General features: G+C 67.0%; 94 protein-coding genes and 1 pseudogene (2 of these 95 only partly in view). 57 read left to right on the top strand and 38 right to left on the bottom strand.

Going from position 1 to position 115,343, the window contains the following annotated elements:
* The 9 genes from AC1DGW_RS10685 to hglS all read left to right on the top strand — a co-directional run.
* Nucleotides 1–2,372 carry the 3' portion of a TonB-dependent receptor domain-containing protein gene (locus AC1DGW_RS10685; RefSeq protein ID WP_478022612.1) on the top strand. It extends 517 nt beyond the left edge of the window, so the window shows 2,372 of its 2,889 coding nt (coding positions 518–2,889); its start codon lies off the left edge, out of view; its stop codon occupies nt 2,370–2,372.
* A 132-nt stretch (nt 2,373–2,504) separates the two neighbouring features.
* Complete coding sequence (locus tag AC1DGW_RS10680; protein ID WP_478022609.1) at nt 2,505–3,263, top strand: N-acetylmuramoyl-L-alanine amidase; 759 nt, start codon at nt 2,505–2,507, stop codon at nt 3,261–3,263.
* Between the two features lie 58 nt (nt 3,264–3,321).
* Nucleotides 3,322–5,361 carry a hypothetical protein gene (locus tag AC1DGW_RS10675; protein WP_478022606.1) on the top strand — a complete coding sequence of 680 codons (2,040 nt, stop codon included), beginning with the start codon at nt 3,322–3,324 and terminating at the stop codon, nt 5,359–5,361.
* Between the two features lie 126 nt (nt 5,362–5,487).
* Nucleotides 5,488–6,186: a M15 family metallopeptidase gene (locus AC1DGW_RS10670; protein ID WP_478022603.1), complete on the top strand. Its 699-nt coding sequence runs from the start codon at nt 5,488–5,490 to the stop codon at nt 6,184–6,186.
* Between the two features lie 208 nt (nt 6,187–6,394).
* Nucleotides 6,395–6,775, top strand: coding sequence for a hypothetical protein (locus AC1DGW_RS10665; RefSeq protein ID WP_478022601.1), 381 nt, complete (start codon nt 6,395–6,397; stop codon nt 6,773–6,775).
* Nucleotides 6,776–6,997: 222 nt separating this feature from the next.
* Nucleotides 6,998–7,336 (top strand): EF-hand domain-containing protein, encoded by a 339-nt coding sequence (locus AC1DGW_RS10660; RefSeq protein WP_478022598.1) that lies wholly within the window; start codon nt 6,998–7,000, stop codon nt 7,334–7,336.
* 93 nt (nt 7,337–7,429) lie between these two features.
* Nucleotides 7,430–8,179, top strand: a complete 750-nt coding sequence (locus tag AC1DGW_RS10655; RefSeq protein WP_478022596.1) for an HAD family hydrolase — start codon at nt 7,430–7,432, stop codon at nt 8,177–8,179.
* Nucleotides 8,179–8,757, top strand: coding sequence for a hypothetical protein (locus tag AC1DGW_RS10650; RefSeq protein WP_478022594.1), 579 nt, complete (start codon nt 8,179–8,181; stop codon nt 8,755–8,757). Before AC1DGW_RS10655 ends, AC1DGW_RS10650 begins: the two co-directional genes overlap by 1 nt.
* 124 nt (nt 8,758–8,881) lie before the next feature.
* Entirely contained in the window at nt 8,882–10,246 is a 1,365-nt protein-coding gene (gene hglS / locus AC1DGW_RS10645; protein ID WP_478022592.1) for a 2-oxoadipate dioxygenase/decarboxylase HglS, read from the top strand.
* A 273-nt stretch (nt 10,247–10,519) separates the two neighbouring features.
* Here the strand turns inward: hglS and AC1DGW_RS10640 are convergent, their stop codons facing one another.
* From AC1DGW_RS10640 to AC1DGW_RS10600, 9 genes are all read right to left on the bottom strand, one after another.
* Nucleotides 10,520–11,770, bottom strand: coding sequence for an ABC transporter permease (locus AC1DGW_RS10640; protein ID WP_478022590.1), 1,251 nt, complete (start codon nt 11,768–11,770; stop codon nt 10,520–10,522).
* The gene (locus AC1DGW_RS10635; RefSeq protein WP_478022588.1) at nt 11,767–13,023 is read right to left on the bottom strand and encodes an efflux RND transporter periplasmic adaptor subunit; all 1,257 of its coding nucleotides are present in this window, start codon (nt 13,021–13,023) and stop codon (nt 11,767–11,769) included. The genes AC1DGW_RS10640 and AC1DGW_RS10635 overlap by 4 nt, the downstream gene beginning before the upstream one ends.
* Entirely contained in the window at nt 13,020–14,006 is a 987-nt protein-coding gene (locus tag AC1DGW_RS10630) for an HlyD family secretion protein (protein ID WP_478022586.1), read from the bottom strand. Before AC1DGW_RS10630 ends, AC1DGW_RS10635 begins: the two co-directional genes overlap by 4 nt.
* Entirely contained in the window at nt 14,003–14,989 is a 987-nt protein-coding gene (locus AC1DGW_RS10625; protein WP_478022584.1) for an HlyD family secretion protein, read from the bottom strand. Before AC1DGW_RS10625 ends, AC1DGW_RS10630 begins: the two co-directional genes overlap by 4 nt.
* Entirely contained in the window at nt 14,970–15,647 is a 678-nt protein-coding gene (locus AC1DGW_RS10620; protein WP_478022582.1) for an ABC transporter ATP-binding protein, read from the bottom strand. The genes AC1DGW_RS10625 and AC1DGW_RS10620 overlap by 20 nt, the downstream gene beginning before the upstream one ends.
* 492 nt (nt 15,648–16,139) lie before the next feature.
* Entirely contained in the window at nt 16,140–16,271 is a 132-nt protein-coding gene (locus AC1DGW_RS10615) for a hypothetical protein (protein ID WP_478022580.1), read from the bottom strand.
* A 212-nt stretch (nt 16,272–16,483) separates the two neighbouring features.
* Nucleotides 16,484–19,603 (bottom strand): efflux RND transporter permease subunit, encoded by a 3,120-nt coding sequence (locus tag AC1DGW_RS10610; protein ID WP_478022578.1) that lies wholly within the window; start codon nt 19,601–19,603, stop codon nt 16,484–16,486.
* 9 nt (nt 19,604–19,612) lie between these two features.
* Entirely contained in the window at nt 19,613–22,837 is a 3,225-nt protein-coding gene (locus AC1DGW_RS10605; RefSeq protein ID WP_478022575.1) for an efflux RND transporter permease subunit, read from the bottom strand.
* A 176-nt stretch (nt 22,838–23,013) separates the two neighbouring features.
* Nucleotides 23,014–24,267: an efflux RND transporter periplasmic adaptor subunit gene (locus tag AC1DGW_RS10600; RefSeq protein ID WP_478022573.1), complete on the bottom strand. Its 1,254-nt coding sequence runs from the start codon at nt 24,265–24,267 to the stop codon at nt 23,014–23,016.
* Between the two features lie 195 nt (nt 24,268–24,462).
* Here AC1DGW_RS10600 and AC1DGW_RS10595 point away from each other — a divergent pair, with 195 nt between their 5' ends.
* Nucleotides 24,463–25,794 (top strand): amidohydrolase, encoded by a 1,332-nt coding sequence (locus tag AC1DGW_RS10595; protein ID WP_478022571.1) that lies wholly within the window; start codon nt 24,463–24,465, stop codon nt 25,792–25,794.
* A gap of 3 nt (nt 25,795–25,797) precedes the next feature.
* On the opposite strand, the gene AC1DGW_RS10590 is transcribed toward AC1DGW_RS10595, so the two are convergent.
* Nucleotides 25,798–26,193 (bottom strand): protease inhibitor I42 family protein, encoded by a 396-nt coding sequence (locus AC1DGW_RS10590; RefSeq protein WP_478022569.1) that lies wholly within the window; start codon nt 26,191–26,193, stop codon nt 25,798–25,800.
* 55 nt (nt 26,194–26,248) lie between these two features.
* Between AC1DGW_RS10590 and queF the strand changes: the two genes are divergently transcribed.
* From queF to AC1DGW_RS10560, 6 genes are all read left to right on the top strand, one after another.
* On the top strand, nt 26,249–27,061 hold the full coding sequence (queF, locus tag AC1DGW_RS10585) for an NADPH-dependent 7-cyano-7-deazaguanine reductase QueF (protein WP_478022567.1): 813 nt from the start codon (nt 26,249–26,251) through the stop codon (nt 27,059–27,061).
* Nucleotides 27,062–27,165: 104 nt separating this feature from the next.
* Complete coding sequence (locus tag AC1DGW_RS10580; RefSeq protein ID WP_478022565.1) at nt 27,166–27,465, top strand: LysM peptidoglycan-binding domain-containing protein; 300 nt, start codon at nt 27,166–27,168, stop codon at nt 27,463–27,465.
* Between the two features lie 47 nt (nt 27,466–27,512).
* Nucleotides 27,513–27,998, top strand: a complete 486-nt coding sequence (locus AC1DGW_RS10575; protein ID WP_478022563.1) for a hypothetical protein — start codon at nt 27,513–27,515, stop codon at nt 27,996–27,998.
* Nucleotides 27,999–28,376: 378 nt separating this feature from the next.
* The gene (locus AC1DGW_RS10570; protein ID WP_478022561.1) at nt 28,377–30,602 is read left to right on the top strand and encodes an NADP-dependent isocitrate dehydrogenase; all 2,226 of its coding nucleotides are present in this window, start codon (nt 28,377–28,379) and stop codon (nt 30,600–30,602) included.
* A 144-nt stretch (nt 30,603–30,746) separates the two neighbouring features.
* Entirely contained in the window at nt 30,747–32,468 is a 1,722-nt protein-coding gene (aceK, locus tag AC1DGW_RS10565; protein WP_478022559.1) for a bifunctional isocitrate dehydrogenase kinase/phosphatase, read from the top strand.
* A gap of 58 nt (nt 32,469–32,526) precedes the next feature.
* Nucleotides 32,527–33,399, top strand: a complete 873-nt coding sequence (locus AC1DGW_RS10560) for an energy transducer TonB (RefSeq protein ID WP_478022557.1) — start codon at nt 32,527–32,529, stop codon at nt 33,397–33,399.
* A gap of 413 nt (nt 33,400–33,812) precedes the next feature.
* Here the strand turns inward: AC1DGW_RS10560 and AC1DGW_RS10555 are convergent, their stop codons facing one another.
* The 3 genes from AC1DGW_RS10555 to AC1DGW_RS10545 all read right to left on the bottom strand — a co-directional run bounded on the left by AC1DGW_RS10555 (nt 33,813) and on the right by AC1DGW_RS10545 (nt 35,736).
* Nucleotides 33,813–34,637 (bottom strand): hypothetical protein, encoded by an 825-nt coding sequence (locus tag AC1DGW_RS10555; RefSeq protein WP_478022554.1) that lies wholly within the window; start codon nt 34,635–34,637, stop codon nt 33,813–33,815.
* A gap of 199 nt (nt 34,638–34,836) precedes the next feature.
* The gene (locus tag AC1DGW_RS10550) at nt 34,837–35,376 is read right to left on the bottom strand and encodes a hypothetical protein (RefSeq protein WP_478022552.1); all 540 of its coding nucleotides are present in this window, start codon (nt 35,374–35,376) and stop codon (nt 34,837–34,839) included.
* A gap of 42 nt (nt 35,377–35,418) precedes the next feature.
* On the bottom strand, nt 35,419–35,736 hold the full coding sequence (locus tag AC1DGW_RS10545) for a hypothetical protein (protein WP_478022550.1): 318 nt from the start codon (nt 35,734–35,736) through the stop codon (nt 35,419–35,421).
* Between the two features lie 246 nt (nt 35,737–35,982).
* Here AC1DGW_RS10545 and AC1DGW_RS10540 point away from each other — a divergent pair, with 246 nt between their 5' ends.
* The 3 genes from AC1DGW_RS10540 (at nt 35,983) to AC1DGW_RS10530 (ending at nt 38,168) form a co-directional block, all read left to right on the top strand.
* Nucleotides 35,983–36,315, top strand: a complete 333-nt coding sequence (locus AC1DGW_RS10540) for a helix-turn-helix domain-containing protein (protein ID WP_478022715.1) — start codon at nt 35,983–35,985, stop codon at nt 36,313–36,315.
* 74 nt (nt 36,316–36,389) lie between these two features.
* Nucleotides 36,390–36,935, top strand: a complete 546-nt coding sequence (locus AC1DGW_RS10535) for a DUF4145 domain-containing protein (protein WP_478022548.1) — start codon at nt 36,390–36,392, stop codon at nt 36,933–36,935.
* Nucleotides 36,936–37,280: 345 nt separating this feature from the next.
* On the top strand, nt 37,281–38,168 hold the full coding sequence (locus AC1DGW_RS10530; protein ID WP_478022546.1) for a hypothetical protein: 888 nt from the start codon (nt 37,281–37,283) through the stop codon (nt 38,166–38,168).
* Between the two features lie 554 nt (nt 38,169–38,722).
* On the opposite strand, the gene AC1DGW_RS10525 is transcribed toward AC1DGW_RS10530, so the two are convergent.
* Nucleotides 38,723–39,292, bottom strand: coding sequence for a recombinase family protein (locus tag AC1DGW_RS10525; protein ID WP_478022544.1), 570 nt, complete (start codon nt 39,290–39,292; stop codon nt 38,723–38,725).
* Nucleotides 39,293–39,588: 296 nt separating this feature from the next.
* Here AC1DGW_RS10525 and AC1DGW_RS10520 point away from each other — a divergent pair, with 296 nt between their 5' ends.
* Genes AC1DGW_RS10520 through AC1DGW_RS10500 form a run of 5 tightly spaced genes read left to right on the top strand, consistent with a single transcriptional unit; the run spans nt 39,589 to nt 47,412 of the window.
* Nucleotides 39,589–41,202: a type I restriction-modification system subunit M gene (locus AC1DGW_RS10520; protein WP_478022542.1), complete on the top strand. Its 1,614-nt coding sequence runs from the start codon at nt 39,589–39,591 to the stop codon at nt 41,200–41,202.
* Nucleotides 41,199–42,512 carry a restriction endonuclease subunit S gene (locus tag AC1DGW_RS10515; protein ID WP_478022540.1) on the top strand — a complete coding sequence of 438 codons (1,314 nt, stop codon included), beginning with the start codon at nt 41,199–41,201 and terminating at the stop codon, nt 42,510–42,512. The genes AC1DGW_RS10520 and AC1DGW_RS10515 overlap by 4 nt, the downstream gene beginning before the upstream one ends.
* Nucleotides 42,513–42,521: 9 nt before the next feature.
* The gene (locus AC1DGW_RS10510) at nt 42,522–43,415 is read left to right on the top strand and encodes an OST-HTH/LOTUS domain-containing protein (RefSeq protein WP_478022538.1); all 894 of its coding nucleotides are present in this window, start codon (nt 42,522–42,524) and stop codon (nt 43,413–43,415) included.
* Entirely contained in the window at nt 43,412–46,696 is a 3,285-nt protein-coding gene (locus tag AC1DGW_RS10505) for a type I restriction endonuclease subunit R (RefSeq protein WP_478022535.1), read from the top strand. The genes AC1DGW_RS10510 and AC1DGW_RS10505 overlap by 4 nt, the downstream gene beginning before the upstream one ends.
* Before the next feature lie 2 nt (nt 46,697–46,698).
* Entirely contained in the window at nt 46,699–47,412 is a 714-nt protein-coding gene (locus AC1DGW_RS10500; RefSeq protein ID WP_478022532.1) for a YgjP family zinc-dependent metalloprotease, read from the top strand.
* Nucleotides 47,413–47,510: 98 nt separating this feature from the next.
* Here AC1DGW_RS10500 and AC1DGW_RS10495 read toward each other — a convergent pair whose 3' ends face one another.
* The 5 genes and pseudogenes from AC1DGW_RS10495 to trxA form a co-directional block, all read right to left on the bottom strand.
* Nucleotides 47,511–48,188 carry a hypothetical protein gene (locus AC1DGW_RS10495; protein WP_478022529.1) on the bottom strand — a complete coding sequence of 226 codons (678 nt, stop codon included), beginning with the start codon at nt 48,186–48,188 and terminating at the stop codon, nt 47,511–47,513.
* A 191-nt stretch (nt 48,189–48,379) separates the two neighbouring features.
* On the bottom strand, nt 48,380–49,276 hold the full coding sequence (locus tag AC1DGW_RS10490) for a tyrosine-type recombinase/integrase (protein ID WP_478022712.1): 897 nt from the start codon (nt 49,274–49,276) through the stop codon (nt 48,380–48,382).
* A 147-nt stretch (nt 49,277–49,423) separates the two neighbouring features.
* Nucleotides 49,424–49,603: pseudogene (locus AC1DGW_RS10485) on the bottom strand (DUF6538 domain-containing protein); the annotation flags it as partial.
* Nucleotides 49,604–49,762: 159 nt separating this feature from the next.
* Nucleotides 49,763–51,511, bottom strand: coding sequence for a transcription termination factor Rho (rho, locus tag AC1DGW_RS10480; RefSeq protein WP_478022527.1), 1,749 nt, complete (start codon nt 51,509–51,511; stop codon nt 49,763–49,765).
* Between the two features lie 220 nt (nt 51,512–51,731).
* Nucleotides 51,732–52,061: a thioredoxin TrxA gene (trxA, locus tag AC1DGW_RS10475; RefSeq protein ID WP_055770820.1), complete on the bottom strand. Its 330-nt coding sequence runs from the start codon at nt 52,059–52,061 to the stop codon at nt 51,732–51,734.
* A 199-nt stretch (nt 52,062–52,260) separates the two neighbouring features.
* On the opposite strand from trxA, the gene rhlB reads away from it, so the two are divergent.
* From rhlB to AC1DGW_RS10440, 7 genes are all read left to right on the top strand, one after another.
* The gene (rhlB, locus tag AC1DGW_RS10470) at nt 52,261–53,937 is read left to right on the top strand and encodes an ATP-dependent RNA helicase RhlB (protein ID WP_478022525.1); all 1,677 of its coding nucleotides are present in this window, start codon (nt 52,261–52,263) and stop codon (nt 53,935–53,937) included.
* 130 nt (nt 53,938–54,067) lie between these two features.
* On the top strand, nt 54,068–54,754 hold the full coding sequence (ftsE, locus tag AC1DGW_RS10465; protein WP_478022523.1) for a cell division ATP-binding protein FtsE: 687 nt from the start codon (nt 54,068–54,070) through the stop codon (nt 54,752–54,754).
* A complete protein-coding gene (gene ftsX / locus AC1DGW_RS10460) occupies nt 54,751–55,725 on the top strand; it encodes a permease-like cell division protein FtsX (RefSeq protein WP_478022521.1) in 975 nt (324 codons plus the stop codon). Before ftsE ends, ftsX begins: the two co-directional genes overlap by 4 nt.
* 7 nt (nt 55,726–55,732) lie before the next feature.
* A complete protein-coding gene (locus tag AC1DGW_RS10455; protein ID WP_478022517.1) occupies nt 55,733–56,575 on the top strand; it encodes a response regulator in 843 nt (280 codons plus the stop codon).
* Nucleotides 56,572–57,306, top strand: a complete 735-nt coding sequence (gene ung / locus AC1DGW_RS10450; RefSeq protein ID WP_478022515.1) for a uracil-DNA glycosylase — start codon at nt 56,572–56,574, stop codon at nt 57,304–57,306. The genes AC1DGW_RS10455 and ung overlap by 4 nt, the downstream gene beginning before the upstream one ends.
* Before the next feature lie 179 nt (nt 57,307–57,485).
* Nucleotides 57,486–58,361: an RNA polymerase sigma factor RpoH gene (rpoH, locus tag AC1DGW_RS10445; protein ID WP_478022513.1), complete on the top strand. Its 876-nt coding sequence runs from the start codon at nt 57,486–57,488 to the stop codon at nt 58,359–58,361.
* A 170-nt stretch (nt 58,362–58,531) separates the two neighbouring features.
* Nucleotides 58,532–58,933 carry a GFA family protein gene (locus AC1DGW_RS10440; RefSeq protein ID WP_478022511.1) on the top strand — a complete coding sequence of 134 codons (402 nt, stop codon included), beginning with the start codon at nt 58,532–58,534 and terminating at the stop codon, nt 58,931–58,933.
* A 15-nt stretch (nt 58,934–58,948) separates the two neighbouring features.
* Here the strand turns inward: AC1DGW_RS10440 and AC1DGW_RS10435 are convergent, their stop codons facing one another.
* Nucleotides 58,949–60,244, bottom strand: a complete 1,296-nt coding sequence (locus AC1DGW_RS10435; RefSeq protein ID WP_478022509.1) for an NAD(P)/FAD-dependent oxidoreductase — start codon at nt 60,242–60,244, stop codon at nt 58,949–58,951.
* A gap of 121 nt (nt 60,245–60,365) precedes the next feature.
* Here AC1DGW_RS10435 and AC1DGW_RS10430 point away from each other — a divergent pair, with 121 nt between their 5' ends.
* Together AC1DGW_RS10430 and AC1DGW_RS10425 are read left to right on the top strand one after the other, a co-directional pair.
* Nucleotides 60,366–61,142 (top strand): NYN domain-containing protein, encoded by a 777-nt coding sequence (locus AC1DGW_RS10430; protein WP_478022507.1) that lies wholly within the window; start codon nt 60,366–60,368, stop codon nt 61,140–61,142.
* Nucleotides 61,143–61,254: 112 nt separating this feature from the next.
* Entirely contained in the window at nt 61,255–61,875 is a 621-nt protein-coding gene (locus AC1DGW_RS10425) for a glutathione S-transferase family protein (protein WP_478022505.1), read from the top strand.
* A 162-nt stretch (nt 61,876–62,037) separates the two neighbouring features.
* On the opposite strand, the gene AC1DGW_RS10420 is transcribed toward AC1DGW_RS10425, so the two are convergent.
* Nucleotides 62,038–65,118, bottom strand: a complete 3,081-nt coding sequence (locus AC1DGW_RS10420; protein ID WP_478022503.1) for a TonB-dependent receptor — start codon at nt 65,116–65,118, stop codon at nt 62,038–62,040.
* A gap of 771 nt (nt 65,119–65,889) precedes the next feature.
* Here AC1DGW_RS10420 and AC1DGW_RS10415 point away from each other — a divergent pair.
* From AC1DGW_RS10415 to AC1DGW_RS10370, 10 genes are all read left to right on the top strand, one after another.
* Nucleotides 65,890–68,343, top strand: a complete 2,454-nt coding sequence (locus AC1DGW_RS10415) for a GH92 family glycosyl hydrolase (RefSeq protein ID WP_478022501.1) — start codon at nt 65,890–65,892, stop codon at nt 68,341–68,343.
* A gap of 49 nt (nt 68,344–68,392) precedes the next feature.
* Nucleotides 68,393–69,454 carry a LacI family DNA-binding transcriptional regulator gene (locus AC1DGW_RS10410; protein WP_478022499.1) on the top strand — a complete coding sequence of 354 codons (1,062 nt, stop codon included), beginning with the start codon at nt 68,393–68,395 and terminating at the stop codon, nt 69,452–69,454.
* Between the two features lie 34 nt (nt 69,455–69,488).
* Complete coding sequence (locus AC1DGW_RS10405) at nt 69,489–70,796, top strand: sugar MFS transporter (RefSeq protein ID WP_478022497.1); 1,308 nt, start codon at nt 69,489–69,491, stop codon at nt 70,794–70,796.
* Between the two features lie 6 nt (nt 70,797–70,802).
* On the top strand, nt 70,803–71,798 hold the full coding sequence (locus tag AC1DGW_RS10400; RefSeq protein ID WP_478022495.1) for a carbohydrate kinase family protein: 996 nt from the start codon (nt 70,803–70,805) through the stop codon (nt 71,796–71,798).
* Entirely contained in the window at nt 71,795–73,039 is a 1,245-nt protein-coding gene (locus AC1DGW_RS10395; RefSeq protein ID WP_478022493.1) for an AGE family epimerase/isomerase, read from the top strand. Before AC1DGW_RS10400 ends, AC1DGW_RS10395 begins: the two co-directional genes overlap by 4 nt.
* Nucleotides 73,040–73,122: 83 nt before the next feature.
* Complete coding sequence (locus AC1DGW_RS10390; protein ID WP_478022491.1) at nt 73,123–75,801, top strand: beta-mannosidase; 2,679 nt, start codon at nt 73,123–73,125, stop codon at nt 75,799–75,801.
* The gene (locus AC1DGW_RS10385) at nt 75,801–77,234 is read left to right on the top strand and encodes a glycoside hydrolase family 47 protein (protein ID WP_478022489.1); all 1,434 of its coding nucleotides are present in this window, start codon (nt 75,801–75,803) and stop codon (nt 77,232–77,234) included. The genes AC1DGW_RS10390 and AC1DGW_RS10385 overlap by 1 nt, the downstream gene beginning before the upstream one ends.
* Before the next feature lie 334 nt (nt 77,235–77,568).
* Nucleotides 77,569–78,222 (top strand): helix-turn-helix domain-containing protein, encoded by a 654-nt coding sequence (locus AC1DGW_RS10380; protein ID WP_478022487.1) that lies wholly within the window; start codon nt 77,569–77,571, stop codon nt 78,220–78,222.
* Nucleotides 78,219–80,123 (top strand): sensor histidine kinase, encoded by a 1,905-nt coding sequence (locus AC1DGW_RS10375; RefSeq protein ID WP_478022485.1) that lies wholly within the window; start codon nt 78,219–78,221, stop codon nt 80,121–80,123. Before AC1DGW_RS10380 ends, AC1DGW_RS10375 begins: the two co-directional genes overlap by 4 nt.
* 189 nt (nt 80,124–80,312) lie before the next feature.
* Nucleotides 80,313–81,050 (top strand): AfsR/SARP family transcriptional regulator, encoded by a 738-nt coding sequence (locus tag AC1DGW_RS10370; protein WP_478022483.1) that lies wholly within the window; start codon nt 80,313–80,315, stop codon nt 81,048–81,050.
* Nucleotides 81,051–81,116: 66 nt separating this feature from the next.
* On the opposite strand, the gene AC1DGW_RS10365 is transcribed toward AC1DGW_RS10370, so the two are convergent.
* Nucleotides 81,117–83,312 (bottom strand): primosomal protein N', encoded by a 2,196-nt coding sequence (locus AC1DGW_RS10365; protein ID WP_478022481.1) that lies wholly within the window; start codon nt 83,310–83,312, stop codon nt 81,117–81,119.
* Between the two features lie 485 nt (nt 83,313–83,797).
* On the opposite strand from AC1DGW_RS10365, the gene AC1DGW_RS10360 reads away from it, so the two are divergent.
* From AC1DGW_RS10360 to sppA, 4 genes are all read left to right on the top strand, one after another.
* On the top strand, nt 83,798–84,808 hold the full coding sequence (locus tag AC1DGW_RS10360; RefSeq protein ID WP_478022479.1) for a hypothetical protein: 1,011 nt from the start codon (nt 83,798–83,800) through the stop codon (nt 84,806–84,808).
* Nucleotides 84,795–85,370, top strand: a complete 576-nt coding sequence (locus tag AC1DGW_RS10355) for a DUF3106 domain-containing protein (protein WP_478022477.1) — start codon at nt 84,795–84,797, stop codon at nt 85,368–85,370. The genes AC1DGW_RS10360 and AC1DGW_RS10355 overlap by 14 nt, the downstream gene beginning before the upstream one ends.
* A 163-nt stretch (nt 85,371–85,533) precedes the next feature.
* Complete coding sequence (locus AC1DGW_RS10350; protein WP_478022475.1) at nt 85,534–86,898, top strand: MATE family efflux transporter; 1,365 nt, start codon at nt 85,534–85,536, stop codon at nt 86,896–86,898.
* A 69-nt stretch (nt 86,899–86,967) separates the two neighbouring features.
* Nucleotides 86,968–88,875 carry a signal peptide peptidase SppA gene (sppA, locus tag AC1DGW_RS10345; RefSeq protein ID WP_478022473.1) on the top strand — a complete coding sequence of 636 codons (1,908 nt, stop codon included), beginning with the start codon at nt 86,968–86,970 and terminating at the stop codon, nt 88,873–88,875.
* 160 nt (nt 88,876–89,035) lie between these two features.
* Here sppA and AC1DGW_RS10340 read toward each other — a convergent pair whose 3' ends face one another.
* Entirely contained in the window at nt 89,036–89,251 is a 216-nt protein-coding gene (locus tag AC1DGW_RS10340) for a hypothetical protein (RefSeq protein WP_478022471.1), read from the bottom strand.
* Between the two features lie 90 nt (nt 89,252–89,341).
* Between AC1DGW_RS10340 and AC1DGW_RS10335 the strand changes: the two genes are divergently transcribed.
* A complete protein-coding gene (locus tag AC1DGW_RS10335; RefSeq protein WP_478022469.1) occupies nt 89,342–90,115 on the top strand; it encodes an SDR family oxidoreductase in 774 nt (257 codons plus the stop codon).
* Nucleotides 90,116–90,163: 48 nt separating this feature from the next.
* Here the strand turns inward: AC1DGW_RS10335 and AC1DGW_RS10330 are convergent, their stop codons facing one another.
* From AC1DGW_RS10330 to AC1DGW_RS10295, 8 genes are all read right to left on the bottom strand, one after another.
* Nucleotides 90,164–90,859 (bottom strand): DUF4124 domain-containing protein, encoded by a 696-nt coding sequence (locus AC1DGW_RS10330; RefSeq protein WP_478022466.1) that lies wholly within the window; start codon nt 90,857–90,859, stop codon nt 90,164–90,166.
* Between the two features lie 66 nt (nt 90,860–90,925).
* Nucleotides 90,926–91,486 carry an L-threonylcarbamoyladenylate synthase type 1 TsaC gene (tsaC, locus tag AC1DGW_RS10325; protein ID WP_478022463.1) on the bottom strand — a complete coding sequence of 187 codons (561 nt, stop codon included), beginning with the start codon at nt 91,484–91,486 and terminating at the stop codon, nt 90,926–90,928.
* Nucleotides 91,487–91,616: 130 nt separating this feature from the next.
* The gene (locus tag AC1DGW_RS10320) at nt 91,617–94,109 is read right to left on the bottom strand and encodes a DNA topoisomerase I (RefSeq protein WP_478022460.1); all 2,493 of its coding nucleotides are present in this window, start codon (nt 94,107–94,109) and stop codon (nt 91,617–91,619) included.
* Between the two features lie 186 nt (nt 94,110–94,295).
* Complete coding sequence (locus AC1DGW_RS10315; protein WP_478022458.1) at nt 94,296–95,219, bottom strand: RDD family protein; 924 nt, start codon at nt 95,217–95,219, stop codon at nt 94,296–94,298.
* Between the two features lie 33 nt (nt 95,220–95,252).
* Nucleotides 95,253–95,963: a GYF domain-containing protein gene (locus tag AC1DGW_RS10310; protein ID WP_478022455.1), complete on the bottom strand. Its 711-nt coding sequence runs from the start codon at nt 95,961–95,963 to the stop codon at nt 95,253–95,255.
* 272 nt (nt 95,964–96,235) lie between these two features.
* On the bottom strand, nt 96,236–96,709 hold the full coding sequence (locus tag AC1DGW_RS10305) for a DUF494 family protein (RefSeq protein WP_153191108.1): 474 nt from the start codon (nt 96,707–96,709) through the stop codon (nt 96,236–96,238).
* Between the two features lie 44 nt (nt 96,710–96,753).
* On the bottom strand, nt 96,754–97,905 hold the full coding sequence (dprA, locus tag AC1DGW_RS10300) for a DNA-processing protein DprA (RefSeq protein WP_478022453.1): 1,152 nt from the start codon (nt 97,903–97,905) through the stop codon (nt 96,754–96,756).
* A 77-nt stretch (nt 97,906–97,982) separates the two neighbouring features.
* Nucleotides 97,983–99,119: a LysM peptidoglycan-binding domain-containing protein gene (locus tag AC1DGW_RS10295; RefSeq protein ID WP_478022451.1), complete on the bottom strand. Its 1,137-nt coding sequence runs from the start codon at nt 99,117–99,119 to the stop codon at nt 97,983–97,985.
* A gap of 130 nt (nt 99,120–99,249) precedes the next feature.
* Between AC1DGW_RS10295 and def the strand changes: the two genes are divergently transcribed.
* From def to AC1DGW_RS10275, 4 genes are all read left to right on the top strand, one after another.
* A complete protein-coding gene (gene def, locus AC1DGW_RS10290) occupies nt 99,250–99,765 on the top strand; it encodes a peptide deformylase (RefSeq protein WP_478022449.1) in 516 nt (171 codons plus the stop codon).
* A gap of 91 nt (nt 99,766–99,856) precedes the next feature.
* Nucleotides 99,857–100,780 (top strand): methionyl-tRNA formyltransferase, encoded by a 924-nt coding sequence (gene fmt, locus AC1DGW_RS10285; protein WP_478022447.1) that lies wholly within the window; start codon nt 99,857–99,859, stop codon nt 100,778–100,780.
* A gap of 7 nt (nt 100,781–100,787) precedes the next feature.
* The gene (gene rsmB, locus AC1DGW_RS10280; protein WP_478022445.1) at nt 100,788–102,122 is read left to right on the top strand and encodes a 16S rRNA (cytosine(967)-C(5))-methyltransferase RsmB; all 1,335 of its coding nucleotides are present in this window, start codon (nt 100,788–100,790) and stop codon (nt 102,120–102,122) included.
* 280 nt (nt 102,123–102,402) lie between these two features.
* Entirely contained in the window at nt 102,403–103,134 is a 732-nt protein-coding gene (locus AC1DGW_RS10275; RefSeq protein WP_478022443.1) for a glycosyltransferase family 25 protein, read from the top strand.
* Nucleotides 103,135–103,173: 39 nt separating this feature from the next.
* On the opposite strand, the gene AC1DGW_RS10270 is transcribed toward AC1DGW_RS10275, so the two are convergent.
* Nucleotides 103,174–104,103, bottom strand: a complete 930-nt coding sequence (locus tag AC1DGW_RS10270) for a glycosyltransferase family 2 protein (protein WP_478022441.1) — start codon at nt 104,101–104,103, stop codon at nt 103,174–103,176.
* Nucleotides 104,100–105,038, bottom strand: a complete 939-nt coding sequence (locus tag AC1DGW_RS10265; protein ID WP_478022439.1) for a UDP-glucuronic acid decarboxylase family protein — start codon at nt 105,036–105,038, stop codon at nt 104,100–104,102. Before AC1DGW_RS10265 ends, AC1DGW_RS10270 begins: the two co-directional genes overlap by 4 nt.
* Before the next feature lie 192 nt (nt 105,039–105,230).
* On the opposite strand from AC1DGW_RS10265, the gene AC1DGW_RS10260 reads away from it, so the two are divergent.
* Nucleotides 105,231–106,502: an O-antigen ligase family protein gene (locus AC1DGW_RS10260; protein WP_478022437.1), complete on the top strand. Its 1,272-nt coding sequence runs from the start codon at nt 105,231–105,233 to the stop codon at nt 106,500–106,502.
* Here the strand turns inward: AC1DGW_RS10260 and AC1DGW_RS10255 are convergent.
* Nucleotides 106,493–107,305 carry a glycosyltransferase family 2 protein gene (locus tag AC1DGW_RS10255; protein WP_478022435.1) on the bottom strand — a complete coding sequence of 271 codons (813 nt, stop codon included), beginning with the start codon at nt 107,303–107,305 and terminating at the stop codon, nt 106,493–106,495. The genes AC1DGW_RS10260 and AC1DGW_RS10255 overlap by 10 nt on opposite strands.
* A 1-nt stretch (nt 107,306) precedes the next feature.
* Here AC1DGW_RS10255 and AC1DGW_RS10250 point away from each other — a divergent pair, with 1 nt between their 5' ends.
* Nucleotides 107,307–108,365, top strand: coding sequence for a CDP-glycerol glycerophosphotransferase family protein (locus AC1DGW_RS10250; protein WP_478022710.1), 1,059 nt, complete (start codon nt 107,307–107,309; stop codon nt 108,363–108,365).
* Nucleotides 108,366–108,385: 20 nt separating this feature from the next.
* Here the strand turns inward: AC1DGW_RS10250 and AC1DGW_RS10245 are convergent, their stop codons facing one another.
* From AC1DGW_RS10245 to AC1DGW_RS10230, 4 genes are all read right to left on the bottom strand, one after another.
* Nucleotides 108,386–109,891 (bottom strand): PH domain-containing protein, encoded by a 1,506-nt coding sequence (locus AC1DGW_RS10245; protein WP_478022433.1) that lies wholly within the window; start codon nt 109,889–109,891, stop codon nt 108,386–108,388.
* Complete coding sequence (locus AC1DGW_RS10240; protein ID WP_478022431.1) at nt 109,888–110,397, bottom strand: PH domain-containing protein; 510 nt, start codon at nt 110,395–110,397, stop codon at nt 109,888–109,890. Before AC1DGW_RS10240 ends, AC1DGW_RS10245 begins: the two co-directional genes overlap by 4 nt.
* Before the next feature lie 55 nt (nt 110,398–110,452).
* The gene (gene ribA, locus AC1DGW_RS10235; protein WP_478022429.1) at nt 110,453–111,577 is read right to left on the bottom strand and encodes a GTP cyclohydrolase II RibA; all 1,125 of its coding nucleotides are present in this window, start codon (nt 111,575–111,577) and stop codon (nt 110,453–110,455) included.
* A gap of 83 nt (nt 111,578–111,660) precedes the next feature.
* Nucleotides 111,661–112,581 (bottom strand): lauroyl acyltransferase, encoded by a 921-nt coding sequence (locus AC1DGW_RS10230; protein WP_478022427.1) that lies wholly within the window; start codon nt 112,579–112,581, stop codon nt 111,661–111,663.
* Nucleotides 112,582–112,716: 135 nt separating this feature from the next.
* On the opposite strand from AC1DGW_RS10230, the gene dtd reads away from it, so the two are divergent.
* From dtd to AC1DGW_RS10215, 3 genes are all read left to right on the top strand, one after another.
* Nucleotides 112,717–113,157 (top strand): D-aminoacyl-tRNA deacylase, encoded by a 441-nt coding sequence (gene dtd / locus AC1DGW_RS10225; protein ID WP_478022425.1) that lies wholly within the window; start codon nt 112,717–112,719, stop codon nt 113,155–113,157.
* A gap of 92 nt (nt 113,158–113,249) precedes the next feature.
* Nucleotides 113,250–115,106, top strand: a complete 1,857-nt coding sequence (rpoD, locus tag AC1DGW_RS10220; protein ID WP_478022423.1) for an RNA polymerase sigma factor RpoD — start codon at nt 113,250–113,252, stop codon at nt 115,104–115,106.
* 171 nt (nt 115,107–115,277) lie between these two features.
* Nucleotides 115,278–115,343, top strand: the 5' end (the start) of a protein-coding gene (locus AC1DGW_RS10215) for a GH92 family glycosyl hydrolase (RefSeq protein ID WP_478022708.1). 2,241 nt of this gene lie beyond the right edge of the window; the window shows 66 of its 2,307 coding nt (coding positions 1–66); it begins with the start codon at nt 115,278–115,280; its stop codon lies beyond the right edge, outside the window.

Below are 115,343 nucleotides of genomic sequence, written 5' to 3'. Positions count from 1 at the left end.
GCACCGACGCCATCGGCGGCGTGATCAACTTCATCACCCGCAACAACTACCAGGGCATCACCGTCACCGCCGGTGCCGACGTGACCCAGGAAGGGGGCGGCAACATCTACCACGGCAGCCTGCTCGGCGGCTGGGGCGACCTGGACAACGACCGCTGGAACGTGTGGGCGGCGCTGAACGTCAAGAAGAACAAGATCCTGCGCGGCAACCAGCGCGACTTCGTCAACAGCTTCCAGCCCGACCGCGGCCTGTCGCCGGATACGCGCGGCACGCCGTTCGCCAACATCGTCAGCGGCACCGGCAGCATGATCGGCGGCGGTCTGAAGGATCCTGGCAGCGGCCTGACCAAGACCACCATCAATACGCTGCGTTTGCCCGGCGGCGCCGGCTGCGAGAACGGCGGCGACATGATGGGCGACTACGGCGACAAGATCTGGGCCAGCCCCGGCGCCAGCTTCGGTTGCGCCTGGGACTACGGCCGTGCGCGCACCATCCAGCAGCCGGTGGACACGGTGCAGGGCATCGGCCGTGCCACTTTCAAGGTCGGCGACAACCATGAGTTCTTCGCCGAGTTCATGGGCTCCAAGGTGACCTCCAAGCGTCAGTTCGAAGCGCAGCAGATCACCACCAGCATCAACGCCACCGGCACCCAGCTCGACGCGTACGAACTGAACGCCAACACCAAGGCGACCTACGACGCGATCTACAACCAGCTGCACGACTACTTCGGCGACCAGGCCAACCTGGTCTACGGCAGCCCCATCGCCTACCGCTGGCGCTGCGAGATCTGCGGCCCGCGCCAGCTGGAAACCGAGACCAAGGCCTACCGCATGCTGTTCGGCATGACCGGCACCGTGGGCACCTGGGACTACAACATCGGCCTGTCGCGTGCCGAGAGCCGCGCCCAGTCGGTGCTCGCCGGCGGCTACTACTACACGCCGCAGCTGAAGGCGGCGCTGAAGAACGGCGTGCTCAATCCGTTCCTGATGCCGGGCCAGGACCAGTCGAAGGCGGCCTACGATGCGATGGCCGCCGCCGACGCCAGCGGCCTGCTGCTGTACAAGGGCGTGTCCAGCACCACCACGTTCGACGCCAGCTTCAGCGGCAGCCTCGGCTTCAAGCTGTGGGGCGAGGAGGACGTGCAGGCCGCGGCCGGCGTGGACATCCGCCGTGAGGAATACGAGTTCAGCGGCCCGTCGGAATGGGCGGCCGGCAATGCGTTCGTGTTCGGCGCGCCGGGCGATGCGGCCAATTACATGTCGCCGAAGACGCGCAACGTGAAGGCCGTGTTCGCCGAGTTCAACCTGCCGGTGATCGACAGCCTCGAGCTCAACCTGGCCGTGCGCCACGACCGCTACGACGGCTTCGGCGGCACCACCAATCCGAAGTACTCGTTCAAGTGGCAGCCGATCGACTGGCTGGTGTTCCGCGGCTCCTACAGCACCGGCTTCAAGGTGCCCGACTTCGCCAAGCTGTTCCGCGGCGTCACCGAGAGCCAGTACACCGGCCTTGACCTGGCCGATCCGGCGACCTGCCCGAAGGGCCAGTACAACCCGGACGTGGCCAACTGCAGCGAGCAGATCCGCCCGGACATCATCACCGGCGGCAACGCGAACCTGAAGCCGGAAGAGGCCAAGCAGCGCAGCGTCGGTTTCGTGATCGCGCCGAACGGCAACTTCAACCTCAGCGTCGACTGGTGGGAGATCGAGCGCCTCAACACCATCCGCAGCGGCTTCAACCTCTCGACGATGACGGCGAACTACCCGCTGTATGCGTCGAACTTCATCCGCGACAGCAGCGGCAAGATCATCGCCATCGACCAGCGCTACATCAACACCGGTGGCACGCTGACCCGCGGCATCGAGCTGGACTCCAACCTGCGCGGCGATCTGGCCGGTGGCAGCTGGAACATCCACCTCAACGGCAACTACCTGGATACCTTCAAGACCAAGACCTTCGACAGCCTGCCCTACAGCGACAACCTGGTCGGCGAGTACGAGCGCTACTACAACCTGCCGATCAAGTGGAAGCACACCGTCAGCCTCGGCTGGGCCAAGGGCGACTGGGCGCACACGCTGACCCAGGTCTACCGTGGCGGCTACAAGGACTGGAAGCCGGGCGGCGTCGTCAATGGCTACACCCCGCCGGCCTGGGACGGAAAGGTCGATGCCTACATCACCTACAACTACAGCCTGACCTGGTCCGGCATGGAGAACCTGAAGGCGACCTTCGGCATCCGCAACCTGCTCAACACCGATCCGCCGTTCACCGTCCGCTACCTGGACGATGGCGACGGCGCGGGCTGGGAAGCGCGTGTGGCCGACCCGCGTGGCCGTTCCTTCAACGTCCTGCTCGAATACCGCTTCCAGTGATGCGGCATCCGACCTGACGGTACTACCCGTCGCCGCCGGGCAGCCCGGCGGCGACGTTTTCCGTTCCTGCTGTCGGCAGGCCGCACGCCGGCCTGTCGTGATCGACGAACCGATGTGGAAAGCGAGGCGATGATGAAGATGTCCACCAAGCTGTTGCTCCCGGCCGCGCTGCTGGCCCTGCTCACCGCCTGCGGCCACACGCCCCCGCGCAACCCGCTGGCGACCTGGGTGCCTTCACCCAACGAGGACGTGCGCCGGCCCAACCTGATCGTCATCCATTTCACCGAGCAGCATTCGGTGCAACAGAGCCTGGACACCCTGCGCAGCCGCAACAGCGGCGGTCCGGTCAGCGCGCACTACCTGATCGGTGCCGATGGCAGGAACTACCAGCTGGTCAGCGATGAGCGCCGTGCCTGGCATGCCGGCTCCGGCAGCTGGGGATCGTTCACCGACCTCAATTCCGCCTCCATCGGCATCGAGCTGGACAACGATGGCCAGTCGCCGTTCGCCGAGGCGCAGATCCAGAGCCTGCTGGTGCTGCTGGAAGACCTGTGCACGCGCCTGCGCATTCCGCGCAGCCAGATCATCGGCCACCAGGACCTGGCACCGACACGCAAACCCGATCCGGGCCCGCTGTTCCCGTGGAAGCGCCTGGCCGATGCCGGCTTCGGCCGCTGGCCTGCCGCCGATGCGCCGCCGGCGCCGGCCGGATTCGACCCGTGGACCGCGCTGCGCCTGATCGGCTATCCGCTGGACGACCGCGCCGCCACCGTGCGCGCCTTCCGCAACCATTTCCGCGGCCAGGGCGGCAGCGAACTGGACGCCGAGGACCTGCGCATCCTGCATGCGCTGGCCCCGCGCGATCCTGTCGCTCCCACCGCGAACAACTGAGGCCGGCCGCATGACTCGACCGAACCGCGCACTCCTCCCCCGTACCGGACGCATCGCCATGACGTTCGCCCTGAGCCTGGCGGCGATCAGCCCGGCCGCCATCGCCGCTGAAACGGTTGATCGGCTGGGCCTGCCGCCGTCGCCGGCATCGGCCGAGTTCGTGCAGCAGCGCACCCAGTTCCAGCTGCACACGCTGCTGACCGAGCAGCGCCACCCCAAAACCTGGAACCTGAGCGAAGCGGCGGCGACCGATCCGGCGCAGGCGTTGTCGCAGTTGTTCTCGGTGGACGAGGACGTGGCCCGCGCCTTCACCGCGCTCGCCGACGATCCGCAGCGCATGGCGAAACTGCACGCGGCATCAAGCGCGGTGCAGCGTGCGCTGCGCGATGGCCATCGCATCTACTTCTATGGCACCGGCTCCACCGGTCGCCTCGCCGAGACGCTGGAAAGCGGCGTGTGGCGTCCGTTCTGGAACCGCATGCAGTCCGATCCGGCGTGGCCGCGTATCGCCGCCAGACTGCCGGCCAAGCTCGGCGAGCGCGTGCGCGGCGAGATCACCGGCGGCGACCGCGCGCTGATCAGCTCGCTGGAAGGCTTCGAGGACCTGCAGCTGATCGGCGCGCTGCAGATGCGCGACGACGGCATCGGCGCCGACGACGTGGTGTTCGCGGTGACCGAAGGCGGCGAGACCTCGGCGGTGATCGGCACCGCGCTGGCCGCCGCCGACCAGCGCGGAGCGGGCACCGACCGCGTCTGGTTCGTCTACAACAACCCGGACGAAGTGCTGCGCCCGTTCGAACGCAGCCGCCGCGTGCTCGACGACGCGCGCATCCACAAGATCGCGCTGCCGACCGGTCCGCAGGCGATCACCGGCTCGACCCGCATGCAGGCCACCACCACCAGCCTGTACGCGCTGGGCCTGGTGCTGGAGGACGCGCTGCGCGCGCTGCTGCTGCCGCACCTGCCGGCGGCCGACGCACAGCGCCTCGGCCTGGATGCGAAGGACAGCATCGAAAGCCGCCTGCGCGGCTTCGCCGGGCTGCAGCGCAGCGTGGCCGGCAGTGCGCCGCAGCTGGCGCAGTGGACCGTGCGCGAAGCGCAGGCCTACACCGATGGTCGCCACGCCACCTATCTGGCCGGCGAAACCCTGATGCCGGTGTTCGTGGATGTCACCGAGCGCGCGCCGACCTTCCGGCTGGCGCCGCTGGACCGCACCGACACCGCGCCGCCGGCATCGTGGATCCGCGTGTGGGCGCCGGTGGCGACGCCGCAGGCGGCGTGGGACGCCCTGCTGCACCGCCCGTTCCATGGGCTGGACGCCGCGCAGTACCGCCCGCAGTTCGAGCAGAAGGTGGACGACCCGGCGCTGCGCGCGACCGCGCTGCGCAGCCTGGAGCGCGCCGGTGCCGAGCAGCAGGCCTTGTACGACCTGTCCTGGTCGCCAGCCAACCGCGAGCGCCTGCCGCCGCAACCGGGCGACCTGGGCGTGCTGCTGCGCTACGCCGGCGAACCGGTGGACGCGCTCGCGCGGCAATGGTGGCAGGCGTTCGGCGATGCCGGTGCCGGCCGGCTCACCGTCACCGTGGGGCATGGCGCGGCTTCGGGCGATGCCTTGAAGGGCCTGGACGGCGCGGATCAGGGCATCGCGCTGGACCTGCCGCAGCGACGCGACCCGCTCGGCCTGGACCGCACGCTGGCGCTGAAGATGCTGCTCAACGCGCATTCGACCGCTGTGATGGCGCGGCTCGGGCGCACGGTCGGCAACACCATGACCGCAGTGCAGCCGGGCAACCTCAAGCTGATCGGCCGCGCAACCTACCTGATCCAGTCGCACGTCAACGCGGTGCTCGGCGGCAAGCATTGGCGCGCGCAGCACGGTGATACCGTGCCGTTGAGCTATGCCGAAGCCAATGTCGTGCTGTACGAGTCGATCGACCAGCGTGCGCGCCTGCCCGAGGCGGCACAGCTGCCCGAGGTGGAACTGGCGATCGTCGCCGTGCTCGAACGCCTGGACAGCGGCAAGCCGCTGGACTGGGCCGGCGCCGCACGGCAACTGCGCGAGAAGGGCCTCAACGGCTATCTGCGCGAGCGGAACTGACCTGTAGGAGCGCACTTGTAGGAGCGCACTTCAGTGCGCGAAGAAGCTTTCCCGGTGAAGCCCCATCGCGCACTGAAGTGCGCTCCTACATGCGCTCCTGCCACCACAAGCCCACAGGAGATTGCAATGCGTATCCGAGGCTGTGCACTGGTTCTGCTGCTGGCCTGCACGAACGCGCAGGCGGCACCGGCGGTATCTCCGGCCAGCACGCCGTCGCAGGCCGGCATGCTGGACGTCGCCACGCTGGCGCCGGGCTTCTCGCTGGACATGCGCTATGCCGGCAGTGACAACTTCACCGGCAGGCCAGTGCCCGGCTACGAGGCGCCGCGCTGCTACCTGCTCGCGCCCGCCGCGCAGGCACTGGCGCGCGTGCAGCGCACGCTGCAGGCGCAGGGCCACGCGCTGCGCCTGTACGACTGCTATCGTCCGGTGCGGTCGGTGCAGTCGTTCGTCGCCTGGGCGCACGACCCGGCCGACCAGCAGGCCAAGGCCCGCTACTACCCGAACATCGACAAGAGCCGGTTGCTGGACGGCTATATCGCCGAACATTCCGGCCACAGCCGCGGCGCCACCGTGGATCTGGGCCTGCTCGACTGCCGCCAGGGCGGTTGCGTGGAAGTGGACATGGGCACCGGCTTCGACCGCTTCGATCCGCTGGCCCATACCGACAGCCCCGACATCACGCCACAGCAGCGCCACAACCGCCAGCGGCTGCTCGACGCGATGGGCGCCGAGGGCTTCGCCAACTACCCCATGGAATGGTGGCACTACACCTTCCGGCCGGAACCGACGCCCGATACCGCCTACGACTTCCTGGTGCGCTGATCTTTCGCTTCCGTAGGAGCGTACTTCAGTGCGCGATGGGGCTTGCATGCCCCCTCTGCAACATCCCTTGCATTCCTTGTGGGAGCTCGTGAAAAGCCCCATCGCGCACTGAAGTGCGCTCCTACCCTGCGCTCCGGCGATGGAGTGCCATACGCGTGGCGGGCCGGGCGGATACACTGCGACTCCCTGTTGCCATGACCGATAGCCGATGAACCTGGAACTGCACTACGGCCTGCTGGGCTCGCTGGAAGCGGCCTTGATCGCGTTGGCAGTCGGCTTCGTGGTGTTCTTCCTGTGGTGGCAGATCTGTCGCCGCGCCAGCCTGTCGCAGGGCCATGCCATCGCCTGGGCCTGCCTGGCCGCGGTCGCCATCGGCGCCGGCGTGGATGGCTGGAACCTGTTCTACCTGGGCATGGTGCAGCTGGATTCGCCGCTCTATGCGCGGCTGGCGCTGGCCGGCATCCACGATCCGGACCAGCTGGGCACGCGCGTGGTGCTGGAAGTGACCGGCGCGCTGGTCGGCGTGGGGCTGGGATGGCGGGCGTTCAGTCCGCGCACGGCATCGGAAGACGACAGCCGCGGCGGGTAATCGCGTCCGACAGGCATGTGCGTGCAGTGGGTGGAACGCCCGAATGCGTGCCTTACCTGCGTCTCACGCAACGCTAACCAGGGCGGTAGCCGTTTGTCGGCGTGCGTTGGTTAACAGCGTGTTTTCAGCGCTTTCGTGGGGTGCATGCGATTCAGGGCCGGCCTGCGAGGGTGGAGGCGTGCGGAATCACCGCGCTTTCCAGACCGCAGGAGGAAACACCTGATGACCGTTCGCAACCGCAACCCGCTGTTCGCCCTCGTCGCCGCCGTTGGTGCCGCACTGGCCATGCCGGCCATGGCCCAGGACACCCGGGCCGAGCCGGAACGCCAGGCGCAGGAACAGGCCGCGCAGGCTCGGCAGGGCACCGCCGCCGACGCATCGACCAGCGGCAACGACCAGTCCTGGGCCAGCCTGGATACCGATGGCGATGGCAGCATCAGTCGCGCCGAATCGCAGGCCCATGCCGGCCTGGCACGGATCTTCGATGCCGCCGATGCCGACAAGGACGGCAAGCTGACCCCGGACGAGTACCGGGCCTATACCGCCTCGCAGCAGAAGTAACGCATCGGCGGCCGCGCCGCCCTGCATGGAGAGAGCGGCCGCGGGCCGCTCTCTCCATGTCCGCCATACGGGGCGATTGCTATCCTGTGGCGCATGACTTCCCCATCTCCCGCATCCGCACATTCCTCCTCCATCGGCCTGGTCGGCTTTGACGGCGACGACACGCTCTGGAAGAGCGAGGACTACTACCGCCAGGCCGAACAGGATTTCGAATCCGTCCTCGGCCACTACATCGACCTGCACGATGCCGGCACCGCGCAGCACCTGCTCAAGGTGGAGCGGCGCAACCTTGCGGTGTTCGGCTATGGCGCCAAGGGCATGACCCTGTCGATGATCGAAGCGGCCATCGAACTGACCGGCGAGCGCATCTCCGCCGCGCACCTGCGCCAGATCGTCGAGATCGGCCGCCGCACCCTGCAGCATCCGGTCGAGGTGATCGACGGCGTGCGCGAGGCGGTGACCGCCATCGCCGCGCGCTGGCCGGTGGTGCTGATCACCAAGGGCGACCTGTTCCACCAGGAGCAGAAGATCGAGCGCTCGGGGCTGCGCGACCTGTTCCCGCGGATCGAGATCGTCTCGGAGAAAGACCCCTCCACCTATGCGCGGGTGCTGGCCGAATTCGACCTGCCGGCCGAACGCTTCGTGATGGTCGGCAACTCGCTGCGCTCGGATATCGAGCCGGTGCTGGCGCTCGGTGGCTGGGGCGTGCATACCCCGTATGCCGTGACCTGGGCGCACGAGGCCGAACACGGCGTTTCCAGCGACGAACCGCGCCTGCGCCTGGCCGATACCGCCTGGCAGTGGCCGGAAGCGGTGGCGGCGATCGAAGCCGGGAACGAGTGATGAGGAGCGAGGGACGAGTAAAGGCAGGAACGAAGTGGCTGGGTTGCTGCTTTCTCTCGCTCCTCGTTTCTCTCTGCGCGTTCCTCGTCCTTCCCGGCGCGGCATCGGCACAGGAGACCTCGGCTCCGCCGGCTGCTGCTCCCTATGAGCCGCGCACCGGCGACGCCTGGCTCGACCGCCAGCTGGCCGACGTCAACCTGTACGCCGCGCGCTATCCCGATGCCTTCATAGACGAGGTGGTGCGCTACGGTGGCGCGCGCCGCGGCTACGTCGAGGCTCTGATGCAGCAGCATGGCTGGGCGGCGGGCGACGTCTGGTTCGCCTGCTTCTGGGGCCAGGCCATCGGCGCCAGCTGCCGCGAGCCGGTGCAGGCCCGCACCCGGCACCCCGGGGAAGGCTGGAATACCGTGGTGGAAAGCCTACCGGTGGCGCCGGGCAACCTGCACTGGCGTGCTGTGCGCCACGCACTGGTCGCGAGCTACGACCACTGGGACCGGCCGATCCGCCTGGACGCGCTGCTGCAGCGCCAGCTCGGCGATCGCGCCAGGCGCGACGCGGCGGCCCGCACGCACGATTGAGCGGCTGCATCCGTGGCGCAGCCCGCGATGCGGGAGCGCGGCGGAAGTATCCGATGCAATGGATGACCCCGTGCCCCCATCCGGGCGAAAATGGCGCCTTTCCCCTGCCGCGCCGCGCCCCGCCATGACCGCCGACCGTTTCGTTTCCACCGATCACATCCGCAGCCTGTTCTCGCAGGCGATGTCGCACATGTACCGCACCGAGGTGCCGCTGTACGGCACCCTCGTGGAGCTGGTCGGCGAGGTCAATGCCGGCGTGCTGGCCGCGCAGCCGGAACTGGCCGCGCAGATGGAGCGCAGCGGCGAGCGCGAACGCCTGGACGTGGAGCGCCACGGCGCGATCCGCGTCGGCACCGCGCAGGAACTGTCCACGCTGCGGCGCCTGTTCGCGGTGATGGGCATGCAGCCGGTGGGCTATTACGACCTGTCGGTGGCCGGCGTGCCGGTGCATTCCACCGCGTTCCGCCCGGTCGACGGCGAAGCACTCAACCGCAACCCGTTCCGCGTGTTCACCTCGCTGCTGCGGCTGGAACTGATCGAGGACGAAGCACTGCGCGTGCAGGCTGCGGAGATCCTGTCCCGCCGCGCGATCTTCACTCCGGGCGTGCTGCAGTTGATCGAGCAGTGCGAACGCGATGGCGGCCTGTCCGACGGGGACGCGTGGCGCTTCGTGGTCGAGGCGCTGGAGACCTTCCGCTGGCACAACGAGGCCACGGTGTCGCTGGCCACCTACCATGCGTTGCACGGCGCACACCGACTGGTCGCCGACGTGGTCAGCTTCCGCGGCCCGCACATCAATCACCTGACCCCGCGCACGCTGGACATCGATGCCGCGCAGGCGTCGATGCATGCGCGCGGTCTTGCCGCCAAGGCGGTGATCGAAGGCCCGCCGCGCCGCGACTGCCCGATCCTGCTGCGCCAGACCAGCTTCAAGGCGCTGGAGGAACTGGTGCATTTTCCGTCGGGCGAAGACAACGCCGCCGGCACGCACACCGCGCGCTTCGGCGAGATCGAGCAGCGCGGCCTGGCGCTGACCCCGAAGGGGCGCGCGCTGTACGACGCGCTGCTGGCGCAGGCGCGCGAGAACGGCGGCGCCGGCAGCACCGGCGGCGACTACGCGCAGCGCCTGCAGGCCGCGTTCACCGGCTTCCCCGACGACCACGCCACCCTGCGCCGTGAAGGCCTGGGGTATTACCGCTACGCGCTGACCGACGCGGGCCGCGCCGCACCGGCCGCCGAACGCGCGGTGCCGGCCGAGGTGTTGATCGAGCGTGGACTGGCTGCCGCCGAACCCATCGTCTACGAGGACTTCCTGCCGGTCAGCGCGGCGGGCATCTTCCAGTCCAACCTCGGTGGCGAGGAGCAGCGCGCTTATGCGGCCCGTGCCAACCGCGAGGCGTTCGAACAGGCGCTGGGTGCGTCGGTGGCGGACGAGTTCGCGATCTACGAGCGGCTGCAGGCGGAGTCGCTGGCGCAGTTGTCGGCCTGATCCGCATGCCGGACGAGCCCGGCGCCTGCGTCGCGTAGCAGCGGGGGGGTGCCCGCTGGCTCCTGCTGTTTTCTTTGCTTTTGCTCTTCTGGGCCCCCTTCCGTAGCGACGGAGCCGATGGAGAAGACCCCACAGGCGCGACGCGCATGGATGCACGTCGCCCTTCGGGTTATTCCCGCCGAGACCCGGAAGTCAAAAGCGAGGAGCAACGGCAACGATCGGCGCGGACGTCGTAGTGCTGCCGCAAGCGACCAGCCGTGAGGCTGGCCGCATTCACTCCTGCCGCAACGCCGCGATCGGATCCAGCTGCGCAGCCTGGCGCGCCGGATAGACGCCGAAGGCCAGGCCGACCAGCGCGCAGAACCCGGCCGAGAGCAGCACCGGCAGCGGCGCCCACGCCACTTGCCAGCCAGCGAAGGCGGCGATCAGGTAGGCCAGCGCGGCGCCGAACAGCAGGCCCAGCAGCGCGCCGGCGATGCAGATCACGCTGGCCTCGCGCAGGAACTGCGCGACCACGTCGTTGCGGCGCGCACCCAGGGCGCGCAGCAGGCCGATCTCGCGCCGCCGTTCGAGTACGTTGGCGAGCATGATGTTCATGATGCCGATGCCGCCAACCAGCAGGCTGACGCCGGCGATGGCGCCCATCACCACCTGGAAGATGCGCTGCGTCTTCTGGTGCTGCTGGAACAACTGCTGCGGCACCACCAGCTGGTAATCGGCGACGCCGGCATGGCGCTGGTCGAGCACCGCCGACAGCACGCCGGCACCGGCAGCCAGTTTGTCGGGGGTGTCCAGGCGCAGCAGGAACCGGTCGATGGGGTCCTCGCGCGGCTGGAAGCGGAAGCGCGCCTGTGCGCTGGCCAGCGGCACGAATACCCGGTTGCTCTCCGAGCCCAGCTGCACGCCTTCGAAGTCGCGTTTGCCCAGGTCGCGATCGGCGAGCACGCCGACCACTTCCAGCCAGACGTGGTTGACCTTGAGCAGCTGCCCGACCGGGTCGCGGCCGGGAAACAGGCTGGAAGCGGCCTGATGGCCCAGCACCGCCACCGATGCCAGCGCGGCATCGTCCTCCGCGCTCAATGCGCGTCCCCTGGCCAGCTGCAACGAGGACAGTTCGAACCAGTCGGGGCTCACTCCGCTGGCCTGCGCGTCGCTGCCGGCGTGGTCGCTGAACACCGAATAGGTGTGGATGCGCTTCTCCGCGGCGAACCGGTCGGCGCCGGGTACCACCTGCAGCGCCGCCTGCGCGTCGGAAAGGGTGAGGCCGAGGCTGCGCGCGCGGTTCTCGCGCAGGGTCGCGTCGTCCTGTGGTCGTGCCTCGGCGATCAGGTTGCGCAGGCCGAGCCCTTCGACCAGCTTCAGCGCTTCGCGACGGCTGCCTTCGCCGACCGCCTGCATCGCCACGATCGCGCCGACGCCGAAGATCAGCCCGAGCAGGGTCAACAGGGTACGCAGGCGCCGCCGCCAGAGTTCCTCGACCGCCTCGCGCCACACCTGCGGCAATTGTGGAAGCCGTGCCTTCATCCTGCGTCCTTGTCCGTGGCTTCGTCCGCTGCCTCGCCTGGCTGTCCATCGGCCGGCTGTGCCGGGCCACCCGCCGACAGCAGCACCTCGTCGCCCGCCGCCAGGCCCTTGAGCACCCGAGACCGTGCGCTGCCGCGCACGCCCAGTTCAATCTCGCGGCGCACAAATTCGCCGCCTTGGCGTACCCGCACCCAGTGCTTGCCGTCCTGCTGCTCGATGGCGACATTGGCGACGCCGATGGCGTCGGCCTCGCGCGCCAGCACGATCTTCGCGGTGAAGCGCTGCCCGGGAACGAAGCCATGCCGCGCGATCACGTCCGCGGGCACCGGCGTGCGCACCGACAGGTATTTCACCGGGCTCTCGCGTCCCAGCGTCTTGGCCGCGCTGGCGACCCACGCCAGCTGGCTGGTGAAGCGCTGGTCGGGGCGGCCGAGCGGATGCAGCTCGACGCTGTTGCCGGTGGCGACGCCCTGCGCCTCGATCTGCGGCAGGTCGATCTGCACTTCCATCGCCGACGTATCGGGAAGGCTGCCGAATTCGGTACCGGCATACATCGCCGCGCCGATGGCCGGTTTGTCGCCGGACCAGCTGGGTGTCAGCAGCAGGACGCCGTCGTTGGGCGCGCGCAGTTCCAGCGCATCCAGGTCGGTCTGGCGGTCCTTGGCGGTGAGGTCGAAAGTGGCGCGCTGCGCGTCGAGTACCGCCAGCTCGGCGCCGCCGCGGGTGCCGGCCTGGGCGCGGCGCCACTGCAGCGTGTCCTGCTTCTCGCCGAGATAGCGGCTGTCCTCGATAGCATCGAGCACGTCGTTGCGCGCCAACGCCGAGAGATCGGCGCCGGCATAGCGCTGGGCGATGCCGAGCTGGACCGCGACCTGCGCAAGGTCCACCGAAACCCGGCCTTGCGTGGCTTCCAGGTCGCCCTCCTTGGACAGGCGCGCCAGCGCGTTGCGCTGCAGGTCGAGCAGGGCCTGGTCGAGCTGCTGCTTGCCGTCGGGGGCGATGAAGCGGGCCAGCAGATCGCCCTTTTTCACCACGCTGCCTTCGGGCAGCATCCATTCGACCTGGCGCGAGGACCAGTTCTGGCCGGGAACGTTCAATGGCATCGGCTTGCTCGAACGCAGTTCGCCCTCGCCGTCGATGCCGAGCAGCAGTTCGCCGGCGGATACGATTTCCGACGCCGGTGGAACGCTATCGGCGGCGCAGCCGGACAGCGCCAGCACCAGGGGCAGCAACAGCCGCAGGCCAGGCTTCATGCGCCACGCTCCTTCGCCGGCGGCGCGGCCGCCAGTTCCACCCGGACGGCCTGTCCGGGGCGCAGCTGGGTGGCGGTCCCGTCGAACTGGATCACGATGTCGATCACCGGGATCGGCTGCACCTGCGATTTGCTGCGCACCGCGCGCCCCACGCTGGCGATCCGCCCGTGATGGGCGCTGCCGCCGCCGCCTTCGACCACGATCCGCGCCGGCGTCCCGACCGCCACGCGCAGCAGGTCGCGTTCGGGCAGCTGCGCCCGCACCGCCAGCGCGCTGGCGTCCGGGATCTCGGCCACGGTCTGGCCCAGCCAAACCTGCGAGCCGACGTCGAACTTCTCGCCGTTCCAGCTGCTCTTGTGCGCCATGACGCCATCGCGCGGCGCCAGGATGGTCATCCGCGCCACGGAGGCCTGCAGCCGTTCGACGTCGGCCCGCAACTGGGCGAGCTCGGAATCAACCAGGCGCTGTTCCTGCAGGCGCTGGCCGGCGGCCAACCGCTCGCGTGCCTGGACCAGCGCCATGCGCTGCTCGGCCCGGCGCCGTTCCTCGATCAGCTTGTCGTACTGCATGGCGGCGATCAGCTCGCGCGGCTGTTCGGTCTTGCGCTGCGCCTTCTCCAGGGCGGCGCGGGCCTCGGCGGTGGTCAGCTGTTCGGTGCGCTGGCGCTCGGCCAGGTCAAGCAGCAGCTTTTCGCGCTCGCGCTGCTTTTCCTGGAGCTTGCTCTGTTTCTCGCCGAGGTCGCGCAGCAGCTGGCTGCTGTCGAAGGCCAGTACCGGCTGGTCCTTGCGCACCGGCGAACCATCGGCGGCGAGCTGGGTGATCTTGAACTGCCACATGCGGTCCACGGACGGCGACATCAACTGCGCCGCGCGCTGCGCGTAGACCTCGCCGTCGACGCGCAGCGCGCCGCCACCGGCGGCCGAGGCCGCCAGCGCCAGGACGGGCAGGAAGCACAGGCACATGCGTGCATGGCGGAACTTCATCGCGGCGTCCCTTCCTTGCCAGCCGGCGCATCGGCGATCACGCGTACGCTCATGCCTGGCAACAGCGTCAGCTTGCCGGGGTCGAACGCGATGTCGATCGGGAAATACAGTCCGTTGCCCCATTCGGGGCGGCGTTCGGGCGCTCCGCCGATGGTGGCGATGCGTCCGCGCACATCGGTGCCGGGTAGCGCGTCGAAGCCCAGGCGCACCGCCTGCTCGACCCGCAACGCCTGGCGATCGGGCTGCAGCGCCCAGGCACGCACCGAGAACCGGCTGGGGCTGGCGACCACCTCGCCGGCGCGGCTGCCCGGCATCGTCGAAGAGCCCTCGTCGATGCGGCCGCCGATCCAATTGTTGTTGAAGCCGTGCACGACGATGCCGTCGCGGTCGGCGCGCACCTCGACGGTACGGACCAACGCGGCGTGGTAGTCGCGCTGGACCTCCAGTTTGCGGATCTCGAGCTGGTTGTCCTCGCGGCGCCGGCGTACCGCCTCGCGTGCTTCGGCCAGCAGGCGGTGCTGCAGTTCCACCTCGCGCGTGGTGCTGCCGAGTTCGCCCTGGTAGCGGTCGTAGTCGAGGTCCGAAACCAGGCCCTTGGGGATCTTTGCGTCGATCTTCGCCGCGGCGAGCTTGGCCTGCGCATCGACCAGCGCCAGTTCGGCATCGACCGCCTTGACCTCCAGTTCGGCGATCTCCTTGTTGCCCTTGGCCACGGACTGCTCGATCTGCGCCTCGAGATCGGGAATCATCGCCGCCGACTGGCCGGGGTCGATGCGCAGGACCGCATCGCCCTTCTTCACCGCTTCACCTTCCGGCACGAAATAGCGGATCACCACCGGCGAACTGTTCGACTGCGGGGTGAGGATGACCTGGCCATCGATCGCGCGGACCTCGCCGGTCAGCACCACCCTCGCCGCCGCGGGTATGGCGGCCGTGATGCACAGCGCCGTCACGACCACCAGTTCAGTGCAGCGCCGAATCATGCTCGATCCTGCCGTCGTGCAGCCGAACCCGGCGCGGCGCGCGCGCGGCGATGTCGTTGTCGTGGGTCACCAGCACCACGGTCTGGCCGTCGCGGTGCACCTCGTCGATCAGTGCCAGCACGTCGGCGGCGCTGCGCGAATCGAGGTTGCCGGTGGGCTCGTCGGCCAGCAGCAGTGCCGGGCGCAGCAGCAGGGCGCGGGCGATGGCGGCACGCTGCATCTGTCCGCCGGAAAGCTCGTTGGGCCGATGGTGGCGGCGTTCGGCCAGGCCGACCCGTTCCAGCAGCGCATCGGCGCGTTCCTGCGCTTCGGCCGGCGGCTGGCGATGGAAGCGCAGCGGCAACAGCACGTTCTCGCGCACGGTCAGCCGCGGCAGCAGGTGGAAGCTCTGGAAAACAAAGCCGATGCGACGGTTGCGGATGTCGCTGCTGGCCTCGTCGTCGAGCGTGGCGACGTCGCGATCCTCGATCAGGTAGTGACCGCTGGTGGGGTGGTCGAGGCAACCGAGGATGTTGAGCAGGCTGGATTTCCCCGAGCCGGACTGGCCGGTGATGGCGACGAATTCGCCTGCGCCGATCTTCAGGCTCACGTCGGCCAATGCCTGCACGGTCTGCCCGCTCATGGCGTAGTGCCGATGTACGTTGCGCAGCTCTATCACGGTCCGGTCATCCTGACTGCCCCTTTGGTCCTGTACCGGATGCTAGCCGAAGACGTGGCGGCAAGGCCATGGTCGGGGAGCCGGATCGAGGCACGTGGCGGGCGGCGATGGCCCAGCTTGTTCGCTGGCTGGCTGTCAGCATGATCGTAAGGGAATCTGGCAGTTGCTACTGATGATTCTGCTTTGCTTCTGATTTCTCCGGCCGTAGAGCGAACCGGGCACCGCAGGGTGGCGAGTGGCGAAGAGGCGCACGCGTCTGAGCGAAGCGAGTTGTGCGCCGTCCCCCTGGCCCGCGAGGAGCGCAGGGGACCGGCGGGCGTAGCCCGATGGATCGCGTCCGGCCCGTGTTGACCAGCCATTCGGCTGTTGAAAATCTTCTCTTTTGGCTACCTTTTATTTGCACGAGCAAAGAAGGGCCTTTCCGACAGCCGAATGGCTGGTCAACACGCCCCTGCCTGCGTGCCGCGGGTCCACTCCGCCGGGGGGGTTTTTCTACGCGACATCCATGTCGCGTAGAAAAACGACGTGCTCGCCCGCTTCGCGGTCGAGTCCGGGGTAGTCGCCGCACGGCGCCTGCCCGTCCGGCAGGGCGAAGCAGTGCTTCGCCTTTTCCGCCGAACCCATGCACGTCGCCCTTCGGGTTTTTCCCGCCGGCTCCGTCGCTGCGGAAGGGGACCTGGAAGTCAAAAACGAGGAATAACGGCAAATCTTCGGCAACGGCAACGGCAACGGCAACGGCAGCGCGTCGTGACGGTGATTTCCGTAGCGCCGGGCAATGCCCGGCAGAAGCTTTCCCGGCTACGTTCCAGTGGAACGTAGCCCCGTGCAGGAGACGATCAGGCCCGCGCGATCCGTCGCTGCTGTTTGCGCTCCCTGCGCCGTGCGCGCCAGCCGCGCCAGTGCTGCTGCAGGCAGGAGAAGATCACATACAGCGCCGGCGTGCTCAGCAGGGTCAGGCTCTGCGAGATCAGCAGGCCGCCGATCATCGCGATGCCGAGCGGGCGGCGCAGTTCCGAGCCTTCGCCCAGGCCGATCGCCAGCGGCAGCGCCGCCAGGATCGCCACCATGGTGGTCATCATGATCGGGCGGAAGCGCACGATGCTGGCCTCGCGCACCGCCTCGGCCGGCGACTTGCCGTGCTCGCGCTGCGCCACCAGCGCGAAGTCGATCATCATGATCGCGTTCTTCTTGACGATGCCGATCAGCAGCACCAGCGCGATGGTCGAGATCACCGACAGGTCGGTGCTGGTCGCCCACAGCGCCAGCAGTGCGCCCATGCCGGCGGCGGGCAGGGTGGACAGGATCGTCACCGGGTGCACCAGGTTCTCGTACAGCATGCCGAGCACGATGTAGACCGTGGCGATGGCGGCGATGATCAGCATCAGCATCGCGGTGGGGTCCAGCGCCTGGCGGAAGCCGCCGGGCTCGGCCTGGCGGATGTCGCCGGGCATGCGCAGGCCGTCGATGGCGGCCGTGACGATGGCATCGCCCTCGCCGCTGCTCACGCCGGGGGCCAGGTTGTAGCTCAGGTCCATCACCGTGTACTGGTTCTGGTGGGTCACCTGCGACGGCGCCAGGCCCGGCTCCTGGTGGGCGAAGGCGGTCAGCGGGATCATCTGCCCGCTGCTGGAGCGCACGTACACGTCGTCGATCGCGGCCGGGCTGCCGGTCTGCTCCGGCAGCGCGTTGACCACCACGCCGTATTGGTTGAGGTCGGCGTAGATGGTGGAGATCTGGCGCTGGCCGAAGGCGCCGTACAGCGCGCCGTCGATGGCGCCGATGCTCACGCCCAGGCGCGAGGCCTTCTCGCGGTCGATCACGATCCGCTGCATCAGCCCGCCCTTGTCCACGTCCGAGCCGACGTCGCGCAGCTTGGGGTTCTGCTTCAGCACTTCCACCAGCTTCGGCAGCCACTCGGCCAGCTGTGCGGCGTCGTTGCCCTGCAGGGTGACGCGGTTCTGCGCGCCCTGTCCGCCGCCGCCACCGCCATCGGAGGGCAGGTCCTGGATGGCGCGCAGGCGCACGTCCAGGTCGGGGAACTGCGCGGCTTTGGCGCTCAGCCGCGCCACCACCAGGCTGGTGGCCTCGCGCCGGCCCTCGGCCATGGTCTTCAGTTCGATGTTGAACTGCGCGCTGCTGCCCTGGCGGCTGGAGCCCAGCCGCGCGCCGACCATCTTCACCGCCGGGTCGGCCAGGAACATGTCGCTCAGGCGCCGCTGGCGCGTGGTCATTTCAGTGAAGGAAACGGTGGCGCTGGAACTGGCCCGGCCCCAGATCAGGCCGGTGTCCTGCTCGGGGAAGTTGCCCTTGCCGACCGCGCCGGCGAGGTAGAACGTGGCCACGATCAGCAGCAGCGGGGTGAGCGCCAGCAGCAGCGCGTGGCGCAGCGAGAAATCCAGCGCGACCGTGTAGACCTTCAGCATGCCGCCGTGCACGCTGTCGAGCAGGCGGTGCATGCGCGATTCGCGCACGTGTGCCTCGTGCGGCTGCAGGAAGCGCGCGCACAGCGCCGGGGTCAGGGTCAGCGATACCAGCGCCGAGACCATGATCGCCGCCACCAGGGTAAGGGTGAACTCGCGGAAGAACGCGCCGAGCATGCCCTGGGCGAAGATGATCGGCAGGAACACCGCCACCAGCGAGGCGGTGATGGAGACGATGGTGAAGCCGATCTCGCGCGCGCCGGCCATCGCCGCCTGCATGCGCGGCATGCCGTCGTCCAGGTGGCGCATGATGTTCTCGATCACCACGATGGCGTCGTCGACGACGAAGCCGATTGCGATCACCAGCGCCAGCAGGGTCAGGTTGTTGAGGGTGAAGCCCAGCACCATCATCACCACCGCCGCGCCGGCCAGCGACAGCGGCACGGTGACCGCGGCGATCAGCGTCGGCGCCAGCCGGCGCAGGAACAGCGCCATGGTCAGCACCACCATCGCCAGGCTGATCATCAGGGTGATCTGCACCTCGGCCAATGAGGCGCGGATGGTCGGGGTGCGGTCGAAATAGGGCGTGAGCGTGGTGCCGGCGTCGAGGTAGCCGGACAGCGCCGGCATCTCCGATTTCACCCTGTCCACGGTCGCCACCAGGTTGGCGCCGCTGCGCAGGTACACGTACATCAGTACGCCGCGCTTGCCATTGAACCAGGCGGCCTGGAAGGCGTCCTGCTGGCCGTCGTAGACGGTGGCGATGTCCTTCAGCCGCACCACCGCGCCGTCGTGGGTGGCGATGGCGACGTTGGCGAAGTCGGCGGCCTTGCGCACCTGGTCGTTGAGGACGATGGCGGTCTGGTTGCTGCCGTCGCTGAGGAAGCCCAGCGGCGAGGCGACGTTTGCCGCGCGCATGGCGTTGCGCAGGTCGTCCGGGCTCAACCCGAGCGCGTTCATCGCGCGCAGGTTGAGGTCCACGCGCACCGCCGGGGTGGAGGCGCCGGCGATATCCACCTGCGACACGCCCGGCAGCTGGCGCAGGCGCTGCGCCAGCAGCGAGTCGGCCAGGTTGTAGAGCTCGGCGACGGACTGCGTTTCCGAGGTCAGCGACAGCGCGATCACCGGGTCGTCGTTGGGGTTGGCCTTCTGGTAGGTCGGCGTGTTGATGCCGGCCGGCAGGTCGGCCATGGCGGCGTTGATCGCCGCCTGCACGTCCTGCGCCGCGGCGTCGATGTCGCGACTGGTGTCGAACATCAGGAACACCATGCTGCGGCCGTCGCTGCTGCTCGAGCGCATGGTGCTGATGCCCGGCACCTGGCCGAGGTGGCGTTCCAGCGGCGCGGTGACGGTGGCGGCCATGGTGTCGGCGTCGGCGCCGATGTTGCTCGCCTGCACGAAGATCACCGGGATCGACAGGTTCGGCAGTGCCGCCACGCCCAGCCGCAGGTAGCAGAGCAGGCCGGCGAAGAACAGGCCGATGGCCAGCAGGCCGATGCCGATCGGGCGCTTGATGAAGGGCGCGGAAATATTCATCCGGCGCACTTACCGGGCGGCCTGCAGGCGCGCGGCGGCGCGCTGCTCGCGGCGCCTGGCGGCCCATTCGGACAGGCGTTCGAAGTACAGGTAGATCACCGGCGTGGTGTACAGCGTGACCAGCTGCGACAGCAGCAGGCCGCCGACGATGGCCACGCCCAGCGGGCGGCGCAGCTCCGAGCCGATGCCGGTGCCCAGCGCCAGCGGCAGCGCGCCGAGCATGGCCGCGGCGGTGGTCATCATGATCGGGCGGAAGCGCAGCAGGCAGGCGCGACGGATCGCATCGTGGGCGTTCATGCCGGCGCGCTGCGCGTCCAGCGCGAAGTCGATCATCATGATCGCGTTCTTCTTGACGATGCCGATCAGCAGCACGATGCCGACGATGCCGTCCACCGACAGGCTCATGCCGCACAGGTACAGCGCCAGCAGCGCGCCGACGCCGGCCGGGGGCAGGGTGGAGATGATGGTCAGCGGGTGGATCCAGCTCTCGTAGAGCACGCCCAGCACGATGTAGATCACCGCGATGGCGGCCAGCAGCAGCATCACCACGTCGGTCTGGCTGCTGGAGAACTCGGCGGCGGTGCCGACGAACTGCGCCTGCATCTGCTGCGGCAGCTGCAGGTCCGCGACGGCCTTGTTGATCGCCGCCACGCCTTCGGACAGCGAGTAGCCAGGCGCCAGGTTGAAGGAGATCGTCGCCGACGGCAGCTGCTGCTGATGGCTGACGATCAGCGGCGCGGTGCCCGGCGTGGCGCTGGCGATCGCCGACAGCGGGATGGTGCCGCCGGCGCCCAGCGCGATGCCGGTGTTGCTGTTGCCGATGCCGGTGGCGGTGGAGGAGTTGCTGGAGCTGACCTGGCCCAGGCTGGTGGCGTTGCTGCCGGTCAGCGCGCCGCTGCCGTTGCTGCCGATCGCCAGCTGGTTCATCAGCGCGTCGGAGGTGCGGAATTCCGGCGCCACTTCCAGCACGACCCGGTACTGGTTGAGCTGGGTGAAGATGGTGGAGATCTGGCGCTGGCCGTAGGCGTCGTACAGCGTGTCGTCGATGGTCTGCATCGGCACGCCGTAGCGGCTTGCCTTGTCGCGGTCCACTTCCACGTGCAGGGCGCGGCCGTTGTTGGCCAGGTTGTTGTCCACGTCGGCCAGTTCGGGCAGGCGGCGCAGCGCATCGGTGACGCGCGCGGCCTGTTCGGCCAGCTCCCTGCTGTCCATGTCCGACAGCGAGAACTGGTAGGCGGTGGCGGCCACGCGCGTGTCCAGGGTCACGTCCTGTACCGGCTTGAGGTACAGCGCAACGCCGGGAATGTGCGCGGCGGCGGCCTGCAGCTGCGGCAGGATGGCGTCCAGGCTGCCGCGTTCGCCGCGGTCCTTGAGCACGATGTTCAGCTGGCCCTGGTTGAGCGTGGGGTTCATCGAACCGGCGCCGATGTAGGCGGCCACGCCGCTCACCGCCGGGTCCTGGCGCAGCGCCTCGGCCACGGCCTGGGTGCGCTGCTGCATCTGCTCGAAGGCCACGTTCTGGTCGGCGATCACCACGCCGGTGACCATGCCGGTGTCCTGGTCGGGCAGCAGGCCCTTGGGGATGGCGATGTACAGCAGCACGGTCAGCGCCACCGAGCCCAGCGCGATGCCCAGGGTCATGCGCTGGTGGCGCAGCACCCAGTCCAGGCTGGACTCGTACAGATGCACCAGCTTCGACCATGCCGTCGTCCTGCCCTGTGCGGCGGCGCGCTCGTGGGCGTCGTCGCCCTCGGGCAGGGCGTCGGGCTTGAGCAGGTAGGCGCACATCATCGGGGTGAGCGTCAGCGAGATCAGCATCGAGATCGCCACCGCGATCGACAGCACCCAGGCGAATTCGTGGAACAGGCGGCCGGTCACGCCCGGCATCAGGATCAGCGGCAGGAATACCGCGATCAGCGACACGGTCAGCGACAGGACGGTAAAACCAATCTCCTTCGCGCCGGTCTCGGCCGCGTCCTGGCCTTCCTTGCCCTGCTCGATGTAACGCACGATGTTCTCGATCATCACGATCGCATCGTCGACCACGAAGCCGGTGGCCACGGTCAGCGCCATCAGCGACAGGTTGTCCAGCGACATGCCGGCGAAGGCCATCACGCCGAAGGTGCCCAGCAGCGACAGCGGCACCGCCACCGACGGGATCACCGTGGCCCACAGCCGGCGCAGGAACACGAAGATCACCGCCACCACCAGGCAGATGGTGAGGATGAGGGTGAACTGCACGTCGTGCACCGAGGCGCGGATGGTGACGGTGCGGTCGGAGAACACGTCCAGCTTCACGTCCGCCGGCAGCATGTTCTGCAGGCCGGGCAGGATCTGGCGGATGTTCTGTACGGTCTTGACGATGTTGGCGCCGGGCTGGCGGCGCACTTCCAGCAGCACCGCCGGCTTGCCGTCGGCCCAGGCGGCGATCTGGTCGTTCTCCACGCCGTCGACCACGCTGGCCACGTCGCGCAGCCGCACCGGCGCGCCGTTCTTGTAGCGCACGATGATGTCGTTGTAGTCCGACGCGTCGCTGAGCTGGTCGTTGGTGGACAGCGTGTAGCTCTGGGTCTTGCCGTTGAGCGAGCCCTTGGGCGCGTTGACGTTGGCCTGGGTCAGCGCGCTGCGCAGGTCTTCCAGGGTCATGCCCATGTTGGCCAGCTGCGCCGGGTTGGCCTGGATGCGCACGGCCGGACGCACGTTGCCGGCGATCGACACCAGGCCGACGCCGTCCACCTGCGACAGGCGCTGCGCCAGTACCGAGTCGGCCAGGTCGTTGACCTCGCGCAGCGGGCGCGTGTCAGAGGCCAGCTTGAGGGTCAGGATCGGTGCATCGGCTGGGTTTACCCGGTTGTACACCGGCTGGTACGGCAGCGAACCGGGCAGGGTGGCCTGGCGGATCGCCGCCTGCACGTCCTGCGCGGCGGTGTCGATGTCGCGCTCCATCGAGAACTGCAGCACGATGGTGGACAGGCCGGCCGAGGAATCGGAGGTCATCAGGTCCAGGCCGGAGATCTGGCCCAGCTGCCGCTCCAGGGGCGTGGTCACCAGCGAGGCCATGGTCTGCGCGCTGGCGCCGGGGTACTGCGTGGTCACCACCAGGCTGGGCGCCTCGATCTCGGGCAGTGCCGAAACCGGCAGGCGCTGGTAGCCGAGGATGCCGAGCAGCATCAGGCCGACCATCAGCAGCGAGGTGGCGATGGGGCGGCGGATGAAGAGAGTCGAGAAGCCCACGGTCGGTTCCTGTGGTGAGTGTGTGCGCGGCGCAGGGCGGTCAGGGCCGGCCCATGCTCCCGCCGCGCGCGTCGCGTGGCCCGCACGGGGCGCTCACGCATGCGTACATGTCCGCTGCCTGCATCGCGCCATCGCGGGCCACCGGCAGTGGCGCGCGGATGGCCGCGCGTGGAACGTCAGCGCGGGCCACGACCGCCCCGGTTGCCGCCGCCGCCGCGCTTCTGGCTGGCGGCCTTCAGCTGCTCCTCGGTCGGCGCCGGCGGCGCCTGGCCCGGCTGCAGCGGATTGACCTTGACGCCTTCCTTGAGCCGGAACTGGCCTTCGGTCACCACCTTGTCGCCCGCTTCCAGCCCCTTGCTGATGACGACATGGCTGTCGTCGACCTGGCCGCCCTGGACCACATCGCGCAGGGTGACGCTGTTGTCCGGCTTGATCAGGTAGACGAAATCGCCGGTGCTGCTGCGCTGCACGGCTTCGGCCGGCACCACCACCGCGTTGGGCAGCTCGTTGAGCTTCATGCGTACATTGACGAACTGGCCCGGCCACAGCGCCTTGTCGGCATTGGGGAATTCGGCGCGCAGGCGGAAGGTGCCGCTGGTGGCGCTGATCTGGTTGTCCACCACCTGCAGCTTGCCGTCGGCGTTGACCACCGCGCCGCCGGCGCGGTCCAGCGTCGCCGCTTCCAGCGGCCCGTTGCCCTGTGCCGTGCGCACCGCGTCCAGCTGCTGCTCGGGCAGGTTGAACAATACGTAGATGGGCTGCAGCTGGGTCAGCGTGACCAGGGCGGTGCCGGCGCCGACCACGTTGCCCGGGTCGACCGCGCGGATGCCGGCCACGCCGTCGATGGGCGAGACGATGCGGGTATAGCCCAGCTGCACCTTGCTCTGGCTCGCCGTGGCCTGGGCGGCGGCGACCGCCGCCTGGTACTGGGCGACCTGGTTGCGCAGGGTGGTCAGGTCGGTCTGCGCCACGTACTGGCGGTAGGCCTCGGAATTGGAACGCTCATAGTTGGACTGGGCGGTGGCCAGCAGGGCCTGGTTCTGGCGCTGGCTGGCGATGGCCTGGTCGTACTGGGCCTGGAAGGTGCGCGGGTCGATGCGGGCCAGCAGGTCGCCCTTCTTCACCGCCTGCCCTTCCTTGAAATCGACGCTCAGCAGTTCGCCGCCGACCTGCGGGCTGACCGTGACCGTGTTGTAGGCAGCCACCGTGCCCTGCGCGGTGACATAGACCGGCACGTTCCTGCGCTCGGCCGGCACCGCGGTGACCGGCACCGGGTCGCGGTCCTTGTCGCCGCCGCCCCAGCCCCCCGGCGCTCCCCCGGCCGCGGGCGTTCCGCCGGCCTTCTTGCCGCCTCCCATCACCCGGTAGCCGATTCCCGCGACGAGCAGGATGGCGACGACGAGCAGCACGATCTTCCAGAAACGCGACATGCGGAAAACTCCCGAGGAACCGATTGGCAAAGGGGCTGGCGGAACGGCGCAGAGCATAACGCCGGCCCGTGACGGCCGGCGCATGACCGATGGGCCACGCGCTCAGACCCGTAATGGTGGTGAACGGTTCCGCAACCTGTCCGTTGACACTCCTTTCCCCGCTCCGTTTGCCCTACATTCACTTCTCGATTGCCGATGAGGAAAGCCCGGATGATCCGCAAGACCGTTCTGTTGGCCGCGCTGTCGTGCGCTCTGGCCCCCGTTCCCGCCCTGGCCGCCGAGGGCCAGCGCCCGGAGGTGGAGGCCGCCGCCGCGCGCCTGCAGCAGCAGGTGGTGGAGTGGCGCCGCGACTTCCACCAGCATCCGGAACTGTCCAATCGCGAAGTACGCACCGCCGCCAAGGTCGCCGAGCGCCTGCGCGCGATGGGCCTGAAGCCGCAGACCGGCGTGGCCGTGAACGGCGTGGTGGCGATCATCAGGGGCGCCCTGCCGGGCCCGAGGATCGCCCTGCGCGCGGACATGGACGCGCTGCCGGTGACCGAGCAGACGGGGCTGCCGTTTGCCTCCACCGCCACCTCCGAGTACCGCGGCGAGAAGGTCGGGGTGATGCATGCCTGCGGCCACGATGCGCATACCGCCACCCTGCTCGGCGTGGCCGACGCGCTGGTGGCGATGCGCGACAAGCTGCCCGGCGAGGTGATGCTGATCTTCCAGCCGGCCGAGGAAGGCGCGCCGCCGCCGGAGCAGGGCGGTGCCGAGCTGATGCTCAAGGAAGGGCTGTTCAAGGACTTCAAGCCGGAAGCGGTGTTCGGCCTGCATGTGTTCTCCAGCGTCCAGGCCGGGCAGATCGCCGTGCGCGGCGGCCCGCTGATGGCCGCCTCCGACCGCTTCGCCATCACCGTCAACGGCCGCCAGACCCATGGCTCGGCGCCATGGAACGGCATCGACCCGATCGTCGCCGCCTCCGACCTGATCGGCACCGCGCAGACCATCGTCAGCCGTCGCGCCAACCTGTCCAAACAGCCGGCGGTGCTGACCTTCGGCGCGATCAAGGGCGGCATCCGCTACAACATCATCCCCGACTCGGTGGAGATGGTCGGCACCATCCGCACCTTCGACCCCGACATGCGCCGGCAGATCTTCGCCGACCTGCGCAACGTCGCCGAGCACACCGCTGCCGCCCACGGCGCTACCGCCACCACCGACATCTACGAGAAGGACGGCAACCCGGCCACGGTCAACGATCCGGCACTGACTGCGCGCATGCTGCCGAGCCTGCAGGCGGTGGTCGGCAAGGGCAATGTGTACGAGCCGCCGCTGCAGATGGGGTCGGAGGATTTCTCGCTATACGCGCAGCAGGTGCCGGCGATGTTCTTCTTCGTCGGCTCCACCGGCGAGGGCATCGACCCGGCCACCGCGCCCAGCAACCACTCGCCCAGGTTCCTGCTCGACGAGAAGGCGCTGGACGTGGGCCTGCGCGCGCTGCTGCAGGTGTCGCTGGACTACCTGCACGGCGCACAGGGATAAGCTCTAGCGGACGTCGACCCTGTATTCGGCGGTGCGCGCGGCCGGTTCGCCGCGCTCCCAGGGCCGCCGGTACTCCAGCCGCAGCAGCGCCTGCCCGGGCTGCTCGGCGCGGAACCGCAGGCGCTGCAGGACAGGGCCACCGGGCCGGGACGGCATCGCCGTGGTGGCATCGGCGGAAGGCGCCACGGCGGCCAGCTGGGGCTGTCCGTCCGCGACCACCTGCCACAGGTAGCCGGTACCGGCGTTGCCTTCCAGTGCGATCTCGATGATCTGCCCGACGCCCAGCGGGTTCAGGGCGTCGGACTGGGCTTGGACGATCGCGGGTGTGGCCTGTGGCGGTTGTCCCTGGCAGGCGGCCAGGCCCAGCAGCAGTGGCAGCGTTGCGGAACGTCGGATCATGGCGGTCGGTTCCCGGTGCAGGCGCGGCTAACGTAACAGCTCCTACAATCCCCGCATGAACACCCCCCAAGATTCCAGCCTTGGCCGCGAGGTCGCCTACCCCTCGCAGTACGACCCGGGCCTGCTGTTCCCGATTCCGCGCGCCGCCGCCCGCGCCGAGATCGGCCTCGGCGCCGCGCTGCCCTTCGTCGGCCAGGACCGCTGGCATGTCTACGAACTGGGCTGGCTGGACACGCGCGGCAAGCCCTGCGTGGCCACCGCCACGCTGTGGGTGCCGGCCACCTCGCCCAACCTGGTCGAGTCCAAGTCGCTCAAGCTCTACCTGAACTCCCTCAATGCCGCACGTTTCGACAGCGCCGCCGATGTACGCGGATGCATCGCCGCCGATCTGTCCACCTGTGCCGGGGCCGAGGTCGCGGTCGAGTTCGGCCTGCCGCCCGTGGCCGAGGCCGAGGGCGAATCCATCGACGGCCTGGACCTGGACATCGACCACTACGGACCGCCGCAGGCCGGCTTCCTGCACGCCGATGCCGGCGACGCGGTCGCCGAAACCCTGGTGTCGGCCCTGCTCAAATCCAACTGCCCGGTGACCGGGCAGCCGGACTGGGCCAGCGTGAGCATCCGTTACGCAGGCCCGCGCATCGATCGCGGCGGCCTGCTGCGCTACCTGGCCAGCTATCGCGATCACGCTGAATTCCACGAGCAATGCGTGGAGCGCATCTTCCTCGACCTGATGCGCCACTGCGGTTGCCGCTCGCTGGACGTGGAGGCGCGCTACACCCGCCGCGGCGGCCTGGACATCAATCCGCGCCGCTCGACCGCCGACTTCGCCGCCGGCCACCGCCCCTTCCGCGATCCCCGCCAGTAATCCGGCGGGATTGTTTCCCGGGTATACGCCGGCTTTACGCCGGCGCGATGGTTCCTTAACGCGGGCGGTGCAATCGTTGCCCCCAGCCGAAGAGGAACGACCCGATGAGCAACGACAAGAAGGCCGATTTTTCGGACGTGACGTCCAAGGTGGACAGCACGGCCGAGGTCGTACAGAAGGCGGACTTTTCCGATGTGACGGCGCGGGTGGATTCCACCGCGCAGATCGTGGGCGAGCAGCAGTACACCGTGCAGAAGGGCGACAACCTTTCCAGGATCGCCAAGAGCCTGCTGGGCGACGCGAACGCGTGGAAGCGCATCTTCGAGGCCAACCGCGACGTGCTTTCCGACCCGGACAAGATCTTTCCCGGGCAGACCCTGAAGATCCCGCCCCGCCAGGGTTGAGGCCGTCCGGCCGCGCAGCCCCTCCCATCCCCATTCCGGAGCATCCCATGAAGAAGACCTCGCTCGGCAGTGCCCTGATGATCGCCCTGGCCGGCACGCTGGCCCTGGCCGGCTGCAAGAAGAAGGAAGAAACCACGCCTCCACCGGCGGCCAGCGCCCCGGCGCCCGCACCGATGAGCGGGCCGGCCCCGGCTCCGGCCGCGCCGGCGCTCGCCGTCACCTCCATCACGGTGGGCAGCACGGCCGCAGCCGACAAATCGGTGCTGCCCCTGGCGACCCTGGGCGCCAAGGACAAGATCATCGTATCGGTGAAGACCGATGGTGCCGCCAGCAATGCCAATCTCGCCGCCAAGCTCACTTACCAGGACGGGCAGGTGGCAGGCGAGCAGAACGCCATGCTCAATACCAGCGGCGCGGAAACCACCAACATCGAGTTCAGCAAGGCAAGCGCATGGCCCGCCGGCAAATACCGCGCGGACGTGACCCTGGATGGCCAACCGGCCGGCATGACCCAGGAGTTCGAAGTGAAGTAGAGCAAGCGGCATCCACCTGTCGTCCCTCTCTCCCGACAGGTGCTGGCCATGGGCGCAGTCGCAGGACTGCGCCCTTTTTTGTTGCCGCGTCCCTGGGATGGTCCTCAGGTCATCGGATATGGGCTGCTCGCTGGCTTCCCGTGCCCCTGCTTTCCAGGGGGCGTCCTTCATCCAGCGATGCCGGCGACCCTGCCGGATCGGTGCAGCACGCATCGCCTCGTGCGCATCCGGCTGATGCAGGCCACATGAGCAAATGCAATGAACCGCGGCGGCAGGCATGCGGCCGGAACCGTACCCGCCCGTTTTGCCCGAACCGCCGCGACGCGCGACAATGCCGCGCTGACTTCCAGCCTTTACTTCCGACGGAAACCATCCCCCATGTCCGATACGCAGAAGATCATCTACACGCTCACCGACGAAGCCCCGTTCCTGGCGACGCAGTCGCTGCTGCCGATCATCGATGCGTATGCCACCACCGCCGGCATCGCGGTGGAGACCCGTGACATCTCGCTTTCCGGCCGCATCCTGTCGCAGTTCCCGGACTACCTGCAGGACGGGCAGAAGATCAGCGACGACCTGACCGAACTGGGCGAGCTGGCGACCCGGCCGGAAGCCAACATCATCAAGCTGCCCAACATCAGCGCCTCGGTGCCACAGCTCAAGGCCGCGATCAAGGAACTGCAGGACCAGGGCTACGCGCTGCCGAACTACCCGGATGCGCCGACCGACGACGTCTCGCGCGACATCAAGGCGCGCTATGACAAGGTCAAGGGCAGCGCGGTGAACCCGGTGCTGCGCGAGGGCAACTCGGATCGCCGCGCGCCGCTGTCGGTCAAGAACTACGCGCGCAAGCACCCGCACCGCATGGGCGCGTGGAGCAGCGATTCGAAGTCGCACGTCGCACACATGGATGCTGGCGATTTCTACGGCAGCGAGCAGTCGGCCACCCTGGCCAGCGCCGGCAGCCTCAAGATCGAGCTGGTGCAGGACGACGGCAAGCATGTGGTGCTGAAGGACAGGACCGCGGTCAAGGCCGGCGAGATCGTCGATGCCTCGGTGATGTCGCGCCGCGCGCTGGCCGCCTTCGTCGCCGCGCAGATCGCCGATGCCCGCGCGCAGGGCGTGCTGTTCTCGCTGCACCTGAAGGCGACCATGATGAAGGTCTCCGACCCGATCATGTTCGGCGTGGTGGTCGAGGAGTTCTACAAGGACGTACTGGCCAAGTACGCTGCCGAGCTCAAGCAGGCCGGCTTCGACCCGAACAACGGCATCGGCGACCTGTACGCGCGCCTGCCGTCGCTGCCGGAAGCCACCCAGGAAGCAATCCAGGCCGACATCGCCGCCGAATATGCAAAGCGCCCGGCCGTGGCGATGGTCAATTCCGACAAGGGCATCACCAACCTGCACGTGCCCAGCGACGTGATCGTCGATGCCTCGATGCCGGCGATGATCCGCGACAGCGGCCGCATGTGGAATGCCGAAGGCAAGCTGCAGGACACCAAGGCGCTGATCCCTGACCGCTGCTACGCCGGCGTCTACCAGGTGGTGATCGAGGACTGCAAGGCGCACGGCGCGTTCGACCCGGCCACCATGGGCTCGGTGCCGAACGTCGGCCTGATGGCGCAGAAGGCCGAGGAATACGGCAGCCACGACAAGACCTTCCAGATCCCGGCCGCGGGCACCGTGCGCGTCAGCGACGACGCCGGCAACGTGGTGTTCGAGCACGCCGTGGAAGCGGGCGACATCTGGCGCATGTGCCAGGCCAAGGATGCGCCGATCCAGGACTGGGTGAAGCTGGCCGTCAGCCGCGCGCGCCTGAGCAGCACGCCGGCCGTGTTCTGGCTGGACAGCAACCGCGCACACGATGCGCAGATGATCGCCAAGGTCGAGAAGTACCTGAAGGACCACGACACCAGCGGCCTGGACATCCGCATCCTGTCGCCGGAAGACGCGACCCGGTTCTCGCTGGAGCGCATCCGCAAGGGCCAGGACACCATCTCGGTGACCGGCAACGTGCTGCGCGACTACCTGACCGACCTGTTCCCGATCCTGGAGCTGGGCACCAGCGCCAAGATGCTTTCCATCGTGCCGTTGATGGCCGGCGGCGGCCTGTTCGAGACCGGCGCCGGTGGTTCGGCGCCGAAGCACGTGCAGCAGTTCGTCGAGGAGGACTACCTGCGTTGGGATTCGCTGGGCGAGTTCCTGGCCCTGGCCGCCTCGCTGGAACACCTGGCGCAGCGCTACGGCAACACCGCCGCCGCGGTGCTGGCCAAGGCGCTGGACGAAGCCAACGGCAAGTTCCTGGACAACGACCGCTCGCCGGGCCGCAAGCTGGGCACCATCGACAACCGCGGCAGCCATTTCTACCTGGCCATGTACTGGGCGCAGGCGCTGGCCGCGCAGGATGAGGACGCGGCGCTGAAGGCGAAGTTCGCCCCGCTCGCCAAGGCACTGGCCGACAACGAGCAGAAGATCGTCGAGGAACTGGTCGCAGTGCAGGGCAAGGCCGTGGATATCGGCGGCTACTATCGCCCGGCCGTGGACAAGGCCGGCAAGGCGATGCGCCCCAGCGCGACCTTCAACGCCGCGCTGGCTGCGCTCTGATCGCGGCAGGCAAGGTGGTTTGACAAGAACCCGCATCGCCCCGGCGATGCGGGTTCTTCATTTGTGGATGGCGGTGCGCTCCTGCAGATGGCCATGAAGCTGCCCCGGTGCGGTAGGGTGAAGCCCGGTGCCCCGACTCCCGCAATGCCGATGCCTGCCACCGAACCCGCCCACGCCATTGCCGCCTGCATCCGCGATGGTTTCGAGGATTACCACGCGCGCTTTTCCGCCATCACCCGGCGCGCGCGGCTGCGCTTCGAGCAACGCGACTGGGCGGCGGCGCGCATTGATGCGGTGGAGCGCATCGCGTTGTACGACCTGTGCATCGGCGAGTGCATGGCCCGCCTGCAGGCCGCCGCGGGCAGTACGCCCGGCCGCGGGTCATGGATGCAGGTGCGTGCGGCCTTCGCCGTGCTGGTCGAAGGACTGATCGACGGCGAGCTGTACAAGACCTTCTACAACACGCTGACCCGGCGGCTGTTCGCCACCCGCGGCGTGGACGATGCGATCGAGTTCATGGCGATCGACATCGAACCGTCCGATGCCATCACCCATCCGGTCGCGCGCCACGTCTACACCGTTTCCGAGGCGCGTCCGGCCGACGCCTTCGAGCGGGTGCTGGCCGACTACCGTTTCTACGTGCCGTACCGGCACCGCCTGCGCTGCGCCGCCGCCATCGCCGTGCGCCTGCAGGACGACCTCGCGCACTGGGGGCCGAATCCGGTACGCGCCATCGAACTGCTGGAAACCGTGTTCTACCGCGAGCGCCGCGCCTACCTGGTCGGGCGCGTATTCGGCGAGCACCGTTTCTCGCCCTGCGTGATCGCGCTGGTCAACGACGGCGATGGCCTTCGCGCGGAGGCGGTGCTCAGCCGCCGCCGCGACGTGGCGCACCTGTTCGGCGTGTCGCGCAGCTATTTCCAGGCCGACCTGCCCACCGTCGCCGATGCCGTGGTGTTCCTGCGCAGCCTGCTGCCGGGCAAGCCGGTGGACGAGATCTACACCGTGCTCGGCCGCGCCAAGCAGGGCAAGACCGAGCGTTACCGCACCTTCTTCCGCCACTTCCAGCAGCATGCGAACGAGCGGCTGGTGCAGGCCGAGGGCACGCCGGGCATGGTGATGGCGGTGTTCACCCTGCCCAGCTACCCGCTGGTGTTCAAGTTGATCCGTGACCGCTTCGCCTGGCCCAAGACCATGAGCCGGCAGGACGTCGAGGACCGCTACGCGCTGGTGTTCAACCTGGACCGCATCGGCCGCCTGCTCGACGCGCAGCCTTACCGCCACCTGCGCTTCCCGCTGGCGCGCTTTGCCCCGGAACTGCGCGACGAACTACTGGAGAGCTGCGCGCGCAGCGTGCGCGTGGAGGGCGACGACCTGGTGATCTCGCTGTGCTACGTGCAGCGGCGCTTCCGCCCGCTCAACCTGTACCTGCGCGAGCAGACCGCCGAGGCCGCGCGCGCGGCGGCGCTGGACTACGCCCAGGCCATCGCCGACATGGCGCGCAACGACATCTTCCCCGGCGACATGCTGCTGAAGAACTTCGGCGTCTCCCGCCACGGCCGCGCCGTGTTCTACGACTACGACGAACTATGCCGGGTCGCCGACTGCACCTTCCGCGACTGGCCGCAGCCGCGCAGCGCCGAAGAGGCCATGGCTGCCGAGCCGTGGTTCCACATTGCGCCCAACGACGTGTTTCCCGAACGCTTTCCGCTGTTCATGGGCCTGCCGCATCCATTGATGGAGGCGGTACGCGAGGCGCACGGCGAGCTGTTCGATCCGCGGTGGTGGCGCGGCCTGCAGGCTGCCTTCACCCGTGGCGAGTTCCCCGATACGCCGCCCTATCCGCGCGCGCTGCGGCTGGCGTGAACGCCGGTACCGGAAACGGTACAGTCGGCGCCGGACCATGACTGGCAGGGAGGGCATCATGTTGAAGTTGTTGCATCGTTGGGGGACGGTGGCCGTGTTGCTGCTGGCGGCCGGTACCGCATCCGCCGTCGGGCCGGGCGGCGTGCGCAGGCAGGCGGAGATGGGCATGCAGTTGTCGGGACAGATCGATATCGCGCCCGATGGCAGCGTGGAAGCGGTGCGGCTGGATCAGAAGGACCGGCTGAGCGAAGGGCTCGCGCGTTTCGTCCAGGCATCGGTGATGGCCTGGGCCTTCGAGCCGGTGGTCCGTGACGGCAAGCCTGTCGCTGCGCGCTCGCCGCTGATGCTGCGCCTGGTCGGCAAGCGGCTGGAAGACGGCAATACGCAGGTGGCCATCCGCAGTGCAGGCTTCGAGACCTACGACCCTGAAAGCAGGACGTCGGTCACCGCGTCGAACATGTCGCCGCCGACCTATCCGCGCTCGATGTACGAGATGGGCGCGCAGGGCGATGTCTACCTGATCCTCAAGGTCGGACGCGACGGCCACGTTGCGGACCTCTACGTGGAACAGGTCAACATGACCGTGGTGGCCAGCGAGAGCCAGATGCGCAGGTTCCGCCAGGTTCTGGGCAGCAACGCGATGCTCGCCGCGCGCAGATGGGAATTCCGCGTGCCGGCGGAGGGCGCGGAGGCGGGCCAGCCACACTGGAACATACGCGTGCCGGTGCGCTACGCGATCGTCGACAAAGGACGATCGTTGCCGGATGACGAGTACGGCGTGTGGCGCGCCTACATTCCCGGACCGCGCGAGCGTGCGCCGTGGATCAGCGACGAGGACTGGGAAAACGGCTCGGACGCGCTGGCCGATGGCGGCATCTACATGGCGGGCCGCGGCAAGGGGCCGAAACTGTTGACGCCGCTGGACGGTTGAGCGCGCCGGCGGCTGCCGCCGGAAACGAAAGAGCCCCGCATCGCGGGGCTCTTTTTCGATGCTGCCTGGATCAGCGCTTCATCGAACCGAAGAACTCGTCGTTGGACTTGGTGTTCTTCATCTTGTCGAGCAGGAATTCCATCGCGGCGATTTCGTCCATCGGGTGCAGCTCTGAGCTTTTCGAGGATTTGCATCTTCCCAGACAGTCAAAAACCCTGTTTTTACAGTGCGTTATGAATTCTATTTGATGCGGTTTTTCGATGGTAGAAATGCATCAGCGATGCATGACGGGCAGGGGCTTGGTGGTCAAGATTGGGGTGCAAGTATGCCGCTCGCCCAGTCTTCACCTAGCCGAACAAGGAAGTACCTAGAAGAGCGACTCCTCGCAGGGCCAAACTTGTTGCGCCAGAATCCTAGCCCTCTTGGACAAATCGCCCTCCGCTATACCGCCAAGCCTTCTTTGCCGGAAGGCTTCGGACTTTGACAACTCCGGCTGTCTCATCAAGGTAGTAGTTGCTGCCATTCCTGTTGACATATCCGGGCAGAGTCGCAGCACTGACATCCCTCCATTGCAGGCCGTCGAAGCGTTCCACGGTCAGGAATGGTGTGCCAGCATTGTTCTCGGTATAGATGACGAGTGTATCGGTAGAGCCTTCCGGTAGGTACATCTGCGTGCTCGCATCGAGTTCGGCAAGTCCGGTTGCTTCGTCAATGTTAGCGAAGTCAGAATCTTTCAGCCCTCGATAGTCAGCATGTGATGCTAGTGCTCGAACGGCTGCACGAACGTCGTGGAAGCCACTCGCAGACTCTGCGCTGCCTTTGCATGAATCAGTCAAGGGGAGGGTGACGGTGTTCTGCCTGACGGCCACCAAATCGGCTTCTAGGCGCTCATCATACATTTCGTCTTCGGGTAGCAACTGGATGTTCGAAAGGGTGATGGTGGCCTGCCCTTTGGCGGAGTACCGGCAGCCATCCTTTCGAGTTCCTCCGATGCCAAGCAGTAGCGCAGCATCGCTCGGATTGGATACGCAGAACGTACCGTTGAAGCGCTGTGATTGGGGGACACGAGCGATTGAGGCTCTTTCCAGTTGGAGGCAAAGGCTGGTGCCTTCATCTGTCTCTATGCCCGATGCGTCGGTGTACTCCCATTGGGCACCGACAGTCTGCGGAGAGGATTGCGCCGGGTGCGCGAAAGCAAGAAGAACCAATGTCGCCAATAGTGCATTTCGTGTCTGCATCACTTCTTCCTTGATAATTGGTCAGCTTGCGTATGGGAGGCGATAGACTGACTGAGCTTTGTAGCCGGGATTCTGTGCCTCAGCGCTGCGTCTCGCTTGGTCAGGTGTGCCTGCGTTGACCCTGACAACGAAAGTGCTACTTCCGCCACCGGGGCGACTCATTTTCACTTCATACGTGGCCATACGACAGTCCTCCTACTCAAAGGCAACTTTTCATAGCATCGATATGTGCTGTTTCCGAAGTGCTGAGATTTCGTTCGAAGTCCTGAGCAGTCCTTCCGCCATCCCGTTGGCTGGCGCAGCTACAGGTGCGCAACCAAATCTCGCGCTTGTTCCTCGCTTCCGGGTTTGGCAGGGAATTTGCAGCGTTGTAGTAGTAGTCGGCGCATGCCGCTATATAGTTTGATGGCGCGCCATTTGCTCCTGCTCGTACAAGAAGGGGAATTGCTTGCTGGAGCATCAGCAGTCCGCCACCTGCAACGATCAGTAGCAATGGACCAGCCTTGCTGGTGACCACTACAGGGGATTTCTTGGCTTCTGCGATGAGGTCGCTACGCTTGGCCAGATAGCATGGGAAGGCAACAATCCATAGCAGAAGGACTACTGCGCCCCAACCGCCTGCGGACAGGTTGAAGAACCCTCTCTCATTGGGTTGCTTCCCGATGCGGTGATTCGCTGCATCTATGTACACCCACACAGCACTTGCTGTAACTACTGCCAGTACTAGTATCCCCAGCATTCTGCGCTCCTTGTTGTGATGAATCGAAATTGATGGTTGTTGTCAGAGCACATGTCGCTTGCTGACAAGCTCGATGCCGCAGTTGGGACATTCGGTCTTATGTGTCTTCATGAAAATTTCGGCGAGTACGAAACAGATGATGAAGAACCAGCTCAGTGGCGCGAAGACGACGGCATAGACGAAGAACATCCACCAAGAGAGGTACCAAGGTTTGGTGCTTCTCTTGACCCCCATAAGTCCGGCATACCCGCATTCGAGGCACGTCATGGTGGTGTGGGTGTCATACCGCCGCAGGCTTGCTCGAACGTGCTCCGGCAGTGGCATAGGCGGCGGCTCGATGTTGTCCTTGGGTTGTTGCATACGTCCCCGTTGGCGGTGCTTGAGTGATACGAGGGATAGGCCAGGCGTGTTAACGCACTTGCACCTTGGCAGTTGGTCTAGAAGGCCGGAAACCCCTGTTTTCCTGCTTCTTAGGGGGCTTCTTTCAGCACCTTCCCAGAGGTACAAACAATTCCTCCATGGCCAATGCTACAGATAATGTAGCATACGAGTCCAGAGGGAACGGGCCATCCTGTGGCGAGCTACAGCTATGCGTCCGTCCCGGTTATGTCGTCGCCAACTCTTCCAAGCATGTTCACCAAGCGCCTTAAAGAGGCTCGCTTGGCCTTGGGCATCTCACAGCGGGAGTTGGGGAGGCGAATAGGCCTATCGGAGGACGTAGTGTCCAGCAGGATTACAAGGTACGAGCGTGGTACTTCGGAGCCTGATTTCGTCACAGCTAGCAAGCTGGCGAAAGAGCTGGGTGTGCCACTCGCTTATCTGCTCGCTGATAGCGATGTTCTTGCCGATATCATTCTTGCGGCAGCCTCATTGCCGGTGGCTACCCAGCGTAAGCTGGCAGGGGAGCTGCAGCAGTTGGCTAAGAACGAGGCTAAGTAGTGTCTTAGTAGGTGTACACAGGGGAACGAGCAGTGGCAGAATCGGACGCAGCGTAAGTTTGGCTGGGGGCAGGCATGGAGCTGTTTGTAAATCTTTTGGTCGGTATAGCATGGCCTGTTACTGTCATCTCGGTTGCACTCCTGTTCAAGAGCGATATTCGGTCTCTCCTGCAGCGCATCTCACAGCTTAAGTACAAACATGCTGAGGCAAGCTTTGCGGACGGGCTGGCAAAGGCGGAAGCGAACGCTGCTGCTATCCCTCAGATAGGGAGGCAAGGTGCACAGCCAGAGCTATCAACTAGGTTGGAGCAGTTGCGCCGTATAGCAGATGTATCCCCTCGTGCTTCGATTCTTGAGGCATGGGTCTTGGTCGAAGAGGCTGCTGCGAAATCTGGATACGTCCAAGGTGCCATTACGCCAAGGGTGAATGCCTCCTTATTCGTTGAAGAGTTGATAAGGCATGGAAAGCTGCCCGCCAGCAATGCCTCACTTCTGGAGCAGTTGCGCAAGTTGAGGAATCAGGCGGCGCATCTGCCCGACTTCGGTCTCACGCAGGACGAAGCTGATAGGTATTTGCAGCTCGCTGCTAAGCTCTCCGAACTCATCCTGAGCGCGGATTAATGGTCGTGATGGGCTTTGATGAGTTTGTGCAACGACTTCTGCTTGCGCGCGCTCGTTGAGTGTGGGCTGGGTCAAGTGAGGTTGATGCTGTTCGGCAGGCCAACGGCCTTTTCGAAATTCGCGTTCTTGAATTTTACCATCGCTTTCAGTCTTGCTTTTCTCGAGAGAGATGCGTTTAGAATATTAATTTGAATTTCGCTGAGAACCTGCGTGCTGCGTGTACGAGTGCCACAGAATCAGTCCCTCAACGAGTCTCTGAACTTCTGTTCGAGACTGTGGGGTTTAGATGAAGCTAAGCAAATAGCTTTTGACTTCAGCCGAATGGGGCGGGTCGAGCCCTTTACTATGACTCTGCTCGCATCTGAGCTGAAGCGATTTCGTGCTTCTAGACCTCAGACCGAGTTTTTTGCTGAAGGGCATGAGGAAAACACTTACGCTGCGCACATGGGCTTCTTTCAAGGCTTTGGTCTGGCCCACGGTAACAAGCCGGGTGAGGCCTCTGGTAACGCCAACTACTTGCCTTTGACGCATTTGGATGTTGATGGCATAAGGGCTGCGGCCGCAGATGCTTATGAGAACGTTGGAGAGACATTAGACCGGGAGTCCGCGAGGCTGGCTGGCGTGTTGACTCGCGAGAGTGAAGGGCCATTGGTCGACACGCTCACATTCTCAATGAGAGAAATTCTGCGCAATGTTGTCGAGCATTCTGGCGCATCTCAGTTGGCTTACTGTGCTCAGTACTGGCCCACACGGCATCGCGTCGAGATTGCCGTCTTGGATACGGGAATGGGGGTGAGGTCATCCCTTTCGGCCAACCCTCATCTCGCGATTGATTCGGACCGCACAGCCATACAGCTAGCTCTGATGCCTAGCATTTCTGGCAAGATGTTTAAGGGCGTTCGTCGCCGGCCCAATGACCATTGGCAGAACTCTGGTTACGGCCTTTACATGACTAGCCGTCTTTGCAGAAAGGGAGGGAGTTTCTTTATTGCTAGTGGCTGTTCAGGGATTTTTCTGGAGCAGAGCCGTAAAGCTGACTACTCCTGCGACATCCCGGGGACAGCGCTACGTCTTGTTCTGGACACTCATCGGATAGGAGACCTTCACCAGAGTCTGGAGTTGTTCCGCGCTGAGGGCTATCAGATTGCACAGAAGAATTCTGGACCTAATGCCCTGACTCCTTCGTCAGCATCTACAATGCTTGCGCGCGACTTCGCCCCTGAATCCGAATAGTCTTTTTCATGAAACTGCACCAAGGGTTGTGTCAGTGTGGCGAAATAGGATTGCGCTAGCTGTGATTGATTGTTGCGTGCTTGCGGCTGATTCAATAGTAAATCAGGGAGGGCTGACTCCCCTGAGCTGTGTGATAACGATATACCTGAGACCGATGCCTCCCGCGAAGTGAATCCAGTTCTTAAGTTGCAGGTCGAATAGGCATAAACATTATGGGCGCTCCATCGAGGTTGTTGTCGCACTTCTTAAGAGCGTAGTTGGTCAATTCGTTCCTCTTGCAGTCGTTATCCAGTTCGATAAGCCAATTATCGCTATTCGGGAAGTTCAAGTTTGGGTCGCCGCACCGTGCTCCAGAAGTCCTCCACATTTTCCGGACTACTTCCTTGTAGGTCATCGGAGAGCCGGGGAGGCGCATGAGGCAATGGATGTGCCATTGGCTTATCTGTTCGCTGATAGCGATGCTCTCGCAGATATCATTCTTGCAGCCGCCTCCTTGCCGTCTGCTAAGCAGCGCAAGCTGGCGGAGGAGTTGCGGCGGCTGACCAATGACGAGGTTAGGTAGCTTCCTCTTGCGTTTGCAGTGCGCGATACACGCTGCTGCGGCTGATTGAGAAGCGCTCCGCCAATTGCTCGATGCTGAAGCCCTCTTCGATCCGCATCCGCTTGATGCGTTCCTCCTGAGCGGCTGTCAACGCCTTTTTCCGGCCAAACTTGGTCCCTTTCTGCTGGGCGAGCGCGATTCCATCACGCTGACGTTCAGCACGGATGTCAGCCTCAAACTCTGCGAATGCACCCAAGAGGTTGAAGAGGAGGACACCCTCTGCAGTCGATGTGTCCAAGCCTTGGTCTAGAACGCGAAGGCTTACCCCCTTTTTCTTGAGGAGGTCCGCAATCTTTGCCAAGTCGAGGACGCTGCGGGCCATGCGGTCCAGCCTGCTGACCACCAACACATCACCGTCTCGGACGTACTCCAGAGCGGCTTGAAGCTGCGGGCGGTTCTCCGCCTGTCGGCCAGAGCGCTTCTCCTTAAAGACCTTGCTGCAGTTTGCTTTGGTCAACTTATCGAGCTGGACATCCAGCGACTGGCCGACAGTCGAGACACGGGCGTATCCCACAATTTCCATGGTTGCTGTCTCAAAACTCCTAAGAGTTTGTGATCTTATCATTTTGGCATGAGTTGTGGAACGCCAATGGCAGTGTCCCAAGAGGTATACATTTTGAACTGACATGGCAGGAGACCAATCCCCGTCAATGCAGAAAAAGAGGTGGGCCAACTATCAGAGCCGGTGGCCGCCTATGGGGCGTCGCCCCGCGCTCCGGAGCCTTGTTGGGCTACTCTATCGGTGTCGTCACCCTGTAGCTGCCGGGCGCCAGTTGGCGGAGGCTGCGCAGGCTCTTTCCGAAAAGAAGTTCAGCATACATGCGCAACCAACTTAGTCTCGAGGCCCTCGAATCATGGCTTTGGGAGTCTGCCAACATTCTTCGTGGCTCAATCGATTCATCCGACTTCAAGAACTACATCTTCGGTCTGCTGTTCCTCAAGCGCTTCAACGACGTGTTCGAGGAGCGGGTCGCCCAGTTGGTGAAAGATGAAGGCCTGAGCGGCAAGGACGCCGAGGAAGAAGTCGAGGACAAATGGGGGCACTTCCCCACCAGCGCTCGTTGGCCCAACCTTATTGCCCGGACCGAGAACATCGGTGAGGCGCTGGACAAGGCGTTCGCCACCATCGAAGCGAACAACCCCGAACTGCAGCACGTGCTGACCGCCACCCAGTACGGCGACAAGCGTGTGCTGTCCGACGCTACCTTGCAGCGCCTGTTGCGCCACTTCAACCAGTACAAGCTGGGCAATGCCGACCTCTATAAGGCCGACATGCTGGGCGACGCCTACGAGTACCTCATTAAGCAGTTCGCCGACGACGCCGGTAAGAAGGGAGGCGAGTTCTATACGCCTAAGGCGGTGGTGCAACTGGTGGTGGAACTCATCGACCCGCAGCCCGGCCACAGCGTGTACGACCCCACCTGCGGCAGCGGCGGCATGTTGGTGGAAAGCGCCCACCACATCGCCAAGCTGCCGGGTGGCCTGCTTTTGGGCGATAAGCCCAATGTGCTGCTTTTCGGGCAAGAGAAGAACCTTGGCACATGGGCCATCGCCAAGCTGAATCTGTCCCTGCACAACATGCGGGCCGATATTGAGCGCGGTGACACCTTGGTCGAGCCGAAGCATCTCGACGGGGACTACCTGAAGACGTTTGACCGGGTCATTGCCAACCCGCCGTTCTCGGCCAAGCAGTGGTGGTCACCGCTGGAACTGGCCAACGAGGCCGAGCAAGAAGGCGACAAGAAGCCGAAGACGCCGAATTACAAGCAAGTCAGCGACCCCTACGGCCGCTTCGTCTATGGCATCCCGCCGCGTGGCTATGCCGACCTTGCCTTCGCCCAGCACATGCTCGCAAGCCTCAAGGCCGATGGCCGAATGGGCATCATCCTCCCGCACGGGGTCCTGTTCCGCAGCGGCGAGGAGGGCAAGATTCGCGAGGGCCTGCTGTTCGGCACCGACGCGGCCAGCGGCAACCAGCCCGGCGACCTCATCGAGGCCGTCATTGGCCTGCCTTCCGCCTTGTTCTACAACACCGGCATTCCGGCCTGTGTGCTCGTCCTGAACAAGCGCAAGCCTGCTGCGCTCGAGGGTAAGGTCATCATCATCGACGCCAGCCGTGACTACTTTGAAGGCAAGGCCCAGAACAGCCTCCGCCCTGAAGACATCGCTCGCATTGCCAGCACGCACAAAGCGGCCTTCGAACACCGGACGGATGTCGAGAACTACTGTCGGGTCGTCACGCTGGACGAAATCCGCAGCAACGACAGCAATCTCAACATCGCTCGGTACATCGACAACGGCGAGACCGAAGAGACCGTCGATGTGGCGGCCACCTTGTCGCAGTTGGCCGCACTGGCCGAGGAAGAAGCCCAGATTGATGCGCTTCTGAACGGCTACCTAGCTGAGTTGGGGCTGCTGGGGTCAACATCATGAGTGTTGCTGAACGCCCCGGTTATCAGCTCACACCGTTGGGGTGGCTTCCGCTCGACTGGGAGGTTCAACGTCTATCTGCCTTGACGAAGAGCTATGCAGGTGGGACGCCAGACAGAAGTAAATCGGATTACTTTGAAGGTGATATTCCTTGGGTCAAATCGGGTGAAGTCAACTTTCGAAAAATTACGAAAACAGAAGAGCGCATCTCGGAAATTGCGCTTTCTAAATCATCTGCGAAGCTGGCTGAAAGCGGTTCTGTACTGGTTGCGATGTACGGGGCAACGGCCGGTAAGGTTGCTCGCCTGAAAATTGACGCTGCTATCAATCAAGCCGTTCTTTCCATTAGGTCCATCGGAGGTGCGATTGATAATGATTTCTTGTTCTGGGTGATGGAGAGCAGCACAGAAAAGCTGCTTTCGATGTGTCAGGGTGCTGCTCAACCTAATTTGAGCAAGGGTCTCATTGACGGGTTGGAAGTCGCCACTCCCCCGCTCCCCGAACAACAAAAAATCGCCGCCATCCTGACGGCCGTGGACGACAAGCTGGACGTGATTGCACGCCAGATTGAAGCCACCAAGACCCTCAAGCAAGGGCTAATGCAGACCCTGTTCACCCGGGGTGTCGGCACCCAAGATACCGATGGCCGCTGGGTGCCGCACGCCGAGTTCAAGGAGAGTGAGCTTGGGGAGATTCCGGCGGGTTGGACCTTGATGCCGCTCGAAGAATTGGCAATTGAGAACATCACCTACGGAGTCGTTCAGCCCGGTGAAAGCGTTGAGGGCGGCATTCCGCTTGTACGTGGTGGCGACATCAAAGGCGGTCGGATTGCAGCAAACCTCCGCACCATCTCAACGGAAATCTCTAATCAGTTCAAGAGGACGATTCTCAAAGGGGGCGAGCTTCTGGTGTCGCTCGTGGGCTACCCCGGTGAAACAGCCGTGGTCCCTAGCCAACTTGCCGGAGCGAACATTGCCCGGCAGGCTGGAATGATTCGTACCGGGAGCGTGTCTACGTCTGAGTTCATCCACTACTACTTGTCGTCTCCAGTCGGTAAGTCATTCTTGCTCGTAGGGATGATTGGGTCGGCGCAGCAGGTCATCAACCTCAAAGCGCTTCGCGAAGTCCTCATCCCGCTGCCATCTGTCGCAGAACGGGTGCGCATCTGCTCTATCTGTTCTGCCGTGACCAAGAAGCTCCAAGCACTCGAAGACAAGCAATCGAGCTTCCAAGACCTGAAGCGGGGCCTGATGCAGAAGCTCCTCACGGGCGAATGGCGGGTCAACGTGGTCGCTAGCGCGACCGGAACGTAAGGGTCAGACATGGCGTCGCAGGCATTGCTCCCCCCAGACCCACCGCTTGAACTGCAGCGCGATGTGCAGCGCAAGCTGGGGCGGTGCCTGCTTCGTCTGCAGCAATACGAAATCCTGCTCAAGGCATTGGTGGCTCTCGGTGACATTGCCGGGCCACCTGCGGAGTTGCAGTCAGTCCGGGACGCACAGGTGGCCTGCGCCCAGAAAAAGACCTTGGGCAGCTTGGTCGGCATGCTGACCGAGCGCCATCTGACCTCGACCGAGGAGGATGACAGCACCGATGAGCCGCAGGGCGATGGCGGCATGTGGTTCCGCTTCCGCTTTCACGTAGGGCTGGATGCCAGACAGCATCAAGCCACCACGGCGGCATTGAAAGAGTTGGTGGACCTGCGCAACGAGTTGGTTCACCACTTCCTGCAGCGCTTCAACATCTGGGAGCCGCAGGGCTGCGAGGCCGCCGATGCCTATCTGGATGCCAGCTACGAGACCATCGACGGCCACTACCTGACCTTGCGCGACTGGGCGCAGGGCATGGATGAGGCCCGCGCGGCGATGGCCTCGTTCATGAGCACGACGACGTTCGAAGACCTGCTGGTCAATGGCATTGCACCGGACGGCACGGTGGACTGGCCTGCCAGCGGGGCCGTGCGCTGCCTGCGCGAAGCCGAGACCCGGTTCGCGACCGAGGGGTGGACTCTGCTCAACACCGCGACCCCATGGATTCGCGCACAACACCCTGACCAGCATCCCCAGCGCTACGGCTGTGGCAGTTGGCGGCAAGTCATTCACGAGTCTCGGCAATTCGAGATTCGCAGGACGGTGAACACAGAACAAGGCTGCGGCGAGATCTGGTATCGCAGCCGTCAGGAGGAAGCCGGCATGCAAGGGAAGAAAAGCTCATGAGCCAGTCACCTGAAAAGACTGGTGTCGAAACGCCTGCCATCGAGTCGCTGCTCAAGCTGGGCTACACCCATCTGCCCGGCCATGCGGTGCGGGTAGAGCACCGCCACCTCGCCCCGGTGCTTGAGGATGTGCTTCGGCCCCGGCTGCTGGCCCTGAACCCGTGGCTGGCCACGGCGCCCGGTGGGGTGGATGCAGCCTTGATTGAATTGCGCAAGCGGGTCAACGACGAACTGCTGCCAGCCAACAAGGCGTTCTGGGAGCAGGTGGTGCACCGCTCGGACATTCAGGTGAAGGATGCCGAGGGCAAGCCGCGCAGCGTGCGCTTCTTCGACGCGGACACGGTCGCCCACAACGATTTCCATGTGGTGGACCAGTACGTCGGCAGGAATGCCGATGGCGACCTGTTCCGGCCGGACCTGCTCCTGTTCGTCAACGGCCTGCCGCTGGCCGTCGTCGAATGCAAAGCCAGCCACCATCGCTTGGACGAAGCGCTGGCGCAATTGGATGGCTACCAAGCCAGCTTTCCCGCCCAGTTCGTGTTCAACCAAGTTTGTGTGGGCCTCAACCGCAGACAGGGCTTGTATGGCGCCATCCTGACCAAGCCGGCCTTCTACGCACGCTACCGGCTGCAGGACGCGGAACTGGCTGCGGTGACTGCCGTGCTGGGTGCTGACCCGAGTGAGCAGGACCAACTGCTGTGGGCCTTGTTCGAGCCGGGCCGGTTTTTGGAACTCATCACGCACTTCGTCCTGTTTGAGACCCGCGACGGCAGGACAGTCAAGAAGCTGCCGCGCTATCAGCAGTGGCGGGCGGTGCGTAAGACCATCGCCCGGTTGACGGCAGCCCAGCCCATTGGCGGGGTGGTGTGGCACACGCAGGGCAGTGGTAAGTCGCTCACCATGGCACTTCTGGCCCGGATGCTGCGGTCAGACAGCACGGGCTTGAACAACCCGACCGTGCTGGTGCTGACTGACCGCAAGGACCTCGACAAGCAAATCTTCGACACCTTCCACGCCGTGGGTATTAAGGCCATTCAGGCGGTGTCGGTGGACGGCTTGGTCAAGCTGCTGGGCAATGACTACGGCAGCGTGTTCACCAGCACGGTGCAGAAGTTCCAAGAGAACGAACCTGCTGCTGATGCCAGCGACAGCGCAGCGGATGAGGAAGATGACCTTCTGCAAGCCACCCGGCATAGACGGGTGCGCGAGGGCAAGGACTTCTTCATGTTGGAGGAGCGCAATGTCAACTTCGGCAAGCACGATGAGGACGGTGTGCTGCTGGACGCCAAGTGGGAAGAGGTCAGCCGGGAGAAGGTGAACTTCCGGGTACTGAGCGCCAAGCCGAACTTCTATGTGCTGGTGGATGAAGCACATAGAAGCCAGTACGACTTCTTGGCGGCCTTCATGCGGGCCAGCCTGCCCAATGCCAAGTTCATCGCCTTCACCGGCACACCACTGCTGAACGACGACAAGCACACCTTGGCCGAGTTCGGCGGCGACACCTACATCGACGAATACCGCTTGCACGAGGCGGTGGCTGACGGTGCCACGCTGCCCATCAAGTACCAAGACGCATGGGTGAAGCTCGCGCCCAGCAGCAAGCTGGACCAAGCCTTCAAGGACCAGTTCGCGCAGGAAGACGAAGCCAGACAGCAGGCCCTGAAGAAGGAACTGCTGGCCCGGTGGCGGCAGGCCGGGGACCGCATGGAGCAGGTGGCGGCGCATCTGGTGGAGCACTTCATCACCAACGTGCAAGCCAAGGGCCTGAAAGCCATGCTGGTTTGCGACGGCCGCGACATGGCGGTTCGGTACAAGGACCTGCTGGATGGGCTGATGCAGGAGCGGAAGGCCAAGGGCTTGCCGACCTTTGAAAGCCGCGTCGTCATCTCGCTGGCCAGTGCCACCGCATCACGCTCGGGCGCCAGCGAACACGAAGAGGCCGCAGAGCGCGGGGCGGACAAGGAAGCGGTTCAGACCATCGAAGAGCGGGTCAAGGCTGAAATCAAGGCGGGCAAGCAGCCCGTCGCATTGCCGACCGAGCAGATTGCCAACTTCGTTTCCAAGCTGTTCCCGCTGCCCTACGGCGACGAGTCCAAGGGCAAGGACGGGCAGCTGCATGCGAACAACATCGGCCTTTGCATAGTGTCCGACATGCTCTTAACGGGATGGGACGCCCCCATCGTGGGCACCATGTACCTCGACAAGCCGCTGAAGGAGCACACGCTGCTGCAGGCCATTGCACGGGTGAACCGGACGATGGCAGGCAAGAACGCGGGCTACATCGTGGACTACCACGGTGTGGTGGAGCACCTTGACCACGCGCTGAAGATTTACGGTGGCGAGGTTCAACCGGCCCAAGTGTGGGAGGGGGTGGAAAGCGAGTTGCCCAAGCTGCAGGCCACCCTCGACCGCATCCTGACCCTGCTACCAAAGAAGCACGACCCGGTCAGCCAGCGCGAGGACTACAAGGACGATGCCGAGCGTATCCTCGACCCCGCCACGCGGTTGGACGTAGTAGAGGACTTCCTCGACTTGGTGAAGCGCTTCAACCGGAGCATCGACATCATCTTGCCGGATGTGCGGGGTGTGCCCTTTAAGCCCTACTTCACGCTGTTCGCGGAAATCCGGCTGATGCTGCGCGACAAGCTGCCCGGTGCGACCCATCGCGAGCGCATCACGCGACTGGAATCCGCGCTGCTGCAGCAATTGCTGGACGAGTACATCGACGCCAGCCCGGCCAAGAGCCTACTGGGCAAAGAGGTGTCCATTCTGGACGCCAGCGACATGGCCCGTCTGAAAAAGCTGGCCACTCCCGGCAGTCGGGCGCTGGTCATGAAGAACCAGTTGAAGCACACGATTGCAACCGGCAGAGACAAGGACCCAGCCTTCTTCAACAAGCTGGCTGAGGAGCTTGAAAAGCTGCTGGCTGAGGAAGCTGCGGGACGCATCAGTCAGGCGCAATTCTTGGAGCAACTCGACCTGTTCGGGCAACGCGTCGCGGACAAGGACAAGACCGGTTTCGAGCACCCGGCCCATTCGGCGGTCTATCACTATCTGGCTTCGCTGCTCAGTGAGGACACGGCACGCATCGCCACGACCAAGCTGTTCGAGGATGCCGACCTGAGCCGCACCATGGCGGCGGCAAACTGGAAGCAGATGCACGACCTGCACCCTGAGTTGCGAGCACTGCTGCACAAGCTGCTGATTCCGCTCGCAGGGTGGGAGCGTTCGGTGGCGCGGGAGCACGCCAAGCGCATCATGGACATCCTGCTGAAGAACTGACGATGCCGCTGCTCCAGTACGGCCAAACCACCATCGAGTGGCGGTTCCAGCCCGACCCAGAACTGAAACGGCACTACGTGACCGTGGAGCATGGGCGGCCGGTGCTGCTGCGCGGGCCGATGGTGGACGTGGCCGAACAGGAAGCTCTAGTCCGCCGCCGCGCTCGTTGGATTCGCGAGAAGCTGGTGCTGGTCAATCAGCCGCAGGCCAGTGATGCCATCGTTACCGGCAGCCGTTTGCGTTACTGCGGCCGAAGCTACTTCACCGAGGTCCGGCATGCCCCGGAACTAGACAAGCCCCGGCTGACCTTCACCGCCTCGCGCTTCATCGTTGAGACCCCCGAGGGCCTCAGCATCCAGCCGGACACGCTCGCGGCGCTGATGGAGCAGTTCTACCGTGAACGTGCTCAAGACAAGCTGTTGGTGCGGGTGCGCCATTGGGAGCGGAAGACCGGCATGCAAGCCCATGGCGCCCGCGTTCGCGTGTTCCAAAGTAGGTGGGCCAGTTGCGATGCACGCAACGTGCTGGAGTTCCATCCAAGGGTGATGGAGCTACCGACCAGCGTGCAGGACTACGTCATCGTCCACGAGCTGTGCCACACGGTTGAGAAGAGCCATACGAAGGCGTTCTGGTCGCTGGTGGCGCGGCACATGCCCGACTGGCAGCGGCAGCACGATGCCCTAGAGAGAGCGCTAATTCGCGATGCGGCGTGGTGAGTTCAAGGGAGGCATGGTTGAATCGGGTCATTCAACAGCTTTCCCGATACAGGCTAGTTGTCGCCGTTCAAGGTATACAGGTCCGCTGCTACGCAGATTTAGTGGTATGCGTTGAGTTTCGCATTTCCCTTTAGACGGAAGACGACTCCTTCCGGCCCCTTTGGTCGCAGGAAAAAGACGTTGTCCCCTTTCGGCCAATGAGTCGTTTGCAGGTCTTTTGTAAGGTACTTCGCCAATCCGTCGGTGTCATAGACTTTCCGCACATCAATACGGTCTAGGGCAGACATCGGCCTATTGAAGTCATCACGAAGCCATAGGGCCGCTTCGTTCACTATGGCAGTGAACCGCTCGTCACTTAGGTCGGCGTCTGGCTTCTGAACAAGAACATGAAAGTGAAGGCGGCCGCGTAACTCTTGGCTCCGTTTGTGTCGTTCCGCGACAATGGTGGCGTGAATTCCATCGCCTTTTTTCTTCCATCTAGGCCCCCAGATTGAACGATTGATGTGCTTCGTGCAGTCCCATAAGCCATCAATAGCTCTCGCATCGCTGTATGGATGCATGTATGAGTGCGTCCACATATAGGCGTAAGGGGAGGCAGAACCTAAGAATTCCTTCCAAGCGCCATATAGCTGAACACTAGAGGTGCTATCGGCTGGAGCCTCGTTCGTGTTCCCATCGAATAATTCATCGGTGTGGTGTTGAGGCAAGGTGTCCTGCTTGACCTCGATGGCGCCACGATAGCGCGAGTAGTTGGCAATCCTTTCAGTGATGTACATGCTTTTCTCCTAAATTATTAGCTTGTTTTGGATACTTCTCTCCTTTATTGGGAGGGGGTCAATCTGCGGGACTAGCCTCAGCAGCAAGCAGTTTTTCTATGACTGCCTACTAGTTAGTGCTGGGAAAATTAGTGATATCCAGAATTAACGTGACATACGTCACAAATATGAAAGTTTGAGGGCGGGCAGCCTTACTGTTTTATGAAGGAAGCAGCCGCGTTCTCCACTTCATGCGGATAGCCTACTGCTCGGCCAGTCGCTGCCTGCGTGGCCTCCGTGGCTCCGCCGCTATAGACCTGAAACGCCAGAGTCGGAAGCGAGTGGCCGACGTAGCGTGCAATGTGAACTTGGTCAATGCCGAGGTTCTCAAGGCGAGTGATGAAGGTGCGACGTAGGGAGTGGAAGTCGGTTGCTCCCGTAAGGCCGCGTCCATTCCGGTGATAGCGGAAGGCTTGTCCGACATGCCATGAGAGCTTCTTGTCGTAGCCGCCGCCCTTCAGTTCGTGGAAGAGTTGTGCAGTGGCGGGGCCTTTTCTCCTGTGTCGCTTCTTCAGAACTGCAAATGGGACGGGGTGCGCTATAGCGAGGGTACGGGCGCCTGCATTCGTCTTGCTCTTGACGATTTGCATGTATGCAATACCGCCTTCAAAGCGGATGTCGCCTTGGGCCAGCGAACAGATTTCGTCGATACGGGCACCCGTGTAGAGGCCGAGTACCATGACCTCTCGTAGTGCCGGATAGGTCGGGTTGCCTGAAAACAGAGCGACCAGTTCAGGCATGGTGTATGGGCGCTTCTTGGGCTTGGTCCGTTCACTTTCGTTCTTGCCTAGACGAAAGCCCTTCCAAGGATTCATTCCCTTGGGCGTGTAACACCGTAAAGCCATCCACTCCCAGAACGCGCCTAGAGCACTCAGCTTTCGCCTCCGGGTACTTGGGCTATCAGGGGACTTGAGTAGCCGCTCGTCCACGTAGGCAGCCGCCAGAGCGGCTGTGACACTGTTTGGGTCGAGGTCTCCGCCAAGATAGCTGCGCAGTTCCTTGTAGGTCTGCCTGCGCTGGAACTGGACGGTCTTGACGGCGCTGGTCATGGTCCAGTCCTCGGACAGAGCATCTAGGCCCGTTGTCGGCCTCAGGTCGAAGTGTGCGGCCGTCAGTGGAACTGGGGCGGGCACTCCACGTATCCCGCTCGGCATATGAAGGGAGAGAGAGGCGAGTGCCCCGCTCTCAAGCGAATCGAGATAGGCGCGGACTTGGGCGAGGGCCAGCCACTTCCGGCGGTTCGCTTCGTCAAGGTCGCGGGTATGCAGGGCACGTCGGATGTGTGTGTTCCCGACCTTGCCGCGTAGCGCGACAGGTACCTTGATACGGATGTACCAAGACTGGCCCAGCTGCTGTAGGTAATGTCTCTTGCTCAATCCCCTGTCCTCGCGGTCAAGGGGTTCTTGAGCTGTCTGGTGGTCAAGGTTGGTGGTCAAACCCGGTGGTCAGACCGCCAATCCCGGCTCATCACTATCCCGATACGAACAGGGCCTCCGGTTGTCCGAAGGCCCTGTTTTCAAGCAATTTCCTATGGATTACCGCTTCATCGAGCCGAAGAACTCGTCGTTGGACTTGGTGTTCTTCATCTTGTCCAGCAGGAATTCCATCGCCGCGATCTCGTCCATCGGGTGCAGCAGCTTGCGCAGGATCCAGATCTTCTGCAGCAGTTCCGGTTCGATCAGCAGGTCCTCGCGGCGGGTGCCGGAGCGGTTGATGTCGATGGCCGGGTAGACGCGCTTCTCGGTGATGCGGCGGTTCAGGTGCACTTCGCTGTTGCCGGTGCCCTTGAACTCCTCGTAGATCACCTCGTCCATCTTCGAGCCGGTCTCGACCAGCGCGGTGGCGATGATGGTCAGGCTGCCGCCTTCCTCCACGTTGCGCGCCGCGCCGAAGAAACGCTTCGGGCGGTGCAGGGCGTTGGCGTCCACGCCGCCGGTCAGCACCTTGCCGGAGCTGGGCACGACGTTGTTGTAGGCGCGGGCCAGGCGGGTGATCGAGTCGAGCAGGATCACCACGTCCTTCTTGTGCTCAACCAGGCGCTTGGCGCGCTCGATCACCATTTCGGCGACCTGCACGTGGCGCGCGGCGGGTTCGTCGAAGGTCGAGGAGACCACTTCGCCGCGCACGGTGCGCTGCATTTCGGTCACTTCTTCCGGGCGCTCGTCCACCAGCAGCACGATCAGGTGCACTTCCGGGTGGTTGGTGGTGATGGCCGTGGCGATCTGCTGCATCATCATCGTCTTGCCCGCCTTGGGCGGGGAGACGATCAGCGCGCGCTGGCCCTTGCCCTGCGGCGCCATCAGGTCGAGGATGCGACCGGTGATGTCTTCCGAGGAGCCGTTGCCGCGCTCCAGGGTGAAGCGCTTGCGCGGGAACAGCGGGGTCAGGTTCTCGAACAGCACCTTGTTCTTGGATGCTTCGATCGGCTCACCGTTGATGGTGTCGACGATGTTCAGCGCGAAGTAGCGCTCGCCGTCCTTCGGGAAGCGGATGCGGCCGGAGATGTGGTCGCCGGTGCGCAGGTTGAAGCGGCGGATCTGGCTGGGCGAGATGTAGGTGTCGTCCGGGCCGGCCAGGTAGCTGGCCTCGGCCGCGCGCAGGAAGCCGAAGCCGTCCGGCAGGATCTCCAGCACGCCGTCGGCGGCGACGCCGTCGCCGTGGCGGGTCAGCACCTTGAGCAGGGCGAAGATCACGTCCTGCTTGCGTGCGCGGGCCACGCCGTCCTGGATGCTGAGCTGCTCGGCGATCTCCAGCAGCTTGTGCGCCGGCATCCGCTTCAGGTCGCTCAGCGAATAGGCCGGGAAGCCTTCGGGTACGTTCGGGTGCGGGCGCGGCACGAAGGTCTCGTTGCCGCCGTCCTGCGGCATGCCGTTGTCGTCGCGGAAACGGTCGCGGTTGCGGTCGCGGCGGTTGCGGAAGCGGTCGCGGCGGTTGCCCTGACCCTGGCCTTGGCCCTGCTGGCCCTGCTGGCCCTGCTGGTTCTGCTGGCCGTGGCGCTGGGCGTTGTTGCCGTCGTTGCCGCGCGGCTCGCCGCCTTCCTGGCCACCGTGCGGGTTGCCGGCCGGCGCGGACGCCTGGCCTTCATTGCCGGGAGCAGGGGCGGTGGGGGCGGGAGAAGCGTCGCCGGCCGGCAACGGCAGGGCGGACTGGGCGGGAGCGGTGACGGCGGGAGCGGGGCTGCTGCTGTCGCCGGCCTCGGAGGCCTTGGCGACACGCGGCTTGCGCACGCGCTTCTCGACGGGCGCGTCGGCGCTCCCGGTTTCGGAAGGAGTGTTCTCGGACAAGTGCTTGATTCCTCTCGCTGACGTGCGAGCGCCCGATGGGGCGGCGAACTGGTTGGGAATGATCCGGACGAGAACCCGGCCGGAGGGTGCGGCAGGCGAATGCTGCCGGATGCGGCGACACTAACACCGCCGCGCGCGGCGGTGCAAGGTGGCGGGAAACGCCCGTTGGGCCGGCGGCAAGGCTGGCCCGGAGCCGGCGGCCAGGCCGCCGGCGGGAAGGTCAGACCAGCGCCTTGTCGATCATCTGGCTCAGCTGGCCCTTGCCGACGGCGCCGATCTGGGTGGCCTGGATCTGGCCATCCTTGAACAGCAGCAGCATCGGGATCGAGCGCACGTGGTACTTGACCGCGGTGGCGCGGTTCTCGTCGACGTTGAGCTTGGCGATCTTCAACTTGCCGTCGTAGGCGTCGGCAAGCTCGTCCAGCACCGGCGAGATCATCTTGCAGGGGCCGCACCACTCAGCCCAGAAGTCCACCAGCACGGGGGTGTCGGACTGCAGCACGGCGGCGTCGAAATCGGCATCGCCGACGTGTAGAACCTTATCGCTCACTTGAGGAGTCTCCTGGGGCAATGCGACGGCCCATGCCGGGTTGGCTGCCGCATTGCGCTAAACTGGGGCATTGCGCGGACTTAAAGGCTTGGCCTTGGCGTCGCGCGACCCGGCGCAGGGGCCGCAGTGTGCGACGGTGCCCGATACGATGCAAGCCGCCCGGCCAACCTGGCCGACTGGCACTACACAAGACCGAATAATGAGCGACAAACCGCTGACCGATGTGACTTTTTCCTCCTTCGAACTGCAACCGGCGCTGCTGGCCGGGCTGGAAGGAGCCGGATTCACCCGTTGTACCCCGATCCAGGCGCTGACCCTGCCGGTGGCTCTGCCCGGTGGCGACGTCGCCGGCCAGGCGCAGACCGGCACCGGCAAGACGCTGGCCTTCCTGGTGACGGTCATCAACCGGCTGCTGAGCCGGCCGGCGCTGGCCGACCGCAAGCCGGAAGACCCGCGCGCGCTGATTCTGGCGCCGACCCGCGAACTGGCCATCCAGATCCACAAGGACGCGATGAAGTTCGCCTCCGACTCTGGCCTGCGTTTCGCCCTGGTCTACGGCGGTGTCGACTACGACAAGCAGCGCGAGCTGCTGCAGAAGGGTGTGGACGTGATCATCGCCACCCCGGGCCGCCTGATCGACTACGTCAAGCAGCACAAGGTGGTTTCGCTGCACGCCTGCGAGATCTGCGTGCTGGACGAAGCCGACCGCATGTTCGACCTGGGCTTCATCAAGGACATCCGCTTCCTGCTGCGGCGCATGCCCGAGCGCACCACGCGCCAGACCCTGCTGTTCTCGGCCACCCTCAGCCACCGCGTGCTGGAGCTGGCCTACGAGCACATGAACGAGCCGCAGAAGCTGGTGGTGGAAACCGACAACATCACTGCCGACCGCGTGCGCCAGCGCATCTACTTCCCGTCCGACGAGGAAAAGCTGCCGCTGCTGCTGGGCCTGCTTTCGCGCAGCGAGGGCGCTCGCACCATGGTGTTCGTCAATACCAAGGTGTTCGTCGAGCGCGTGGCGCGCTCGCTGGAGCGGGCGGGCTACCGCGTCGGCGTGCTGTCCGGCGACGTGCCGCAGAAGAAGCGCGAGAGCCTGCTCAACCGCTTCCAGAAGGGCCAGCTGGAAATTCTCGTCGCCACCGACGTGGCGGCGCGCGGCCTGCACATCGACGGCATCAAGTACGTCTACAACTACGACCTGCCGTTCGACGCCGAGGACTACGTGCACCGCATCGGCCGCACCGCGCGGCTGGGCGAGGAAGGCGATGCGATCAGCTTCGCCTGCGAACGCTATGCGATGAGCCTGCCGGACATCGAGGCCTACATCGAGCAGAAGATTCCCTCCGAGCCGGTCACCAAGGAATTGCTGACCGCGCTGCCGCGCCCGGAGCGTGCGGCGCCGGCCGAGGGCGATGGCGAAGAGAACGAGAGCGTCGGCGCGATCTTCCGCGAAGCGCGCGAAGCCCGTGCCGCCGAGGAAGAGCGTCGTGGTGGTGGCCGCAGTGGCGGTCGTTCCGGCGGCGGCCATGGCGAACGCCGCGACGGCGAGCGTCGTTCGCGTGGCCCGCGCAAGCCGCGCGTGGAAGGTGAGCAGGCGGCGGCTTCCGCCGACGCCGCACCGGCCCCGCGTCCGCCCCGCCCGCCGCGTGCCGAAGGCGCGCCGGAAGCCGCGGTGGACGGCGAGCGCGCACCGCGCAAGCGTCGCCGTCGCCGCCACGGTCGTCCGGTCGAGGGCGCCGAAACCGCCGCCGCGGTGGCCGTCGGCAATGGCCCGGTGCAGGTGCCGGCCACGCCGATGCGCGCGGCCGGCAACGACAGCGATTCGTTCCTGACCCGCCTGGGCCGCAAGATCCGCCGGATGCTGTCGGGCGATTGATCGCGATGGCGCCGGCCGGTGGCCGGCCGCCTTGTCGACCGCAGGAGCGCACCCCGGTGCGCTCCTGTTTCGTTTCCGCCATCGCCCCGCGCGATGCACGCCGCGCGTCCGCCTCCGGCATAATCGGCGCATGAGCGTCCTGCGTTTCGACAATGTCAGCAAGCACTATGCGGGCGGCCACCAGGCACTGGTGGACGTCAGCTTCGAGGTGGCGGCCGGCGAGATGTTGTTCGTCACCGGCCATTCCGGTGCCGGCAAGAGCACCCTGCTGAAACTGATCCACCTGAGCGAGCGCCCGACCCGTGGCGCGGTGCTGTTCGGCGAGCGCAACCTGCTCAAGGTGCGCGGCGGTCAGGTGGCTTTGCACCGCCGCAACGTCGGCGCGGTCCACCAGGACCATCGCCTGCTGACCGACCGCACCGTCGGCGAGAACGTGGCGCTGCCGCTGATCCTGCGCGGCGATCGTCGCGCCGATACCGGCAAGCGGGTGCGTTCGGTGCTTGAGCGCATGGGCCTGGGGCATCGCGAGAAGGCGTTGCCCACGCAGTTGTCGGCCGGCGAGCAGCAGCGCGTCGGCATCGCCCGCGCGATCGTCGCCGAGCCGAAGCTGCTGGTGGCCGACGAGCCGACCGGCAACCTCGACCCGACCCTCGCCGCGGAAATCATGTCCCTGTTCGCCGAACTGCCCGGCCGCGGCACCAGCGTGCTGGTGGTCAGCCACGACCTGCCGCTGCTCAAGCACATGCGCAAGCGCGTGCTGATCCTCGACCACGGCCGCCTGGTCGACGACATCTCGCCGCAGGATCTGGCCGAATGAGCAAGGGCACGAAGAAGGAGACGGCGGACAAGGCCGTCAATACCGGAGCCGTCGCGCCGTCGCGGCTGGGCGTGTGGTTCGCCCACCACCTGCACAGCGTCGTCTTCAGCCTCGGCCGCGCACTGCGCAAGCCCTGGGCGACGGCGTTGACCGTGGCGGTAATGGCGCTGGCGCTGGCGCTGCCGCTGGGCCTGTCGATCGCGCTGGACAACATGAAGGTGTTCTCCGGCAGCGTGCAGCAGTCGCGCGACATCAATCTGTTCCTCAAGCCCGAGGTCGACGGTGCCACCGCGCAGGACGTGGCCGCGAGCCTGCGCGCGCGCGCCGACGTCGCCGGCGTGGTGCTGCGCACGCCCGACGAGGGCCTGGCCGAGCTGCGCGAGAGCGCCGGGCTGGGCGAGGCGATCGACGCGCTCGGCGGGAACCCGCTGCCTACCCTGTTGATCGTTACCCCGGCGGGCGGCGAAGACATGGCGCTGGCCAAGGCGCTGGAAGCGCTGCCGCAGGCCGACCTGGTCCAGCACGATGCGCTGTGGCGCCAGCGCCTCGACGCCTGGCTTGGCTTCGGTGCGCGGCTGGTGCAGGTGCTGTCGCTGCTGCTGGGGTTGGGCGCGGTGCTGGTGGTCGGCAATACCGTGCGCTTGGACATCCAGGCGCGGCGCGAGGAGATCGGCGTACTGCAGCTGCTGGGCGCCAGCGACGGCTTCATCCGCCGTCCCTTCATCTATCTGGGCGCCTGGTACGGACTGGGGGCGGGCGCCTTGGCATTGGCGCTGATCGGCGCCTGCGGGCTGGCCCTGCGCCCGCCGCTGGCGGCGCTGTCGGGCAGCTATGGCAGCCCGTTCACCCTGCATGGGCTCGATGCACTGCATTCGGGGCTGGTGCTGCTGGGCACGGTCGTCCTGGGCTGGCTGGGTGCGTGGCTGGTGACCGGGCACTTCCTCAGGCAGACTCGCCCGACCGATACCTGACACGCGCATGTCCACGCACGAACTCAAGCATCTGATCAGCGACGCCCCCCGGGTGATGGTGGTCGATGGCTCCAAACTGGTGCGCAAGCTGATCTCCGACGTGCTGCAGCGCGAGCTGCCGGACGTGGAGGTGGTGGGCTGTGCCGGTCTCGACGAGGCGCGCAAGGCACTGGAAGCCGGGCCGGTGCATCTGGTCACCACGTCGCTGGCCTTGCCCGACGGCGATGGCCTGGCGCTGGCGCGCAGCGTGCGCGAGGCGGCCGGGCAGGCCTATGTGCCGGTGATCGTGGTATCCGGCGATGCGCAACGCCACCTGGAGCAGCGCCGCTTCAACGAATTCGTCACCGATTATTTCGACAAGGCGCTGGGCCACGAGGCGCTGGCGACCTTCATCCGCGGTTACGTGCAGCCCGAGCCGGTGCCCGGCGCGACCGTGCTGTATGTCGAGGACAGCCGGGTGGTGGCCGAGGCCACCAAGCGCATGCTCGAGCGCCACGACCTGCACGTGGTGCACGTGCTTACCGCCGAGGACGCGTTCTCGCTGCTCACCGCCGAATCGCTGGGCCGCACCACGCGGCGCATCGACCTGGTGCTGACCGACGTCACCCTCAAGGGTGAGCTCAATGGCCGCGATGTGGTCGAGCGCGTGCGCATCGACTTCGGCTACGGCAAGCGTCGCCTGCCGGTGCTGGTGATGACCGGCGACAGCAACCCGCACAACCAGTCCGCGCTGCTGCAGGCTGGCGCCAACGACCTGGTGCAGAAGCCGATCGAAGAGCGCCTGCTGGTGACCAAGGTGCTGTTCCAGCTGCGCCTGACCCGGCTGGCGCAGCCGGCGGTGGTGTTGTGAACGCAGCGCCGAACATCCAGCTCGAACCGAGCTGGAAGGCGCATATCGGCGATTGGCTGCTGCGACCGGAAATGCGCGAATTGTCGGCCTTCCTGCGCCAGCGCAAGGCCGCCGGCGCGCGGGTGTTCCCGCCGGGGCCGCAGATATTCGCCGCGTTCGATGCCACGCCGTTCGAGCAGGTGAAGGTGGTGGTGCTCGGCCAGGACCCATACCACGGCTTTGGCCAGGCGCACGGCCTGTGCTTCTCGGTGATGCCCGGCGTGCCGGTGCCGCCGTCGCTGTTGAACATCTACAAGGAGCTGGAGGACGACGGCAACGTCGTTTCGCCCTTCCGCCGCCCGGACCACGGCTGCCTGCTGCCCTGGGCATGGCAGGGCGTGCTGCTGCTCAATGCCGTGCTGACGGTCGAGGAAGGCCGCGCCGGCGCCCATCAGGGCAAGGGCTGGGAGGGTTTCACCGACCACGTGGTCGATGTGCTCAATCGCGAGCGCGAAGGGCTGGTGTTCCTGCTCTGGGGCAGCTACGCGCAGGCCAAGGGCAAGGTCATCGACACCCGCCGCCACCGCGTGCTGAAGGCGCCGCACCCCTCGCCACTGTCGGCCCACCGCGGCTTCCTCGGCTGCCGGCATTTCTCCCAGGCCAACGAGTACCTGGCCCGCCGCGGACAGGCGCCGATCGACTGGCGCCTGCCGCCCCGCGCGGAGCTGGAAACCCGGCTCGCCGGCGGCTGAACGCTCCGGTGTCCTGTCATACGGCGGTGACAGGCTTCCTGCTAGGCTGCGCAGGCTCCCCATTGATCCAGACGGGGAGGCATCAAGGTGTTTCCGGGGCTGTTTGGCTACGAATCTGGAACGCTGGAACTTTTTCTGTACCGAGCAGTCCAATAGTTCGACTGCTAAGATGAGGTCCTATGAGCCCGAACACCTCTACTGCCCTTGTGGCGAACAATCTTCCGATTCCCAGCGCGCTGGGTTCGCTGGATGCCTACATCGGTGCCGTGCACCAGATCCCGGTGCTGTCGGTCGATGAGGAACAGGAACTGGCACGCCGTTTCCGCGACGGACAGGATCTGGATGCCGCGCGCGAGCTGGTGCATTCGCACCTGCGCTTCGTCGTGCACGTGGCTCGCGGCTACAACGGCTACGGCCTGCAGCTGGGCGACCTGATCCAGGAAGGCAACATTGGCCTGATGAAGGCGGTCAAGCGCTTCGACCCTGACATGGGCGTGCGCCTGGTGTCCTTCGCGGTGCACTGGATCCGTGCCGAGATGCACGAGTTCATCCTCAAAAATTGGCGCATCGTCAAGGTCGCCACGACCAAGGCGCAGCGCAAGTTGTTCTTCAACCTGCGCAAGTCCAAGACGCGCCTGGGCTGGATGAACGCCGCCGAGGTCAGCGCGGTGGCCAGGGATCTGAACGTCTCCGAGCGCGAGGTGATGGAGATGGAGTCGCGCCTGTCCGGCCGTGACGTCGGCTTCGACGCCCCGGCGGACGAGGGCGACGATCACGCGCCGCCGTCGCCGGCTGCGTACCTGGTCGCGCGCGACGAGGATCCGTCGCAGGCCTACGAGCGCGAGGACAGCGAGGAGAACCAGATGCAGCTGCTGCGCGAGGGCCTGGCCAACCTGGACCAGCGTTCGCGCGACATCATCGCCCGCCGCTGGCTGGACGCCGACAGCAAGGTGACGCTGCAGGAACTGGCCGACGAGTATGGCGTGTCGGCCGAGCGCATCCGCCAGATCGAGGCCAACGCGCTGAAGAAGATGAAGGCGCTGTTCGCCGCCTGATCGTCCGGCGGTTCGACGACACACGAAAAGCCCGGGGAAACCCGGGCTTTTCCGTTGCGTGGTGCCGTTGCCGCGCTGCCCATCGTCCTGCCGGAATCGCGACGGGAGTCGCGCCCGTTTCGTCGCGGCGGTGTAGATTCGCGCTTCCGCATCCACGAACGGAGACGACGATGAAGGGAAACTGCCTGTGCGGCGCGATCGAAGTAACGGCCAACGACGCACGCGAAATCGGGCTGTGCCATTGCAGCATGTGCCGGCAATGGACCGGCGGGCCATTCTTCGCGGTGCATTGTGACGACAAGGTGCGATTCGACGGCAGCGCACTGAAGACCTTCCGTTCGTCGGAATGGGCCGAGCGTGCGTTCTGCGGTACGTGCGGCAGCACGCTTTACTACCGGCTGGTGCCTGACGGCGAATACTACGTGTCGGCCGGCCTGTTCCAGGACCATGACTTCACGTTGGCCAGCCAGATCTTCATCGACGAGAAACCGGCCTTCTACGAGCTGGCCAACGACACCGAGACGCTTACCGGGCAGCAGGTGTTCGAGCGCTTCGCGCCCGGCGACGCCTGACGCCGGTGGCGGCGTTCACTCGCGAGGTGGCGATCCGCCATCGCGCGGCTCGCTGTCGGCATCGCCGAAGATGATGCGCGCGCTGCGCTGGTAGCTCCAGTAGGCGACCGCCCAGTTGAGCAGCACCACCAGGCGGTTGCGGAAGCCGATCAGGAAGAACACGTGCGCAGCCAGCCAGAACCACCAGGCGGGCAGGCCGGAGAGTTTCAGGCGGCCCATGTGCACGATGGCGGCCATGCGCCCGATGGTGGCGAGGTTGCCCTGGTCGCGATAGCGGAAGGGCGGCGGTGCGGGACGTTGTTGCAGCCGTGCCCGGATCATTTCGGCCACATACCTGCCCATCTGTTTGGCCGCGGGCGCAACGCCCGGCACCGGGCGGCCATCGGCCTGCGTCAATGCGGCCAGATCGCCGGCGACGAAGATGTCCGGATGGCCGGGCACGGTGAGGTCCGGCTGCACCTGCACGCGGCCGGCGCGGTCCAGCGGCGTATCCAGCGTGCGCGCCAGCGGCGAGGCGGCGACACCGGCGGCCCAGATCACCGTGCGGGCGGCGATGAAGTCCTCGCCCAGGCGGAAGCCCTGTGCGTCGATGGCGGTCACCGGGATGCCGGTACGCACTTCCACGCCGAGCCGTTCCAGCTGCCGGCGGGCCTTGAGCGACAGCACTTCCGGAAAGCTGGACAGCACCCGCGGGCCGGCTTCGACCAGGCGCACCTTCGCCGAGGCCGGATCGATATGGCGGAATTCGTTGCGCAGGGTGTGGCGCGCGATCTCGGCCAGGGTGCCGGCCAGCTCGACGCCGGTGGGGCCGCCGCCGACGATGGCGAAGCTGAGCCAGGCGGCCCTTTTCGCCGGGTCCTGTTCGGCTTCGGCCTTCTCGAACGCCAGCAGCAGCCGGCGCCGCAGGGCCAGTGCGTCGTCCAGCGTCTTCAGGCCCGGCGCATGCGGCGCCCACTGGTCGTTACCGAAATAGGCGTGGGTGGCGCCGCTGGCCACCAGCAGCAGGTCGTAATCGAGCGTGCCGCTGTCGCGCAGCCGCACCTGGCGGTTCTGCTTGTCGATGCCGTCCACTTCGCCGAGCTGGACCTCGACGTTGCGCTGGTGGCCGAGGATGTGCCGCAGCGGCGCGGCGATGTCCGGCGCCGACAGGCCGGCGGTGGCGACCTGGTACAGCAGCGGCTGGAACAGGTGGTGGTTGCGGCGGTCGATCAGGGTGATGCGCAGCTTCGTCCTGGCGAGGGCGCGGGTGGCCCAGAGGCCGGCGAAGCCGCCGCCGATGATCAGCAGGCGGGGAGGGCGGTCGTGGGGCATGCGGTACTCCGGTGGGGGCCGGTGGAAGGCGTGACAACCGGCCACCATCTTCGCACGGGGTACGCACGGTCATGTCGATGATCGATACTGGAACCCAGCCGAGTGCCATGGAGAGAACGTCATGTCCGATCCCGAGAAGCGCATCGCCCTGCTGATCGACGCCGACAACGCGCCGGCGGCGAAGATCGACGAAGTGCTGGCCGAGGTGGCGCGCTTCGGCGTGGCCAACGTGCGCCGCGCCTACGGCAACTGGAAGAGCCCGCGCCTGAAGGGCTGGGAATCGGTGCTGCACGAGTATGCGATCCGGCCGATCCAGCAGTTCGCCTATTCCAAGGGCAAGAACGCTTCGGACATGGCGATGGTGATCGACGCGATGGACCTGCTCTACGCGCGCAATCTGGATGGCTTCGCCATCGTCTCCAGCGACGCCGATTTTACGCCGCTGGTGATGCGCCTGCTGACCGACGGGGTGAAGGTCTATGGCTTCGGTGAAAAGAAGACGCCCGATCCCTTCGTCAACGCCTGCTCGAAGTTCACCTATCTGGAGGCGCTGGGCCAGTCGCATGCCAGCGCGCCCGAGGTCGGCCCGGATGCGGGCGACGAAGCGCGGCCGCGCAAGAGCGGCGCCGAACTGCGTGGCGACACGAGGCTGGTGAAGATGCTGCGCCGGGCGGTCGCGGCGGCCGAGGGCGAGGACGGCTGGTCGCACCTGGGGCCGGTCGGCAGCCAGATCGGCAACCAGGCGTCGTTCGATCCACGCAATTACGGTTACGGCAAGCTCAGCGACCTGCTCGCGGCGATCGGCCTGTTCGAGCTGAAGAAGGACGGCAAGTCGTCCTATGTGCGTGCGCTGCCGAAGAAGGCTGCCGCCAAGACCGGGAAGCCGGGCGCGGCATGATGATGGGCGGGCTTCGGCGCCGGGACGGCGGAGCGTCGTTCCCGCCTTTGCCGACACGTGAACGCGCGTGGCGTATCGTGCAGGCCTCGCAACGGCCACAACGGGAACCGGGATGCTGAAGATCTGGGGACGCCGCAATTCGAGCAACGTGCGCAAGGTGCTGTGGTGCGCCGAGGAGATCGGCCTGCCTTATGAGTCGATCGAGGTGGGCGGCGCCTTCGGCGGCACGCAGACGCCGGAGTACCGGGAGATGAATCCCAACGGGCTGGTACCGGTGATCGAGGATCACGGCCTGCCGGTATGGGAGTCCAACGCCATCGTCCGCTACCTGTCGGCGCGTTATGCGCTGGGGACGCTGTACCCGGAAGATCCGGTGCGACGCGCGCAGAGCGAGAAGTGGATGGACTGGACCATATCGAGCTTTGCCGTTGCTTTCCGCGACCTGTTCTGGGGCGTGGTGCGTACCGCACCGGCTGATCGCGACGCCGCACGCATCGATGCGTCGCTGGTGCGGTGCGGCGAGCTCATGGCGCTGGCGGATGCCGAACTGGCGCGGCAACCGTGGCTGTCCGGCGAGGCATTCGCGATGGGCGATATCCCGCTGGGCGCGTTCGCCTATGCCTGGTTCGAGATGCCCATCCAGCGCCCGGACCTGCCGCATCTGGCAGGTTGGTATGCACGCCTGCAGCAGCGCCCGGCCTACCGGAAGGGCGTGATGACGCCGCTGACCTGAGGGTTGCTGGAATGCGGTGGATGCAAGGCTTGCACCGCTTGATGCATTCCCGGTGAAGCCCATGCGGGGCACGCCCCGCATCTACAAGGCCGGTCCACACAAACAACGACAGCCGCCTGTACCAGCGCGGCTGTCGCTGTGAGCTGCCCCGAGGGGCAGTGATCAGAACTTCCAGTTCAGGCCGAGGTAGACGACACGACCGGCATAGCTGTTGGAGTAGAAGCGGGCCTTGGTGTCGTTGCCCAGATGGGTGCGCGTCTCTTCCTTGGTCAGATTCAACACCGAAGCGCTCAGGCTGAGGGCGGGGGTGATGTTGTAGGCGGCGTTGAGGTCGATCTGCTGGTAAGGCTCCTCGTAGAGGTTCAGGCCACTGACCAGGCCCTGCACCACTTCACCGCGACGGTTCCACGAGGCGCGCAGCAGCAGCTTCTCCACTTCATAGAACACGGTGAAGTTGGCCTGGTTCTTGGCGCTGCCGACCAGCGGCGACTTGCCGATCTCGGTGCCGTCCTCCAGGGTGATGGCCGCTTCGTTGGTGTCGTTCCAGGTGTAGTTCGCCTGGAAGCCCAGACCGAAATCCAGCGTGTGCTGGGCATAGAGCTCCAGACCCTGCGAAACCGCGTCGCGACCGCCAGCCGTGGTCGAGTAGTTCTGCACGACCACCGTCTGGCCGCCGACGTTCTGTGTCACGTCCTGCACCACCGGCACGGAGAAGTTGCTGGCGTCCTTGCGGAACAGGTCCAGGCCCACCACCGAACCCGGATGGAAGTACCACTCCAGGCCGATGTCGTACTGGGTGGCCTTGTAGGCTTCCAGGTTCTTGTTGCTGCCCGAGCCGTACCAGCCCTGTTCGCCGGCACCGCCCGTGAGGCGGCGGTCGTTGACGTATTCGGGGCTGAAATATTCCAGGCTGCCCGGGGAGGCGATGTTGCCGTAGCTCGGACGCGCGATCACCTTGGAGGCCGCCGCGCGCAGCAACAGGTTCTCGCTCAGGTCATAGGCCAGGTTGAGGCTCGGCAGTACGTCGATGTAGCTGCGGTCCAGGCCGCTGACCGCGAACGATTCGCTGCGCTGCTGGTCGTCCGAGAGCCTCCAATAGCCTTCGCTGCCGCAATAGGTATCGGCGGGTGCGCTGCCGGGTACCGGGTCGGTCTTCTGACAGGCCAGCGGGTTGCCGTTGGCGTCGTCGAAGAAGTAGTCGTTGTAGGAGGTGACCTTGTCGGTGGAATCGGCGTGCTGGCGGGTGCTGACCAGGCGCACGCCGACGTTGCCGCGCAGGCGCTCGGTGCGGAAGTTGGCCTGCAGGTAGGTGGAGTAGATTTTTTCGTCCACGTTGTAGACGAAATTGTCCTCGTTGCGGGTCTGCATCGGCCCGTAGGTCTTGTTCAGGTAGGCGATGTAGGCCGGGTAGTTGATGGCCGGGAACGCGCTGGCGTTGATGCCGCCGGCCAGGTTGCCCATGCCGTAGATGAAGTCGGGCGAGAACTGCTGGGCGAGGTCGTTGCAGCGGCCGTTCCAGTAGCGGTTGCCGTAGTCGGCCGGGTCGCTGCCCGGGCAGGCCCAGTAGCTGTTGCCGGTGCTGCGGTGGATGCCGCCGTCACGGTACTTGACGCCGAATTGCAGCGATTCGAGGAAGCCGGCGTCGTTGTGCCAGGTGGTATCGATCTGGGCGTACTTCTGCTCGGTGGTGTTGCGGGTCCACGACGAACCGGTCGAGCCGAGGTCGACCTGCAGGATGCCGTTCTTCAGGTTCTGCATCAGTTCCGGCGAGAACGCCATCGACGGCGTGCCGGTCAGGTTCCAGGAACTGGCGAGGTTGCCCAGATTCCAGCTGCCGTCCGCATTCTGGCTGCGCGGCTTGAGCGGCACCGAGAACTGCAGCGAAGGGCCGCCCTTGGCCCAGGTGCGCCCGCCCTTGAAGGCGATGTCGACCGACTCGCCCTGCCATTCGGCGGAGAAGTCGGCGGTCTGCGACAGCGCCTTTTCCAGGTTGTAGCTGCCGGTGATCTGCGGGGTCGGCACGGTGCAGTCGTCCGAGCCCCAGCCGCCGGGCGCCATGCCGGCGGCGGCGGCTTCGCCCTCGCTGCAGTAATAGGCCTTGCCCGGGTGCCGGCTGTAATCGGCGCCGGTAACGATGGTGCCGCTCGGGTCCATGGTCAGCCCGTCGAGCAGGCGTCCGCCGGCCCAGTTGCCGTCGCCCCAGTAGCGGGCGATGTTCCATTCCGGCACCTTGATGGTGTGGGTCTGGGAGTTCTGCGACAGGTCGAAGCGGAAGTAGTTCGCGGTCAGGGTCAGGTTGTCCAGCGGCTTGAACTGCAGGGTCAGCTGGCCGCCCTTGCGCTCGCGCTCCTCTTCCTTGACGTCGAGGTTCACCGAGGTCGGCATCATGAAGCCGGTGTAGTACTTGCCGCTCTGGTCGTAGAAGCCGGTGCCGCCCCACCAGTTGGAATTGAACTTCGAGGGATTGCCGTTGACGTCGACCGCGGTGCCGCCTTCGTCGCGGCCATACCACTGCCAGCTTTCGGTGCTGGCGCCCATGGTGCGGGTGGTGCGCTTCTGGTCGGTATAGCCGACGAATACGCCGAAGCGCTCGTCCTTGTCGTGCCATGCGTACGAGGCGGAGAGCTGGCCGTCGGTCTTCCTGGTGGTGTCGGCCCAGGTGCCTTCGGCAGAGACGAAACCGGTGTTGGATTCCATGTCCAGCGGGCGGCGCGTGTGCAGGATCACCGTGCCGCCGATGCCACCTTCGTCGATGCGCGCTTCCGGCGACTTGAACAGCTCGGCGCTGCCCAGCATGTTCGACGGCAGCAGCGTGTAGTTGAACGAACGGGTCGGGTCGCCGTTGGATTCGGCGGTGGCGATGTAATTGCCGTTCAACTCGGTCAGGGTCAGTTCCGAGGACAGGCCGCGCACGCTGACGTTCTTACCTTCGCCGCCGCTGCGGGTGATGATCACGCCCGGCACGCGCTGCAGCGCGTCGGCCACGTTCTTGTCGGGGAACTTGCCGACGTCCTCGGCGGTGATGACTTCCACCACTGCATTGGCGTCGCGTTTCTGCTGCAGGCTCTTCTCGATGGCGTAGCGGTAACCGGTGACGGTGACGGCATCGAGGGTGGTCGCATCGGGCGACGACGTGGCCGCCTGCTGGGCGAAGGCGCTGACCGGCAGGGCCGCGGTGGCCAGTGCGATGGCGATGGCGCCGGACAACGAGCTCCGGGTGTGCGTGCGTGATTTCTGTTTCATTCCACTCTCTCCCTCTCCTGGATTGAATTTGGTCGCGGGTACGAAAGGACTTGAATCGATCTAAGTTCTGAAGCCGGATACCCCCGGTGGAACCGGAGGCGTTTCGTGCATGGATCGAGCAACGGACCGGGTCCATTTCCCCTGTTCGCAGGCAGTCGCCAGCCGATCTCTATTTGGATCGATCTAAACGAATGACGCGGATTTTTTAGCACAGCGTCACCGTCGGTGCATGTTGCTGCGCAATAAATCGAGGGCATGACGGGAAGCGTCGCGATCCATGCCCAGGCCTCGAAAGAGGCTTGCGCCGATGCCGATGCCGATGTGGGCGGCGGCGACGTATAGCCGGCGGGAGGAGGGCCCGGTACCGCAATGGCCCTCACACCATGCCGGCGCCTGTTCCAGATGCCAGGAACCGGGTTGATGCTGCGGCGCAGAATGCAGGTCGGGGAAGTGCCATGGTTTACTTGAATCGATCTAAATTCAGCACGTGTCCCATTTGGAACGATGGAAGGCCTGGTGATCGCCTGGCTGTGGACCTTGTCCGCAGCGGTGGGTCGCCCGGTCAAAGGGGAGAGCACCATGACCGAATCGAATCGCCGGTTTCCACCCGTCTGCATGCCGCCCCCGGCGGCACGGGCCGGGCGCCACCCACCTGTTTCCTGATCCCGGCACTCTCTCCCCATCCCGTACGGGATGGGCCGGGCATCACCGGTCCGGCTCCGGCCGGACCACCCTATCCACGTACCGACATCGACCCTGAGGAACCACCGCATGCGCCGATCGCCGTCTCCCGCTCCCCGCCACCGTTCCGCCGCGGGGCTCGCCTGCCTGCTGGCGCTGGCCTTCGTCCCGTCGCTCCCGGCCGCACCGCTTGCGCTGGAGCGCGAGGTCAATACCTTCATCGGCAGCAAGGACGACGGCAACACCTTCCCGGGCGCGTCGGCGCCGTTCGGCCTGATCCAGGTCAGTCCGATCGGCAGTCACTACTCGGGCTGGCGCTACGACGACGAGAAGATCCGCGGCTTCGGCCATTCGTTCGTGTCCGGCGCCGGCTGCTGGGAGCAGGGCGGGCAGGTGTCGGTGCTGCCGGTCACCGGCAGCATCGGCCCGGGTGGTGACTTCGACACCGCCGATGCCAAACGCTTCGACCACAAGCGCTACGCCTCGGCCTACAGCCATGACGGCGAAGTGGGGCAGGCCGGCTACTACAAGGTGCGCCTGACCGACTACGGCGGCATCGACGTGGAAGCCACCGCGCGTACCCGCGCCGCCGCCGAGCGCTACACCTTCAGCGCCGGCAGCGGGCTGGGCCACTTGCTGGTCAACCTCGGCCAGGCCAACGAACGCCATTCGGTGATCGGCAGTGTGATCGACGTGGTCGGCGACCGTGCGGTGGAAGGCAAGCTGGTCACCAAGAGTTTCTGCGGTGGCCACCAGTACACCACCTGGTTCCGCATCGAGTTCGACCGCCCGTTCAAGGTCTTCGGCACCTGGGGCGAGCAGGGTGGCCTGCCGAGCGCGCGCCACAGCATGGAGGGCGAGCTCAAGCCCAACGGTGCATGGCTGAGCTTCGACCTGGCCGACGGCAGGGCCGTCACCGCCACCAGCGCGATCTCGCATGTCGACGCCGAGGGCGCGCGCAACAACCTGCGCGCTGACGGCATGAACGGCGACGCCCTGCTCGGCTTCGACCGCATGCACGAACTGGTGCGGCAGGACTGGCGCAGGGAGCTGGCCGGCGTGCAGGTCGAGGGCGGCGATGCCGACGACCGCACCGTGCTGTACACCGCGCTTTACCACGCGCTGCTGCAGCCGATGACCGGCAGCGACGCCGATGGCCGCTACCGCGGCTACGACGACGCCATCCACCGCGCCGACGGCTGGACCTACTACGAGTACTTCTCGCTGTGGGACACCTACCGCGCGCAGAACCAATGGCTGGCGTTGACCAAACCGGACGTGGCGCGCGACATCGGCCGCACCCTGCTGGCGATCGACGCGCAGGGCGGCTGGCTGCCGCGCTGGGGCTACGCCAACTTCGAGACCAACATCATGACCGGCGACCCGGTCACGCCGTTCCTGGTCGACCTGTGGCGCTTCGGCGCGCTGGCCGGCCGCGAGGGCGAGGCCTGGGCGGCGCTGCGCCGCAATGCCTTCGGCATGCCGCCGCTGAATTCGCGCGCTGCCGGCCGCTCCGGCAACGCCAGCTACCTGCGCGACGGCTACGTGATCTACGACCGCGCGTTCCCCTCCAAGGGCATGGACGTGGATCCGCACCACGGCGGTTCGGCCACGCTGGAATACGCGCTGGCCGACTGCGCGCTGGCGCAGATGGCCGATGGCCTTGGCCATGCCGACGACGCGGCGGTGCTGCGCGAGCGCGGCCGCAACTGGCACAAGGTGTGGGACCCGCAGGTGCGCGATGCCGAAACAGGCTTCAGCGGCTTCCCGCGTCCGCGCGACGAGAACGGCAAGTGGTACACGCCGGCCGACGGCCACTACAGCCCGCGCTCGGAGCATGGCTTCCATGAGGGCACTGCCTGGCAGTACCAGTGGCTGGCGCAGCAGGACGTGCCGGGCCTGGTGACGGCGATGCACGGCCGCGAGCAGGCCGGGCGCCGGCTGGACGCATTCTTCGCCTACGACGCGCTGGCGCAGGCACCGCTGACTGCCGCGCGCAAGGAGTGGGTGGTCGGCCCGTACAGCTACTACAACCAGTACCGCTACAACCCGAACAACGAGCCGGATCTGCATTCGCCGTGGATGTACACGCTGATCGGCCAGCCGTGGAAGACCGCCACCGTGGTGCGTGCCGCGCAGCAGCTGTTCACCAACGCGCCAAACGGCGTCACCGGCAACGACGACCTGGGCACGATGTCGGCGTGGTACCTGTTCAGCGCGTTGGGCCTGTACCCGGCGGTGCCGGGCAGTGGCCAGTTCCTGCTGCATGCGCCGCGTTTCGCCAAGGCCGAGATCGCGCTGGGCAATGGCCGCACGCTGCGCCTGCAGGCGCCGGGCGCCGATGGCCGCAGCCTGCAGTACATCCAGGGCGTGCAGGTCGACGGCAAGCCGCAGCGCGCGGTGTGGCTGGACTGGGCGCAGCTGCACAAGGGCGGCACGATCCGCTACGCGCTGACCCGGCAGGCGCCGGAGCAGGGCTGGGGCACGGCGGTGGCCGATCTGCCGGTGTCGTACTGCGCCACGCCGGGCAGCACGATGGAATGAGCGGCGGGCTGCCATAAGCTGTGACGTTTCCGCCCACTCCCGAGCGACGATGAGCAACGACACCACCACCACCGGAAAATCCACGCGCAGGGCCGGCAAGCGCGCGGTCACCGTCACCGACATCGCCCAGGCCGTGGGCGTGTCGCGGGCGACCGTGTCGCTGGTGCTGCGTGGCAGCCCGCTGGTCAACGTGGATACCCGCGCCAGGGTCGAGGCCGAACTGCGCCGCCAGCGCTATGTGTACAACCGCACCGCGGCCAACCTGCGCCGGCGCACCTCCTCGTCGATCGCGCTGGTGATCAACGACCTGTCCAACCCGTTCTTCGCCGAATTCGCATCCGGCGTGGACGAGGCGCTGGGCGGGAAGGGCTATGTGACCCTGCTCGGCAGCACCGGCGAATCGCCGGAGCGGCAGCAGGCGGTGCTGAGCACCCTGATGGAGCACACGCCGACCGGTTTCATCCTGTCGCCGGCCGAAGGCAGCGACGCCGCGCAGCTGCGCCAGGTGCTTGGCGCGCACGCCAACGTGCTGCTGTTCAACCGCGAACTGCCCGGTGCCGACTGGGATTTCCTGACCATGGACAACCAGCAGGGCGCCTATCTGGCTACCCGCCACCTGATCGAGCGCGGCCACCGCGACATCGCCTTCTTCGGCGGCCACGCTGCGTCCAGTTCCTGCCACCAGCGTCGCGCCGGCTACCAGCAGGCGCTGGCCGAAGCGGGCCTGCCGGTGCGTCCGCAATGGATGATCGAGTCGGCGCCCAACCGCCTGGAAGCGGCCGCGCGTACCGGCGAGCTGTTCGTCGACGGCGGGCGTCCGAGCGCCGCGGTCTGTTACAACGACACCGTCGCGCTGGGCCTGATGCTGGGCCTGACCTCACGCGGCATCCGTCCCGGCGGCGATTTCGCCGTCACCGGCTTCGACGACATTTCCGAAGCGTCGGTGGCGGTGCCGCCGTTGACCACGCTGATCGCCGATCCGCGCGAGCGCGGGCGCCAGGCCGCCGCCCTGCTGCTGCAGCGGCTGGACGACCCCGATGCGCCGCCGATGCGCACGGTTGCACCAGTGCAGCTGCGCATCCGCGAAAGCAGCGCGGCGCGCCCTACCTGATTCCTTCCGACACCACCGCATCCCGAGGCGCGCCATGCCGATCCCATCCACGCCCCTGTCAACGCCCGCATCCTCCACATCGGTGGTCACGCCGCGCGTCGCGTTGGCGGTAGCCACCACGCTGTTCTTCATGTGGGGCTTCCTGACCAGCCTCAACGACGTGCTGATCCCGCATCTGAAGGCGGTGTTCGAGCTGAACTACGCGCGGGCGATGCTGGTGCAGTTCACCTTCTTCGGCGCGTACTTCCTGATGTCGCTGCCGGCAGGCCGGCTGGTCGCGCACCTGGGCTACAAGAAGGGCATCATCGCCGGCCTGCTGATCGCCGGTATCGGCGCACTCGGGTTCTGGCCGTCGGCGGCGTTGCGCACCTACGAAGCGTTCCTGGCATCGCTGTTCGTGCTGGCCACCGGCATCACCGTGCTGCAGGTGGCGGCCAACCCGTATGTGGCGTTGCTGGGGCCGGAGCAGACCGCGTCCAGCCGCCTGACCCTGGCGCAGGCGCTGAACTCGCTGGGTACCACGTTGGCGCCGCTGTTCGGCGGCTTCCTGATCCTCAGCACCACGGTCAAGAGCAGCGAGCAGATCGACGCGCTGCCGGTGGCCGAGCAGATCGCCTACCGCGCGGCCGAAGCGCAGTCGGTGCAGGGGCCGTACGTCGGCCTGGCGATCGCGCTGGCGCTGCTGGCGGTGTTCGTCTGCCTGTTCCGCCTGCCCAGCCTGACCGAGACCACCGAAAAGGCCGACACGAGCCATCACACCCTGCTGGACGCGCTGCGGCATCCCCACGTGCTGTTCGGCGTGCTGGCGATCTTCTTCTACGTCGGCGCCGAGGTATCCATCGGCAGCCTGATGGTGAACTACCTGGCGCTGCCGGACATCGGCGGCATGAGCGAACAGCAGGCCACCAACTACGTGTCCGCCTACTGGGGCTGCGCGATGGTCGGGCGTTTCGCCGGCTCGTGGCTGCTGGCGCAGTACCCGCCGCGGCGCCTGTTGGCCGGCTTCGCGCTGGCCAATGTGATCCTGCTGGGCGTGACGCTGGCGGCCAGCGGCAAGGTCGCCATGTACGGCATCGTCGCCACGGGCCTGTTCAATTCGATCATGTTCCCGACCATCTTCTCGCTCGCCATCGAGCGCCTGGGGCCGCTGACCAACAAGGCGTCGAGCCTGTTGATCATGGCCATCGTCGGCGGCGCGGTGATCCCCCTGCTGCAGGGCCTGCTCGCCGACCGCATCGGGCTGCACCTGAGCTTCGCGCTGCCGGTGGCGTGCTACCTCTACATCATTTTCTACGGCCTGGTCGGTTCGCGACCGCAGGCCGGCAACGGCCAGGGAGGCTGAGGCCAGATGGGCAAGATCGTTTGTTTCGGTGAGATTTTGATCGATCTACTGGCGCAGCCGCCGGCGACGCCGGAAACGCCGCGCGCCTTCCTGCAGTACGCCGGCGGAGCGCCGGCCAATGTCGCGGTGGCGGCGGCGCGGCTCGGTGCGCGCAGCCACTTCGCCGGCATGCTTGGCCGGGACATGTTCGGCGATTTCCTTGCCGACAGCCTGGCCGAGGCCGGCGTGCTCACCGACTGCATCGTCCGCACCGACGCGGCCAAGACCGCGCTGGCCTTCGTCGCGCTGGATGCCGGCGGCGAGCGTAGTTTCAGCTTCTATCGCCCGCCGGCCGCCGACCTGCTGTTCCGCGAAGAGCACTTCCATCCGGCCTGCTTTGACGGTACCGGCTGCTTCCACGTCTGTTCCAACAGCCTGACCGAGCCGGACATCGCTGCGGCGACCTTCGCCGGCATGGACCGCGCGCGCGCCGCTGGCGCGGTGGTCAGCCTCGACCTCAACCTGCGCCCGGCGCTGTGGCCGCAGGAGGTCGATCCGACGCCGTGGCTGTGGCAGGCGCTGGAGCGCGCCGATCTGGTCAAGCTGTCGCGCGAGGAGCTCGACTACCTGGCCGCACCGCTCGGCGACGAGGGCGAGGCGCAGGTGCTGCGGCGCCTGCTCGGCGCGCAGGCGCGCTGGGTGATCGTCACCGATGGCGCCGCGCCGCTGCGCTGGCTGACCCGCGACGCCCGGGGCGAAGTGCCCAGCTTCCGCGTGCCGACCGTCGATACCACGGCGGCCGGCGATGCCTTCGTCGGCGGCGTGCTGTACGGCCTGGCCGAACGCGGCGGTACCGGCGCCGCGTTCGACGCGTTCTGCCACGACCACGAGGCGATCACCGCCACCCTGCGTTTCGCCGCGGCGGTCGGTGCGCTGGCGGTCACCCGCAAGGGCGCCTTCGCCGCCATGCCAGGACTCGAAGAAGTGCAGCAGCTGCTGCAGCAACAGGACGCCATCGCATGAACATCACCGCTTCCGATTTCCGCTCCCCGGCCTTCCTGCGCGCGCACATCGCCGACACCATGGCCTTCTACCACCCGCATTGCATCGACCCGGCCGGGGGGTTCTTCCACTACTACAAGGACGACGGCACGGTCTACGACGCCCGCCACCGTCACCTGGTCAGCAGCACCCGCTTCATCTTCAACTACGCCATGGCATACCGAGAATTCGGCAACGCCGAGTACCTGGACGCGGTGAAGCATGGCGTGCGCTACCTGCGGGAGGTACACCGCAATCCGGTGACCGGCGGCTATGCCTGGACCCTGCGCGACGGCAAGGTCGAAGACGACATGAACCACTGCTACGGCGTGGCCTTCGTGCTGCTGGCCTACAGCTGCGCGCTCAAGGCCGGCATCGAGCAGGGGCGCGAATGGATGGACGAGACCTGGCAGCTGCTGGAAAAGCACTTCTGGGAGCCGCAACACGGCCTGTACCGCGACGAGGCCGATGCGCAGTGGAACTTCACCGGCTACCGCGGCCAGAACGCCAACATGCACATGTGCGAGGCGATGCTGGCCGCGTTCGAGGCCAGTGGCGAGCGCCGCTACCTGGAGCGCGCGCTGCAGCTGGCCGACAACATGACCCGTCGGCAGGCCGCCAAGGCGGGCGGACTGGTGTGGGAGCACTACGACGTCGACTGGAACATCGACTGGAACTACAACCTCGACAACCCGAAGCACCTGTTCCGTCCGTGGGGCTTCCAGCCCGGCCACCAGACCGAGTGGGCCAAGCTGCTGATGATCCTGGACCGCCATGTCGAGGCCGACTGGCTGGTGCCGACCGCGCGCCACCTGTTCGACAGTGCCGTCGCGCGTTCGTGGGACGCGGCGCGCGGCGGCCTGTACTACGGTTTCGCGCCGGAAGCGCGCCGGCAGCCAGGCATGGATGGCGCCGCCATCGGTGGTGACAGCTTCGTCTGCGACGACGACAAGTACTTCTGGGTGCAGGCCGAATCGCTGGCCGCCGCCGCGCTGCTTGCCAGGCGCACCGGTGACGATGCGTACTGGCAGTGGTACGAAAAGCTGTGGGCGTATTCGTGGGAACACCTCGTCGATCACACCTACGGCGCGTGGTTCCGCATCCTCGATGCGGACAACCGCAAGTACGACGACGAGAAGAGCCCGGCCGGCAAGACCGACTACCACACCATGGGCGCCTGCCACGAAGTGTTGAACGTGGTGCGCGAGGGCCAGCCGGGCTGAGGTCCGGCGACATCCGCGACGACGACGGCGGGAGAGCAATCATGCAGCAGGCGACATTCCGTTTTGGATCGATGCAAGGCCGGGTGGCAGGTGGATGGCGCGTCCTGCTGCTGTGCGCATTGAGTGCGTTCGCCGGCATCGCGGCGGCGGCACCGCTGCAGGCGCAGTGGAGCTTCCGCCTGTTGCCGGGCGATGCGCAGATGCAGGCCCATCCCGGGCTGGACGCCTGGCGCCCGGCGCGGGTACCCGGCAGCGTGCATGACGACCTGCACAAGGCCGGCGTCATCGGCGATCCCTACGTGGGCGCGGCCGAAGCCGGGCTGCAGTGGATCGGTCTGGCCGACTGGGAATACCGCGCGCGCTTCGACGTCGATGCGGCCACTTTGGCGCGCCGCCATGCAGAACTGCGCTTCGACGGCCTGGACACCTTCGCCGAGGTCAGCCTCAACGGCCAGCCGTTGCTGAAGGCCGACAACGCGCACCGTACCTGGCGCGCGGACGTCGATGGCCGCCTGCGTGCGAAGGGCAACGAACTGCGTGTCGTGTTCCGCTCGCCGATCCGCACCCTGTTGCCGCAGGTGCAGGCGATGCCGCACAAGATCGCCGGCAATTACCCCTCGCCCTACGGCGATGAGCCGAAAGACACGATGGTCGGCAATTTCGCGCGCAAGCCGGCCTATCACTTCGGCTGGGACTGGGGGCCGCGCTACGTCACCGCCGGCGTGTGGCGGCCGGTGCACCTGGAGAGCTGGGACCAGCACCGCATCACCGACCTGGCCGTGCGCACCGATGCGCTGGACGACCAGCGCGCGCGCCTGGGCGTGCTGCTGCAGGTGGAGCAGGGCGCGACGGCGGGCAAGGCCGGCGTGATGGTGGATGTACTCGATCCCGACGGCCGCCGCGTTGCCAGCCTCGAACGCGAGATCGTCCTGCAGCCCGGCGCCAACGCATTGCAGCTGCCGCTGGAGATCGTGCAGCCGCGGCGCTGGTGGCCGGTGGGCTACGGCGCGCAGGACCGCTACACCGTGCAGGCGCGCATCGATGGCGGCGGCGATCCGGCGCGCGAGGCCACGTTGCGGACCGGCCTGCGCACGGTGGAGCTGCAACGCGATGCCGATGCCGATGGCGAAGGCGGCCAGGGCTTTGCCTTCGTCATCAACGGCGTGCCGGTGTTCGCCAAGGGCGCCAACGTCATTCCGTTCGAATCGTTCCCGGCGCGGGTGACGCGCGAGCGCCTGCGCCGCGACCTGCAGGCCGCGCGCGACGCCAACATGAACATGCTGCGCAACTGGGGTGGCGGCTACTACGAGAGCGACGATTTCTTCGACATCGCCGACGAGCTCGGCCTGCTGGTGTGGCAGGACTTCATGTTCGGCGGCGGCATGCAGCCCGGCTACGATCCGGCGTTCCGCGCCAACGTGGTGGCCGAGGCGCGCGACAACATCCGCCGCCTGCGCCACCACCCCAGCATCGTGCTGTGGTGCGGCAACAATGAAGAAGAAACCGCGTGGAAGGACTGGGGCCACCGTACGCAGCTGGCCGCGGCCGACCCTGCGTTTGCGGCAAAGGTGTGGCAGGGCTACGTCGATCTGTTCGGCAACGACCTGCGCCAGGTGGTGGCCGAGGAGGCGCTGGGCGTGCCGTACTGGTCCAGTTCGCCGGGCAACGACCTGGACGAAAAAGCCAACGACTCCACGCGTGGCGACAAGCATTACTGGGACGTGTGGGGCGGCCCGGCGCTGCCGGCGACCGCCTATCTGCGCGAGACGCCGCGCTTCATGTCCGAATACGGGCTGCAGGCGTGGCCGCAGCTGTCCACGGTGGACGCATTCGCCCGCCGCGACGAGCAGCAGATCGATGGCGAGGTGATCCGCGCCCACCAGAAGTTCATGGCCGGCAAGGGCAACGAACGCCTGCTGCACTACATCGAGCGCGAATACGGCACGCCGGCCTCGTTCGCCGACTTCGTCTACCTCAGCCAGGTGATGCAGGCCGAGGGCATCGAACTGGCGGCGCTGCACCACCGTGCCTCGCGGCCGTACACGATGGGCTCGCTGTACTGGCAGCTCAACGATGTGTGGCCGGGTGCCTCGTGGTCGAGCGTGGACTATTTCGGCCACTGGAAGGCGCTGCACTACCATGCACGCCGCTTCTTTGCCGACGTGGCGGTGGCGGCGCTGCGTGACGATGACGGCGTCACCCGCTTCAGCCTGCTCAACGATGGCCGCGAAGCGCTCACCGCGCAGTGGCGCGTACGGGTGATGGAGGTCGATGGCCGCGAATTCGCGCGTCAGCAGGAGACCATCACCCTGGTGCCGATGGCTGCGACCCAGGTGGCGCAGCTGGTCGATGCCGACCTGCTCAAGGGCCACGACCCGGCGCGCAGCGTGGCGGCATTCGAACTGCTGCAGGGCGGCGATGTGATCGCGCGGCGGCTGGTGCATTTCGTGCCGGCCAAGGCGCAGGCGCTTGCCGCCAACCAGTTGCGTGCCGAGCTGAGCGCCGATGGCGACAGCTACCGCCTGAGGCTGCACGCCGCTGGCCTGGTGCGCGCGGTGTGGATCGATTTCGGCGACACCGGCGCCAACGTCGACGACAACGCCTTCGACCTGCTGCCCGGCGAAACCCGCGACCTGCGTGTGCGCGGCGACGCCAGCCTGGACGCCCTGCGCGCCGCGCTGCGCCTGCGCACGCTGGGCGACACGTTGCACGCCACTTCCAACCCGCCGCAAGACCCCGCTTCCACCCCGAGGACCCGATGATGAACCGAGCCCTGCGCAACGCCCCCCTCGCCGCCGCCCTGCTGCTGGCCCTGTCCGCCTGCAATCCGGCGCCGCCTGCTTCCACCGCCGCGCCCGCCGACGCCGCGACCACCGGAGCGGCCGCATCCGCCGACGTGCCGGCCGTCGATGACGCCGAAGCCGCGCGCATGGCCGAGCAGGTGCGCGAGGCGACCCGCCACGCCTGGCAGGGCTACATGCAGTACGCCAAGGGCCACGACGACCTGAAGCCGATCAGCGCGCAGCCGCGCGACTGGTACCCGGTACCGCTGCTGATGTCGCCGGTCGATGCGCTGGATACGCTGCTGCTGCTGGGCATGGACAAGGAAGCCGACGAAGCGCGCGAGCTGATCGTCAACCAGTTGTCGTTCGACCAGGACGTCGAGGTGCAGAACTTCGAGGTCACCATCCGCCTGCTCGGCGGTCTGCTGTCGGCCTACCAGATGACCAACGACGAGAAGCTGCTCAAGCTGGCCGACGACCTGGGTACGCGCCTGTCGCCGGTGTTCGACAGCCCCACCGGCCTGCCGTACACCCACGTCAACCTGCGTACCGGCAAGACCCGCGGCAAGGTCAGCAACCCGGCCGAGACCGGCACGCTGCTGCTGGAATTCGGCACCCTGGCCAAGCTCACCGGCAAGCAGGCGTACTACGACAAGGCCAAGCGCGCGCTGGTGGAGACCTACAAGCGCCGCTCGAAGATCGGCCTGGTCGGCCTGAACATCGATGTCGAGACGGGCGAGTGGACCAACAAGGACGCCTCGATCGCCGGTGGCATCGATTCGTACTACGAGTACCTGCTCAAGTGCTGGAAGCTGTTCGGCGACGAAGACTGCAAGCGCATGTGGGAGGACAGCATCGGCCCGGTCAACCAGTACCTGGCCGACGACGTGCGCGAAGGCGAGCTGTGGTACGGCCACGCCGACATGGACAGCGGCGCGCGCACCTCCACCACCTACGGCGCGCTGGATGCGTTCATGCCGGGCCTGCTGGCGCTGGGCGGTGACCTGGATCGCGCCAGGCGCCTGCAGGAGTCCAACCTGAAGATGTGGCGTTTGAACGGCATCGAGCCGGAGTCGCTGGACTACGCGGCGATGGAAGTGCGCTCGCCCGGCTACGCGCTGCGCCCGGAAATCGTCGAATCGGCCTATTACCTGCACCACTACACCGGCGATGCGCGCTACCGCGGCATGGGCAAGGAGTTCTTCAACGACTTCGTGAAGTACACCCGCACCGAGCACGGCTTCTCGGCGTTGAAGGACGTGCGCAGCAAGGAGAAGGACGATTCGATGGAGAGCTTCCTGTTCGCCGAGACCTTCAAGTACTACTACCTGCTGTTCGCCCCGGCCAAGACCCTGGATTTCGACGGCGTGGTGTTCAACACCGAAGCGCATCCGCTGCGCAGGACCTGGTAAGCCGCGCGGCCCGTTCCGCATCCGCCAACGCCGTTTGGCGCGGGCGATCGGGGCCTGCGTGCCGATGGCACGCGGGCCTTTGCTTTTTCACGCTTCCCCGGCAGCGCCGCTGGCGGGGAAGCAGTCGTTTGAACCCTGCGGTCTTCCCCCGCAAGGTACCGGTGGCCGAACGCCGATGAGCGCCCTCGTCGTGTTCTCCGCCCTGGATCGCGGCCGGTCGCCGGAGGCAGGGAGTGCCATGCCACCCGGCAGCCGCGGTGGAAAGTGAGGTAATGAGAGAAACCCACGCCAGGCGCTAGACTGCTTGCCCATACGGGGCCTGGGGCGGGTATCGATGGAGCTGTCTTCCATCCTGATCGTGGATGACATGGCGGCCTCGCTGGAGAGGCTGGAGCGGCTGCTGCGCGGATTACACGACGAGCCGCCGCCGCGCATCCACACCACGGTCGATCTGGCCGGAGCGCGTGACCTGCTGCAGGCGGTACCCGTGGATCTGGCGCTGGTGGACATGCAGCTGCCCGATGGCACCGGCGTCGAGCTGATCTGCTGGATGCAGGCGCATGCGCCCGGGGTGCAGGCGGTGATCGTGTCCGCGTTCGCCGAGGAGGAGACGATCTTTTCGGCATTGCGGGCCGGCGCGGTCGGCTATCTGCTCAAGGACCGCGACGACATCGAGCTGAGCGTGGCGCTGCGCAGCCTGCAACGCGATGGTGCGCCGATCGACCCGATGATCGCGCGCCGCATCCTGGCGCTGCTGCCGCAGGCACCCGCGCCATCCCACTCGACGCCACCGGTACGGCTGTCCGAGCGCGAGCTGGGTATCCTCGATCTGGTCGCACAGGGCCATGGCAACCGCGAGATCGGGGAGCTGCTGGGCCTGTCGCGGCTGACCATCGAAAGCCATACCCGCAATATCTACCGCAAGCTGGCGGTCGGTTCGCGCACCGCCGCGGTGTTCGAGGCGCGCAGTCTCGGACTGCTGCCATGATCCGTTGCCTGGGATGGCTCACGATCGTGTTGCTGGTGCTGGCATGGGCGCCACCGGTCCATGGCCAGGCCGGCGGCGTCGCCCGCATCGCCGAGGCCGAAGCGGTGCGGGCGGGCTGGGATTCGGGGCAGCCGCCGGCGGAGGGCTGGGAACCGGTGGCGCTCGCCGACCAGTGGCAGACCCGCTGGCCGGCGCACGATGGCGTGGTCTGGTACCGGCTGCGCTGGCGGCAGACGGACGCCGCGCAACCCACCGGCCTGCTGCTCGACTACACCTGCATGGCGGCGGCGGTCTACCTCAACGGCAGCCTGATCGACCGCGATCCTTCGCTGGTCGAACCCCTGTCGCGCAGCTGGCACCTGCCGCGCTACTTCCTGCTGCAGTCGCCGCTGCTGCGCACGGGCGAGAACGAGCTGCTGGTGCGCGTATCGGGCCTGGCGGCGTACCAGCCATCGCTCGGCGTGGTGGACGTGGGCGATCCGCAGGTGCTGCAGGCGCGCTTCCGCAGCGAAGTGCGGGTCCGCCACGACCTGCAGCTGCTGGACAGTGCCATCGGTTTCGTCCTGGCGGCGGTGATGGGCCTGTTCTGGCTGCTGCGCCGCAAGGAAACGATGTACGGCTGGTACGCGTTGAGCGCGCTCTTCGGGCGCCTGTACGACACCAATTTCTTCGCCACCAGCCCATGGCCGTTCACCACCACTGATGGCTGGCAGGCCTTCATCGGCGGCTGCTATGCGATGGCCGCCGCGGCGCATGCCGTGTTCCTGCTGCGCTTCAGCGAGCGGCGCTGGCCGCGGTTCGAGCGCGTCGTGCTGGGCGTGGCGGCGTCGGTGATGGCGCTGGCTCTCTTCTGGCCCCAATGGATGGGGCCGAACCGCAATGTCTACCTGGTGCCGACCATCGCCTTCCTGTACCTGGTGTCCTTCGTGTTCATGGGCTATGCGCTGCGCAGCGGCCGCCGCGACTGCCAGGTGCTGGCGCTGTGCATCGTCATTCCCATCGCGGTATCGCTGCACGATCTTGGCGTGTACATGGGGTGGTACGGCGGCGTCAGCTACCTGGGTTCGATCACGTCGCCGCTGATCCTGCTGGGCATGGGCTTCGTGCTGGCCTACCGCTTCGCCCGGACAATGCAACGGGTGGAGGGCTTCAACGCCGAGCTCCGCCATGAGGTGCAGCAGGCGACCGCGCAGCTGGCGACGACCCTGCGCCAGCAGCACACGCTCGAGCTGGCGCACAGCCGCGCCGGCGAGCGCCTGCAGCTGGTGCGCGACCTGCACGACGGCTTTGGCGGCACCCTGGTGGGCGCCATCGCGCGGATGGAACAGGCACCGCAGGACATGCCGCGCCGGGAGATGGTGGCGTTGCTGCGCGAAATGCGCGACGACCTGCGGCTGGTGATCGACAGCACCGCGCACGAGCGCGCGGACCTGGCCGAACTGATCGTGCCGATGCGGCATCGCGCCAGCCACCTGCTCGACGCGGCCGGCATCGATGCCTACTGGCATCTGGACGACGCCCGCGGCATCGAGCTCGGCGCGAACCGCAGCCTGGACCTGTTGCGCCTGCTGCAGGAGGCGCTGACCAACGTGTTCAAGCACAGCCGTGCGCGGCGCGTGGACATCCATGTGCGCCGGCTCGACGGCCGCCTGCGGTTGCAGGTGGACGACGACGGCGTGGGGTTCCCGGCGACGGGCGTGGCGCCGACCCTGCGGGATGGCGGGGCCGGCCAGGCCAGCATGCGCCTGCGCGCACAGCGGCTGGGGGGCAAACTGCATGTCGGTCCGCGCGAAGACGCGCAGGGCACGCGGCTGGTGCTGGAGCTGCCGCTGGCCGGTGCGGTGGCGGCCGATGCGGCCGTACCTGATTTCGTGGATGTGGCGCCGGCCACGCTGGGCTAACGTCTTCCGCCATGCGCGGTTGCAGGCCGTGCAGCTAAGCCGCCGATGATCGACCCGCTCCGGGTATCCGCATGGATGCCATCGGCGGCGTTCGGTCCGGCCCGGGGATGGGCGAGCAGGGGGATGGGGATGCACCGACATGGGCGAGAATGCGTGGACACGGCAGCCGGCGACGAACCGGTAAGGCTGATGGGTACGTGCGCGGCCATGCCGGCGCCGCTGATCTACCGCAAGGGGTGGGCATTGCTGGGCTATCTGGCCGCCGAGCCGGAGCGCCGCCACTCGCGGCTGGCGCTGGCGATGCTGTTCTGGCCGCAGCTGGGCGAGGCACAGGCGATGACCAACCTGCGCCAGGTGCTCTGCAACCTCAACCGCTATTGCCATGGGCAGTTCGGTCCGCAGGTGCTCTGCATCCGGCGCGATGGCGTGGAACTGCGGCGCGCCGGGCAGGGGATCTTCGACATCGACCGGCTGGCGTGCGAGCCCGATGGCGCGCTCGCCGTGCTGGACGGGCAGTGCGTTTTCCTGGCGGGCATGGATGACGTGGCCGGCGTGGATTTCCGCTCCTGGCTGGAGAGCACCCGCCTTACTCTGGAGGCGGAGCTGGTCGGCGTCGCCGAGCGCTATTGCGATGAGCTGCTGGCCGCGGCGTGCTGGGAGAGCGCGCTGCGGATGGCGCACGCCCTGATGCGGCGCGATGCGTGGAACGAAGCGCATGCAAGGCGCGTGATGCGCGCCTACGTGGGCCATGGCATGCGCGCTGCGGCGATGGCGGTCTACGCCCGCGTGCAGCAGGCGTTGCACAGCGATCTCGGCGTCGAGACCCAGCTGGAGACGCGCAGGCTGCTGGCCTGGATCTGCGAGGAAGGAAAGAGGCCGCCGGCGGATGCGCGGATGCCGGCCCGGGATATGGCGCTCGGCGCCTGAGATACGTGGTCCACGGGCGGGGACGACCGCCTTCCGGCGCGCAGGTGCGATCGACGGCGGCAGCCGTCAATACAGGTCCATCGGGTCCACATCCAGCGACCAGCGCACGCGCCGCGCCTGCGGCAGCGCATGGACCTGCGGCATCAGCCTGTCGAGCAGGCCGTGCAGCGCGCGACGCTGCGTGGCCGACAGCAGCAGCTGGGTGCGCTGGAAGCCGGCGCGGCGCGGCATCGGCGCCGGCATCGGGCCGTAGCGCTCGATCGGGCTGTCGGCAGCGATCGCCTGCTTCGCCGCGGCCAGGAATTCATTGGCCTGCTCCACCTGCCTGGCTTCGGCGCGCAGCAGCGCCAGATGCGCGAACGGCGGGAAGCCGGCGGCCTCGCGCTGCGCCAGTTCGGCGTCGGCGAAGGCGTGATAGCCGCCATTGACCAGCGTGTGCAGCAGCGCGTTGTCCGGGTGGTGGGTCTGCAGCCAGACCTCGCCGGGACGGTCGGCGCGGCCGGCGCGGCCGGCGACCTGGATCAACTGCTGTGCCAGCTTCTCGCTGGCGCGGAAGTCGGCCGAGAACAGGCCTTCGTCGATGCCGACCACCACCACCAGGGTCAGCCGCGGCAGGTCGTGGCCCTTGGCCAGGATCTGCGTGCCGACCAGGATGCCGGGCTGCTCGCCTAGCGCGGCCAGGGTCTGTTCCAGCGCGTCGCGCCGCGCGGTGGTGCCGCGGTCGATACGCAGCACGGGGAAATCGGGAAACAGCTGCAGCAGCCTTTCCTCCAGCCGTTCGGTGCCGATGCCCTGCGGCTGCAGCGCCAGGCTGCCGCAATCCGGGCAGGCCAGCGGCACCGGCGCGCGCGCACCGCAGTGGTGGCACTGCAGGCGGCGCCCGGCGCCGTGCACGGTCATCGGCGTGGCGTGCAATGGCGTGCTGCAGCGCCGGCACGGCGCGGTCCAGCCGCAGTCGTGGCACAGCAGCACCGGCGCGTAGCCGCGGCGGTTCTTGAACACCAGCACCTGGTTGCCGGCGCGCAGGTGTTGTTCGATGCCCGCCAGCACTTCCGGCGACAGGCCGTCCTGCAGCGGTCGCTTGCGCACGTCGAACACCCGCACCGCCGGCGGCCGCGCGTCGCCGGCGCGCTGCTGCAGGCGCAGGTGGGTATAGCGGCCCGCGCGCGCGTTGTGCAGCGATTCCAGCGAAGGCGTGGCGCTGCCCAGCACCACCGGCACGTCCAGCGCCTTGCCGCGCACCAGGGCGAAATCGCGGGCGTGGTAGCGGATGCCGTCCTGCTGCTTGTAGCTGCCGTCGTGTTCCTCGTCGACGATCAGCAGCCCCGCTTCCGGCAGCGGCGTGAACACCGCCGAACGAGTGCCGACGATCACCCGCGCTTCGCCGCGCATCGCTGCCGCCCACACCCGTGCGCGCTCGTTGTCGTTCAGCCCGGAATGCAGCGCGTGCACCGCGATGCCCAGGCGGCTGCGGAAGCGGGTGAGCATCTGCGGGGTCAGGCCGATCTCCGGCACCAGCACCAGCGCCTGCCGGCCCTGCGCCAGGCAGTGGGCGATGGCCCGCAGATAGACCTCGGTCTTGCCGCTGCCGGTGACGCCGTCGAGCAGGAAGGGCTGGAAGCCGTCGGCAGCGGTGATCGCCTCGATCGCCGCCTGCTGCTGCGGGTTCGGCTCCGGCCCGGGAAGCGGATGGGCCGCCGGGATCGTCGCCGCCATCGCCACGCGCTGCGCGAAGCCGCGCTTGAGCAGGGCGCGGGCGGCCTCGCGCCAGCCGTCCATGCGCGCGGCCAGTACTTCCTCTGCCAATGTGCCGTTGTCCAGCAGTTCGGCCAGGCGCCGTGGGCGGGTGCCGTCGCGCAGCCGCCCATGGCCCTCGCGACCGGCCCCGGTCAGTTCCCAGCCCCAGCCATGGGTATCGGGCAGGGGCTCGCCACGCCGCAGCGGCGCCGGCAGCGCGGTGGCGACCACCTCGCCCAGCGGCGCATGGGTATAGCGTGCGAGCCAATGCAGCGAGGCATGCAGCTCGCCGCCCAGCAGCGGTGGGCCGTCCAGCCATTCGAGGGCTTCCCGCAGCGTTGCCGGGTCTTCTGCCGTACCGACCCCCTCGACCATGCCGACCAGTTCGCGGTTGCCGAATGGCACCCGGACCCGGCGCCCGGTATCGCCGGCACCCGGAGCGGGACTGCCGGGCGGAGGCAGGTAGTCGAAGGTCTGCGGCAACGGGACCGGCAGGGCGATGCGCAGGGTGGGGCAGGTGGGCATGGGCGGCAGTGTAGGTGCCGGCCGTCGGCCGGCACACCCCCGCAGGTCGCCGGGCCGGGTCCGGAAACCGGTCCGCCGTACGCTGCCCACTTGCGTGCGCTTGTTCCCGCCGGGAGCATAAACACCGCGTAAACGCAGGCCGCGCTTGGAGATTTGGGCTTATCCACACAACGTGTGGATAACTCTGTGCATCAGCACTGTGCTCCACGCGCCCAGGGCGGCGCTGGAAGCCTTTCCCTCAACTTGGTCAAAAAATAGCCACACGATCAAGTCTTTTAAAATCAATAACTTGTTCGTGAAACAAAAGCGAAATACGGTTGCGGACGGGAAATCGCGGGCGATTGCAGCCGGGCTATTGACGCTGTGCACAAGTTGCGGCATGGAGCGCCCGGAACGGCGTTAAAACGGCGTGTACGCCGACTGCCGGGCTATCTGCAGGGTGGGACGTGCTGGGTATCATTCCCGGCGATGAAGGAGTCCACCTGATGGCTGCACCCGCCTCTTCCACACCGGCCGCAGCCAGCGCCCTGTCCGCTTTCCTGAAAGGTGTCGAACGACGCGCGCTGGTCGTCGCCAGCCTGCAGAGCGGCGACGAGGACGCCGCCGGTCGCGCCGTGGCCGTGGCCATGCGCGCCTTCGCCGGCCCGGCCGCGGGCATGCCGATGGCCGACTGGCCCGCCCGTTTCTGGACCCTGCTGGGCGGCAACCCGCAATTGCGGGCGCCGTCCGCGAACGGGCACTGGCCGCCCGCGCTGGCCCATCTGCGGGACCTGGCTCCGGCCGAGCGGTTGGCGCTGCTGCTGCGTATCGGCGCTGGGCTGGACGAAGACACTGCCTCGGCGGTCCTCGGGGTGACGGCGGAGGCATACCGGCACGCGCTGGCCGGCGCTTGTCCGCTGGACGCGCAGGGCCGTCCGGATGCGCTGGCCTGGCGCGGACTGGCCGAGCAGGTGCAGGCGCAGGTGCGCGATCTCCCGGCCGGCCGCATGCAGCAGCTGGAACAGCTGCGCGTGGCGATGGCGGCCGATGCCACACCGGCCCGCAAGGCGCCGCCGGCGCCCCGGATCGAGGCCGACATCCGCGTTGTCCGCCCACCGCGCCGTACCGGCCCGCGCTGGCGCTGGCGGACCTGGCTGCTGCTGTGCCTGCCCCTGCTGCTGCTCGCGGTGGTCGCGGTCTGGTGGTGGCGGGAACACGGGTTGACGCTGCCCGGCACGGCCATGCCGGCGGCCGAGGGCGCGGTGTCGGACAACGGCCCGGTACAGGTGGAAGCCTTGCCGGGCGACGATCTTCCTGCCGCGTCACCCGCCGGCGACAACCGCGCCGCGGACGATGCCGCAATGCTGGCCGATCCGGAGCTGGCATTGGCGCAGGACGCGGATTTCCACGCCTGGTATGCCGCCGGCGGCCCGGTGCCGGTGGACGAATCGCAGGCGCAACCCGGTCGCACCGAACCGGCCGGTACCGCACTGGAGACGGTCGATGCGGAGGATTGAGCGCCTGTTGCCGGTGTTGCTGGCACTGCTGCCCGTCGCGCCGTCGCTGGCGACGCCGGCCGCCGTGCCGCTGCCGCTGGACGTGCATGCGGCCAGCGCCGGGCCGGATATCGACCCGCGATCGCACTGGCCGGCACTGGCACCGGCCCGGCAGCGCGAACTGCGCGCGCGCTATGCGGCGTGGCGCGCGCTGCCCGAATCCGAGCGCCAGCGCGTGCGCCGGGCCGCGGCCGACATGGCGGCATTGCCGGCGGGCGAGCGCGAGGCGCTGCGCGACCGTTTCCTCGGGCTGGATCGCCTGCATCGCGACGGCTGGCGGCTGGGCCCGCAACTGGGCGCGCAGTACCCGAAGCTGCAGCCATTGCTGGGCTATCTGCCGGAACACCAGCGTGAGCCGATGCTGGTGCTGCTGCGCCAGCTCGACGCCGCGCAGTTGGCGCAACTGGGCGTGCTGTCGCAGCGCACGCCGCCGCAGGAACGCGAGGCGCTGCGCGATCAGCTGCTGGCCGTGCCAGCGGCGGAGCGCGCCGACTGGCTGCGGCAGAAGACCGAAACCCGGTAGCACGCCGCTTGTCCGGGCAGCGCGCGGTTGCGCCGGTCGGCGCAATACCCCGTGCGGCCGGGAAGCCTTTCACGCATCTTCATCCGCTGCCTTTACAATGCGCGACTCCCGCGACCCGGCAACAGCGCGTCCCGCGCCGGCCGCAGTCCGCGTTCTTCCCCGTATGTCCACCCTCTCCGCCACGCCGCGCTTCCGCCAGGAAGTGCGCGCCACCGGGTTGCTCGCCCTGCCCCTGGTCCTGGGCCATGTCTCGACCGGCCTGATCGCTTTCGTCGACAACACCATCGCCGGTCACCACGGTACCGATACCTTCGCCGCGGTCAGCATCGGCACCGCCCTGCTGTGGCTGCCGATGCTGGTGCCGATCGGCACTCTGATCTCGCTCACCGCTTCGGTGTCGCAGCTGCATGGCGCCGGCCGCGAACGCGACATCGGCCCGCTGTTCCGCCAGGCGCTGTGGCTGGGCGTGGGCCTGAGCGTGCTGATGTTCGCCTTCCTCAGCGTGGTGCCGGCATTCCTGCCGGCCTTCGGCATCGCGCCCGACATCGTGCCCGGGGCCACGAGCTTCCTGCACGCGATCCGCTGGGGCGTGCCGGCGCTGACGCTTTACTTCTGCATGCGCTACCTCAGCGAGGGCATGCACTGGACGCTGCCGACCATGCTGCTCGGCTTCGGCGGACTGCTGGTGCTGGGGCCGCTGGGCTATGCGCTGTGCAATGGCAGGTTCGGCTTCCCCGAACTGGGTGCCGAAGGCCTGGGCATCGCTTCGTCGGTGACGATGTGGCTGCAGGCGCTGTGCTTCGCAGGCTACCTGTGGAAGACCCGGCGCTTCGCCCACCTGCAGCTGTTCGGGCATTTCGAACCGCCGCGCTGGCGCGCGATCTGGGACCTGCTGCGTACCGGCCTGCCGATCGGCATCACCGTGCTGATGGAAGGCGGCCTGTTCATCATCACCGCGCTGCTGATCGGCCGCATCGGCGCGGTCGAGGCCAGCGCGCACCAGATCGCCATCAATGTCGCCCAGCTGTGCTTCATGATCCCGATGGGCGTGGCCGAGGCCACTACCGTGCGCGTCGGCCATGCGGTGGGCAGCAACGATCCACTCGGCGTGCGCCGCGCCACCTGGGCCGGCTATGCCATCGTGCTGGTCACGCAGATGCTGTCGATCACGGTGCTGCTGCTGGGCCACGATGCGGTGGTGCGGCTGTATACCGACGACCTGGCCGTGGCCGCGCTGGCTTCGACCCTGTTGCTGTATGCGGCCACTTTCCAGTTCCCCGACGGTGTCCAGGTGCTTTCGGCCGGCGCGTTGCGCGGGCTCAAGGACACGCGCGTGCCGATGTTCATCGCCATGTTCGCGTACTGGGGCGTGGGCATGCCGCTCGGCGCCGGGCTCGGCCTCGGCCTGGGCTGGGGACCGCAGGGCATGTGGGTCGGCCTGATCATGGGCCTGACCGCCGCCGCCGTACTGATGGGCTGGCGCCTGCGGGTCAGCAGCCGGCGCCTGCTCCACCCTGCGGCACCCTGACTTGAAGCCCATGCCGGCCTTGCCGGTTATGGGTATCCTGCGTTGCAACAAGCCCCTTCCGGAGCGTCCATGAACCCCCCACCGCTGCCCCGCCGCAACCCCATCGCCAGCTTCTTCGTCGGGCTGTGGGACGTGATGAACTTCACCCGGCGGCTGATCCTCAACCTGCTGTTCTTCGGCCTGCTGTTCCTGGTGCTGATCGTGCTCATGGTGGCGATGGGCAAGGGCGCCTCGTCGGCCAAGGTGCTGCAGGACCGCACCACCCTGGTGATCGCGCCGGAAGGCCGGCTGGTCGAGCAGTACAGCACCGATCCGGTCAGCCGCGCGCTGGCCAAGGTGGTCGGCGACAACAACGCCGAGGAAATCCAGCTGCGCGACCTGATCCGCGCGATCGAGGCCGCGCGCGACGACAAGAAGATCGAACGCGTCGTCCTGGAACTGGACAAACTGCAGCCGTCGGGCTTCGCCTCGATGCGCGAAGTGGCCGTGGCGCTGCAGGACCTGCGCGCGGCCAAGAAACAGGTCGTGGCTTTCAGCGAGAACATGAGCCAGTCGCAGTACCTGCTGGCCGCACAGGCTGACGAGGTCTACCTCGATCCGATGGGCAGCCTGATGCTCGAAGGCCTTGGCCGCTACCGCCAGTATTTCCGCAGCGGCCTGCAGGACAAGCTGGGCGTGGACGTGCACCTGTTCAAGGTCGGCGAATACAAGTCCGCCGCCGAGCCCTACGTGCTCGACGCCGCTTCGCCGCAGGCCAAGGAAGCCGACCTGTTCTGGATGAACGACGTGTGGCAGCGCTACCTGGGCGACATCGCCACGGCGCGCAGGCTCGACGCCGCGCAGCTGGCCGCCGGCATCGACACCTTGCCCGAGGGCATCGCCGCCGCCGGTGGTGACCTGGCGCGCTTTGCCCTGCAGCAGAAGCTGGTGGACGGGCTCAAGACCCGCGAGGAAGTGGAAGCGCTGCTCACCGACCGCGGCGTGGCCGACAGCGATGCCGATGGCGGCTTCCGCCAGATCGCGCTGGGCGACTACCTGACCCAGATCGACGCGCACCGTTCGCCGATCGACAACCGCCCGCAGGTGGCGGTGGTGGTGGCCGAAGGCGAGATCGCCGGCGGCGACCTGCCGGCCGGCCGCGTCGGCGGCGTCTCCACCTCGGCGCTGCTGCGTGCCGCGCGCGACGATGACGACGTCAAGGCCGTGGTGCTGCGCGTGGATTCGCCGGGCGGCGAAGTGTTCGCCTCCGAGCAGATCCGCCGCGAAGTGGACGCGCTCAAGGCCGCCGGCAAGCCGGTGGTGGTGTCGATGGGCGACATGGCCGCCTCTGGCGGTTACTGGATCAGCATGAACGCCGACCGCATCTATGCCGACGAATCGACCATCACCGGCTCGATCGGCATCTTCGGCATGATCCCCAACTTCGCGCGCAGCCTGGACAAGATCGGCGTGCATACCGACGGCGTGGGGACCACCCGCTTCGCCGGCGCGTTTGACGTCACCCGGCCGATGGACCCGGCGGTGGGCCGGGTGATCCAGTCGGTCATCGACAAGGGCTACGCCGACTTCACCGGCAAGGTGGCGCAGGCGCGCGACCGCAACGTGGAAGCCATCGACGAAGTGGCGCGCGGCCGCGTGTGGAGCGGTGCGCAGGCGAAGGAGCGCGGGCTGGTGGACGAATTCGGCGGCCTGAAGGCCGCGGTGGCCGACGCCGCCACGCGCGCCAAGCTCGGCGGACCGGACAAGTTCCGCGTGAACTACATCGAGAAGGCGGCCACGCCGTTCGCGCAGTTCATGACCGGCTTCGCCGGCAGCCGCGCCGGCGCCTGGATGCTGTCCGATTCCGGCCTGGCGCGGATGATGCTGGCGCGCGCGATGCCGGAAATGGACACGCAGCTGCGCTTCGTCGAGGACGCGGTGAAGGACCGCAACAGCGCGCCGGTGAAGGCGCTGGCCTACTGCTTCTGCGGCCTGTGACGCCAGCTTCAGCGTGACGCCGACAACGCCGCCTTCGGGCGGCGTTGTCGTTCAGGTGCCTCCTGCGTTGCGGAAGCGCACCTGCGCGCGACGGTCCCGTGCGGGAGCGCCGCAACGGCGATCGCGGGTGGGCCTGTCCCCGCAGGAGCAATGTGGCGCGCTACCGGGCCGGCACGCTGTCCGCCGCCTGCAGCGCCTTCTGCTCGGCCTTGGCCGCATCTTCCGTCGCGGCCGCAGCGGTCCTGGCCTTTTCCAGCGGCTCGCGCAGCGCCGCGGCCTGCGGATCGGGCCGGCGTTCGGTATCCGGCGGTTGCGGATTGCCGCAACCGGAAAGCAGGACCAGGGTCAACGGCAACAGGCAATGACGCTTGTCCATCGGTAGGCTCCTGTGGAAGCTGGCGCCATCCTGACACAACCCTGTCGATGAAGCCTGACCGGCGCGGTGCTCGGCGGTATCCTTTGCCGCATGAACACGAACCGCTGGCGGCTGGACGGACAGACCGCGCTGATCACTGGCGCCAGCGCCGGCATCGGCCTGGCGATCGCGCGCGAACTGCTTGGTTTCGGCGCCGATCTGTTGATGGTGGCGCGCGACGCCGATGCGCTGGAGCGGGTGCGCGACGACCTGGCCGACGAATTCCCCGCCCGCGCGATCCACGGTCTGTCCGCCGACGTCGCCGACGACGAGGACCGCCAGGCGATCCTGGACTGGGTCGAGGACCACGGCGGCCTGAACCTGCTGGTCAACAATGCCGGCGGCAACATCACCAGGCCGGCCAACGACTACAGCGAAGACGAATGGCGCGGCATCTTCGAGACCAACCTGTTTTCCGCGTTCGAACTGTCGCGCCATGCCTACCCGCTGCTCACGCGCCACGCCTCGTCGGCCATCGTCAACGTCGGCAGCGTCTCCGGCATCACCCACGTGCGCAGCGGCGTGGTCTACGGCATGACCAAGGCGGCGCTGCAGCAGATGACCCGTAATCTCGCCTGCGAATGGGCCGAGGACGGCATCCGCGTGAACTCGGTGGCGCCGTGGTACATCCGCACCCGCCGCACCTCCGGGCCGCTGTCGGACCCGGACTACTACGACGAGGTGATCGCGCGCACCCCGATGCGCCGTATCGGCGAGCCGGAGGAAGTCGCCGCCGCGGTCGGCTTCCTGTGCCTGCCGGCATCGAGCTATGTCACCGGCGAGTGCATCGCGGTGGACGGCGGTTTCCTGCGCTACGGGTTCTGAGGCGACGTTCCGCGACCGGCAGGGCCGGCGACCGGAAAGCCGTTCGCCTCAATAGCCGCCGCAATCCCGTTCCAGCCGCGCCTCGATGCCGCGCTGTTCGCGGGTGAGCGCCTGGCGCTCGCTCTGCAGGGCGCTGTTGTAGCGGCGTACCAGTTCCCAGCGGCGGTCGCGCAGGCGCGCGCAGACTTCCTGCTGCGGCAGCGGGTGGCACGCATCGCGGACCCAGGTGCCGGTGGCGACCGCAAGTGTGCCGGGATGGGGGCGCGGATGGTCGTGGCCAGGCCGCCCGCTCTGGATGGCGATCCCACCGGAACCGTGCGTGACGCTGCCCGAAACACCGCCATCCGCCTGCCTGGGCGGGTAGCGGCCGCCGACCCACAGCGGCACCCAGCGCGGGTTGCCCACGCCGTCGTCGCTGGCATAGCGCTCGCCGTCCGGGGAGATGCACTCGTACAGGGGTTGCGGCGGCTGCACGGTGACGATGCGGATCTCGCGTTCGTTGATCGTGGCGCGCGGCGTGGCGGGTAGCGGGGTTGCCGGTTGCGGCGGTGGATCCTGCGGGCGCTGCATGTCCAGCACCTGTTGGCGGTGGCTGTCGTCGCAGGGCGTGGATTGCAGCGCCACCGCGCCATTGCTGGCGACGCAGCGGTAGACGCGCACGTTGTTGGCGGGAGGCGGCTCGGCAGTCGGCACTGCCGCGGGCGGCAGGAACAGGGAGCCGAGCAGGAGCAGGCGGACGTGCATGGCGCCATGTTGCCACGGAGACCCGGGTGGGGGAGATGCCCCGGCCGCTCCTGCGGGCAGGAGCGGTCAGTCGCGGAGGGTTTGTCCGGTGGCGGCGACGCGGATGCGGGTGGGCTGCGCCAGGCCGCCGGTGGCGCCGTCGAGCAGGCCATCCAGCTGTGCGAGCAGGACCGGGTCGAGCTGGCCACGCTCGCGTGCCGGGGGCTGGCCGGCGAGGTTGGCGCTGGTCGAGACCAGTGGACCGCCCCACGCTTCGCACAGGGCGCGTACCAGCGGATGGGCGCTGACCCGCACCGCGATGCCGGTGTGCTCGCCGGTGATCCAGCGCGGGGCGAGCGGGCCGGCCGGGACGATCCAGGTATTGGCGCCGGGCCAGCTGTCCAGCACGGCCTGGCGGCGATCTTCCGCCAGCGCATCGAGCCGCACCCAGCCCTCCAGCTGCGCCGCGGCGGCGGCGACCAGGATCATGCCCTTCTCGACCGGGCGTTGCTTGAGCGCCAGCAGCTTCATCACGGCCGTTTCATTGGCCGGGTCGCAGCCCAGGCCCCAGACCGCTTCGGTCGGGTAGGCGACGACATTTCCGGCGCGCAGCGCGGGGACGGCGTTCTGCAGATCGAGTTCAAGCATCGGGGCACCGTTCGTTCCCGCGACGACAGGTGCGGGCATGGAGGAGACCAGACGCATCAGGCCGCCCGATGGCGGCCTGATGCGGGGATGACGATTATCCCCCTGCCGGATCGGCAGCGGGTGATGGCGGTCAGAACGGAGGCGCGTCGTCGGCCACCGACTTCTTCACGACCTTCTTGGCGACGGTTTTCCTGGCGGCTTTCTTCGTTGCGGCTTTCTTGGCCGGTGCCTTCTTGGCGGCCGTCTTCTTCGCCGCAGCTTCCTTCTTCACCGCTGCCTTCTTCACCGTCGTCTTCTTGGCCGCGGCCTTCTTCGCGCCGAAACCCTTGCGCGCCGGCTTGCCGGTCTCGGCCATCAGCTGCTGCACTTCGGCCAGGGTCAACGAGGCCGGTTCGCGGTCCTTCGGAATCTTGCCGTTGAGGGTGCCATCGCTGATGTACGGGCCGAAGCGGCCGTTCAGCACCTGGATGTCCGAGCCCTCGAACTCCTTGATGATGCGGTTGCGCGCGATCTCTTCCTTCTCCTCGACCAGGAAGATGGCGCGGGCCAGGTCGATCTTGTACGGATCGTCCTCTTTCTTCAGCGAGGCATAGGTGCTGCCGCGCTTGGCGAACGGGCCGAAGCGGCCGATGCCCACGCTCACTTCCTCGCCGTTGGCATCGGCGCCGAGCTTGCGCGGCATGTCGAACAGCTTCAATGCGTCGTCCAGCGAGATCGAATAGATGCTCTGGCCGGGCTGCAGCGAGGCGAACTTGGGCTTCTCTTCGTCCTCGACGGTGCCGATCTGCACCATCGGGCCGAAGCGGCCGATGCGCGCGCTCACTTCCTTGCCGCTCACCGGGTCGGTGCCGAGCACGCGCGCACTGCCGGCGTCGGTGCGGTCCAGTGATTCGCTCTTGTCGCTGACCAGCTCCTTGAACGGGCCCCAGAAGCGCTCCATCAGCGGCACCCACTCCTCCTCGCCGCGCGACACCGCGTCCAGCTCGTCCTCGAGCTTGGCGGTGAAGTCGTAGTCGACGTAGCGGGTGAAGTGGCTGGACAGGAACTTGCTCACCGCACGACCCACGTCGGTGGGCTTGAAGCTGCGGCCTTCCATCTCGGTGTACTTGCGGAACAGCAGGGTCTGGATGATCGAGGCGTAGGTCGAGGGACGGCCGATGCCGTATTCCTCCAGCGCCTTGACCAACGCTGCTTCGGTAAAGCGCGGCGGCGGCTGGGTGAAGTGCTGGTCGGCGGCGATGCGTTCCAGCGGCACGTTGTCGCCGGGCTTCATCGCCGGCAGCTTGCGGCCTTCGTCCTCGTCCTCGGCGTTCTTGCTGTCCTTGCCTTCCTCGTAGACGGCGAGGAAGCCGGGCACGACCACCGTGGTACCGCTGGCGCGGAACACATGCTCGCTGCCGGCGGAAAGATCGACGCTGACGGTATTGAGCGTGGCCGGGATCATCTGGCAGGCCACCGCGCGCTTCCAGATCAGCTCGTAAAGCTTGCGCTCGTCGTCGGTCAGGAACTGCGCCACCTGCGCCGGCGTGCGCAGCGCCGAGGTCGGGCGCACCGCTTCGTGCGCTTCCTGCGCGTTCTTGCTCTTGGTGGTGTAGGTGTTGGGCTTGTCCGGCAGCGAGGCGGTGCCGTAGTCGCGGGCGATCACGTCGCGGATCTCGACCAGCGCATCCTGCGACAGGTTCACCGAGTCGGTACGCATGTAGGAGATCAGGCCGACCGTGCCTTCCTCGCCGATCGCCACGCCTTCGTACAGTTTCTGCGCCACCTGCATGGTCTTGCGCGTGGTGAAGCCGAGCTTGCGCGAGGCCTCCTGCTGCAGGGTGGAGGTGGTGAACGGCGGCGCCGGGCGGCGCTTGCGCTCCTTGCTGGCGACGTCGGTGACGTGCAGGCGGCCCTGTGCGGCCTGCTGGATGCGCAGGCGCGCGGCCTCGGCGGTGTCGCCGTCGGTGATGGTGAACTGCTCGAACTTCTGCCCGTCCAGCTTGATGAGCTTGGCCGAGAAATGCTGGGTCGGATGCGCGCAGTCGGCCTCGATCGACCAGTATTCGCGCGCCTTGAACGCCTCGATCTCTTCCTCGCGCTCGACGATCATGCGCAGCGCCGGGCTCTGCACGCGACCGGCGGAAAGGCCGCGCTGCACCTTGCGCCACAGTACCGGGGAGAGGTTGAAGCCGACCAGGTAGTCGAGCGCCCGGCGCGCCTGCTGGGCATCGACCAGGTCGTCGGCGATGGCGCGCGGCTGGTTCATCGCCTCCTTGATCGCGCGCGGGGTGATCTCGGTGAAGACCACGCGCTGCATCGGCTTGTCCTTCAGCAGCCCGCGCTCCTTCAGGATTTCCGCGATGTGCCAGCTGATCGCCTCGCCCTCGCGGTCCGGGTCGGTCGCCAGGAAGATGTCGTCGGCGCTCTTGGCGGCCTTGGCGATGGCCTCCACGTGCTTCTCGTTCTTCTCGATCAGGTCGTAGCGCATGGCGAAGCCATGGTCCGGATCGACCGCGCCTTCCTTCGGCACCAGGTCGCGCACATGCCCATACGAGGCCAGGACGGTGAAGTCCTTGCCGAGGTATTTGTTGATCGTCTTGGCCTTGGCGGGCGATTCGACGATGAGCAGGTGCTTGGGCATGTCAGTGGATTCTTGCGGGGGAGGGCTGGGCCCGGTGGGGGCGCTAGGGTGGCGCAAACGCGTCCGTTAGTGAAGCCGCGGCGGCCGATCCGGATATGCCGACGCCCGGGGCAGGGCCCGGGCGTTCAGCTTTCTTTCCCAGAGAAATCACGGAGAGGCCGCCGTTGTCAAGCGGCGGCGTGTGACTCAGCTGAACTTTGAGGCGGCGATGCCGATCACCGCGAGCAGCGCGACGGTACCCACCAGGACCAGTACGCCAAACAGCGACAGGATCACGATGGTCACCGTGCCCAGGCCGCGCTGCTGCCATTCCGGGTGGTCGGTGAACGCCCATTTGTCCACCACAAGGGTGTCGCAGATCATGTCGTGCAGGCTCTGCTTGCGCTCGGTGAAAGCGGCCATCAGGTAGCCGATGCACAGGATCAGGCCGCTGAGCATCGCGGCGAAATAGCGGCCGATGCCGCGCGCGATGGTGATCCGCTCGCCGTTGCTGCGCACCACCTTGATGCCTACCGCCATCTTGCCCAGGGTGGCCTTGCCGGACGAGGCGTGGAAACCGGCGTAGTAGGCGGCGGACAGGCCGATGGAGATGAGGTTGGTCAGCAGCTGGATCGCGATGAAGCCCGCGCCCATGGCGTCGCTGCCGCCGCCCAGGCCGGCCATGCCGATGCCCAGCACCATGCCGATGACCATGGCGATCACGCCGCCGACCATGCCGACGATCAGGCTGTCGATGAAATAGGCCGCCACGCGCTTCCAGAAGCCGGCGTAGACGATCTCGCCGCCGTTGACCACCGCATCGCCCACCATGGTGCTGCCAGGCGCGGCATAGGGCGACTGGGCAATGGCCGCACTGGCCTTCGCGACGGCGCTGCCGTCCTCGATGGCCTGGTAGTCCGCGCGCAGGTCGATGCCGTTGCCGGCGTCCGCCTGCACCAGCAGCTGCAGTTCCTCGGCCATCGCCGAGAGCGGCTGCCATTGTGGCATGCCCTCGCGCCAGACCAGCGTGGACAGATCCAGCTCGTTCCTGCGGAACTTGTCGCGGAGGGTGTCGGCCTCGACCGGCCCATGCCGCTCGCGCTGGGCATCGGCGTAATACCACTGACTCATCAATATTCCCCGTAAGGTTCTGTTCGTCCCGGCTCAGCCGCGGCAGCTGGCTGGCAGATGTTTGTCCGCCACGTCGGAGCTGCATGTCCAGGTGGCGGTCTGCGTATCGTAGTCGAGCCAGAGGTGCTTGCCGTCAAGCATCCGTTTGCCGGGCGCCCGGAAACGCGCCTCCAGGCCGCAGTGGCCGTTCTCGAAACGGCCGACGCGCACGCTCGCGACATCGCCGGCGGCATAGCCTTCGGGGCTGTCGAAACCGTCGTCGCCATTGACCGGGCAGTGCCCGTTGGCGGTGACGGAATGGGCGACTTCGCGGGTCAGCGGTTGCAACTGTCCCCATGCGATGGCCATTTTCGAGCGCAGCAGGTAATCGTTGTAGGCCGGGACCGCGATCGCGGCGAGAATGCCGACGATCGCCAGCAGCGCGATGCCCGCCACCGCGGCGACGATGCTGATCACGGCGCAGCCGGATAGTCCAGAGCGGGGCGGCGGTGCCGGCGCGACGGCATGCACGTGCTGCACCGGTGGCGGCAACGGCGGGGCGGATGGTTCCGGTGGGATGCCTGCCGGTATGTCCAGGCCGAGTTCGGCGGCGAAGTCGCGCAGCGGCCGCCAGTCAGCGGCGCCTTCGCGCCAGACCAGGGTGTCGCCTGCGATGCGGCCGGAGCGGAACAGTTCGGCGATGTTCGCGGCGGGCAGCGGACCGCGGCGTTCGCGGTTGCCTTCGGCATAGAACCACTGGCTCACGGGGAATTCCTTGCGGCTATCCATATGGGAGCGCACCTGCGGCGCGACGGACTTTCCTTCTCCCGCAGGGAGAAGATGTCCTGCAGCGGTGGATGGCGGTACGGGGAGAAGCTTCGTGCAGCATGTCGTTCAAGCAGCTGCGTCCCGGTTGTCTTGCGCCCGGGTGCGTGGTGTCGCGTTCATCCCCAGGACTGCTGGTAAAGCCTTGCGGTGTGGCCTCACCCTTGCCTTGCCCCAATCGTTTCGTCGGGGCAAGGCGCCACTGCTCTTCGTCAGTGCAGCGGCTCGGGTTCGTCGACGAACATCTGCGTTTCCATCCAGGCATAGGCCGCCTCCGCGCCCGGCTGGTTGAACAGCACCATCAGCACCACCCACTTGAGGTCGTCCAGGTCCAGCTCGTCCTGGTCCAGCGCCATCGCCCGATCCAGCACCAGTTCACGCTGGTCGGCGTCGAGGATGCCGTGTTGTTCCAGGAACAGCAGGAAGCCGCGGCTCTCCACATCCAGCTTGTCCAGTTCCGGGCCATGGAAGATGCGCACCGGCCCATCCACGCGCGCCTGGCCCACGGCCGGCCGCTGCTCGGCCAGCGCATCGAGCCAGTCGAAGGCCTTGTTGATCTCGGTGGGGCTGAAACCGGCCTGGATCAGGCCGTTCTGCAGGGAGTCGCGGTCTCTTATGAGATCGGCGTCCTCGCTGAAATAGTGTTCGAACAGATACAGCAGGACGTCCAGAATGCTCTCTTTCATTGCCCTCGGCCTGCGCCATGCGGCGCTGTGGAGGTGAAGGAACCTCAGGTGCGGGTGTAGCAGCCGTATGCGGACGACACCTTCCCTTCCAGTTCCATGACCAGCAGCATGGATGACAGCCTGCTGGCCGTCAATCCGGTACATCTGATCAGCGAATCCATACCGGTGGGGTCGTGGCCCAGCGCATTCCACAAGCGCTGGTAGTCCGGGTCCGGTGGGGTGGGTGCCGGGCAGGGGCTGCCCGGCGCATCCGGAATGGGGGCCAGCAACCGGTTTTGCAAGGCGCCTGCCAGTTCGCCGGCCAGATTGGCCACGCCTTCAAGAATGTCGGCGGGCTGTGTCACCAGTATTGCACCGTCGCGTATCAGGCGATGACAGCCGCGCGCCATGGGGTTGCGGATCGATCCGGGCACCGCGAACACCTCGCGTCCGGCCTCTGCCGCCAGCCGGGCGGTGATCAACGCGCCGGAGCGTTCAGCCGCCTCGATCACCACCGTGCCCAGGCAGAGTGCGGCCAGCAGCCGGTTGCGGGCGGGAAACTGGCCGATGCGCGGGGGCGTGCCGGGTGGGTACTCGCTGACCACCGCGCCAGTGGCGGCGATCTGTTCCTGGAGGAGGGCGTGCCGGCGCGGATAGGTCAGGTCGGGACCGGTGCCGATCACCGCGAACGTGCTGCTGCCTCCGTCAAGCGCGCCGCGATGGGCGGCCGCATCGATGCCCGCCGCCAGGCCGCTGCCGATGCCCAGGCCGCTTGCCGACAGGGCGCGGGCGAAATCGTAGGCATTGTCGCGTCCGGCCGCACTGGGATTGCGGCTGCCGACGATGGAGATGGCTGGGCGCCACAGCTGCGCGGGGTCGCCGTCGACGAATACAGCCAACGGTGGATTCGGGCAACTGCGCAGCAGGGGCGGATAGTCGGCATCGCGCCAGCCGAACAGGTGATGGCGTGGGTGGTCCAGCCAGCGGCAGGCCTGCTCCATGCGCTCGGGCGACGGGGCGGCAAGGGCCTCCACCTGATGTGGGCCGAGGCCGGCGGCTCGCCATGCGGAGGGGCTGGCCGCCAGTGCGCCGCGGGCGTTGCCGAGGTGCTCGAGCAGGTCGCGCAGTGGACGGATCGGGCCGCCGGCCAGGATCAGTGCCAGCAGGGCTTCGGCTTCTTGTCCACGGTCGCCGGTGAGGTCTGGAAGGGCTGGCATGCGCGCATGCTGATCCGGAAACAACGACGGCGCCCTAGGGCGCCGTCGTGCTGCTGCGTAGGATTGCGCCGCGGCGCTTACTGGGCGTCCGGATGCTTGAGCTCGTAACCGACGCGGGCCGGCTTGCTGCCTTCCATCACCAGCGCATAGCTGACCTTGTCGAAGGTGCGGAACACCATCGCATGGGCGGCGTATTCGGCCGGCAGCGATACGCGGCCGGCGCCGGGCTTCAGCGCATCGTCCGCACGCGAGGTCGCCATGCCGGTCACGCGGTCGATGACGTGGCGACCACTGCGCCAGACCGAGAACACGGTGCCGTTGTCGATGCCGTCGCGGGCGCCGCCGGAGATGGCGATGACGTCGCGCGGGCCGCCCGAAGTGAAGGTATCGGTCACGGCCAGCACCCGCAGGTGGCCTTCGGCGATCGCTGCGGCTGGCGCATGCGGTACGAACTGCAGGTCGTAGGGGTTGGCCTGTACCGGCATCAGGCGGTCGCCGGCGCGGACTTCGCGGCCACTGTCCTGCAGCAGCAGGGTCGAGGCTTCGCGCTCGCCGCTGCCGACGTGGCTTACCGTGCCTACCGCGACCTGGGCCAGTTCGTAGCCCAGCAGTTCGTGGCGGTCGCTGCTGGCGACGTAGCTCTTCCACAGGTCGCCGGTGAACGGCGCGGTGCTGCCGCGCTCGTTCAGGTCGTCGCTGGGCTTGGGCTGGCCATAGCGGACCGTGGGCCTCAGCACGGCGTAGCGTTGGCCGGGCTGGGCATTCTGCAGGCCGAGGATGTAGGCCTGCTGCCCAGCACTGCCGCGCATGCGGTTGTCTTCCAGGCCGACGACATAGGGCAGCTCCTTGAAGCTGTCCATGACGGTCAGGTTCTTCAGGAACGGTTCAACCTCGGCCAGCGGGATCGCATTGATCGGCGCTTCGTCGCGCTTGCCTGGCTGGATCGTGCCCTGTGGCGTCACCCGGTCCAGGTAGGCCAGGCTCAGGACATCACCCGGATAGATCAGGTGCGGATTCTTGACCTGCGGGTTGGCCTGCCAGATTTCCGGCCAAAGCCACGGTTTCTTCAGGAAACGGGCGGCGATATCCCAGAGCGTGTCGCCCTTGCGCACCACATAGGTGTCGGGATGGGTGGCGCCCGTCTCTACCGCCACGGCATAGGTCGTCACGGTCAGCAACGCGACGGCGGCGACCGTACGTATTTGTTTCAGCATGGCTGCGATCTGCCTGATTCCCCAACAGGTCCGCGCACTATAGTGCAGAACACGGGGCGCCGGGCAAGCGCAGGCGCTAGAATTGGGACGTCCTGCCGAATTGTGCGGCATCTCCCATCCGGTGCACCCCATGGCCCTCCTGCCCATTCTCGAATTCCCCGACCCGCGGCTGCGCACCAAGGCAGCCCTCGTCGATGCCGCCGAAGTGACCACTCCGGCCTTCCAGCAACTGCTCGACGACATGTTCCAGACCATGTACGACGCCCCCGGCATCGGCCTGGCCGCCAGCCAGGTGGACGTGCACAAGCGCTTCATGGTCATCGACGTCAGCGAGGTGCACGATGCACCGCAGGTGTTCATCAACCCGCAGATCGCCAGCGCCAGCGAAAGCGGCCGCATCTATCAGGAAGGCTGCCTGTCGGTGCCGGGCATCTATGCCGACGTGACCCGCGCCGACAGCATCGTCGTGCGCTTCCTCGACCGCGAGGGCCGTGAGCAGGAACTGGCTACCGACGGCCTGCTGGCCACCTGCATCCAGCACGAGATGGACCACCTGGACGGCAAGCTGTTCATCGATTATCTCTCGCCGCTCAAGCGCGAGATGGTGCGCAAGAAGCTGGCCAAGCAGCGCAAGCACGTCGCCTGAGCCGGGGCCGCCCGGCCTGGCCGGGATGGCCCCCAGCGCATCGCACGGCGCCGACTCGGGCGCCGTCGTTCTTTCCGGGAGTTGGATTGCCATGAGAATCGTTTTCGCCGGTACGCCGGAATTCGCCGTCGCCTCGCTTGGCGCGGCCGCACGCCACCACGAGGTGGTCGCGGTCTACACCCAGCCGGACCGCCCGGCCGGCCGTGGCCGCGGCCTGATGCCGCCCCCGGTCAAGCTCGACGCCATCGCCCGCGGCATTCCGGTGTTCCAGCCCGAGAGCCTGAAGACCCCCGAAGCCCAGCAGCAGCTGCGCGACCTGCAGCCGGACCTGATGATCGTGGTCGCTTATGGGCTGATCCTGCCGAAGGCGGTGCTCGCCATTCCCACCCACGGCTGCTGGAACGTGCATGCCTCGCTGTTGCCGCGCTGGCGCGGCGCGGCCCCGATCCAGCGGGCGATCGAGGCTGGCGACGGTGAAACCGGCGTCTGCCTGATGCAGATGGAGGCGGGCCTGGATACCGGGCCGGTGCTGCTGCACCAGAGCACCCCGATCAGCGACATCGATACCGGCGGTCTGTTGCACGATCGCCTGGCCGAGATGGGCGCGCGGGTGCTGTCCGACGGCCTTGGCCTGCTGCGCGCGGGCCTGAAACCGGTGCCGCAGGTGCAGCCGGAGGCTGGCGTCACCTATGCGCACAAGCTCGACAAGGCCGAGGCCCGGCTGGACTGGAACCAGGACGCCGCTGCGCTGGCGCGGCGGGTGCGCGCCTTCAATCCGTGGCCAGTGGCAGAAGCCACGCTGGCCGGCGAGCGCGTGCGCATCCATGGCGCGGTGGCCATCGACGACAACTGCGGCAAGGCGCCTGGCACGGTGATCGGCGCGTCCCGCGATGGCATCGACATTGCCTGCGGCCAGGGCGCGCTGCGGCTGCGCGTGGTGCAGCGCGAGGGCGGCAAGGCGATCACCGCCGCCGACTACCTCAATGCCCGCCGCGACCTGCCGGTAGAGGGCTGAGCGGATGGTGGCTTCGGCATCCGGACCGTGGAAGGGCGGCGTCGCGCAGCCGCCGGGCGTGCAGGCGCGCCTGCTGGCGGCCAAGGTGTTGGCGGCGGTCATCGGCCGCGGACGTTCGCTCAAGGCGGAACTGGCAGCGACGCTGCCGAAGCTGGAAGACGGCCGCGACCGCGCCCTGCTCGAGGCGATCTGCTTCGCCGCGCTGCGCCGCCGCGCCGTGTACGAACAGGCGCTGAGGCAATGGCTGCAGAAGCCTCTGGGGCCGCGCGACGGCGACCTCATGGGACTGCTGCTGGCCGGCTTCGCCCAGCTAGACGCGCTGGAGCTGCCGGCCCATGCCGCGCTGTCGGCCACTGTCGAGGCGGTGCGCGCGCTGGGTCGCGAGCGCCAGGCCGGGCTGGTCAACGCGGTGCTGCGCCGGGCACAGCGAGAGGGTTTTCCGGCTGCCCGCGCCGAGGACGCATGGCCGGTTTGGTTGCGGGATCAGGTGCGCCGGGACTGGCCGGCACAGGCGGATGCGGTGTTCGCCGCCAGCCTGCAGCCGGCGCCGCTGTGGCTGCGCGTCAACCGGCAGCGCCATTCACGCGACGCCTATCTCGAGCAACTGCATGCTGCCGGCATAGAGGCCGAGACCTCGCCCCTTGCCGCCGATGCGATCCGGCTTCCGGTCGCGGTACCGGTCGCCAGCCTGCCCGGTTTCGGCGAGGGTGCGGTGTCGGTGCAGGATCTGTCGGCGCAGCAGGTGGCCGATACGCTGGCGCCGGGTCTTGGTGCCAAGGTTCTGGACGCCTGCGCCGCTCCCGGCGGCAAGGCGGCACATCTGCTCGAGCGTGACCCGTCGCTGCGCCTGCTCGCGCTGGACGTGGATGCGCGGCGCCTGCAGCGCATCCGCGAGACCTTCGACCGCACCGGCGTGGGCGCGTCGGCGCAGGTACGGGCAGCGGATGCGGCCGATCTGGGTGCCTGGTGGGACGGCGAACCGTTCGGCGCGGTGCTGCTGGACGCGCCGTGTTCAGCGACCGGTGTCGTCCGCCGCCAGCCCGATGTACTGCTGCACCGCCGCCCCGGCGACATCGATGCGCTGGTCGCCCAGCAGGCGCGGTTGCTCGACGCCCTGTGGCAGGTGGTGGCGCCGGGTGGTGTGCTGCTGTACGCCACCTGCTCGATCCTCCGCCGCGAGAACCAGCAGCAGATCGCCGCCTTTCTTGCACGGACGGCAGATGCGCGCGTCGACGGATTACCCGAGGCTTTCGGCCATGGCGATGCGGGAACGCGCCAGCGCCTGCCCGGGGAGCAGGACGGCGATGGCTTCTTCCATGCGCGGTTGGTCAAGGGCCGATAACGGGAATCCGATCAAGCTGCGCGGGAACTGAATGGAGCCCTCAGCCGTGACATCTCATTCACATGAATGTCTCGATACCCGTGTAATCCTTGTGAGTACATCTGCGGATCATGTGAAGCCATGTTCCATCTCCTGGCGGAGATGGTTGGATCCGCAGAGTGGATTGTCCGATCTGCATGCCTGCCGGCGGCAGGGACATTCCCTGTTTCCGTGACCATCGTCTTGCCTGAATCCAGAAGTGCCCCTCATGCCTCGGCCCACGAGCGAACTGCCGATATACGTGATCAACCTGCCCGCATCGGCTGATCGGCGGGTATCGATGGAGCGCCAGGCGGCCGCGCTGGGGTTGCAGTTCCGGTTCTTCGAAGCGGTGAACGGGCGCCAGCCGCATCCGCTGTTCGGTCGTGTGGCCGAAAAGAAGCGGCTGCTGCGCAAGGGCAGGCCATTCCGCCCCGGGGAGATCGGCTGCTGGGCGAGCCACTATCTGCTCTGGCAGCGTTGCCTGGAAAGCGGGCAGCCGATGATTGTCCTGGAAGACGACATCGCCATCGATCCGCGATTGCCCGGGCTGTTGGCCGACCTGCGGCAATTGCCGGAGGACGTGGGATATTTCCGCCTGCACGCGGCCGACCGGCCCAGCGAGCCGTGGTGCTGTTTCGGCGATTTCGTTCTCCATCGCTACTGGCGCAGCCCTCTTTGCACGTTTGGCTACTACCTGGCCCCCGCGGCGGCGGAGCGGTTCCTGAGGCATGCGGACGAATGGATCGTGGCGGTCGACGACTACATGGATCTGGCCTGGCTGCATGGCGTGGAATGCCTGGGCCTGAAGCCTGGCCTGGTGAGCAGCGACGAAAGCTTCGAGTCGATCATCCGGGCCCGCGAAGGGCGGAAGGAGTCCGTTGGACCATGGCGCTGGCTGGCGCGGGAAGGCTATCGCCTGAAACTCGATGTGCGCTGGTTCCTGCACAATCTGCCCGGGCGGTTCCGTACCCGGGACGTATCCTGCCCCTGAGCGTTCCGCGCCGCTCGACGGCGCGGGATGCCCCGCCCTTCAGCGGCCGCCGCGTCTGCGGCCGAACAGGATGCCGACCGCGCGCTCATAGCGCTTCCACCACGGGGCATCGCCGCGCAGCGCCAGCGACGCATAGCGTTTCCTTTCCTTGCGCGTCGGTGCGGGCTTGGTGCGGTACTCGTTCTTGCTGTGCACGCAGCAGTTGTCGTCAAGTCCGCTGCGCCAGGCGTAGTGGCGGACGATCCCGTAGTTGCGCAGGCCGTTGAGGTATAGCGAGGCCGGCTGCTGCCGGGTCGCCCACCAGCCATTGCTGCCATGGGTCCGGTATTCGACGCAGCCGGTGGGCAGGTAGAACTTGCGCGCCCCCAGGATGCTGGCGCCGTGGACCAGGCAGGCATCGGCGCACAGTTTCCACTGCTTGCGGAAGCTGTGAGGCAGGTCCAGCACGTTGTCCGCCCAGCGGCGGCGCAGGGAAAGCGCCGAGGTCGGGGCGCCATACCAGGTGACGAAGAAATAGGTGCTGATCGCGGTGTGGCCCAGATCTATCGGCGTCCTGCTGTCCTCGTAGAGGATGTCCAGGTTGTCGATGCCGAAGGTCCGCAGATCGCTGAATACGAAGTCGACGTCCCGCCGCTCGTCGTAGATCGCGCCGATCTTCTCCAGGTATTGCGGTTTCCAGCGGTCGTCGGCGTCCAGGAAGCAGACCACGTCGCCGGTGGCGGCGGCAGCGCCGCGCTGGAAGGCCGCCAGCTGCCCCTCGTTCTCGCCGAACAGCAGGGTCACGCGCGGATCGGTGCCATAGCGTTCCTGCAGCATCGCAGGCGAGCCATCGCTGGAGCCGTCATCCACGACGATGATCTGCATGGCCGGCCGTGTCTGCGCAAGCGCGCTTTCCACCGCCTCCGCGACGAACTGGAGGTAGTTGTAACTGGTGATGACGACGGAGAAGGTGGTGGTCGCGGTGCTCATGCCGCCAGCGCCCGGCGGAAGTAGGCGATGGTCTCCTTCAGGCCATCGTCCAGCGCCACCTTCGGCTCCCAGTCCAGCGCCGAGCGGGCGAGCGCGATGTCCGGCTGGCGCTGCTTCGGGTCGTCTTCCGGCAGTGGCTGGAAGACCAGCCTGGAGCCGCCTCCCACCAGCGAGATCACCTTTTCAGCCAGTTCCAGCATGGTGAATTCGCCCGGGTTGCCGATGTTGACCGGTCCGGTGAAGCCGCGCTCGCTCTCCATCATGCGGACCATGGCATCGATCAGATCGTCCACGTAGCAGAAGCTGCGGGTCTGGCTGCCATCGCCATAGATGGTGATGTCCTCGCCCTTGAGCGCCTGCACGATGAAGTTGCTGACCACGCGGCCGTCGTTGGGGTGCATGCGCGGACCGTAGGTGTTGAAGATGCGCACCACCTTGATGTCCAGCCCATGCTGGCGGAAATAATCGAAGAACAGCGTCTCTGCGCAGCGCTTGCCCTCGTCGTAGCAGCTGCGCAGCCCGATCGGGTTGACCCGGCCCCAGTAACCCTCCTGCTGGGGATGCACTTCCGGATCCCCGTACACCTCGCTGGTGGACGCTTGCAGGATGCGCGCATCCAGCCGCTTCGCCAGGCCGAGCATGTTGATCGCCCCATGCACGCTGGTCTTGGTGGTCTGCACCGGATCGTGCTGGTAATGGATGGGCGAGGCCGGGCAGGCGAGGTTGAAGATGCGGTCCACTTCCACATACAGCGGGAAGGTCACGTCGTGGCGCATCAACTCGAAGCCGGGGTTCCCCAGCAGGTGCGCGACGTTGCGCTTGCTGCCGGTGAAGAAGTTGTCGACGCAGAGTACGTCATGGCCGTTGTCGACCAGGCGGTCGCACAGGTGCGAGCCGAGAAAGCCGGCGCCGCCGGTTACCAGAATTCGTTTCATGAAGGGAGGAAAGACGACGGAAGGGCACGGCCAGTAAGGAAATTATACAGGCGTGATATCGTCCGCCGGCTGCCGTTTCTCCGCCGGCTGCCGTTTCCGGCAGATGCGCCCGGGAGTTCAGGGAACGTATTCCAGTGTCCTCGGCGCGGCTGGTAGGGAATGATTCATGGCTTCGGCTCCAGAGTTGCAGGGATGGCACGCAATCTGACGTATACCGCGACCGCCGGTCTCGAGCGGAAGGACGCATTGGGCATGCTGGCATCGGCAGGGTTGTTCCTGTTGCCAGCGGCGATGGTCGCCACGCCATTCAATGTGCTGCCCTTCGCCCTGGTGCTGCTCGTTACCAGTGTCTGGGGCATTTCCCGCCTGTGGCGCGCGCGCGAGTGCACCGGTGTCATCGGGGGGCTGCTATTGGCCTTGACCGCGGCGGCGCTGGTCTTGGCGCTGTTGTCGTCGTGGCATTTCGCCGATGTGTTCCGGGACGAGGGCTACCGCACCCGCTTCATAGCCATGCCTTGGGTGCTGCTCTGGGTATGCGCTTTCCGTCCGCGGATGGAGGCGTTGTGGTGGGGCGTGCTGTTCGGCCTGTTCGCCACGCTGGCCATCGCCGGTTACCAGGTCGCCTATGGCTGGCCGCGCGCCCAGGCCTGGACCAATTCCATCGTGCTGGCCGATGTCACCCTGGTGTTCATGATCCTGCTGGTGTTCTGCCGCCCTCCCGAGCGCTGGGGCTGGATCGCGCTGGGCATGGCGGCCGGCGGCGGGGTGATCCTGCTCAGCGGCAGCCGTGGCGTATGGCCGGCCCTGCTTGCGTTGCTGGTCGCGATGGCATTGTCGATACGCCGGGGCAGCGGGCGTCTCCGCCTGGCCTCGCTGGCCGGGCTGGTGCTGGTCGCGGCCACGCTGGTGCTGGCGATTCCACAGCTGCGCGAACGTACCCGTCTGAGCGAGCTGCACAGCGATGTGCAGCGCATCGAGGTCGGTGACGTGGATTCGTCCGCCGGAGCGCGCCTGGAGCGGCTGCAGGTGGCTTGGGACACGTTCCTCGAACATCCATGGACGGGCATAGGGATCGGCAACTTCGACGCCGCCATGCTGCGCCTGCCGGACTGTCGCCAGCCGGAAGCGGTGGAGGCGCGCTGCCATCTGGGGCATGCGCACAACGACGTTGCCGAGTGGGGCGCGACCCAGGGGGTTCCGGGCCTGCTGCTGCTGCTGTGCATCTATGGACTGCCGCTCTGGATCTTCATCCGCCTGCATCGCCGCAGCGGCGAAGGTGGATTCCGCGGTCCCGCCGCGGCGGGGGTGATGATGGTGGTCGCCTATATCCTCTGCGGCATGACCCAGTCGATGTTCGCCCACCAGATAACCGTGAGCACCTACGCCACGCTGGTCGGCATGCTGGCCGGCCTGTCGCTGGTCACGGCGACCAGTCGTTCCCGGCCGCACGCCGCTCAGGGGTGATCGCGGGGCGGATCGGCCACGTCCTGGCCGTTCTGCAGCAGCCACAGCATGATGGTTTTCTGCCGCACGTAGTTGGCGCGCACGTAGGCATAGACCAGGCCGTGCCAGCCGTCGCGGAAGCCGCCGCGCAGCAGCCAGCCGCGCCAGAAGCGCCAGGCGGGCGCCAGCACCAGCTTGCCCAGCGTGGCGCGCTTGCCGCGGGCGAATTCGTGCTCGGCCATCATCCGGGCGTAGCGCTGGGTCTTGGCCAGCTGCTGCTCGAAGGAACGGTACGGGTAATGGATCAGGTCGCCGGGGAGCGTGCGCACCACGCCATCCACGCTGGCGGCCTCGTGGATCTCGCGCTTGCCGCGCCAGCCGCCGCGACGGCGGTCGAACAGGCGCAGCACGCGGTCGGGATAGGCGTTGCCATGGCGCAGGAACCGCCCGAAGTAGTCGGACAGGCGTGCGAAGCGGTAGCCGGCGGCGCCGGCGAATCCCGCATCGCGCGCCTGCTCGATGGCGTGGCGCAGCTCCTCGCTGACGCGCTCGTCGGCATCCAGGCACAGCACCCAGTCGTGGCTGGCCTGTTCGACGCAATGCGCCTTCTGGCTGCGGAATCCGTCGAATGCGCGTTGCAGCACGCGTGCGCCAGCGGCTTCGGCCATCGTTACGGTGGCATCGCTGGAATACGAGTCCACCACCACGATCTCGTCGCAGAAGGCCAGCGACGCCAGGCAGTCGCCGATGCGCGCGGCTTCGTTGAACGCGATAATGCAGGCCGTGATGCGAGGCCGTTCGTTGGGGGCGGTCGAAGAGGACATGGTGATGGCCGGATACCTGCTGTTTGCGACGGAACGCTATGCGCTGCCTATTCTCGCGCCTCTGGCGCAGGCGTTGCACGCGGATGGCCACGAGGTCGCGGCCTGGTTCGAGGGCGGGGCGGCCGGGGCAACCCTGGAGGGCGTGCGATCGATCGGCCTGGAACAGGCGCTGGCGATGCGTCCGCGCGCCGTGCTGAGCGCGGCCAACTGGGTGCCGCCGTTCATCGCCGGGGCCAAGGTGCAGCTGTTCCATGGCTTCAATGTGCAGAAACGCGAGGACGCCCGCGGCCATTTCCGGGTGCGGGGACTGTTCGACCTGTACTGCACGCAGGGCCCGGCGACGACGCGGCCGTTCCAGGAACTGGCCACGCGCGAAGGCCATTTCGCAGTGAAGGAAACCGGCTGGCCGAAGCTCGACCCGCTGTTCCGCGACGATGGCGGGCGGGCCGCCGCCCTGCGCGCGCCTGCCGGCGACCGGGCGGTGGTGCTGTTCGGTTCCACCTTCACCGAACGCCTGAGCGCGGCACCTCACCTGTACGACAGCATCGCCGCGGACATCGCCCAGGGCGAACGCTACTGGCTGTTGACCCTGCACCCGAAGTGCGCGCCGGAGCTGTTCGAGCGTTACCGCGCGCTGGCTGGCGACAATGCCCGCTTCATCGAGCCGGAGCAGGTGATGGCCGCGCAGCGCGCCGCCGACGTACTGGTTTCGGATACATCGTCGATCGTTTCGGAGTTCATCGTCCAGCACAAGCCGGTGGTGACTTTCCGCAACCGCGTGCCGCAGCCGCATATGCTCGATTTCGACGATCCGCGGCAGTTGCCGGAAATGCTGGCGCGCGCGCTGTCGCCTGGGCCGGCGCTGATGGCGGAAATCGTCCGCTATGCCGATTCGATCCATCCGTATCGGGACGGGCGCTCCTCCGAGCGGGTGGTCGCCGCCACCGAGGATTTCATCGCCGGCCGCCTGGGAACGTTGAAACGCAAGCCGCTGGGCGCGACGTGGCGGGGACTGCAGATCCGTCGCGATCTCGGCTATTGGGGGCCATCGCGGTCGTAGGAGCGCACTGAAGTGCGCTCCTACCAGCGCAGCCGGCGTCGCGCGATCTCGCGGCCCAGCTGCTCCATCAGTTCGCGGGCAAGTGCTTCGTCGAGGAAACGCAGCCGCAGCGGCGGCGAACCAGCAGCGCCGGCGGTATCCAGGGTGAGCGTGGCGGTGCCGAAGTGGTGGTCCAGCGGCGAGCGGTCCAGGCGCAGCGCCTGCAGCTTGTCCAGCTCGGCCACGCGCCACCAGCGGCTCCACCAGCCGCCGCGTATCGCCACGCGCCGCGCGTCGAAGCTGTAGCCCATGCGCGAGACCTGGCGGTGCGCCTTGAGCGCGGACCAGGGCAGCCACAGCAGGGGCAGCAGTCCCCAGGCGCCGAATTCGCGACAGCCCAGCGCCGTCACCGCGGCGACGGCGAACAGTGCCGGCAGGCACAACCGCCACCAGCCGCGCATCGACACCACCTGCCACTGCGAGGGCGGCCATTGCGCCTCGGGCAGCAGATGCCGCAGCAGGTCGTCGCAGCTGGCAGGGGCAGCCAGCGGCACCAGTTCCTTCAGAGTGCGTCCTTCCTGCTCCCGGGCGCCGCCGCTGGCGATGTCCACGCGCAGCTGGCGACGCCGGAACAGGCGATGCAGCATGCCTTCGCGCAGAGTCCAGGCCTGGATGCGGCGGCGCGCGACGCTGCTGCGCAGCCGGGTGAGCAGGCCACGCTCGACAGTGAGGCGGCGCTCGGCTTCGCTCAGCCGGAAGCCGTGGTACTGCACGATCGCCAGGGCGATGGACATCAGCCACATCAACAGCAGGGCCAGCAGCAGAAGGACGGCGACGGTGCCGACCACGGGGAAGGTGTCCAGCTGCAGCTGCCTTGCGTAACCGAATACCTGCTGGCCCTGGTCGCGGACGAAATCTTCCGCGACATCGCGGGGGAACATCTGCCAGAGGGCGCCGAGGGCGGCGGCGGCCACCACCAGCGCGCGGTTGGAGATCAGCCCCAGCCGCACCAGTTCCGGCAGCGGCAACTCAAGCAGCGGAACAGGGGCGGCCTGCGGATTCTCCGCAGCGGCTGGAGCGCTGCTGCCGCCTTGGCGGATCAACCGCTCAAGCTCCAGCGCCTGTTCCAGCCGCAGCACGCGCATCTGCGCTTCGGGCTTGTCGCCGGCGGCCGATTCCAGCCGCAGTTCGGCCACGCCGAACAGGCGGTGCAGCAGGTTCTGGTGGACGACGACGTTGTGGATGCGTGCGAAGGGAATCTCGCGGCGGGTGCGCTCGAGGATGCCGCTGCGCACGGTCAGCGCGTCCTCGCCGATCCGGTAGCGGTAGGTCAGGTACTGCAGCAGCGCGGTGGCGGCCATGGCCACGATCACCGCCAGCGTGACCAGGTGCAACCGCCATTCGCTGTCCTGGCGGCGGCTGCCGAAGAACAGCAGCGCCACCAGCGGCAGCAGGAACTGCTGCAGGTGCTGTTGCAGCTCGAACAGCCACGACCACGGGTGCAGGCGCTGTTCCCGCGGCGTCGCCGGTGTCTGGCAAGGACTCACAGCGTGTCGTCGTGGTCGAGCTGGCGGGCGAGGCGGTCGCGCAGGCGCTCGGCGTCGTCATGGGCGAGGCCGGCGATGGCGACGGTATTCATCCGCGTGCCGGCCGTGTGCACGATCAGCGTCGCCAGGTTGGCGGCGCGCTGCAATGGCCCGCGGCGCAGGTCCAGGTGCTGGACGCGCGACACCGGCACGTGGCTCTCGCTCTGCCACAGGTGGCCGCGGCGTACGCCCAGGGCCTGTTCGTCCAGCCGCCAGAAGGTGCGGCGATGGCGGCGCCAGCCGATCCATGCGCCGCCCAGCAGGCCCAGGGCGGCGGCGACCAGCGCGGTGGGCAGCCACCAGGGATTGCGCAGCACCAGCGACAGCGCGCCGCCTGCCAGCAGCAGGACCGTCATCGCCGCCAGTCCGGCGCCGATCGCGGCGAAGGGGGCGCCGCGGCGCGGCAGGGGCTGCCAGTCGCCTGCGGTGGCGGGCGGCGTGGCGGGAAGGCCTGGAGGATCGATCATGGCGCGACCATACAGGGACGCCGGGAGTTCCGTCATCCGCGCGGCGCGCCCGCGATCACTGCGCCGACATGATCAGCGCATCGACATCCAGATGATGGCCAGCACGCGCGGCCTTGGTGCGCAGGTACTGCTCGTTCTCGGCGGTGATCTCGCCGGTCACCGGGATGCTGCCCAGCACTTCGATGCCGGCATTGCGCAGGTGCTGCACCTTGGTGGGGTTGTTGGTCAGCAGCTGGATGCGCTGCACGCCCAGGCCACGCAGCATGGCGATCGCGCTGCCATAGCGGCGTTCGTCGGCGCCAAAACCCAGCTGCGCGTCGGCGTCGATGGTATCCAGCCCTTCGTGCTGGTAGCCGTAGGCGCGCATCTTGGCGGCGATGCCGGTGCCGCGCCCCTCCTGGTCCAGGTACAGCAGGATGCCGCCGCCCAGTTCCTTCAGCGTGCGCAGGCCGTGCCGCAGCTGGTCGCCGCAATCGCACTTGAGCGAACCGAACAGGTCGCCGGTCAGGCACGAGGAGTGCACGCGCACCGGCACCACGCCCTGCAGATCGGGCGTGCCGACGATCACCGCAACCTGGTCGCGCTGCGCCACGCCACCACGGAACACGGCGAATTCGGTCATGCCGACATCGCGCAGCGGCACCGGCGAGCGTGTCACCAGCTCGTAGTCCTGGCCGGCCTGGGCGGCGCCGCAGCGCAGGTCGTCGACAGCCAGGTGCAGGCAGTCGTCGAACGGCGTATCGCCGGCATGCAGGGTTGCCGATACCAGTGCCGGCAGCAGCAGGCCCAGGCGCGCGACCTCCACGGCGGCGGCATCGAGGTTGTCGCCTTCGCTGGGAATGCCGGCCGGTGAGGGCGTATCGCGCAGGTAGGCAAGCGCCGGCAGGCTCTCGAAGCCCTGTCCGGCCAGCGCGATGCGGATGCCGTGGGCGCTGTCGATGCCCAGTGTCCGCGCGCGCGGCGTGGTCAGGAACAGATAGTGGCGGTCGTCCGCGGCCCGGGCGAAGGCGGCGAAGCCCGCGGGTGAGGCGCTGTCCAGCGCCATCGTGGCCAGGCGGCGGTCGCCATCGGTGAGCACCACCGGCCGCCCGGCGCGCAGTTCGGCCGCGGCGCGCTCGCAACGGATCGCCGCGGTCTCGCCAAAGCAGGGGGAAGCAGGAGTGGGGGGCGTGGCGTTCATCGGCAACCTAATGAGGCCGGCGGTCGCGGATTCAATCGACCGCCGGGGTGACGCAGTGTTGCAGGGGCATTGTGCATGCGCACTCAATGCGGGTGGCGTTCCGTGGCATAGGGGTCGCTTTCGCCGCTGCCGGGCGGGCGCAGGGTGTAGCGCTTGTAGGTCCACTGGTACTGCGCCGGGTCGCGCCGGGCGATGCGTTCGATGCCGGCGCTCAGCGTGCCGGCGGCGACCTGCAGGTCCGGGTCGGCGATCTGCGCCGGTGCCGGTTCCACGTGCAGGGCGAAATCGATGGCCGGGCCGATCCGCTCGCACCAGGCATAGAGCACGGTGGCGCCGGTGCGCTCGGCCAGGCGGTTGACCAGGGTCATGGTCAGCGCCTGCACGCCGAAGAACGGAACGAACACGCCATCGCCGTTCTTCGGCTGCTGGTCCGGCAGGATGCCGACCGCGCCGCCGTCCTTGAGCACTTTGAACAGCTGCCGCACCGCCGGGCCTTCGGCGCGTACCTGGCGCACGTTGTCGCCGCCGCGCACCAGTTGCAGGAATTCGTCGCCGACCGGATTGTCCGGCGGCGCGTAGACGATGGCGATCGGTCCGCGCGAGGCCAGCCACTGGTTCAGCAGTTCCCAGTTGCCGTAGTGCGGAGCGACCACGATCACGCCCTTGCCCGCGGCCAGCGCCGCGTCGTACAGCGCCTGCCCATGGCGCTCACGCAGGTGACGGCCCAGGTTGATGGCTGGATCGTGGGTCCACAGGTACAGGGTTTCCAGCGCCTGGCGGGCGGTAGTGCGCAGGACGTCGCGGTGCAGGCGCTCGCGCTCGGGTGCGGACAGTTCCGGGCAGGCCAGTTCCAGGTTGCGGCGCGTCACCCGGCTTTCACGGGCATCCAGCCGCCTCCACAGCCAGGCCAAGCCATCGGCCAGGGTCCGCTGCCACGACCAGGGCAGGGAGGTCAGCAGGGTGGCGAGACGGTAATAGAGCTTGGCGGCGCGTTCCGGTTTCATCCGCGCAAGTTTAGTACGCCGTGGCGGCGGGCTTGGCGGCACAGCGATCCGTTGGGGCCGGATCGCTTGCTCCTGCTGGTCCGGCCGGGGGCGGCGCGGTATATGGTTCGGCCTTCCGCCGTCCAAGGAGTGTCCATGCTTTCCCTCATCCAGCGCGTCGCCCAGGCTTCGGTCACCGTGGAGGGGGTGGTAGTCGGACAGATCGGTCCGGGCCTGCTGGCGCTGGTCGGCGTCGAGCCGGGCGATGACGAGGTGGCTCTGGCACGGATGGCCGAGCGTCTGCTTGGGTACCGCGTTTTCGCCGACGATGCCGGCAAGATGAACCGTTCCCTGCGCGATATCGGCGGCGGCCTGCTGCTGGTCAGTCAGTTCACCCTGGCTGCCGACACCCGGTCCGGCATGCGCCCCAGCTTCAGCACCGCGGCGGTCCCCGCCGAGGCTGAACGGCTATTCAACCGATTGGTGGCGATCTGCCGCGAAAAGCACACCGGTGGGGTGGAAACCGGCCGCTTCGGAGCCCATATGGTCGTCAGCCTGGTCAACGATGGACCGGTGACCTTTCTGCTCAGACCCTGACGCGCCGTGAAACCACCGCCCGGCAAGCGTTATGCTGCGCTGGTATAATAGTAGGTTCTCTATCTTTCCCCTGCCGGTGGCGCGAGCACTACATGGCCAACGAACGTCCTGCCCAGCAATCCGATATCAAACAACTGATCAGCAAGGGCCTGGAACAGGGCTACCTGACCTACGCCGAAGTCAACGATCACCTGCCCGACGACATGGTCGATCCGGAGCAGATCGAGGACATCATCGGCCTGATCACCGGCATGGGCATCGACGTCCATGAGGTGGCGCCCGATGCCGACACGCTGATCCTGAGCGATGGCAACACCGGCAACCGCGAGGTGGATGATACCGCCGCCGAGGAAGCCGCCGCCGCACTTACCGCGCTCGATACCGAGGGTGGCCGCACCACCGACCCGGTGCGCATGTACATGCGCGAGATGGGCACGGTCGAGCTGCTGACCCGCGAAGGCGAAATCGCCATCGCCAAGCGCATCGAGGAGGGCCTGGGCCAGGTGCAGGCCGCGCTGGGCACCTTCCCGCCGGCCGTCGAATCCGTGCTGGCCGATTACGAACTGCACAAGGAAGGCAAGAAGCGCCTGGCCGAGATCATCGTCGGCTTCAACGACCTGGTCGAAGAAACGCCGGCGCCGGCGGCTGCGGCCGACAGCGATGATTCCAGCGACGACAGCGATGCCGAGGCCGATGAGGACGAGGACGATGTCGGCGGCGACGAGGATACCGGCCCGACCGGCCCGGATCCGGTCGAAGTCGCCAACCGCATGGAACAGCTGGCCAGCGACATGGCCAAGTTCAAGAAGGCCCGCGCCAAGGGCGACACCAAGACGCAGGCCAAGCTGCGCGAGGAACTGTCGGCGACCTTCGTCACGCTGAAGCTGCCGCTGCCGCTGACCGACGTGCTGGTCCGCCTGCTGCGCGACACCATGGGCCGGATCAAGGCCCAGGAGCGCCGCGTGCTGCACCTGGCCACGGTCACCGCGCGCATGCCGCGCAAGGACTTCATCCGCTCCTGGGAAGGCAACCAGACCAACCTGGAGTGGGTCGAGGACGCGATCAAGCGCAAGCAGAAGTGGTCTTCGGCGCTGCGCGACGTGAAGGACCAGATCGTCGCCGAGCAGCAGGCCACGCTCGACGTGGAGAAGGATTCGCACCTGAGCCTGGACGAGCTGAAGGAAATCAGCCGCGTCATGGCCTACGGCGAAGCCAAGGCGCGCAAGGCCAAGAAGGAAATGGTCGAGGCCAACCTGCGCCTGGTGATCTCCATCGCCAAGAAGTACACCAACCGCGGCCTGCAGTTCCTGGACCTGATCCAGGAAGGCAACATCGGCCTGATGAAGGCCGTGGACAAATTCGAGTACCGCCGCGGCTACAAGTTCTCGACCTATGCCACCTGGTGGATCCGCCAGGCGATCACCCGTTCGATCGCTGACCAGGCCCGCACCATCCGCATCCCGGTGCACATGATCGAGACGATCAACAAGCTCAACCGCATTTCCCGCCAGATGCTCCAGCAGTACGGCCGCGAGGCTACGCCGGAGGAGCTGGCCAAGGAAATGGACATGCCGGAAGACAAGATCCGCAAGGTGATGAAGATCGCCAAGGAGCCGATCTCGATGGAAACCCCGATCGGCGACGACGAGGATTCGCATCTGGGCGACTTCATCGAGGACACCAACGTGGAGTCCCCGATCGAGAACACGGTCAACATCAACCTGTCCGAGACCGTGCGCGACGTGCTGGCCGGCCTCACCCCGAGGGAAGCCAAGGTGCTGCGCATGCGCTTCGGCATCGACATGAACACCGACCACACCCTGGAAGAGGTCGGCAAGCAGTTCGACGTCACCCGCGAGCGCATCCGCCAGATCGAGGCCAAGGCGCTGCGCAAGCTGCGCCACCCGAGCCGCTCCGAGCAGCTGCGCAGCTTCCTCGACATCGACTGACCGTCCGCCTGCGTCACTGCGGGCGAACAGAAAGGCCCCGCACACCGCGGGGCCTTTCTGTTTGCGCGGCATGCAGTGCTGCCCCGCGACCGCGGCGGGTGGTATTTTCGACGCCTGTATTGGATCGGTCCAAAGGGGCGGGCGATGGCGGTCGGACAGGCGAAGTGGATGATGGCGCTGGCGCTGCTGGCGGGCACCGCGATGGCGGGGGAAAGTGTCGGCGAGCGCGCGGTGGCA

This window comes from Stenotrophomonas sp. 05N423, assembly GCF_056397145.1.
This window is presented reverse-complemented; position numbering and strand designations above follow the sequence as displayed.

What these genes read in the sequence shown, in the direction of transcription:
- AC1DGW_RS10680 (WP_478022609.1), top strand. Translation starts at nt 2,505, where the DNA reads ATGAAGATGTCCACCAAGCTGTTGCTCCCGGCCGCGCTGCTGGCCCTG.
- AC1DGW_RS10675 (WP_478022606.1), top strand. Translation starts at nt 3,322, where the DNA reads ATGACGTTCGCCCTGAGCCTGGCGGCGATCAGCCCGGCCGCCATCGCC.
- AC1DGW_RS10670 (WP_478022603.1), top strand. Translation starts at nt 5,488, where the DNA reads ATGCGTATCCGAGGCTGTGCACTGGTTCTGCTGCTGGCCTGCACGAAC.
- AC1DGW_RS10665 (WP_478022601.1), top strand. Translation starts at nt 6,395, where the DNA reads ATGAACCTGGAACTGCACTACGGCCTGCTGGGCTCGCTGGAAGCGGCC.
- AC1DGW_RS10660 (WP_478022598.1), top strand. Translation starts at nt 6,998, where the DNA reads ATGACCGTTCGCAACCGCAACCCGCTGTTCGCCCTCGTCGCCGCCGTT.
- AC1DGW_RS10655 (WP_478022596.1), top strand. Translation starts at nt 7,430, where the DNA reads ATGACTTCCCCATCTCCCGCATCCGCACATTCCTCCTCCATCGGCCTG.
- AC1DGW_RS10650 (WP_478022594.1), top strand. Translation starts at nt 8,179, where the DNA reads ATGAGGAGCGAGGGACGAGTAAAGGCAGGAACGAAGTGGCTGGGTTGC.
- hglS (WP_478022592.1), top strand. Translation starts at nt 8,882, where the DNA reads ATGACCGCCGACCGTTTCGTTTCCACCGATCACATCCGCAGCCTGTTC.
- AC1DGW_RS10640 (WP_478022590.1), bottom strand. Translation starts at nt 11,770, where the DNA reads ATGAAGGCACGGCTTCCACAATTGCCGCAGGTGTGGCGCGAGGCGGTC.
- AC1DGW_RS10635 (WP_478022588.1), bottom strand. Translation starts at nt 13,023, where the DNA reads ATGAAGCCTGGCCTGCGGCTGTTGCTGCCCCTGGTGCTGGCGCTGTCC.
- AC1DGW_RS10630 (WP_478022586.1), bottom strand. Translation starts at nt 14,006, where the DNA reads ATGAAGTTCCGCCATGCACGCATGTGCCTGTGCTTCCTGCCCGTCCTG.
- AC1DGW_RS10625 (WP_478022584.1), bottom strand. Translation starts at nt 14,989, where the DNA reads ATGATTCGGCGCTGCACTGAACTGGTGGTCGTGACGGCGCTGTGCATC.
- AC1DGW_RS10615 (WP_478022580.1), bottom strand. Translation starts at nt 16,271, where the DNA reads ATGGGTTCGGCGGAAAAGGCGAAGCACTGCTTCGCCCTGCCGGACGGG.
- AC1DGW_RS10610 (WP_478022578.1), bottom strand. Translation starts at nt 19,603, where the DNA reads ATGAATATTTCCGCGCCCTTCATCAAGCGCCCGATCGGCATCGGCCTG.
- AC1DGW_RS10600 (WP_478022573.1), bottom strand. Translation starts at nt 24,267, where the DNA reads ATGTCGCGTTTCTGGAAGATCGTGCTGCTCGTCGTCGCCATCCTGCTC.
- AC1DGW_RS10595 (WP_478022571.1), top strand. Translation starts at nt 24,463, where the DNA reads ATGAGGAAAGCCCGGATGATCCGCAAGACCGTTCTGTTGGCCGCGCTG.
- AC1DGW_RS10590 (WP_478022569.1), bottom strand. Translation starts at nt 26,193, where the DNA reads ATGATCCGACGTTCCGCAACGCTGCCACTGCTGCTGGGCCTGGCCGCC.
- queF (WP_478022567.1), top strand. Translation starts at nt 26,249, where the DNA reads ATGAACACCCCCCAAGATTCCAGCCTTGGCCGCGAGGTCGCCTACCCC.
- AC1DGW_RS10580 (WP_478022565.1), top strand. Translation starts at nt 27,166, where the DNA reads ATGAGCAACGACAAGAAGGCCGATTTTTCGGACGTGACGTCCAAGGTG.
- AC1DGW_RS10575 (WP_478022563.1), top strand. Translation starts at nt 27,513, where the DNA reads ATGAAGAAGACCTCGCTCGGCAGTGCCCTGATGATCGCCCTGGCCGGC.
- AC1DGW_RS10570 (WP_478022561.1), top strand. Translation starts at nt 28,377, where the DNA reads ATGTCCGATACGCAGAAGATCATCTACACGCTCACCGACGAAGCCCCG.
- aceK (WP_478022559.1), top strand. Translation starts at nt 30,747, where the DNA reads ATGCCGATGCCTGCCACCGAACCCGCCCACGCCATTGCCGCCTGCATC.
- AC1DGW_RS10560 (WP_478022557.1), top strand. Translation starts at nt 32,527, where the DNA reads ATGTTGAAGTTGTTGCATCGTTGGGGGACGGTGGCCGTGTTGCTGCTG.
- AC1DGW_RS10555 (WP_478022554.1), bottom strand. Translation starts at nt 34,637, where the DNA reads ATGCAGACACGAAATGCACTATTGGCGACATTGGTTCTTCTTGCTTTC.
- AC1DGW_RS10550 (WP_478022552.1), bottom strand. Translation starts at nt 35,376, where the DNA reads ATGCTGGGGATACTAGTACTGGCAGTAGTTACAGCAAGTGCTGTGTGG.
- AC1DGW_RS10545 (WP_478022550.1), bottom strand. Translation starts at nt 35,736, where the DNA reads ATGCAACAACCCAAGGACAACATCGAGCCGCCGCCTATGCCACTGCCG.
- AC1DGW_RS10540 (WP_478022715.1), top strand. Translation starts at nt 35,983, where the DNA reads ATGTCGTCGCCAACTCTTCCAAGCATGTTCACCAAGCGCCTTAAAGAG.
- AC1DGW_RS10535 (WP_478022548.1), top strand. Translation starts at nt 36,390, where the DNA reads ATGGAGCTGTTTGTAAATCTTTTGGTCGGTATAGCATGGCCTGTTACT.
- AC1DGW_RS10530 (WP_478022546.1), top strand. Translation starts at nt 37,281, where the DNA reads ATGACTCTGCTCGCATCTGAGCTGAAGCGATTTCGTGCTTCTAGACCT.
- AC1DGW_RS10525 (WP_478022544.1), bottom strand. Translation starts at nt 39,292, where the DNA reads ATGGAAATTGTGGGATACGCCCGTGTCTCGACTGTCGGCCAGTCGCTG.
- AC1DGW_RS10520 (WP_478022542.1), top strand. Translation starts at nt 39,589, where the DNA reads ATGCGCAACCAACTTAGTCTCGAGGCCCTCGAATCATGGCTTTGGGAG.
- AC1DGW_RS10515 (WP_478022540.1), top strand. Translation starts at nt 41,199, where the DNA reads ATGAGTGTTGCTGAACGCCCCGGTTATCAGCTCACACCGTTGGGGTGG.
- AC1DGW_RS10510 (WP_478022538.1), top strand. Translation starts at nt 42,522, where the DNA reads ATGGCGTCGCAGGCATTGCTCCCCCCAGACCCACCGCTTGAACTGCAG.
- AC1DGW_RS10505 (WP_478022535.1), top strand. Translation starts at nt 43,412, where the DNA reads ATGAGCCAGTCACCTGAAAAGACTGGTGTCGAAACGCCTGCCATCGAG.
- AC1DGW_RS10500 (WP_478022532.1), top strand. Translation starts at nt 46,699, where the DNA reads ATGCCGCTGCTCCAGTACGGCCAAACCACCATCGAGTGGCGGTTCCAG.
- AC1DGW_RS10495 (WP_478022529.1), bottom strand. Translation starts at nt 48,188, where the DNA reads ATGTACATCACTGAAAGGATTGCCAACTACTCGCGCTATCGTGGCGCC.
- AC1DGW_RS10490 (WP_478022712.1), bottom strand. Translation starts at nt 49,276, where the DNA reads ATGACCAGCGCCGTCAAGACCGTCCAGTTCCAGCGCAGGCAGACCTAC.
- rhlB (WP_478022525.1), top strand. Translation starts at nt 52,261, where the DNA reads ATGAGCGACAAACCGCTGACCGATGTGACTTTTTCCTCCTTCGAACTG.
- ftsE (WP_478022523.1), top strand. Translation starts at nt 54,068, where the DNA reads ATGAGCGTCCTGCGTTTCGACAATGTCAGCAAGCACTATGCGGGCGGC.
- ftsX (WP_478022521.1), top strand. Translation starts at nt 54,751, where the DNA reads ATGAGCAAGGGCACGAAGAAGGAGACGGCGGACAAGGCCGTCAATACC.
- AC1DGW_RS10455 (WP_478022517.1), top strand. Translation starts at nt 55,733, where the DNA reads ATGTCCACGCACGAACTCAAGCATCTGATCAGCGACGCCCCCCGGGTG.
- rpoH (WP_478022513.1), top strand. Translation starts at nt 57,486, where the DNA reads ATGAGCCCGAACACCTCTACTGCCCTTGTGGCGAACAATCTTCCGATT.
- AC1DGW_RS10440 (WP_478022511.1), top strand. Translation starts at nt 58,532, where the DNA reads ATGAAGGGAAACTGCCTGTGCGGCGCGATCGAAGTAACGGCCAACGAC.
- AC1DGW_RS10435 (WP_478022509.1), bottom strand. Translation starts at nt 60,244, where the DNA reads ATGCCCCACGACCGCCCTCCCCGCCTGCTGATCATCGGCGGCGGCTTC.
- AC1DGW_RS10430 (WP_478022507.1), top strand. Translation starts at nt 60,366, where the DNA reads ATGTCCGATCCCGAGAAGCGCATCGCCCTGCTGATCGACGCCGACAAC.
- AC1DGW_RS10425 (WP_478022505.1), top strand. Translation starts at nt 61,255, where the DNA reads ATGCTGAAGATCTGGGGACGCCGCAATTCGAGCAACGTGCGCAAGGTG.
- AC1DGW_RS10420 (WP_478022503.1), bottom strand. Translation starts at nt 65,118, where the DNA reads ATGAAACAGAAATCACGCACGCACACCCGGAGCTCGTTGTCCGGCGCC.
- AC1DGW_RS10415 (WP_478022501.1), top strand. Translation starts at nt 65,890, where the DNA reads ATGCGCCGATCGCCGTCTCCCGCTCCCCGCCACCGTTCCGCCGCGGGG.
- AC1DGW_RS10410 (WP_478022499.1), top strand. Translation starts at nt 68,393, where the DNA reads ATGAGCAACGACACCACCACCACCGGAAAATCCACGCGCAGGGCCGGC.
- AC1DGW_RS10405 (WP_478022497.1), top strand. Translation starts at nt 69,489, where the DNA reads ATGCCGATCCCATCCACGCCCCTGTCAACGCCCGCATCCTCCACATCG.
- AC1DGW_RS10400 (WP_478022495.1), top strand. Translation starts at nt 70,803, where the DNA reads ATGGGCAAGATCGTTTGTTTCGGTGAGATTTTGATCGATCTACTGGCG.
- AC1DGW_RS10395 (WP_478022493.1), top strand. Translation starts at nt 71,795, where the DNA reads ATGAACATCACCGCTTCCGATTTCCGCTCCCCGGCCTTCCTGCGCGCG.
- AC1DGW_RS10385 (WP_478022489.1), top strand. Translation starts at nt 75,801, where the DNA reads ATGAACCGAGCCCTGCGCAACGCCCCCCTCGCCGCCGCCCTGCTGCTG.
- AC1DGW_RS10380 (WP_478022487.1), top strand. Translation starts at nt 77,569, where the DNA reads ATGGAGCTGTCTTCCATCCTGATCGTGGATGACATGGCGGCCTCGCTG.
- AC1DGW_RS10375 (WP_478022485.1), top strand. Translation starts at nt 78,219, where the DNA reads ATGATCCGTTGCCTGGGATGGCTCACGATCGTGTTGCTGGTGCTGGCA.
- AC1DGW_RS10370 (WP_478022483.1), top strand. Translation starts at nt 80,313, where the DNA reads ATGGGTACGTGCGCGGCCATGCCGGCGCCGCTGATCTACCGCAAGGGG.
- AC1DGW_RS10365 (WP_478022481.1), bottom strand. Translation starts at nt 83,312, where the DNA reads ATGCCCACCTGCCCCACCCTGCGCATCGCCCTGCCGGTCCCGTTGCCG.
- AC1DGW_RS10360 (WP_478022479.1), top strand. Translation starts at nt 83,798, where the DNA reads ATGGCTGCACCCGCCTCTTCCACACCGGCCGCAGCCAGCGCCCTGTCC.
- AC1DGW_RS10355 (WP_478022477.1), top strand. Translation starts at nt 84,795, where the DNA reads ATGCGGAGGATTGAGCGCCTGTTGCCGGTGTTGCTGGCACTGCTGCCC.
- AC1DGW_RS10350 (WP_478022475.1), top strand. Translation starts at nt 85,534, where the DNA reads ATGTCCACCCTCTCCGCCACGCCGCGCTTCCGCCAGGAAGTGCGCGCC.
- sppA (WP_478022473.1), top strand. Translation starts at nt 86,968, where the DNA reads ATGAACCCCCCACCGCTGCCCCGCCGCAACCCCATCGCCAGCTTCTTC.
- AC1DGW_RS10340 (WP_478022471.1), bottom strand. Translation starts at nt 89,251, where the DNA reads ATGGACAAGCGTCATTGCCTGTTGCCGTTGACCCTGGTCCTGCTTTCC.
- AC1DGW_RS10335 (WP_478022469.1), top strand. Translation starts at nt 89,342, where the DNA reads ATGAACACGAACCGCTGGCGGCTGGACGGACAGACCGCGCTGATCACT.
- AC1DGW_RS10330 (WP_478022466.1), bottom strand. Translation starts at nt 90,859, where the DNA reads ATGCACGTCCGCCTGCTCCTGCTCGGCTCCCTGTTCCTGCCGCCCGCG.
- tsaC (WP_478022463.1), bottom strand. Translation starts at nt 91,486, where the DNA reads ATGCTTGAACTCGATCTGCAGAACGCCGTCCCCGCGCTGCGCGCCGGA.
- AC1DGW_RS10320 (WP_478022460.1), bottom strand. Translation starts at nt 94,109, where the DNA reads ATGCCCAAGCACCTGCTCATCGTCGAATCGCCCGCCAAGGCCAAGACG.
- AC1DGW_RS10315 (WP_478022458.1), bottom strand. Translation starts at nt 95,219, where the DNA reads ATGAGTCAGTGGTATTACGCCGATGCCCAGCGCGAGCGGCATGGGCCG.
- AC1DGW_RS10305 (WP_153191108.1), bottom strand. Translation starts at nt 96,709, where the DNA reads ATGAAAGAGAGCATTCTGGACGTCCTGCTGTATCTGTTCGAACACTAT.
- dprA (WP_478022453.1), bottom strand. Translation starts at nt 97,905, where the DNA reads ATGCCAGCCCTTCCAGACCTCACCGGCGACCGTGGACAAGAAGCCGAA.
- AC1DGW_RS10295 (WP_478022451.1), bottom strand. Translation starts at nt 99,119, where the DNA reads ATGCTGAAACAAATACGTACGGTCGCCGCCGTCGCGTTGCTGACCGTG.
- def (WP_478022449.1), top strand. Translation starts at nt 99,250, where the DNA reads ATGGCCCTCCTGCCCATTCTCGAATTCCCCGACCCGCGGCTGCGCACC.
- fmt (WP_478022447.1), top strand. Translation starts at nt 99,857, where the DNA reads ATGAGAATCGTTTTCGCCGGTACGCCGGAATTCGCCGTCGCCTCGCTT.
- AC1DGW_RS10270 (WP_478022441.1), bottom strand. Translation starts at nt 104,103, where the DNA reads ATGAGCACCGCGACCACCACCTTCTCCGTCGTCATCACCAGTTACAAC.
- AC1DGW_RS10265 (WP_478022439.1), bottom strand. Translation starts at nt 105,038, where the DNA reads ATGAAACGAATTCTGGTAACCGGCGGCGCCGGCTTTCTCGGCTCGCAC.
- AC1DGW_RS10260 (WP_478022437.1), top strand. Translation starts at nt 105,231, where the DNA reads ATGGCACGCAATCTGACGTATACCGCGACCGCCGGTCTCGAGCGGAAG.
- AC1DGW_RS10255 (WP_478022435.1), bottom strand. Translation starts at nt 107,305, where the DNA reads ATGTCCTCTTCGACCGCCCCCAACGAACGGCCTCGCATCACGGCCTGC.
- AC1DGW_RS10240 (WP_478022431.1), bottom strand. Translation starts at nt 110,397, where the DNA reads ATGATCGATCCTCCAGGCCTTCCCGCCACGCCGCCCGCCACCGCAGGC.
- ribA (WP_478022429.1), bottom strand. Translation starts at nt 111,577, where the DNA reads ATGAACGCCACGCCCCCCACTCCTGCTTCCCCCTGCTTTGGCGAGACC.
- AC1DGW_RS10230 (WP_478022427.1), bottom strand. Translation starts at nt 112,581, where the DNA reads ATGAAACCGGAACGCGCCGCCAAGCTCTATTACCGTCTCGCCACCCTG.
- dtd (WP_478022425.1), top strand. Translation starts at nt 112,717, where the DNA reads ATGCTTTCCCTCATCCAGCGCGTCGCCCAGGCTTCGGTCACCGTGGAG.
- rpoD (WP_478022423.1), top strand. Translation starts at nt 113,250, where the DNA reads ATGGCCAACGAACGTCCTGCCCAGCAATCCGATATCAAACAACTGATC.